Origin of the sequence: Actinacidiphila paucisporea (assembly GCF_900142575.1) — a bacterium.
Classification (GTDB): Bacteria; Actinomycetota; Actinomycetes; order Streptomycetales; family Streptomycetaceae; genus Actinacidiphila; species Actinacidiphila paucisporea.
In genome coordinates, this window is sequence record NZ_FRBI01000019.1 from 1 (window position 1) to 112,106 (window position 112,106).

The 112,106-nt window shown below is 72.1% G+C and carries 103 protein-coding genes, 4 pseudogenes and 1 riboswitch (1 of these 108 running past the window's edge); of the genes and pseudogenes, 38 read left to right on the forward strand and 69 right to left on the reverse strand.

Features of this window, described 5'->3' with window-relative positions; genetic code table 11:
* Positions 1-576: pseudogene (locus BUE44_RS24525) on the reverse strand (discoidin domain-containing protein); the annotation flags it as partial.
* Positions 577-991: 415 nt separating this feature from the next.
* Positions 992-1,879 carry an aldo/keto reductase gene (locus BUE44_RS24530; RefSeq protein WP_073501166.1) on the reverse strand — a complete coding sequence of 296 codons (888 nt, stop codon included), beginning with the start codon at positions 1,877-1,879 and terminating at the stop codon, positions 992-994.
* Between the two features lie 205 nt (positions 1,880-2,084).
* Between BUE44_RS24530 and BUE44_RS24535 the strand changes: the two genes are divergently transcribed.
* Positions 2,085-3,218 carry a PP2C family protein-serine/threonine phosphatase gene (locus BUE44_RS24535; protein WP_235002416.1) on the forward strand — a complete coding sequence of 378 codons (1,134 nt, stop codon included), beginning with the start codon at positions 2,085-2,087 and terminating at the stop codon, positions 3,216-3,218.
* Here the strand turns inward: BUE44_RS24535 and BUE44_RS24540 are convergent.
* Positions 3,197-3,601: a winged helix-turn-helix transcriptional regulator gene (locus BUE44_RS24540; protein ID WP_073501167.1), complete on the reverse strand. Its 405-nt coding sequence runs from the start codon at positions 3,599-3,601 to the stop codon at positions 3,197-3,199. The genes BUE44_RS24535 and BUE44_RS24540 overlap by 22 nt on opposite strands.
* A 143-nt stretch (positions 3,602-3,744) precedes the next feature.
* Between BUE44_RS24540 and BUE44_RS24545 the strand changes: the two genes are divergently transcribed.
* The 3 genes from BUE44_RS24545 (at position 3,745) to BUE44_RS24555 (ending at position 5,816) form a co-directional block, all read left to right on the forward strand.
* The gene (locus tag BUE44_RS24545; protein WP_073501168.1) at positions 3,745-4,095 is read left to right on the forward strand and encodes a DoxX family protein; all 351 of its coding nucleotides are present in this window, start codon (positions 3,745-3,747) and stop codon (positions 4,093-4,095) included.
* 107 nt (positions 4,096-4,202) lie between these two features.
* The gene (locus tag BUE44_RS24550) at positions 4,203-5,036 is read left to right on the forward strand and encodes a slipin family protein (protein ID WP_079190044.1); all 834 of its coding nucleotides are present in this window, start codon (positions 4,203-4,205) and stop codon (positions 5,034-5,036) included.
* 24 nt (positions 5,037-5,060) lie between these two features.
* Positions 5,061-5,816, forward strand: coding sequence for a class I SAM-dependent methyltransferase (locus BUE44_RS24555; protein ID WP_073501169.1), 756 nt, complete (start codon positions 5,061-5,063; stop codon positions 5,814-5,816).
* Between the two features lie 43 nt (positions 5,817-5,859).
* Here the strand turns inward: BUE44_RS24555 and pntB are convergent, their stop codons facing one another.
* Together pntB and BUE44_RS24565 are read right to left on the reverse strand one after the other, a co-directional pair.
* A complete protein-coding gene (gene pntB / locus BUE44_RS24560; RefSeq protein ID WP_073501170.1) occupies positions 5,860-7,266 on the reverse strand; it encodes a Re/Si-specific NAD(P)(+) transhydrogenase subunit beta in 1,407 nt (468 codons plus the stop codon).
* Between the two features lie 5 nt (positions 7,267-7,271).
* Positions 7,272-8,825 carry a Re/Si-specific NAD(P)(+) transhydrogenase subunit alpha gene (locus tag BUE44_RS24565; RefSeq protein WP_407640050.1) on the reverse strand — a complete coding sequence of 518 codons (1,554 nt, stop codon included), beginning with the start codon at positions 8,823-8,825 and terminating at the stop codon, positions 7,272-7,274.
* A gap of 399 nt (positions 8,826-9,224) precedes the next feature.
* On the opposite strand from BUE44_RS24565, the pseudogene BUE44_RS24570 reads away from it, so the two are divergent.
* Positions 9,225-9,530: pseudogene (locus tag BUE44_RS24570) on the forward strand (threonine--tRNA ligase); the annotation flags it as partial.
* A 13-nt stretch (positions 9,531-9,543) separates the two neighbouring features.
* Here BUE44_RS24570 and BUE44_RS24575 read toward each other — a convergent pair.
* Positions 9,544-9,987, reverse strand: a complete 444-nt coding sequence (locus BUE44_RS24575; protein ID WP_073501172.1) for a MarR family winged helix-turn-helix transcriptional regulator — start codon at positions 9,985-9,987, stop codon at positions 9,544-9,546.
* 119 nt (positions 9,988-10,106) lie between these two features.
* Between BUE44_RS24575 and BUE44_RS24580 the strand changes: the two genes are divergently transcribed.
* Entirely contained in the window at positions 10,107-11,069 is a 963-nt protein-coding gene (locus BUE44_RS24580) for an NAD-dependent epimerase/dehydratase family protein (protein WP_073501173.1), read from the forward strand.
* 8 nt (positions 11,070-11,077) lie between these two features.
* On the opposite strand, the gene BUE44_RS24585 is transcribed toward BUE44_RS24580, so the two are convergent.
* The 7 genes from BUE44_RS24585 to BUE44_RS24615 form a co-directional block, all read right to left on the reverse strand.
* Positions 11,078-12,325 (reverse strand): amidohydrolase, encoded by a 1,248-nt coding sequence (locus BUE44_RS24585; protein ID WP_073501174.1) that lies wholly within the window; start codon positions 12,323-12,325, stop codon positions 11,078-11,080.
* A 104-nt stretch (positions 12,326-12,429) separates the two neighbouring features.
* Positions 12,430-12,615, reverse strand: coding sequence for a DUF6126 family protein (locus BUE44_RS24590; RefSeq protein WP_073501175.1), 186 nt, complete (start codon positions 12,613-12,615; stop codon positions 12,430-12,432).
* Positions 12,612-13,283, reverse strand: coding sequence for a helix-turn-helix domain-containing protein (locus BUE44_RS24595; protein WP_073501176.1), 672 nt, complete (start codon positions 13,281-13,283; stop codon positions 12,612-12,614). The genes BUE44_RS24590 and BUE44_RS24595 overlap by 4 nt, the downstream gene beginning before the upstream one ends.
* An 84-nt stretch (positions 13,284-13,367) precedes the next feature.
* Positions 13,368-14,441 (reverse strand): NAD(+)/NADH kinase, encoded by a 1,074-nt coding sequence (locus tag BUE44_RS24600; protein ID WP_073501177.1) that lies wholly within the window; start codon positions 14,439-14,441, stop codon positions 13,368-13,370.
* Between the two features lie 196 nt (positions 14,442-14,637).
* The gene (locus BUE44_RS24605; protein WP_079190045.1) at positions 14,638-15,540 is read right to left on the reverse strand and encodes a SigB/SigF/SigG family RNA polymerase sigma factor; all 903 of its coding nucleotides are present in this window, start codon (positions 15,538-15,540) and stop codon (positions 14,638-14,640) included.
* A gap of 141 nt (positions 15,541-15,681) precedes the next feature.
* Positions 15,682-16,701, reverse strand: coding sequence for an NADPH:quinone oxidoreductase family protein (locus tag BUE44_RS24610; RefSeq protein WP_073501178.1), 1,020 nt, complete (start codon positions 16,699-16,701; stop codon positions 15,682-15,684).
* 46 nt (positions 16,702-16,747) lie between these two features.
* A complete protein-coding gene (locus tag BUE44_RS24615) occupies positions 16,748-17,113 on the reverse strand; it encodes a MerR family transcriptional regulator (protein WP_073501179.1) in 366 nt (121 codons plus the stop codon).
* Positions 17,114-17,333: 220 nt separating this feature from the next.
* On the opposite strand from BUE44_RS24615, the gene BUE44_RS24620 reads away from it, so the two are divergent.
* Both BUE44_RS24620 and BUE44_RS24625 read left to right on the forward strand, forming a co-directional pair.
* Positions 17,334-19,409 carry a SpoIIE family protein phosphatase gene (locus BUE44_RS24620; RefSeq protein ID WP_073501180.1) on the forward strand — a complete coding sequence of 692 codons (2,076 nt, stop codon included), beginning with the start codon at positions 17,334-17,336 and terminating at the stop codon, positions 19,407-19,409.
* A 206-nt stretch (positions 19,410-19,615) separates the two neighbouring features.
* Positions 19,616-20,800, forward strand: a complete 1,185-nt coding sequence (locus BUE44_RS24625) for a hypothetical protein (protein WP_073501181.1) — start codon at positions 19,616-19,618, stop codon at positions 20,798-20,800.
* Between the two features lie 104 nt (positions 20,801-20,904).
* On the opposite strand, the gene BUE44_RS24630 is transcribed toward BUE44_RS24625, so the two are convergent.
* Entirely contained in the window at positions 20,905-21,780 is an 876-nt protein-coding gene (locus BUE44_RS24630; RefSeq protein WP_073501182.1) for a LysR family transcriptional regulator, read from the reverse strand.
* Positions 21,781-21,907: 127 nt separating this feature from the next.
* Here BUE44_RS24630 and BUE44_RS24635 point away from each other — a divergent pair, with 127 nt between their 5' ends.
* The 5 genes from BUE44_RS24635 to BUE44_RS24655 all read left to right on the forward strand — a co-directional run bounded on the left by BUE44_RS24635 (position 21,908) and on the right by BUE44_RS24655 (position 25,409).
* On the forward strand, positions 21,908-22,942 hold the full coding sequence (locus BUE44_RS24635; RefSeq protein ID WP_073501183.1) for an aldo/keto reductase: 1,035 nt from the start codon (positions 21,908-21,910) through the stop codon (positions 22,940-22,942).
* A 151-nt stretch (positions 22,943-23,093) separates the two neighbouring features.
* Positions 23,094-23,822 carry a LamG domain-containing protein gene (locus BUE44_RS24640; protein ID WP_073501184.1) on the forward strand — a complete coding sequence of 243 codons (729 nt, stop codon included), beginning with the start codon at positions 23,094-23,096 and terminating at the stop codon, positions 23,820-23,822.
* Between the two features lie 121 nt (positions 23,823-23,943).
* Positions 23,944-24,810: a VOC family protein gene (locus BUE44_RS24645; RefSeq protein ID WP_079190046.1), complete on the forward strand. Its 867-nt coding sequence runs from the start codon at positions 23,944-23,946 to the stop codon at positions 24,808-24,810.
* A 113-nt stretch (positions 24,811-24,923) separates the two neighbouring features.
* The gene (gene rpmG, locus BUE44_RS24650; RefSeq protein ID WP_033171982.1) at positions 24,924-25,088 is read left to right on the forward strand and encodes a 50S ribosomal protein L33; all 165 of its coding nucleotides are present in this window, start codon (positions 24,924-24,926) and stop codon (positions 25,086-25,088) included.
* 69 nt (positions 25,089-25,157) lie between these two features.
* Positions 25,158-25,409, forward strand: coding sequence for a type B 50S ribosomal protein L31 (locus tag BUE44_RS24655; protein WP_073501185.1), 252 nt, complete (start codon positions 25,158-25,160; stop codon positions 25,407-25,409).
* 615 nt (positions 25,410-26,024) lie between these two features.
* Here the strand turns inward: BUE44_RS24655 and BUE44_RS24660 are convergent.
* From BUE44_RS24660 to BUE44_RS24670, 3 genes are all read right to left on the reverse strand, one after another.
* Positions 26,025-26,657, reverse strand: coding sequence for an AAA family ATPase (locus BUE44_RS24660; protein ID WP_073501186.1), 633 nt, complete (start codon positions 26,655-26,657; stop codon positions 26,025-26,027).
* 9 nt (positions 26,658-26,666) lie between these two features.
* Complete coding sequence (locus tag BUE44_RS24665; RefSeq protein ID WP_073501187.1) at positions 26,667-27,176, reverse strand: GNAT family N-acetyltransferase; 510 nt, start codon at positions 27,174-27,176, stop codon at positions 26,667-26,669.
* 67 nt (positions 27,177-27,243) lie between these two features.
* Entirely contained in the window at positions 27,244-27,732 is a 489-nt protein-coding gene (locus tag BUE44_RS24670) for a GNAT family N-acetyltransferase (protein ID WP_073501188.1), read from the reverse strand.
* A 124-nt stretch (positions 27,733-27,856) separates the two neighbouring features.
* Between BUE44_RS24670 and BUE44_RS24675 the strand changes: the two genes are divergently transcribed.
* Both BUE44_RS24675 and BUE44_RS24680 read left to right on the forward strand, forming a co-directional pair.
* Positions 27,857-28,603 carry an SAM-dependent methyltransferase gene (locus BUE44_RS24675; protein WP_073501189.1) on the forward strand — a complete coding sequence of 249 codons (747 nt, stop codon included), beginning with the start codon at positions 27,857-27,859 and terminating at the stop codon, positions 28,601-28,603.
* 10 nt (positions 28,604-28,613) lie between these two features.
* The gene (locus BUE44_RS24680; RefSeq protein ID WP_073501190.1) at positions 28,614-29,144 is read left to right on the forward strand and encodes a GNAT family N-acetyltransferase; all 531 of its coding nucleotides are present in this window, start codon (positions 28,614-28,616) and stop codon (positions 29,142-29,144) included.
* Positions 29,145-29,165: 21 nt separating this feature from the next.
* Here BUE44_RS24680 and BUE44_RS24685 read toward each other — a convergent pair whose 3' ends face one another.
* The 12 genes from BUE44_RS24685 to BUE44_RS24745 form a co-directional block, all read right to left on the reverse strand.
* Complete coding sequence (locus tag BUE44_RS24685; RefSeq protein WP_073501191.1) at positions 29,166-30,077, reverse strand: NADP-dependent oxidoreductase; 912 nt, start codon at positions 30,075-30,077, stop codon at positions 29,166-29,168.
* Between the two features lie 146 nt (positions 30,078-30,223).
* Positions 30,224-30,757 (reverse strand): DUF4262 domain-containing protein, encoded by a 534-nt coding sequence (locus tag BUE44_RS24690; RefSeq protein ID WP_073501192.1) that lies wholly within the window; start codon positions 30,755-30,757, stop codon positions 30,224-30,226.
* A gap of 269 nt (positions 30,758-31,026) precedes the next feature.
* Positions 31,027-33,165 (reverse strand): protein kinase domain-containing protein, encoded by a 2,139-nt coding sequence (locus BUE44_RS24700; RefSeq protein ID WP_073501193.1) that lies wholly within the window; start codon positions 33,163-33,165, stop codon positions 31,027-31,029.
* Positions 33,166-33,366: 201 nt separating this feature from the next.
* A complete protein-coding gene (gene larE / locus BUE44_RS24705; RefSeq protein ID WP_107415826.1) occupies positions 33,367-34,182 on the reverse strand; it encodes an ATP-dependent sacrificial sulfur transferase LarE in 816 nt (271 codons plus the stop codon).
* Positions 34,179-35,393, reverse strand: a complete 1,215-nt coding sequence (larC, locus tag BUE44_RS24710) for a nickel pincer cofactor biosynthesis protein LarC (protein ID WP_073501194.1) — start codon at positions 35,391-35,393, stop codon at positions 34,179-34,181. Before larC ends, larE begins: the two co-directional genes overlap by 4 nt.
* Positions 35,390-36,244, reverse strand: a complete 855-nt coding sequence (gene larB, locus BUE44_RS24715) for a nickel pincer cofactor biosynthesis protein LarB (protein ID WP_235002420.1) — start codon at positions 36,242-36,244, stop codon at positions 35,390-35,392. Before larB ends, larC begins: the two co-directional genes overlap by 4 nt.
* Positions 36,245-36,252: 8 nt before the next feature.
* Positions 36,253-37,551, reverse strand: a complete 1,299-nt coding sequence (larA, locus tag BUE44_RS24720) for a nickel-dependent lactate racemase (RefSeq protein WP_073501196.1) — start codon at positions 37,549-37,551, stop codon at positions 36,253-36,255.
* Positions 37,548-38,405, reverse strand: coding sequence for an amidohydrolase family protein (locus BUE44_RS24725; protein ID WP_073501197.1), 858 nt, complete (start codon positions 38,403-38,405; stop codon positions 37,548-37,550). The genes larA and BUE44_RS24725 overlap by 4 nt, the downstream gene beginning before the upstream one ends.
* The gene (locus BUE44_RS24730) at positions 38,402-39,385 is read right to left on the reverse strand and encodes an aldo/keto reductase (protein ID WP_079190048.1); all 984 of its coding nucleotides are present in this window, start codon (positions 39,383-39,385) and stop codon (positions 38,402-38,404) included. The genes BUE44_RS24725 and BUE44_RS24730 overlap by 4 nt, the downstream gene beginning before the upstream one ends.
* Positions 39,382-40,230, reverse strand: coding sequence for a fumarylacetoacetate hydrolase family protein (locus tag BUE44_RS24735; protein WP_073501198.1), 849 nt, complete (start codon positions 40,228-40,230; stop codon positions 39,382-39,384). Before BUE44_RS24735 ends, BUE44_RS24730 begins: the two co-directional genes overlap by 4 nt.
* A gap of 365 nt (positions 40,231-40,595) precedes the next feature.
* Positions 40,596-41,354 carry an SDR family NAD(P)-dependent oxidoreductase gene (locus BUE44_RS24740; protein ID WP_073501199.1) on the reverse strand — a complete coding sequence of 253 codons (759 nt, stop codon included), beginning with the start codon at positions 41,352-41,354 and terminating at the stop codon, positions 40,596-40,598.
* The gene (locus BUE44_RS24745) at positions 41,351-42,649 is read right to left on the reverse strand and encodes an enolase C-terminal domain-like protein (RefSeq protein ID WP_073501200.1); all 1,299 of its coding nucleotides are present in this window, start codon (positions 42,647-42,649) and stop codon (positions 41,351-41,353) included. Before BUE44_RS24745 ends, BUE44_RS24740 begins: the two co-directional genes overlap by 4 nt.
* A gap of 461 nt (positions 42,650-43,110) precedes the next feature.
* Between BUE44_RS24745 and BUE44_RS24750 the strand changes: the two genes are divergently transcribed.
* From BUE44_RS24750 to BUE44_RS24765, 4 genes are all read left to right on the forward strand, one after another.
* A complete protein-coding gene (locus BUE44_RS24750; RefSeq protein WP_107415828.1) occupies positions 43,111-44,178 on the forward strand; it encodes a sugar ABC transporter substrate-binding protein in 1,068 nt (355 codons plus the stop codon).
* Positions 44,179-44,198: 20 nt separating this feature from the next.
* The gene (locus BUE44_RS24755; protein ID WP_073501202.1) at positions 44,199-45,707 is read left to right on the forward strand and encodes a sugar ABC transporter ATP-binding protein; all 1,509 of its coding nucleotides are present in this window, start codon (positions 44,199-44,201) and stop codon (positions 45,705-45,707) included.
* Complete coding sequence (locus BUE44_RS24760) at positions 45,700-46,734, forward strand: ABC transporter permease (protein WP_079190049.1); 1,035 nt, start codon at positions 45,700-45,702, stop codon at positions 46,732-46,734. Before BUE44_RS24755 ends, BUE44_RS24760 begins: the two co-directional genes overlap by 8 nt.
* Before the next feature lie 118 nt (positions 46,735-46,852).
* A complete protein-coding gene (locus BUE44_RS24765; protein ID WP_073501204.1) occupies positions 46,853-47,194 on the forward strand; it encodes an L-rhamnose mutarotase in 342 nt (113 codons plus the stop codon).
* Between the two features lie 329 nt (positions 47,195-47,523).
* On the opposite strand, the gene BUE44_RS24770 is transcribed toward BUE44_RS24765, so the two are convergent.
* Both BUE44_RS24770 and BUE44_RS35995 read right to left on the reverse strand, forming a co-directional pair.
* Positions 47,524-49,251, reverse strand: coding sequence for a HoxN/HupN/NixA family nickel/cobalt transporter (locus BUE44_RS24770; RefSeq protein ID WP_200804513.1), 1,728 nt, complete (start codon positions 49,249-49,251; stop codon positions 47,524-47,526).
* Positions 49,252-49,261: 10 nt separating this feature from the next.
* Positions 49,262-49,621 carry a tetratricopeptide repeat protein gene (locus BUE44_RS35995; RefSeq protein ID WP_143172573.1) on the reverse strand — a complete coding sequence of 120 codons (360 nt, stop codon included), beginning with the start codon at positions 49,619-49,621 and terminating at the stop codon, positions 49,262-49,264.
* Positions 49,622-49,889: 268 nt separating this feature from the next.
* Between BUE44_RS35995 and BUE44_RS37155 the strand changes: the two genes are divergently transcribed.
* Entirely contained in the window at positions 49,890-50,639 is a 750-nt protein-coding gene (locus BUE44_RS37155; protein ID WP_143172574.1) for a hypothetical protein, read from the forward strand.
* A 51-nt stretch (positions 50,640-50,690) separates the two neighbouring features.
* Here BUE44_RS37155 and BUE44_RS24780 read toward each other — a convergent pair whose 3' ends face one another.
* Positions 50,691-50,984, reverse strand: a complete 294-nt coding sequence (locus BUE44_RS24780) for a hypothetical protein (protein WP_073501205.1) — start codon at positions 50,982-50,984, stop codon at positions 50,691-50,693.
* 270 nt (positions 50,985-51,254) lie between these two features.
* Between BUE44_RS24780 and BUE44_RS39355 the strand changes: the two genes are divergently transcribed.
* Positions 51,255-51,389, forward strand: a complete 135-nt coding sequence (locus BUE44_RS39355) for a hypothetical protein (protein WP_265737175.1) — start codon at positions 51,255-51,257, stop codon at positions 51,387-51,389.
* A 115-nt stretch (positions 51,390-51,504) separates the two neighbouring features.
* Here the strand turns inward: BUE44_RS39355 and BUE44_RS24785 are convergent, their stop codons facing one another.
* Positions 51,505-52,671 (reverse strand): multicopper oxidase domain-containing protein, encoded by a 1,167-nt coding sequence (locus tag BUE44_RS24785; protein ID WP_073501206.1) that lies wholly within the window; start codon positions 52,669-52,671, stop codon positions 51,505-51,507.
* Between the two features lie 450 nt (positions 52,672-53,121).
* Here BUE44_RS24785 and BUE44_RS24790 point away from each other — a divergent pair, with 450 nt between their 5' ends.
* On the forward strand, positions 53,122-53,841 hold the full coding sequence (locus BUE44_RS24790) for a tetratricopeptide repeat protein (protein ID WP_143172575.1): 720 nt from the start codon (positions 53,122-53,124) through the stop codon (positions 53,839-53,841).
* A 171-nt stretch (positions 53,842-54,012) separates the two neighbouring features.
* Here the strand turns inward: BUE44_RS24790 and BUE44_RS24795 are convergent, their stop codons facing one another.
* From BUE44_RS24795 to BUE44_RS24820, 6 genes are all read right to left on the reverse strand, one after another.
* The gene (locus BUE44_RS24795) at positions 54,013-54,873 is read right to left on the reverse strand and encodes an anti-sigma factor (protein WP_322940621.1); all 861 of its coding nucleotides are present in this window, start codon (positions 54,871-54,873) and stop codon (positions 54,013-54,015) included.
* Positions 54,870-55,457: an ECF RNA polymerase sigma factor SigK gene (gene sigK, locus BUE44_RS24800; RefSeq protein WP_073501208.1), complete on the reverse strand. Its 588-nt coding sequence runs from the start codon at positions 55,455-55,457 to the stop codon at positions 54,870-54,872. The genes BUE44_RS24795 and sigK overlap by 4 nt, the downstream gene beginning before the upstream one ends.
* A gap of 102 nt (positions 55,458-55,559) precedes the next feature.
* Complete coding sequence (locus BUE44_RS24805) at positions 55,560-56,225, reverse strand: fasciclin domain-containing protein (protein ID WP_073501209.1); 666 nt, start codon at positions 56,223-56,225, stop codon at positions 55,560-55,562.
* Positions 56,226-56,300: 75 nt separating this feature from the next.
* Positions 56,301-58,046, reverse strand: coding sequence for a molybdopterin-dependent oxidoreductase (locus BUE44_RS24810; protein WP_079190052.1), 1,746 nt, complete (start codon positions 58,044-58,046; stop codon positions 56,301-56,303).
* Between the two features lie 213 nt (positions 58,047-58,259).
* Positions 58,260-59,006 (reverse strand): aminoglycoside phosphotransferase family protein, encoded by a 747-nt coding sequence (locus tag BUE44_RS24815; RefSeq protein ID WP_073501210.1) that lies wholly within the window; start codon positions 59,004-59,006, stop codon positions 58,260-58,262.
* Between the two features lie 121 nt (positions 59,007-59,127).
* Complete coding sequence (locus BUE44_RS24820) at positions 59,128-59,628, reverse strand: MarR family winged helix-turn-helix transcriptional regulator (protein WP_073501211.1); 501 nt, start codon at positions 59,626-59,628, stop codon at positions 59,128-59,130.
* Between the two features lie 37 nt (positions 59,629-59,665).
* On the opposite strand from BUE44_RS24820, the gene BUE44_RS24825 reads away from it, so the two are divergent.
* Complete coding sequence (locus BUE44_RS24825; protein ID WP_073501212.1) at positions 59,666-61,918, forward strand: MMPL family transporter; 2,253 nt, start codon at positions 59,666-59,668, stop codon at positions 61,916-61,918.
* A gap of 83 nt (positions 61,919-62,001) precedes the next feature.
* Here BUE44_RS24825 and BUE44_RS37600 read toward each other — a convergent pair whose 3' ends face one another.
* The 4 genes from BUE44_RS37600 to BUE44_RS24840 form a co-directional block, all read right to left on the reverse strand.
* Positions 62,002-62,163: a hypothetical protein gene (locus BUE44_RS37600; protein WP_159450294.1), complete on the reverse strand. Its 162-nt coding sequence runs from the start codon at positions 62,161-62,163 to the stop codon at positions 62,002-62,004.
* A complete protein-coding gene (locus tag BUE44_RS24830) occupies positions 62,164-62,736 on the reverse strand; it encodes a DUF3291 domain-containing protein (protein WP_073501213.1) in 573 nt (190 codons plus the stop codon).
* Positions 62,737-63,021: 285 nt separating this feature from the next.
* Positions 63,022-63,489 (reverse strand): VOC family protein, encoded by a 468-nt coding sequence (locus BUE44_RS24835; RefSeq protein WP_159450297.1) that lies wholly within the window; start codon positions 63,487-63,489, stop codon positions 63,022-63,024.
* A gap of 681 nt (positions 63,490-64,170) precedes the next feature.
* On the reverse strand, positions 64,171-66,564 hold the full coding sequence (locus BUE44_RS24840; RefSeq protein WP_073501214.1) for an ATP-binding protein: 2,394 nt from the start codon (positions 66,562-66,564) through the stop codon (positions 64,171-64,173).
* Between the two features lie 200 nt (positions 66,565-66,764).
* Between BUE44_RS24840 and BUE44_RS24845 the strand changes: the two genes are divergently transcribed.
* Together BUE44_RS24845 and BUE44_RS24850 are read left to right on the forward strand one after the other, a co-directional pair.
* Entirely contained in the window at positions 66,765-67,856 is a 1,092-nt protein-coding gene (locus BUE44_RS24845; RefSeq protein ID WP_073501215.1) for a methyltransferase, read from the forward strand.
* A gap of 155 nt (positions 67,857-68,011) precedes the next feature.
* Positions 68,012-71,386, forward strand: a complete 3,375-nt coding sequence (locus BUE44_RS24850; RefSeq protein WP_073501216.1) for a pyruvate carboxylase — start codon at positions 68,012-68,014, stop codon at positions 71,384-71,386.
* A gap of 135 nt (positions 71,387-71,521) precedes the next feature.
* On the opposite strand, the gene BUE44_RS24855 is transcribed toward BUE44_RS24850, so the two are convergent.
* The 7 genes from BUE44_RS24855 to BUE44_RS39360 form a co-directional block, all read right to left on the reverse strand.
* A complete protein-coding gene (locus BUE44_RS24855) occupies positions 71,522-72,370 on the reverse strand; it encodes a DUF1684 domain-containing protein (RefSeq protein WP_073501217.1) in 849 nt (282 codons plus the stop codon).
* Positions 72,367-73,002, reverse strand: a complete 636-nt coding sequence (locus BUE44_RS24860; RefSeq protein ID WP_079190055.1) for a flavin reductase family protein — start codon at positions 73,000-73,002, stop codon at positions 72,367-72,369. Before BUE44_RS24860 ends, BUE44_RS24855 begins: the two co-directional genes overlap by 4 nt.
* Positions 72,999-74,144 carry an LLM class flavin-dependent oxidoreductase gene (locus tag BUE44_RS24865; RefSeq protein ID WP_073501218.1) on the reverse strand — a complete coding sequence of 382 codons (1,146 nt, stop codon included), beginning with the start codon at positions 74,142-74,144 and terminating at the stop codon, positions 72,999-73,001. The genes BUE44_RS24860 and BUE44_RS24865 overlap by 4 nt, the downstream gene beginning before the upstream one ends.
* Before the next feature lie 14 nt (positions 74,145-74,158).
* Positions 74,159-75,256 carry an LLM class flavin-dependent oxidoreductase gene (locus BUE44_RS24870; protein WP_073501219.1) on the reverse strand — a complete coding sequence of 366 codons (1,098 nt, stop codon included), beginning with the start codon at positions 75,254-75,256 and terminating at the stop codon, positions 74,159-74,161.
* A complete protein-coding gene (locus BUE44_RS24875) occupies positions 75,253-76,632 on the reverse strand; it encodes an NtaA/DmoA family FMN-dependent monooxygenase (protein ID WP_073501220.1) in 1,380 nt (459 codons plus the stop codon). Before BUE44_RS24875 ends, BUE44_RS24870 begins: the two co-directional genes overlap by 4 nt.
* A 33-nt stretch (positions 76,633-76,665) precedes the next feature.
* Positions 76,666-77,871, reverse strand: a complete 1,206-nt coding sequence (locus tag BUE44_RS24880; protein WP_073501221.1) for an LLM class flavin-dependent oxidoreductase — start codon at positions 77,869-77,871, stop codon at positions 76,666-76,668.
* Positions 77,872-78,075: 204 nt separating this feature from the next.
* Complete coding sequence (locus BUE44_RS39360; RefSeq protein WP_265737176.1) at positions 78,076-78,198, reverse strand: putative leader peptide; 123 nt, start codon at positions 78,196-78,198, stop codon at positions 78,076-78,078.
* A 40-nt stretch (positions 78,199-78,238) separates the two neighbouring features.
* A riboswitch (SAM riboswitch) is annotated at positions 78,239-78,355 on the reverse strand.
* A 187-nt stretch (positions 78,356-78,542) separates the two neighbouring features.
* On the opposite strand from BUE44_RS39360, the gene BUE44_RS39810 reads away from it, so the two are divergent.
* From BUE44_RS39810 to BUE44_RS24895, 4 genes are all read left to right on the forward strand, one after another.
* Positions 78,543-78,671, forward strand: a complete 129-nt coding sequence (locus BUE44_RS39810) for a putative leader peptide (protein WP_407640051.1) — start codon at positions 78,543-78,545, stop codon at positions 78,669-78,671.
* Between the two features lie 285 nt (positions 78,672-78,956).
* Positions 78,957-80,030 (forward strand): amino acid ABC transporter permease, encoded by a 1,074-nt coding sequence (locus BUE44_RS24885; RefSeq protein WP_079190056.1) that lies wholly within the window; start codon positions 78,957-78,959, stop codon positions 80,028-80,030.
* Positions 80,030-80,803 (forward strand): amino acid ABC transporter ATP-binding protein, encoded by a 774-nt coding sequence (locus tag BUE44_RS24890; RefSeq protein ID WP_073501222.1) that lies wholly within the window; start codon positions 80,030-80,032, stop codon positions 80,801-80,803. Before BUE44_RS24885 ends, BUE44_RS24890 begins: the two co-directional genes overlap by 1 nt.
* Before the next feature lie 92 nt (positions 80,804-80,895).
* Entirely contained in the window at positions 80,896-81,879 is a 984-nt protein-coding gene (locus BUE44_RS24895) for a transporter substrate-binding domain-containing protein (RefSeq protein ID WP_073501223.1), read from the forward strand.
* Positions 81,880-81,949: 70 nt separating this feature from the next.
* On the opposite strand, the gene BUE44_RS24900 is transcribed toward BUE44_RS24895, so the two are convergent.
* From BUE44_RS24900 to BUE44_RS24910, 3 genes are all read right to left on the reverse strand, one after another.
* Positions 81,950-82,909, reverse strand: a complete 960-nt coding sequence (locus BUE44_RS24900) for a formylglycine-generating enzyme family protein (RefSeq protein WP_079190057.1) — start codon at positions 82,907-82,909, stop codon at positions 81,950-81,952.
* Positions 82,910-82,989: 80 nt separating this feature from the next.
* On the reverse strand, positions 82,990-84,390 hold the full coding sequence (locus tag BUE44_RS24905; RefSeq protein WP_073501224.1) for a sulfatase family protein: 1,401 nt from the start codon (positions 84,388-84,390) through the stop codon (positions 82,990-82,992).
* Positions 84,391-84,607: 217 nt separating this feature from the next.
* Entirely contained in the window at positions 84,608-85,204 is a 597-nt protein-coding gene (locus BUE44_RS24910; RefSeq protein WP_073501225.1) for a TetR/AcrR family transcriptional regulator, read from the reverse strand.
* Between the two features lie 80 nt (positions 85,205-85,284).
* On the opposite strand from BUE44_RS24910, the gene BUE44_RS24915 reads away from it, so the two are divergent.
* Positions 85,285-85,587 (forward strand): putative quinol monooxygenase, encoded by a 303-nt coding sequence (locus BUE44_RS24915; RefSeq protein ID WP_073501226.1) that lies wholly within the window; start codon positions 85,285-85,287, stop codon positions 85,585-85,587.
* 103 nt (positions 85,588-85,690) lie between these two features.
* Here BUE44_RS24915 and BUE44_RS24920 read toward each other — a convergent pair whose 3' ends face one another.
* From BUE44_RS24920 to BUE44_RS39820, 3 genes and pseudogenes are all read right to left on the reverse strand, one after another.
* Entirely contained in the window at positions 85,691-87,007 is a 1,317-nt protein-coding gene (locus BUE44_RS24920; RefSeq protein ID WP_073501227.1) for a cation:proton antiporter, read from the reverse strand.
* A gap of 60 nt (positions 87,008-87,067) precedes the next feature.
* Positions 87,068-87,394: a hypothetical protein gene (locus BUE44_RS39815; protein WP_407640052.1), complete on the reverse strand. Its 327-nt coding sequence runs from the start codon at positions 87,392-87,394 to the stop codon at positions 87,068-87,070.
* A 127-nt stretch (positions 87,395-87,521) separates the two neighbouring features.
* A pseudogene (locus BUE44_RS39820) lies at positions 87,522-87,935 on the reverse strand (cytochrome P450); the annotation flags it as partial.
* Between BUE44_RS39820 and BUE44_RS39825 the strand changes: the two are divergent.
* Positions 87,934-88,209, forward strand: a complete 276-nt coding sequence (locus BUE44_RS39825; protein ID WP_407640053.1) for a hypothetical protein — start codon at positions 87,934-87,936, stop codon at positions 88,207-88,209. The pseudogene BUE44_RS39820 and the gene BUE44_RS39825 overlap by 2 nt on opposite strands.
* 271 nt (positions 88,210-88,480) lie before the next feature.
* Here the strand turns inward: BUE44_RS39825 and BUE44_RS24930 are convergent, their stop codons facing one another.
* Both BUE44_RS24930 and BUE44_RS24935 read right to left on the reverse strand, forming a co-directional pair.
* A complete protein-coding gene (locus BUE44_RS24930) occupies positions 88,481-89,590 on the reverse strand; it encodes an alpha-hydroxy acid oxidase (protein ID WP_407640054.1) in 1,110 nt (369 codons plus the stop codon).
* Positions 89,587-91,236 carry an NAD(P)-binding domain-containing protein gene (locus tag BUE44_RS24935; RefSeq protein ID WP_073501228.1) on the reverse strand — a complete coding sequence of 550 codons (1,650 nt, stop codon included), beginning with the start codon at positions 91,234-91,236 and terminating at the stop codon, positions 89,587-89,589. Before BUE44_RS24935 ends, BUE44_RS24930 begins: the two co-directional genes overlap by 4 nt.
* Before the next feature lie 283 nt (positions 91,237-91,519).
* Between BUE44_RS24935 and BUE44_RS24940 the strand changes: the two genes are divergently transcribed.
* Positions 91,520-93,073 (forward strand): class I adenylate-forming enzyme family protein, encoded by a 1,554-nt coding sequence (locus BUE44_RS24940; protein WP_079190058.1) that lies wholly within the window; start codon positions 91,520-91,522, stop codon positions 93,071-93,073.
* Between the two features lie 95 nt (positions 93,074-93,168).
* Here the strand turns inward: BUE44_RS24940 and BUE44_RS24945 are convergent, their stop codons facing one another.
* Positions 93,169-94,713 carry a Na+/H+ antiporter gene (locus BUE44_RS24945; protein WP_073501229.1) on the reverse strand — a complete coding sequence of 515 codons (1,545 nt, stop codon included), beginning with the start codon at positions 94,711-94,713 and terminating at the stop codon, positions 93,169-93,171.
* Positions 94,714-95,077: 364 nt separating this feature from the next.
* Here BUE44_RS24945 and BUE44_RS24950 point away from each other — a divergent pair, with 364 nt between their 5' ends.
* Complete coding sequence (locus BUE44_RS24950; protein WP_235002421.1) at positions 95,078-96,595, forward strand: sialidase family protein; 1,518 nt, start codon at positions 95,078-95,080, stop codon at positions 96,593-96,595.
* Positions 96,596-96,689: 94 nt separating this feature from the next.
* Here BUE44_RS24950 and BUE44_RS24955 read toward each other — a convergent pair whose 3' ends face one another.
* Together BUE44_RS24955 and BUE44_RS24960 are read right to left on the reverse strand one after the other, a co-directional pair.
* Positions 96,690-97,118, reverse strand: a complete 429-nt coding sequence (locus tag BUE44_RS24955; protein WP_235002423.1) for a hypothetical protein — start codon at positions 97,116-97,118, stop codon at positions 96,690-96,692.
* A gap of 222 nt (positions 97,119-97,340) precedes the next feature.
* Positions 97,341-98,738 carry a hypothetical protein gene (locus BUE44_RS24960; RefSeq protein WP_073501231.1) on the reverse strand — a complete coding sequence of 466 codons (1,398 nt, stop codon included), beginning with the start codon at positions 98,736-98,738 and terminating at the stop codon, positions 97,341-97,343.
* Between the two features lie 317 nt (positions 98,739-99,055).
* On the opposite strand from BUE44_RS24960, the pseudogene BUE44_RS24965 reads away from it, so the two are divergent.
* Positions 99,056-99,459 (forward strand): annotated as a pseudogene (locus BUE44_RS24965) (PP2C family protein-serine/threonine phosphatase); the annotation flags it as partial.
* 119 nt (positions 99,460-99,578) lie between these two features.
* Here BUE44_RS24965 and lepB read toward each other — a convergent pair.
* Entirely contained in the window at positions 99,579-100,250 is a 672-nt protein-coding gene (lepB, locus tag BUE44_RS24970) for a signal peptidase I (protein WP_159450296.1), read from the reverse strand.
* A gap of 386 nt (positions 100,251-100,636) precedes the next feature.
* Positions 100,637-101,518, reverse strand: coding sequence for an SDR family oxidoreductase (locus tag BUE44_RS24975; RefSeq protein WP_073501234.1), 882 nt, complete (start codon positions 101,516-101,518; stop codon positions 100,637-100,639).
* An 87-nt stretch (positions 101,519-101,605) separates the two neighbouring features.
* On the opposite strand from BUE44_RS24975, the gene BUE44_RS24980 reads away from it, so the two are divergent.
* A complete protein-coding gene (locus BUE44_RS24980) occupies positions 101,606-102,184 on the forward strand; it encodes a TetR/AcrR family transcriptional regulator (RefSeq protein ID WP_073501235.1) in 579 nt (192 codons plus the stop codon).
* A gap of 104 nt (positions 102,185-102,288) precedes the next feature.
* Here BUE44_RS24980 and meaB read toward each other — a convergent pair whose 3' ends face one another.
* The 4 genes from meaB to eno form a co-directional block, all read right to left on the reverse strand.
* Positions 102,289-103,275: a methylmalonyl Co-A mutase-associated GTPase MeaB gene (meaB, locus tag BUE44_RS24985; protein WP_073501236.1), complete on the reverse strand. Its 987-nt coding sequence runs from the start codon at positions 103,273-103,275 to the stop codon at positions 102,289-102,291.
* A 7-nt stretch (positions 103,276-103,282) separates the two neighbouring features.
* Entirely contained in the window at positions 103,283-105,490 is a 2,208-nt protein-coding gene (scpA, locus tag BUE44_RS24990; protein ID WP_073501237.1) for a methylmalonyl-CoA mutase, read from the reverse strand.
* Positions 105,487-107,328, reverse strand: a complete 1,842-nt coding sequence (locus BUE44_RS24995) for a methylmalonyl-CoA mutase subunit beta (protein WP_073501238.1) — start codon at positions 107,326-107,328, stop codon at positions 105,487-105,489. Before BUE44_RS24995 ends, scpA begins: the two co-directional genes overlap by 4 nt.
* Positions 107,329-107,652: 324 nt before the next feature.
* Positions 107,653-108,936: a phosphopyruvate hydratase gene (gene eno / locus BUE44_RS25000; RefSeq protein WP_073501239.1), complete on the reverse strand. Its 1,284-nt coding sequence runs from the start codon at positions 108,934-108,936 to the stop codon at positions 107,653-107,655.
* A gap of 91 nt (positions 108,937-109,027) precedes the next feature.
* On the opposite strand from eno, the gene BUE44_RS25005 reads away from it, so the two are divergent.
* Complete coding sequence (locus BUE44_RS25005) at positions 109,028-109,885, forward strand: winged helix-turn-helix transcriptional regulator (protein ID WP_073501240.1); 858 nt, start codon at positions 109,028-109,030, stop codon at positions 109,883-109,885.
* Positions 109,886-110,006: 121 nt separating this feature from the next.
* Here the strand turns inward: BUE44_RS25005 and BUE44_RS25010 are convergent, their stop codons facing one another.
* Entirely contained in the window at positions 110,007-110,555 is a 549-nt protein-coding gene (locus tag BUE44_RS25010) for a GNAT family N-acetyltransferase (RefSeq protein ID WP_073501241.1), read from the reverse strand.
* Between the two features lie 208 nt (positions 110,556-110,763).
* Positions 110,764-111,213 (reverse strand): SRPBCC family protein, encoded by a 450-nt coding sequence (locus BUE44_RS25015; RefSeq protein ID WP_073501242.1) that lies wholly within the window; start codon positions 111,211-111,213, stop codon positions 110,764-110,766.
* A gap of 237 nt (positions 111,214-111,450) precedes the next feature.
* Between BUE44_RS25015 and BUE44_RS25020 the strand changes: the two genes are divergently transcribed.
* Positions 111,451-111,876: an SsgA family sporulation/cell division regulator gene (locus BUE44_RS25020; protein WP_073501243.1), complete on the forward strand. Its 426-nt coding sequence runs from the start codon at positions 111,451-111,453 to the stop codon at positions 111,874-111,876.
* A 199-nt stretch (positions 111,877-112,075) separates the two neighbouring features.
* Positions 112,076-112,106: the start of a CHAD domain-containing protein gene (locus tag BUE44_RS25025; protein WP_322940631.1), read on the forward strand. The gene runs 545 nt beyond the window's last position; 31 of the gene's 576 nt are visible here — the first part of the coding sequence; its start codon is at positions 112,076-112,078; the stop codon falls past the right edge of the window.

Sequence of the window (112,106 nt, forward strand, 5' to 3'; positions counted from 1 at the left end):
GGCCTTCATCTTGTTCGTCCAGTCGGTCTTGATGTCCGACTGCATCGTCGTCCAGTCCGAGACGTCGTACATGATGTAGAACTTCCGCCCGTGCGACTCCGCGGCGCTGCGCACCTTGGCCGCCATCGCGTCCCGGGTCGGGCCCTCGCCCCCGGTGGGGTTGAAACGCTGCAGCGCGGCGGTGTCGATGCCGTTCTGCTGCATCCACAGGAAGTGCGTGTCCACCGTCTGCTGGTCGTAGGACGAGAACAGCTTCGCCGGCTGCCCGTTGCCCAGCGCCGCGTACCCCGTCTGATACGTCTTCGCGTAGTCCCGCACATCCGGCCACGCCACGATGGTGGTGTTCGACGGCGACGGCGCCTGCCCGGCGTTCGCACTCCAATGCCACCACGCATTGATGGGCGCACCATCACCAATGCACGCAAACCACCCCTGGTATCCGACGGTGACCTTGCCGACCACGTCACCCGGCCCGCTGGCGGCGGAAGCGGTACGGGCGATGCCCAGTGTGCCCAGGGCCGCGGCGGCGGCCCCGCCCGCTGCGGTGCCGATGAACGTACGACGCGAAACTGACATGGCTGTCTCCGAACGGCGGCGCACGGCGCGGTCGGCCGGGCGCGACGGTGGACTGAGCGCACGGAAGCCTGCTGCTTCAAGCTTCAACTTCAACAGGTGAACTCAGTGCCCCGCGGGCGGCCGTGACGGCACATGGCGCCACGGCCGCGGTGGAGTCCGCTCGATTTCGGGCTGACTTGCGGTGGGGGGAGGTGCGCGCAGTCCCATGACACGCACCACGCTGAGCACTTCCGAAGCGCGGTTTCAGGTACGCAGGGATTCAACTGCTGAAGCAAACATCCCGTCAAGGGTCCAGACCAGATCGTTGAATTGTCCGCAAAGTGCAGCATTCACGGGACATCCAAGGTCATTGCGCAGGGTGCAACAACGGTAAGAGATCGGATGAGTCCATTCACGACTTGTCGGACCGGGCGGGTCAGGCAGCGTTCAACAGAGCCATGTCCTCCTCGGTCAGCCGCAGCGCGCCCGCGGCGATGTTCTCGGCGAGGTGGCCGGGGTCGCCGGTACCCGGAATGGCCAGCACGTGCGGACCCTGCCCGAGCGTCCAGGCCAGCCTGACCTGCGCCTCGGACACCCCGTGCGCGCGGGCGACCGCCGCGATCTGCTCGCTGCTGTCACCGGTCGCGCCGACCTCCCGGCCCTTGCCCGCGATGGAGTAGAACGGCACGAAGGCGATGCCCAGTTCACCGCACTCCCGCAGCAGGTCCGCGCTGCGCTGCCGGTCGTCGAGGCCGAACAGGTTCTGCACGCACACCACCGGCGCCACCGCCCGCGCGTCGGCGAGCTGAGCGCTGGTGACGTTGGAGACGCCCAGATGGCGTATCAGCCCCGCCGCCTGCAGCTCCGCCAGCGCGCCGAAGTGCTCGGCGAGCGCCACCGACGGCAGGACCCGCAGGTTGACCAGGTCCAGATGGTCGCGGCCGAGTTGCCGCAGGTTCTCCTCGACCTGGCCGCGCAACTGGTCGGGCCTGGCCAGCGGCAGCCACTGGCCCGACGGGTCGCGGCCGGGGCCGACCTTGGTGGCGATCACCAGGTCGTCGGGATACGGCGCCAGCGCCCGGCCGATCAGCTCGTTCGCCGAGCGCAGCGAGGAGAAGTAGAAGGCGGCGGTGTCGATGTGGTTGACGCCCAGGTCGACCGCCTGCCGCAGCACCCCGAGCACCCGCTCGCGGTCACTGGGCACGCCGAGGTCGAAGGCGGCGCTTCCTGTCAGGCGCATGGCGCCGAAGCCGATACGGTGCACCGTCAGATCGCCGAGCTGCCAGCTGCCGGCAGCCGCGGCGTTGATGGTCCGTGAGGCCATGGATGATCGGTTCCTCTCGTTGCGGAGACCGGAGTATCGCCCACCGGGCGCCACGCCGGGAATGCCCGACCGGGCGGGCGATTGTCACAGCGCAGGCGGGAACGATCCGCGGGCGCCGGGAGTTGGATCATCACCGGACAGCGCGGCAGCGTCCCGCGTCGGCGGCAGCGCCGAATTTCCGGTTCGCCCCGATACGCTCGGCGATGTGACGACGACCGAGCAGCTCAGGCGCCGCCGCCCGGCCCCCGGCCGGACGGGCCGCGCCGGGGTGGCGCCGATCCTGCTGACGGCGGTGATCGGCGTGGCGGCCATCGCCACGCCCAGGGACGTCGCCATCAGCCGGCTGCTGCCCGCCGCACCCGCGCTCGCCGCGTCGATGTGGTCGGTCGGCGCGACCGTGGGCCTCGGGGTGCTGGCCCTCGTCGTGGTCGTCGCCGTCGAACTCATCTACCACGGGTCGGCCGCCTACTTCACCGGCGCCGCCATCGCCGCCGTCACCGCGGCGGCCGGCTACGCCAGCCACATCCGGCTGCAGCGCGAACGCGCCCTGCTCCAGGTCCGCTCGGTCGCCGACGCCGCCCAGTCGGTGGTCCTGCGACCGGTCCCGCGGCGGATCGGCGGGATGGCCATCGAGACGCTGTACGTGGCCGCCGCCGCCCAGGCCAGGATCGGCGGCGACCTCTACGAGGCGGTCGACACCCCGTACGGCGTCCGGCTGCTGATCGGCGACGTCCGCGGCAAGGGCCTGTCCGCGGTCGGAGTGGCCGGCGCGGTCGTCAACTGCTTCCGCGAGGCCGCCTACGACGAGCCCGACCTCGCCGCGCTCGCCCGCCGGCTGGACACCAGCCTGGTCCGCTACGGCGACTCCTTCCCGACCGAGGAGTCCGCCGAGCGGTTCGCCACCGCCCTGCTCGCCCAGATCCCGCACGGCGGCGGCGAGGCGGGAGTGGTCAACTGCGGCCACCCGGCGCCGATACTGATGCGGGGCGCGCACGTCCGCGCGCTGGAGCCGACCGCGGCCTCGCCGCCGCTGAACATGGCGGGACTGCTCGGCGGCGGCTACACCGTCGACACGGTGCCGCTGGCCCCCGGCGACCAACTGCTGCTCTACACCGACGGTGTCACCGAGACCCGCAACCGCACCGGCGCCTTCTTCCCGCTGCAGACCTGGCTGCGCCGGCAGGAAGCGGTCCCGCCGCGCCGGCTGCTCGACCTGCTGCACGACCAGTTGCTGCGCTACAGCGGCGGCGGCCTCGACGACGACATCGCGGCACTGGTGATCCGGGTGGAGGCCCCCGACGCCGACCCGGACAGGCCCTACGGCTGCTCGGCGTCGTAGCGCGCCCTGGCCGCCGCGATGTAGTCCAGGTGCCCCTCGGCCCACCGCACCAGCGCGCTGACCTCCGACCCCAGGCCGTGCCCCACCTCGGTCAGCTCGTAGTCGACGCGCGGCGGGGTCGTCGGCGTGACCGTGCGGGTGACCAGCCCGTCCCGCACCAGGTTGCGCAGCGTCAGGGTCAGCATCCGCTGCGAGATCCCGTCGATGCCGCGTCGCAGCTCCGAATAGCGCCGCGGCCCCGCGGCCAGCAGTGCCATCACCAGCAGGCTCCACTTGTCCGCGACCCGGTCCAGGACCTCGCGCACCCGGCAGTCCTGGCCGTGCGGATCGTGGTCGCGCACACCGGTGTGCGTTGCGCTGCGAAAAGTGCCGTCTTCTGCCATGGGTGCAGCTTCGCGCAGAATGCGGCTGCGAACAAGAAGTAACCAGCACACAAGGCGTAACCAGCGCGGGAGGCGTAACCCTCCGCGGCGCCCCCTGCCGCCTCCGGCGCCCCCGCCTGTGCTCCCGCACCGCAAGGAGATCCATGTTCATCAGCTATGTCGTCGTCGGCGTCCTGCTCGCAGTGGTCCTGATCGCCTCGGGGCGGGCGAAACTCATCCACGACGAGAAGGTCGTCGGCGGTGTCGTCGGGCTCGGCGTCCCCGAGGCCTGGATACCGCGACTGGCCCTGCTGGAGGTCGCCGCCGGCCTCGGACTCGCCGCGGGTGTCGCCTACCGCCCGCTGGGCGTCGCCGCCGCGGCCGGCGTCGTCGCGTACTTCACCGGCGCCCTGGCCACCCACCTGCGCGCCGGGGACGTCAAGGGCACCCCCGTGCCGGGCGCGCTGCTCGCCGGCGGGGCACTGGCCCTGGTCCTCGCCCTCGCCTCGCTCTGAGACCCGCACCCGAGCGCGCGCACCGGCCGGTGCGGAACCGGCCGTGCGCGCGGTCGGGGCGATCGCGAGGGATGCTGGAAGGAAGCCGATACCGGGAGGCGCAGGCCATGCCGAACATGGGAGTCGCCATAGTGCGGCAGTACGAGCGCGGGGTGGTGTTCCGGCTCGGGCGGCTGCGCGGGATACGCAAGCCGGGCTTCCACTTCATGATCCCGTTCTCCGACCGGATGTGGAAGGTGAGCCTGCGCACGGTCACCATGCCCGTCCCCTCGCAGCAGGTGATCACCCAGGACAACGTGTCGATCGGCGTGGCCGCGGTGGCGTACTTCCGCCGGGTGGACGCGATCAAGGCCATCGTGGAGATCGAGAACGTCGCCCAGGCGGTCGGCCAGATCGCCCAGACCACGGTCCGCAACATCGTCGGCCGCTCGCTGCTCGACCAGGTGCTCACCGACACCCAGACGCTCAATCTCGCGATCCGCGAGATCCTGGACAGCATCACCCAGCAGTGGGGCGTGCAGGTCTTCCTGGTCGAGCTCAAGGACATCGAGCTGCCCACCAGCATGCAGCGGGCGATGGCCCGCCAGGCGGAAGCCGAGCGGGAGAAGCGCGCGAAGATCATCGCGGCGGAGGGCGAGGCCCTGAGCGCCGGGCGCCTCGCCGAGGCCGCCGACGTCATCGCCGACCACCCGATCGCCCTCCAGCTGCGCAATCTGCAGATCCTGGCGGAGATCGCCGCCGAGAAGAACAGCACCATCGTCTTCCCGGCCCAGCTGCTCGAGAGCGCCAGAGCGGTCACCCGATTCGTCGCCGACCAGCAGCACCCCGCGGCCGCCGACCGCGAAACCCCCCTGCCGCCGCTCGAACCGCCGACCGGCCCCCGCGCGGTCGACAGCGCCCCCGAGCCGGACTCCCCACCGGAAATCGATACGGGGGAGTGACGGGCCCGCGGTAGGTTCGCGGCCATGACGGACGAGCTGTTCGGTGACCCGCGACTGGCCGCGATCTACGACGCACTCGACGCCGACCGCGGCGACCTGGACCTCTACCTGGCCCTGGCGGCGGAAGTCGGCGCCGAGCAGGTGCTGGACATCGGCTGCGGCACCGGCGTCCTTGCCCTGCTGCTCGCCGACCGCGGGATCGACGTCGTCGGCGTGGACCCCGCCCGCGCGTCGATCGACGTGGCCCGGGCCAAGCCGGGCGCCGACCGCGTGCGCTGGATCCACGGCGACGCCGGCGCGCTGCCGCCGCTGCGGGCCGACCTGGCCACCATGACCGGCAACGCCGCGCAAGCCGTCGTCGCCCCCGACGCCTGGCAGCGGACCCTCGGCGGCGCCCACCGGGCGCTGCGACCCGGCGGCCACCTGGTGTTCGAGACCCGTGATCCGGCAAGGGGGGCCTGGGAGACCTGGAACCGCGCCGCCTCCTACCGGACCACGCGCATCCCCGGCGCCGGCGAGGTCCGCATCTGGCACGACCTGATCGAGGTCGACCTGCCCCTGGTGACCTTCCGCACGACGTACGTCTTCGGCGACGGGCAGACGCTGACCTCCGAGTCGACCCTGCGCTTCCGCGAACGGGCGGAGGTCGAGGCGGACCTCGCGGCGCAGGGCTTCGCCGTACGGGACGTGCGCGACGCGCCGGACCGGCCGGGGAAGGAGTTCGTCTTCGTGGCACAGCGTCAGGAGACGCCCGGCGCCGCCCGGGACAGCCTGCGGTGACGACGGGGCGGCGGCGGAGGCCGCCGCCCCGCCGTGCACCGGCTCACAGGGCCCGCAGGATGTCCTCCACCCGGTCCTTGGCGTCACCGAACAGCATCTGGCTGTTCTCCCGGAAGAACAGCGGGTTCTGCACCCCGGCGTAACCGGGGTTCATCGACCGCTTGAAGACGATGACGCTCTCGGCCTCCCACACCCGCAGCACCGGCATGCCCGCGATCGGGCTGCCGGGGTCGTCGATCGCGGCCGGGTTGACCGTGTCGTTCGCCCCGATGACCAGCACCACCGTGGTCGCGGCGAGGTCGTCGTTGATCTCGTCCATCTCCAGGACGATGTCGTACGGCACCTTCGCCTCGGCCAGCAGCACGTTCATGTGGCCGGGCAGCCGTCCCGCGACCGGGTGGATGCCGAACCGCACCTCCACCCCGCGCTCGCGCAGCTTGCGGGTCAGGTCCGCCACCGGATACTGCGCCTGCGCCACCGCCATGCCGTAGCCGGGGGTGATGACGACCGAGGTGGCGTCCCGCAGCAGCTTCGCGGTGTCCTCGGCGTTGATCTCCCGGTGGTCGCCGTACTCCGTCGTGTCGGCCGGGCCGGTCTCGACGCCGAAGCCGCCGGCGATCACCGAGAGGAACGACCGGTTCATCGCGGTGCACATGATGTACGACAGGTACGCACCCGAGGAGCCGACCAGCGCGCCGGTCACGATCAGCAGGTTGTTGTCGAGCAGGAAGCCCGACGCGGCCGCCGCCCATCCCGAGTAGCTGTTCAGCATCGAGACGACCACTGGCATGTCGCCGCCGCCGATCGACGCCACCAGATGCAGGCCGAGCGCGAGCGCCACCGCGGTCACCGCGATCAGCAGCCACAGGTGCGGCGACACGACGAAGGCCACGGTCAGCCCCACGAAGGCGGCCAGACCGCCGAGGTTGATGGCGTTGCGGGCCGGGAGCATCAGCGGGCTCGACTTGATCCGCGCCGACAGTTTGAGGAAGGCGATGATCGAACCGGTGAAGGTCACCGCTCCGATGAAGACACCGATGAAGACCTCGGCATGGTGGATGCGCAGCAGGTCGGAGGCGATCTCGTGCTGCGCGGCGCCCTTGGCCTCGACGTCGAGGTAGCCGTCCCAGCCGACCAGGACCGCGGCCAGGCCGACGAAGCTGTGGAGTATCGCGATGAGTTCCGGCATGCCGGTCATCTCCACCCGGCGGGCCCGCCACAGCCCGATGCCGGCGCCGAGCACCATGGCCAGCGCCAGCAGCCCGATGCCGGTCGCCGCGATGCTGCGGGAGGCCAGGCCGACGGTCGCGACCAGCGCGATGGCCATACCGCCGATGCCGTACGCCACCCCGGAGCGTGACGTCTCGTGCCGGGACAGCCCGGCGAGGCTGAGGATGAACAGCAGGGCGGCGACAACGTAGGCCGCCTGTGCGGCAGTCGATGCAGTCATGGCCGTCAGTCCTTCGCGAACATGCTGAGCATGCGCCGGGTCACGGCGAAGCCGCCGAAGATGTTGATGGACGCCAGCAGCACCGCCACGAAGGACAGCACCGTCACGGTGGTGTGCGCGTGCCCGATCTGCAGCAGCGCGCCGACCACGATGATCCCGGAGATCGCGTTGGTCACCGACATCAGCGGGGTGTGCAGGGCGTGGTGAACATGGCCGATGACGTAGTAGCCGATGACGATCGCCAGGACGAAGACCGTCAGGTTGCCGATCAACTGCTCGGGCGCGAAGGCCGTCACCAGGAACAGCACCGCCGCGCCCAGCCCCACCAGCGCGTACGTACGGCCCGGCGACGCCGCCTTGCGCGGCGCCGCGGCGGGCGCGGCGGGGACGGCCGCCCGGGCCGCCGGCGCCGCGGACACCTGGACAGGCGGAGGCGGCCAGGTTATCGCGCCGTCCCGCACCACCGTCACCGAGCGCTGCACCACGTCGTCGAAGTCCAGCACCAACTGCCCGTCCTTGCCCGGGGTCAGCAGCTTCAGCAGATTGACCAGGTTGGTGCCGTACAGCTGGGAGGCCTGCGCGGGCAGCCGGGACGCCAGGTCGGTGTAGCCGATGATCGTCACCTGGTTGGCGGTGACCACGACCTCGCCGGCGACCGTGCCGGCCACGTTGCCCCCCTGCGCCGCGGCCATGTCCACGATCACGCTGCCCGGCCGCATGCTTGCCACCATCTCCTCGGTGATCAGCAGCGGGGCGGGCCTGCCGGGGATCAGGGCGGTGGTGATGACGATGTCCACCTCGGGGGCCTGCCGCGCGTACAGCGCCGCCGCGAGGGTGTTGTAGTCGTCCGACATCTCCTTGGCGTAGCCGGTCGCGCTCACCTCCGCCTCGGCCGATTCCACCGACAGGAACTCCCCGCCCAGCGACCGGACCTGGTCGGCCACCTCCGGGCGCGGGTCCGTCGCCCGCACGATCGCCCCGAGGCTGCCGGCCGCGCCGATCGCCGCGAGGCCGGCCACCCCGGCGCCCGCGACCAGCACTTTCGCCGGCGGCACCTTGCCCGCCGCGGTGACCTGGCCGGTGAAGAACCGCCCGAAGGCGTGCGCGGCCTCCACCACCGCCCGGTAGCCGGCGATGTTGGCCATCGAGCTGAGCACGTCGAGCGACTGGGCGCGGGAGATCCGCGGCACCGCGTCCATCGCCAGCGCGGTGACCGGCCGCCGCGCGAGCGCGTCGAGCAGGTCGGGATTCTGCGCGGGGCCCAGCAGCGAGATCAGCGTCGAGCCGTCCGCCAGCAGCGCGATCTCCTCCGCGGAGGGCGCGTCGACCGCGAGGACGACGTCGGCGCCCCACACTTCCGTACGGCTCCCGATGTCCGCGCCCGCTGCACGGTAGGCCTCGTCGTCCAGGCTTGCCCCGAGCCCCGCACCGGACTCGACCACCACCTGATAGCCCAGGTCACGCAGTTGGGCCACCGTGAGCGCGGTGGCCGCCACCCGTGTCTCCCCGGCCCGTGACTCGGCCACGACGCCCACTCGTTGCCCTGCCTGACTCATCATGGGTCCTCTCTGGTCGGCGAACCACCTCGAATGAGGCAATGACTACCGGGAAGGTAGCCGCAGTTCGCAAAGGCGTGCGCCTCCCGAAGCGGCCCGGTCCGCGCTCCGCCCCGGCCGGTTGCCCGAAAACCACCCGCGCGTCCCGCTGTGCACCGCTGACGGGGCGTCCGGGTGGTGCCTGGCGGGGACGTGGGCTTCGTCATAGTGGCGGGGCGTCGAATCGCGGGGCCCCGAACCGCGGGCCCTGCTAACCTCGGCGGCATGAAGCGCTACGGACGGACGACGACGCCGGAGTACGTCGCGGCGCGCTGACCGATGTCCGTGAGCGAAGCCCCGGGGCGAGTGCCCCGGGGCTTCGCCGTGTGGTCACCCGCCCCGCCCGTCCGCGAGGAGACCACCGTGTACGACCACCGCAAGCTCGGCCGCGAACTCTCGCTGTTCGACACCGACCCGCTGATCGGCGCCGGGCTGCCGTACTGGCTGCCCGACGGCGCGGCCGTCCGGCACACCCTGGAGGAGTACATCCGGGAAGAGGAGCGCAGAGCCGGCTACCGGCACGTGTACTCGCCCGTGCTGGGCAAGCGGGAGCTGTACGAGGTGTCGGGACACTGGTCGCACTACAGCGACGACATGTTCCCGCCGATGGACGTCAGCGGCGAGCAGCTCGTGCTGCGGCCCAGCCTGTGTCCGCACCACGCCCTGATGCGTCACGCGCCCGTCAGGCGGAGGCGTCGTCGTGCAGGGCCACGGCCTGGAGGGTGGCGCGGAACCGTTCCGCGTCGGCCGCGCTGAGCGGGGCCAGGAAGCGTCGCTCCGCCGCGTCGCTCGCCTCGGTCGCCCGCCGGAGGGTGTCGGCGCCCTTCGCCGTCAGCACCACGACATTGCGGCGGCGGTCGCCCGGGTCCGGGCGGCGGGCCACCAGATCCCTGCCCTCCAGGGCGTCGAGGAAGGCGACCATCGTCGTCCGGTCCACGCCGAGCCGGCCGGCCACCTGTTGCTGCGAGGCCGCCTCCTGCCCGGCGAGCACGAGCAGCACCGCCAGTTCGCGCCCGCTGACGCCGAACGGCGCGAGCGCCTCGGCGCTCAGCTCGGCGAGCCGCAGCTGCGCGTGCTTCAGGAGGTGGCCGAGCCGGCCGTTCAGCTCGGGTGCGGTGTTGGACATCGGGGAATTCTACCGTTAGCGTGAACGTCAGTAGCACTGACGTTCTTCTCGACTGACGATCAGGTCCAACGACGCACTTGGTGCGTCGACGGCCGACATCCCGCAACGGAGCACCTCGCATGATCCTCATCACCGGCGGCCTGGGCTTCATCGGGACGCACACCGCACGCGCGCTGCTCGACCTCGGCGAGTCCTGCGTGCTCGTCCAGCGGCGTCAGGCCGGCGCCCTGCCCGCGGCCCTCGCCGCCGAGCACGGCAGCCGGCTCTTCGTCGAGCAGGCCGACCTCGCCGACCGCGACCGGCTCCGCGCGATCGGCGACCGGCACCAGGTCACCGGTATCGTCCACCTCGCCGGATCCGTGCCCTGGCCGCCCGGCCCCGGAGACCCGGTGGAGGCCGCCCGGGCGGCACTCGACAGCCTGCTCAACGTCGTGCGGGCGGCGGCGGACCTGAAGGTCGCGCGGGTCGTCACCGCCAGCACCATCGGGGTCTACGCGGGAGCGGAAACCGGCGCCGGCCCGCTGAAGGAGGACCTGCCGCTGCCGATGACGACCGGCCACGTCATCCCGGCGTTCAAGAAGATCGGTGAGCTGCTCACCGACCACCTCGCCGCCGCCACCGGCGTCGACCTGGTCAACGCCCGCATATCCGCCGTCTGGGGCCCGCTCGGCCGCCCGGCGTCGGTCTTTTTCGCCGCCCCCCAGCTCGTCCACGCCGCCGCCCGCCGCGCCGCCCCCGACCTGTCGGCGCTGTACGTCCCCGCGCACGCCGACCACGGCACCGACCTGATCTACGCCAAGGACTGCGGCCGGGCCCTGGCCCTGCTCCATCAGGCGCCGCGGCTGAACCACCGCACGTACAACGTCGCCTCCGGCCGTCTCACCACCAACGCCGACATCACCGCGGCCCTCGCGCCCGCGATGAGGATCGACCTCCCCCCGGGCCGCGCCTCGCAGGCCCCCGCCGACGTCTGGCTGGACATCACCCGCCTGCGCCAGGACACCGGTTACGCCCCCGCGTACGACACCGCCCGCGCCGTCGCCGACTACCTCGCCTGGCTCGGCGCGGGCAACGCCCGCTGAGAGGGCCGTCAGCCGCCGAGCCTGCCGAGGGCCGCGACGGTGAGGGCCTCCACACCGGTGGTCAGGGTGGGCTGGACGACCGGGGCGAACTCGGGGGAGTGGTTGCTCGGCAGTTGGTCGTGGCGGCCCTCCAGGAAGGCGGTCGTCACCACCTCGGCGTCCGGCCCGCCCCAGAACCAGAAGACCGTCGGGACGCCGGCCGCCTCCCCGAACACGCCGACGTCCTCGCTCGCCGCGATCGGCGGCAGCGGCATCAGCCGTTCCTGCCCGAAGTGCGCGGTCAGATCGGCCAGTACCGCCCGGGTCGCGGCCACGTCGTTGACCAGGACCGGCGCCGCGGCCTGCCACGCGATCACCGGCGGCCTGGGCGAACCGCTCACCACCGCCTCGCCGTTGATGATCCGCTCGACCGCGTCGACGACCAGCCGGCGCACCTGCGGGGTGTACGAGCGCACGCTGATGCCCAGCCGCGCGGTGTCCGGGATGATGTTCTCCTTCGTCCCGGCCTGCAGGCGGCCCACCGTCACCACCGCGGTCTCCGCCGCCGGCACCTCGCGCGCCACGACGCCCTGCAGGCGCACCACGACCGACGCGGCGAGCAGCACCGGGTCGACCGTCGCCTCGGGGCGCGAACCGTGGCCGCCGCGCCCGAACAGCTCGACGTCGGCCATGTCGGCGGCGGCCATCACCGGACCCTCGCGGTGCCCGATCATGCCGGCCGGCAGCGGGCCGACGTGCTGGCCGAGCACGATGTCCGGCCGCGGGAAGCGCTCGAAGAGCCCGTCCTCGACCATCCCGCGCGCGCCGGCGACCAGCTCCTCGGCCGGCTGGAAGACCGCGAGCACGGTGCCCGACCAGTGCGCCCGCAGCCGCGCGAGCAGCGCCGCCGCCCCCGCAAGCGCCGCCACGTGCATGTCGTGCCCGCAGGCGTGCGCGACCGGCACGCTCTCCCCGTCGGGACCGGTCGCGTAGACCTCGGACGCGTACGGCAGCCCGGTCGCCTCGCGGACCGGCAGCGCGTCCATGTCGGCGCGCAGCATCACCACCGGACCACCGCCGTTGCGCAGCACCCCGACCACGCCGGTGCCGCCGACGCCCTCGGTCACCTCGTACCCGGCGTCGGCCAGCGCCCGCGCGGCCTTCGCTGCGGTGCGGTGCTCGTGGCCGGACAGCTCGGGATGCCGGTGCAGATCCTTGTACAGCGATTCGAGCCCCGGCAGGAGTTCAGTCTGCCACGCGTCGTCGGGGAGCGCCATCGGGTCACCTTCCACTGAGCCGTGCGAGCGGTGCGGTCCGGCCGGGGCCGCGCGATGCGGCCCATTCGATCACGCCGGCGGCGCGGGCCGACCCGGCGGGACGGTCAGTGTTTGGCGGCGATGTCGAAGAGGAAGTAGAGGTAGGCGGCGAGCAGGTGGGCGACCACCACGTAGACCAGCACCCGGATGACCACCCCGCGCTGCTTGCGCTTCTCGCTGCCGTTGGTGGTGGGGACGACGACCCGGACGGGCTTGGGGGCGGCCTCGTGCGGGGTGGCTTGCGTGGTCATGACCGGTCTCCTCCTGCGGTGGCGGTGCGGTGCGCCGCGGGGAGCGCGGCGGTGGTGCGGGCGGACGGTGCGCCGACGCACAGCGCGGACGTCTCGCTCTGCATGAGCGTGTGCACGAACAGCACGTCGGCCCCGGCGCCGCCGGCGGCGGCCAGCCGGTGCGGGACCAGCGAGTCGAAGTGGGCGGAGTCGCCGGGGGCGAGGGTGTGGGTGCGTTCGCCGAGCGTCAGGTCGAGCGTGCCGCCGGTGACGTACAGCCACTCCTCGCCCGGGTGCACCCGCACCAGCGCGCGCTGCGCCCCGGCCGGGATGTGCAGCCGGAGCGCCTGCATGGCCCGACCGTTGCCACCGGCCCGCCAGTACGTCCAGCCGCCGGCCGGCACCGGGGCCGCGTCGGCGCCGCGTACGATGGGATCGGGTTCGCCCGCGGTCTCACCGAGCAGGTCGGAGACCGTGGTCCCGTACATCCGGGCGAGCCCGAGCAGCACCGGGAGCGAGGGCTGGCGCAGCCCGGACTCCAGCCGCGACAGATGCGCCGCGGACAGTCCGGCCCGGCTCGCCGCGCTCTCCAGCGTCAGCCCGGCGGCCTGCCGCAGGTCCCGCAGCCGCGGGGCCAGGACGAGGTCGTCGTCGGGGGCCGCGGGCGGCTGGTGATCGATGGCTGCCATGACTCCATGGAACAGCAGGGCATGCCTCAGAGGCAAAGATTTTGCCTCTGAGGCAAAAGTGCGCTTCCCGCGATCCGCGCCCGGCTACATCAGCGGGGACTGGGCGTCCGGCGCCGCGAGCATGGCCAGGTGGGCGAGGTCGTCGGGCGCCGGTGTCGTCAGCGACCACAGGGGCGCCGGGGTGCCGTCGGCGACCGCGGCGGGCGCGTCGGTCAGGTTCATCCGCTCCCGCAGGCGGCCGTAGAAGTCCATAGGTCCCAGCCGTACGGCGCGCAGCCGGCGCGGGGCCCGGTAGACACCGATCCAGTCCCCGGGCTCCAGGACACCCCGGACCTGGCCGTCGATGCTGACCGCGGCCGGCCCCGAACGCTCCAGGATGCGCATGCCGACCGGTTCGTCGGGGGCCGCGACCACCGACCGGTCGAACGCCATGTGCGGGGCCACGGGGGTGAAGACGAGAACCTCGGCGCGCGGCGAGACCACCGGCCCGCCGGCGGCGAAGCTGTACGCGGTCGAACCGGTCGGTGTCGCCACCAGCAGCGCGTCGGCCGAGTAGGAGGCCAGGAGCCTGCCGCTGACGTAGACGCCGACGGACACCTGGCGGTCCCGGGTTAGCTTCTCCAGGACGACGTCGTTGAGCGCGGTGACGTCGAGCGGGATGCCCCACTCCTCGTCGACCCGGCAGTCGGGGCGCACCCGCGGCGGCGGCGGCAGCGGCCCCCGGCCGCGGCCCACCCATGCCTCCAGCTCCGCGGGCACTTCGAGACGTCGGGAGGCGCGCAGGGCGAGCAGCATGCGGGTGTCGATCCTGAGCCGGTCCTCGCGCACCGAGTCCAGCGCGGCCCGCACGTCGCAGACCGGCACCTCGGTGAGGAACCCCACCCGCCCCAGATCGACGCCCAGGACGGGGACATCGCCCTCCACGGCCAGCCGGGCGCCCCGCAGGAAGGTCCCGTCGCCGCCCAGGGTGACTATGAGGTCGGGATTCCCCGCCGCCGCGACCTCCTCCTCCGGGCTGCGCCGGTCGCCGTCCTGCCACACGTCGATGTCCGTGCACCGCACCGCGTGCTCCGCGCACCACGCCCGCACCGCACCCGCCGCGTCCGCGGCCTCCGGGCGCCCGCCGTGCACGACCAGGCCGAGCCGGCTCATCTCCATCGCCGCCTCCAGGACAGCTCGGTCACGGATCGTTCCGGGGAAGCCGCCGAACGGATCCGGCGGCAGCTTCGTCCCCGCCGTCCCAGGATGGCCGCATCGACGCGGCTCCGCATTCCCCGACCACCTCACCCGGGCGCCTCCCCGATGCCGATCGGCCCGGGCGGCGGCCCCCCGCGCCCGCCCGGCGGTCCGGGAATCAGCGGTCCGTGAGCAGTCCGGCGCGGAGCTTGGTGAGGGTGCGGGTGAGGAGACGGGAGACGTGCATCTGGGAGTAGCCGAGCTGCTCGCCGATCTCGGCCTGGGTCATCTCCTGGCCGAAGCGGAGCCGGAGAAGGGTGCGTTCGCGTTCGTCGAGCTTGCCGAGCAGGGGGGCGAGGGACTGGAAGTCCTCGATGAGCTCCATGGCGGGGTCGCACGCGCCGAGGGTCTCGGCGTAGGAGCGGCCGGTGTCGGAGCCGGCGTCCTCGGAGTCGGTGGTGGGCAGGTCGATGCTGCCGGCCGTGTAGCCGTTGGAGGCGACCAGGCCCTCGATGACCTCCTCCTGGCTGAGTTCGAGATAGGCGGCCAGCTCCGCGACGCTGGGCGGGGAGTCCAGGACGGCGGTGAGGTGGTCGCGGGCCTTCGCCAGCTCCACCCGCAGCTCCTGGAGCCTGCGGGGGACGTGGACGGCCCAGGTGGTGTCGCGGAAGAAGCGCTTCATCTCGCCGACGATGTACGGCACGGCGAAGGTGGTGAACTCCACCTCGCGCGACAGCTCGAACCGGTCGATGGCCTTGATCAGCCCGATCGTGCCGACCTGGAGGATGTCGTCCCACTCCTCGGGGCCACGGCCCCGGAAGCGCCGGGCGCTGAAATGGACCAGCGACATGTTCATCTCGATCAGGGTGTTCCGCGCGTACGCGTACTCGGCGGTGCCCTCTTCCAGGTCCTGCAGGCGGTCGAAGAACACCTTCGACAGCGACCGCGCGTCCCGCGGAGCGACCTTGCCGGCATCCTCGATCCACGGCAGCTCGCCGACGTGTGCGGCACCGGGAGCGGTCGGCGAGGGGGACGGGGCCGGTGCGGTGGAGATTCCTGCGGGCTGAGCGGATACGGTCACGTCATCACCCTTCGAGTGTCGGCTGCTCGCCGCGCGTCTACCCCCGGTCGCTCGCGTCACACCCCCTCTTTGGCAACCGCCGACACCCGGCCGGTCGCGGCGCAGGACAGCGGAGCAGTACGCCGGGTGACACAGGCGCCCCTACCGCCAGGGATCGAGAGCGTGCTTGCCCCGGCTCCGGCCGGCTTCGAGCTCCCGCAGCACTGCCGGCCCCTGGGCCAGCGGGTGCACGTGGGGGGTGCCGGGCGGGTACACGCCCCGGGCGACGAGGGCGCCGATCTCGGCGATCAGCGGCAGGTAGAGCGACGGGGCCTCGGCCGCCAGCGCACCGATGTGCAGGCCCTTGATCTGGGCCCGATGGGTGAAGACCAGGTCGTGCGTGGTCACGGCGGCGTCGCCGGAAGCGGCGCCGAAGACGACCACCCGTCCGGTGAAGGGTCGGGTGACAGCCAGGCTGACCTCGAACGTGGCCTGTCCCACCGATTCCAGGACCAGGTCGACCCCGCCGGTCAGGCGGGTGATCTCCGCGGCCAGATCGGGGCGCCGGCTGTCCAGGACCTCTACGGGGCCGAGCGCCCTGACGGTGTCGTGCTTGGCCGGCGAGGCCGTCGCGATCACCCGCGCACCGTAGTGGCGGGCGAGGCGGACCGCGGCCTGCCCCACGCCGCCGGCCGCGGCATGGACCAGCACCGTCTCACCGGCCCTGACCTGGCCCAGCGGTTTCAGCGCCGCCAAGGCGGTGGCCCAGTTCAGCACCATGCCGAGAGCCTCGGCGTCGCTCCAGCCGGCAGGGACGGGGAGGGCACCCGTGGCCGGCATCGTCATGTACTGCGCGAAGGCGCCCGGCCCGGTGCCGACGACATGGGTGCCGGGTGGGAGCGGGCTCGCGACGCCCGGGCCGACTCCCACGATCTCGCCGGCTGCTTCGAAGCCCGCCACGTAAGGCGCCCGCGGACCGCCTCCGTAAGTCCCCCGCGCCTGCATGGCGTCGGCGAAGTTGACCCCCGCGGCGCCCACGCGGATCAGGTAGTCGCCGGGCCCCGCGGCGGGGCGGGGCTGATCGGCCGTGAGGGCCAGGTCACCCGGCCCGCGGTGTGACCGCTGCACCAGTGCCAGTACCGTCTGCGTCTGCTCAGCGGATTGCCGCTCGTCGATCTCCATGGGGGGAACGTAGGAGCCTCCCACTTGTGTCAAGGTCAAGCGGCGGTCATCGGCCCGTGCGGCGGGCCTCGCGCAGGTAGGCGTCGAGCGCGGCCCGCTGACCGCTGAGAACAGCGATCCGAGCGTCGAGCCGGTCACGGTGGCTCTGCACCTCGTGCAGGAAATCCGCGCACACCGCGTCCCCGCCGGCACCGGCCCCGTCACCGCCGCGCGGCAGCACTTGCCTGATCAGCCGTACGGGCAGCCCGGACTCCAGCAGCGAGCGGATGACGAGCACCCGGTCGAGGGTGGACGGGCAGTAGTCGCGGAAGCCGTTGCCGCACCGGCCGGGGACGATCAGGCCCTCGTCCTCGTAGTGCCGCAACGATCTCGCACTCACTGCGCTGGCTCTGGCGGCCTCACCGATCCTCACACCACGACGCAACGTCCCGGCGCAGCGCGATCTTCCGCCCCCGACCGGCGACCCGGCGGTACGGCCGGGCACCGGCAAGGGCGGGGGCGCGCAGCCGTGCCGCGGCGGCCCGGCGGCGCGCGCCATCACCCGGTCGTACCACTGCGGTGGCCGCAAGCCGCGGACGGGGCTTGGATGGTGGTGTCCGCCGCAGTGTCCTTCTGGCGAGAGGTCTGCTGCCGTGCCCAACAGGCCTTCGAAGCCGGCGTCAGGCCGGGAGAGCCTGAACGACGCGGTCATCGACGCCGTCTTCTCCCAGTCCCCTGCGGGGCTCCAGCTCTTCGACCCCGAACTCCGGCTGGTGCGCGTCAACACCGCGGCACGGCGGATCCGGGACTTCCCCGTCGACCAGTATCTCGGCTGCGGCCTGGGCGAGGTGCTGCGGTCGTTCGACGTCAGGGACTCAGCAGCCGTCGAGCGGGCCGTGGCGGGCGTGCTGGAGAGCGGACGGCCGGTCCTGGACCTGCGGATCCGGGCGCGGACCCGGTCGGACTCCCCGATCGAGGCGGTCGGGTCGCTGGCCGTCTTCCGCCTCCGCGACGACGCTTCCGGCTCGGTGCTCGGAGTCGCGATCTCCGTGACGGACATCACCCGGCGGGTCCGCGCCGAAGAAGGGCTGCGGCTGCTGAACGAGGCCGCCGTGCGCGTGGGAACGACCCTCGACATGTTCCGCACCGCGGCCGAATTCTGCGACCTGGCGGGGGAGAGGCTCGCCGACACCGTGGCCGTCGACATCTTCGACTCCGTCATCCGGGGGCAGGCTCCCACGCCGGCGGCAATGGACGGGACCGCCGAACTGCGCAGGGCCGGCTTCCGGTCCGCCCACAGCGACCAAGGAGTGCCGGCGGTCGGCGAGATCACCCTCTACCGCTCCGACACGCCCCACCGTGACGTGCTGGCCACCCTCGCGCCCCGTCTTTTCCGCGAGGTCCGGCCGGATGCGCCGTGGCTCGCGTCGCCCAGCGACCGCAGGTACGCCCGCATTCGCGAGGCGGGCGTCCACTCCATGATCATCGCACCGCTCCGGGCGCGTGGCGTCGTCCTCGGACTCGCGTCGTTCTACCGGTGGCGCGACCCGAGGGCCTTCGACCGCGAGGACCTGGCGCTCGTCGAGCAGCTGACCGGATGCGCTGCCCTGTGCCTGGACAACGCCCGGCTCTACGGACGTGAGCGCTCGGTCGCGAGGATCGTGCAGCGTGACCTGCGCGAACCGAAGACGGCCGAGGTGGCCGCGCTGGACCTGGCCCACAGCTATCTGCCGGCCGGCGCGGGCGGCGGCTGGTTCGACGTCATCCCGCTGGCGGGTGCCCGCGTCGCACTGGTGGCGGGTGACGCCGTCCTTCCCGCCGACGACGCCCTGGCCTTCACCAGCGAGCTCCGTGCCGCGAGCGAAGCCCTCTCCGATCTCGGCCTCACCCCTGACGAGATCCTCGAACGGCTGCACGGCCTGTCCAGCCGCCCGCGCCCCGCCATGTCGAAGGAGCTCGGCGGCGCCTCGGACACCTGGGCTGCGGCGACCTGCCTGTACATCGTCTACGACCCGGTGACGCGGCTTTGCGCGGCAGCCAGCGCCGGGCACCCGGCCCCCGCCCTCCTGCACGCCGACGGCGGCCACGAGACGCTCCACGTCCCGGTGGGGCCGCCCTTGGGGCACGGCATGGCGCACTACGAGGTCACCGAGCAGGAACTGCCCGAGGGCAGCGTCCTGGTGCTGCACAACGCGGCACTGCCGCTGGACGCGGACCGGACCGGGCGCCTGCAGCGGATGCTGACCAGCCCGCACACGACCTTCCAGAGCGCCTGCGACGCCGCCGTCGAGCAGATGGCCCCCGAGCAGCCGGACCGCGACGTCTACCTGCTGGCGGCCCGTACGCGCGCGCTCAGTGCCGAGCAGACGAACGCGTGGACCCTTCCCCACACCCCCGAGGCGGTCTCCCGCGCCCGCGAGCTGGCCTCTCGCCAACTCGCCGACTGGGGCATCGGGGAACTGGCCGACAGCGCCGTCCTCGTCGTCAGCGAGCTGGTGACCAACGCCGTACGCTACGCCACCGGTCCGATCCACCTCAGACTCCTCCGCGACGGCACGCTCACCTGCGAGGTGACCGACGACAGCAGTACCGCCCCGCAGCTCCGCCGCGCGCTGGAAACCGACGAGAACGGCCGGGGCCTGTTCATCACCGCGCGGCTCACCCAGCGCTGGGGAGTCCGGCGAGCGGGCCGGGGCAAGACCATCTGGGCCGAGATGGCCGACACCTGACGGACGGTCCGGCCGCGCCGACGGGGCGGAGCCGCTCTTCCCGCCCGTCGACGAGGGGCGCTGACGTGGCGCTTATCCGCTGTATATCCGGACGTATCACGATGGTGGCCGAGGCAGCCGCCGCAGCATCGCGGGGGCGGGGGACCGGCGGCGAGGCCCGGTGCCCGGCGGTGGCGGCCCGGACGGCGCAGGCGAAGGAGCCATGCATGATCGGGTACGAGATCGAGATCAGCCTTCCCGTCACCGACGCGGCGGGGAAGAAGATCAGCGGGGACACCAAACTGGCGGAGACCACCGCCCGGCACCCGGACGGCCCCACGGGGAAGCCCTTCTTCCGGGTGGTCTCGGACACCCGGAGCCTGCCGAACCGGACGAAGTACTCCAACCTGGAGTTCGTCACCAAGCCCTGGTCCGTCGTCGGCGACGGTCACACGAGCGGTCCCGCGGCGCTTCTGGACACCCTCCAGCGGATCCGGACGGTCCGGGACGCCTTCTACCACGCCAAGGAGGGAACGCTGAGCGGCTCGGCCGGCGGGCTCCTCCAGACGCTGCCCGCAGGCAAGGGCGCCCGGTTCGCACCGAACAACGGGTACAGGGAAGTGGCAGGGACCGCCGGCAACGGCGACGGTCTCTTCGTCCACTACTCGGTGGGCGTGCCGCTCGCCGGCATGGCGACCTTCTTCGACCGGTTGCGCCCGGCCGTCCCGTCGCGCGAGGGCGCCTACCTGCCCGACGCCCGGCACCGGCTGCACCAGGCGCACAGCTTCGCCGAGAACGCCGCCGACGCGTTCGTGCCCCGGGGCCCCGCGGCACCGGCGAAGGGGGCGGACGGTTTCCTCAGCGCGAAGGCCAGGCACCGCCGAGAGGTGCTCGGCTATCTCCAGCTGCTGTACATGCAGGTGACCGCGTTCGCCGACCACGCCGACGAGCTCGAGAGCGGCGGTGCCGACGCGGGCATCAAGAACAGGACCGTGGTGCTCAGCCGCGCGCCGCTCGCCGAGGTCCACGCCCGCCTGGACCCCGTGGTGCAGACCGCCCTGCGCAACAACCACGACGCGCTCACCACCATGCTCGCCGACGAGTACCACGAGAAGGGCCGGGGCCAGCGGCAGCGGACGTTCTACGACACCGCCTTCCGCAAAATCGACGGCGATCCCGTCGTCCTGCTCGACTACACCAAGGCGGCATTCACCGGTGAGGTGTCCATCCCGCAGCAGAGCGTCTTCGGCGGCATGCGCCAGATATCCCCCCATGTGGAGGAGGAGGCGGTGATGGTGCCCTTCGAGATCCGGACCTTCGGTGCGGTGATGAAGTCCTGGGACGAGGTGACGGCCGACCTCAAGGACCTCTGCGAGTGGGTCCAGAGCTCGTACGAACTCGGCATGGCCTGAGCCGGCCGGCGCCGTCGCGCCTCCCCGGCGACGAGGCGGCCGGATCTCCCCGGTGACGGGAGCGGTCCGGGAGCGGGCGGACCTCCGCCGCGGCCGGGCGCGGCTCAGAGTTCGAGGTAGGACAGCAGCTCGCGGGCGGCCGGGCTGTGCCGGCCGTCGGAGGGGAGAGCGACCGAGACCTCCCAGGCCTGGTCCTCCTGGCCCTTCAGGGGGACCACCGCGAGCGGCGCCGCCTGCTCCTTGCGGGAGATCGGCTGCGGTACCACCGCGATGCCGAGCCCGTGCCGCACCATGTCGATCAGCGTGTGCACGTCGTAGACCTCGACGCCGACCCGGCGGGGCGTGCCGCTCGCCGCGAAGGCGCGGTCGGTCAGCCGCCTGGCACCCCAGTCCTGGTGCCAGTCCACGAACGTCTCGTCCGCCAACTGCCTCCACTCCACGAACGGCGCGCCCGCCAGCCGGTGCTCGGGGCCGCACAGCAGCACCATCGGCTCGCTGGTCAGCGGCAGCAGCCGTACCCCGTCCGGCGGCGGCCCCGGCAGCGTGATGAAGGCGAGGTCGAGCCGCCCGTCGGCGACGTCCTGCGCCATCACCGCGGACCCGGCCTGCCGCAGCCTGATCTCCACGTTGCCGTGCTCGGCACGGAAGCGGGCCAGCAGCGCGCCCACGTCGACGTTGACGCACTGCTCGGTGCCCACCGCCAGGCTGCCGCGCAGCAGCCCCTGCACCGCGGCGACCGCGTCGCCCGCCGCCCGGGCCGCGGCCAGCGTGCGGGTCGCCTCGGCCAGCAGCGCCCGCCCGGCGCCGGTCAGTTCGACGCTGCGAGTGGTCCGGGTGAACAGCGCGGCGCCCAACTCGCGCTCCAGGGCGCGTACCGACGCCGACAGCCCCGACTGGGACACCACCATCCGCTGGGCCGCCCGCGTGAAGTGCCGCTCCTCGGCGACGGCGACGAAGTACTCGAGTTGCCGCAGTTCCATGATTGAGAAATCTAGTCGATGAATCCATCCGCTTTCTTCTATTGGACGGTTCACCGCGATCCGGGCCAGCATGGTCCGGTGGTGGCCGTACGGCCACCGGACGGGCCGCCTCAGAAGGAGCATCACCGTGGAGTACCGCAACCTCGGCCGCAGCGGATGCGCTGTCTCCGCCCTGTGCCTCGGCACCATGACCTTCGGTGCCGAGTCGGACGAGAAGACCGCCTTCGCCCAGCTCGACCGCTTCGTGGAGGCCGGCGGCACCTTCATCGACACCGCCGACGTCTACAGCGCGGGCCGCTCGGAGGAGATCGTCGGCCGCTGGCTCGCCGACCGCCCGGCCGACATCACCGACCAGGTGGTGATCGCCACCAAAGGCCGCTTCCCGATGGGCCCCGGCCCCAACGACGCCGGCCTGTCCCGGCGGCACCTCGACCGCGCCCTGACCGCCTCGCTGCGCCGGCTCGGCGTGGACTCGGTCGACCTCTACCAGGTGCACTCCTGGGACCCGCTGACCCCGGTCGAGGAGACGCTGCGCTTCCTGGACGACGCGGTCCGCCAGGGCCGTATCCACTACGTGGGCCTGTCGAACTACACCGGCTGGCAGCTCCAGAAGGCCGTCGACACCGCCGACTTCCGCGGCCTGGCCCGCCCGGTCACCCTGCAGCCGCAGTACAGCCTGCTCAGCCGGGAGATCGAGTGGGAGATCACCCCGGCGTGCGAGTCCGAGGGCCTGGGCCTGCTGCCCTGGAGCCCCCTCGGCGGCGGCTGGCTCACCGGCAAGTACCGCCGCGACGCGCGGCCCACCGGCGCCACCCGCCTCGGCGAGAACCCCGACCGCGGCGTGGAGGCGTACGACCGGCGGGCCGCCGTGGCGCGCACCTGGGCCGTGGTGGACGAGGTCCAGGCGGTCGCGGAGGAGACCGGCGCCACGATGGCGCAGGTCGCGCTGGCCTGGCTGCTCGACCGCCCGGCGGTCACCTCCGTCATCCTCGGCGCCCGCACCGTCGAGCAGCTCGACGACAATCTCGGCTCCGCCGGCCTGCGGCTGACCGCCGAGCAGACCGCCCGGCTGGACCGGGCCAGCGACCCGGGTGCCGCGGACTACCCGTACGGAGTCCCCGGGGTGGACCAGCGCTCCCGGCGCATCGAGGGCGGCCGCTGACCCGCGCCCCGCCCGGCCGGCCCGGCGGCGTCCCGCGAAGGGGGCGTGCGCCGGGCTGTGCGCGCCGGCACCGCGCTTCCGCACGCCGCTTACGGCAGGACGGTCGAACCGGATTGAATGGGGTCATTCCGGCCGTCAGCAGGGAGCCCGTATGCCTGACCGCCCCACCGCCGCTGTGGTCTTCGACGCCCCCTTCACCGACCGCACCGCCTGGGCGGTCGGCCGCACCTCCGCCTATCCCGAGGACGGGCGGAATCCCGACGACAACAAGCTCGACGTGATCGGCCCGGCCTACGGGCCCACCGCCGACGGCGTCTTCACCGCCCGCCGCGCCCGCGGCGGTGACTGGCACACCGCGCTGGTCTCCACCGAGTACGCCCCCGGCGGCTTCGAGCTGCTGCCGGACGACGAGCTGACCGCGACCTGCGTCGTCCACGACGTCCAGGGCGCGTGGCCCGCGCTGTGGACATGGGGCCGCGACAGGGGCGGCGGGCGCCCGCAGCCCGGCCACGGCGAGGTCGACGCCTTCGAATACCACCCGACCCACCCCGGTCTGCTCGAACTGACCAACCACGTCCGCCCGGCTGCCCACTATGCCGAGGGCGCGGTCACCGCGGGCCGCCCGTTCGCGCTGCGGGTGGTCTTCGGCACCAGGAGCGTCGAGTGGTACGCCGACGGCCGGCTGCTCTACGCCGACCACCGGGGCGTCGGCGCGCACTGGCGTGCCTGGCCGATCGTCTGCATCAGCGTCGCCGCCGGGGGCTACGGCCATCTGCCGCCCGGCCCCGGCACCGACGAGCTGCACTGGCAGTGCACCTCCCTGACCGTGCGCCGCGTCCCCGCCGCCCGCCACGCAGCAGATGCGGATCACCCGGCATGATCACGCGCGGACCGGGCAGGTGCAATGAGGACACCTCTGCGCAGGACATCCCTGCACGCCAGGGGTCCTCCCCCCACGAGCTCTCCCACGAGCATGAGCCACACGAATCGGAGTCGGTGCGATGACCGGGCGGCAGCCGGCGCATGACGACCAGCGCGCGACATGCGCGGCCGACGGGACGAAGACGTCCAGCGCGTCCAGCGGCGGTCAGGGCGCGAGCAGCGCCGACGACGTGGCGCGCGGCGCCCCCTGCTGGGTGAGCCTGACGACACGGGACCTGGCCGCCGCGGAGAAGTTCTACGGCAGCGTCCTGGGCTGGGAATTCCGCTCCACGACCCTCGGTGAGCGCTTCGCCGTCGCGGTGACCGACGGCCGCCCGCTCGCCACCATCGGCGCGGTCGCCGGCGACATGCAGGTCGCGGTCGGCTGGACACCCTTCTTCGCGGTCGCCCAGGCCGACGAGGCGACCGCCAGGATCCGCGAGCGCAGCGCCACCGTGGCGCTCGGCCCGGTGTCCTTCGCGTCGGGCCGCGCGGTGCTCGCCGCCGACCGGGACGGCGCGGTCTTCGGCGTCTGGGACGGCCGGCTGCCCGGCGGCTGGCAGTCCTGGCACGACCGCGGCCCGGTCGTCGTCCGCCTGCGCACCAGGGACGCCTTCGAGGCGGCGATCTTCTACGGCGGCGTCCTGGAGTGGGCCGACGAGGACGACGCGTGCAGCGTCGCCTACGACTACGAGCATGCCGAGGTCGTCGTCCGCAACCGCGGCGAGGTGGTGGCCAGGATCTCCTCGGGCGCGATCGGGGCGGCACCCGACCCGACGATCCGCCCGCACTGGGCCGTCCATTTCGCGGTCGACGACGTGGCGGCGCGTGCGGAGGCCGCCCGAGCGCTCGGCGGCACGGTGGTCGGCACCGGCACGGGCCCGATCGGCCCCTGGGCCGACCTGCGGGACCCGGACGGCGGCCTTTTCACGGTGTTCTCCCGGTAGCCGCGTCCGGCGCGGCATCCGGGCCCCGATGGTGGAATGCGGACCGGCCTCGTGGCGTTGACGTCTCCGACAGCGAGATGAAAACGATAACGATGACGGAATGAGGTGGCCCCATGGCCCGCAGTGAACTGCGCCCCGTCGTGAAGCTCCGCTCCACCGCCGGCACCGGTCACACCTACGTGACCCGCAAGAACCGGCGCAACGACCCGGACCGGCTGACGCTGCTCAAGTACGACCCCGTCGCCCGCCGGCACGTGCTCTTCCGCGAGGAGCGCTGACCCGCGAGCCGTACGGCTCGGCTGCCTGAGCCCGGCCGGCCCCGCACCCACCACCACGAAAGGACCTCCATGAAGCACGGCATCCACCCCACGTCCCGCCCGGTGGTCTTCCGCGACAAGGCCGGCGACCTCGCCTTCCTGACCCGCTCCACCGCGACGACCGACCGCAGCGTGGTCTGGTCGGACGGCAACACCTACCCCGTCATCGACGTCGAGGTCTCCTCCGCCAGCCACCCCTTCTACACCGGCAGGGCCCGCGAGCTGGACACCGCCGGCCGCGTCGAGCGCTTCCGCCGCCGCTACGGCCGCAGCGCCGGCTGAACCCTCGCGCGTCCTCCGGGCCGCGCCCCCGCGCCAGGGGGCGCGGCCCGTCACGTTTTCCGCCGCCTACCTCAGTGGGAGGCCGATCGGCGGCAGCGCCCCCGTTGAACGCGCAGGTGTCACCCGGCATGCCCCTCCCTCCATGCCGTGGCCCCTGGAGAGCCCGAGCGCCTCGGACGTCGAGGGCGACGCTGCTCCCGCTGCCCGCCGAGATGCCCGCCCCCTTCCACGACGAGTGGCTGTCGGCCTCCGCCGGTCCGGACCGCTGGGGGAGCGCGGCGCCCTGACGCGCCCGGCCTCCGGGCCGTCCCGCAGCGCGGCCCCCTGTCGCTTGATCGGGTGGTCATCGGCGGTGCGGCGGCGCTTTCGGCGCTGCCGCACCGGCGGGCGCGGGTAAGGTCGGCGGCCTGGAGAGTGTTTCCCGCAGCTGCGGTGGACAGTGCCTTCGACAAGCCCCATCCACCCACGCCGGGGGGCACTCTCCTGCTCCTTTCCCGAGGCGCGCTCCGCGCCGGATCAGCGCGGCGGCGGGGGGTGTGCGGACGACCCTCGCCCGCCGCAGCAAGGCGCCCGCAGCCGTCGCCGTACGCCCGTGGGGCGATTGCGGCGCGGCCCTCAGCGCAGCCGGATGTGCCTCGCGCTCGTCCACGCCCGGCGCAGCCGGCCCCGCAGAGCGCTTTCGGCGTTCGGCGTCAGGCGCAGGCCCGCCGCGGCCGCGATACGGTCGGCGACCTCCGGGACCCCGAGCCGGTCGGTCCACACGTGCTCGGCGAACTCCGGTCGGGTCAGCCGCTCCAGGCACAGGTCGAGCTTGCGCATCGCGAAGCTCTCCCGCCGCAGTGGCGCGTCCTTTCCCGCCGCGAGCTGCACCAGATGGCCCAGGCCGCGCACGCGCAGCCGCCTGATGACGGTCTGCCGCTCGGCGAGCAGCGCGAAGTGCCGTACGTCGTGCCCTCGGTCGCGCAGCCGCCCCACCGTCTCGCGGAAGTAGACCGGCTCGACCACGGTCATCGGCACGATCACCGTGCCCGCGTAGCGGCTCGCGGCGAGGTCGAGCACCTCGTAGACGCCCTCCCGCCAGGCCCGGAGGTCCTGGAAGTCGCTGCGCAGGTCAGGCGGCAGCATACGGTGCAGGCCGAAGCCGACATGCTCCGGATCGCACACCACGCTCCCGGCCAGCCGCCGGGACATCTCGTACGCGGTCGCCGTCTTGCCGCCCCCGAACGGCCCGTTGATCCACACCAGCATGCGCCGACCCTACGCGCCCGCCGGCGCCCTCCCCGCGGTGCCGTCCCAGGCGATCAGGTAGAAAGCCAGTTGCTCGGTCGTCGCGACCAGCCGCATCCCGGCCGCCGCCATCACCCGCTGGGAGGCGGTGTTGCCGATGTCGGTGTCGCCCGCGACGCTGCTGACGCCCTGTGCGCGGGCGACGTCCAGCAGCCCGCGCAGCGCCTCGGAGGCGTAGCCGCTGCCCCGCGCCGACGGCACGAGGCCGTAGCCGACGGTGACCCCGCCGTCCTCGTCCGGCGGCCCGTGGAAGTCCACCCCGCCGACGGTGGTCCCGTCCGCGCGCAGCCGTATCCCGTACGTACCGAACGGCCGCGGATCACCGCCGCGCGCGCAGGTGCGCAGAAACCGCGTCACCGCCGACACGTCGCCTTCCGTGGGATAGCCGTCCGCCCAGCGCACCCCGTCACCCCGCCTGCCGTCCCGCACCCGCTCGGCCTCGGCGGCGCTCAGCGGGTGCAGCACCAGACGGGCCGTCACAAGATCGTCCGTCTCCCCGGCTTATCACGCCCGCGACCACCGTGTGAGGCCTCGCCCCCTGACGGGCTCAGAGCGCGAGGTGCATGATGTGCAGCCCGACGTAGCCCAGCCGCGGGTGCCGGAAGCCCTCCGGCAGCGTGCCGATGACCTCGAAGCCGAGCGAGCGGTACAGCTTCACCGCGTGCGCGTTCGTCTCCACGACCGCGTTGAACTGCATCGCCCGGTAGCCCGCCGCCCGCGCCCAGTCCACCGAATAGGCGCACAGCGCGCGCCCCACGCCCTGCCCGGAGTGCGCCGGGTCGACCATGTAGCTGGCGCTCGCGATGTGCGAGCCGTTGCCCATGTGGTTGCGGTTCATCTTCGCCGTCCCCAGGACCGTCCCACCCTCGTCCACGGCGACGACCGTGCGGAAGGGCGCGGGCAGCAGCCACCATTCCCTGCCCTGGTCCTCGGTCAGGTCCAGGGGATAGGTGAAGGTCTCGCCCTCGGCGACGATGCGGTGGAAGAACGGCCAGACGGCGGGCCAGTCCTCCGCGGTGGCTTCCCTGATCAACATGCGCCCAGCATGTCCCGACCCCCGTGCGGGATTCCACCGCGTTTCGCGCGGTGCGGACCGTCCGCCGTCGAGGCGCGGCGAAAAGCGGATGCGCGGCGGGACGCTTCCTTGGCAGGCTGCGCCGGTGAACCGTGAACAGCTTTCCGCGATCGCCCACGCCCACCACCCGATCAAAGCGCCGCTCGACGACGAGTCGGTGCGCCTCCTGCTCGACAAGAGCCTCCCACGCGGCGACGAGCGGATGCTCGATCTCGGCTGCGGGACGGGTGAATGGCTGCTGCGCGCGCTGGCCACGAGGCCCGGGGTGCACGCCGAGGGGGTGGACGTCTCCGCGGAGGCGCTGGCGCAGGCCGGCGAGGCGGCGAGCAGCCGCGGTCTTCGGGAGCGGCTGGTGCTGCACGACCAGGACGCGGCGGAATTCGCGTCACCTGAGCCCTTCGACCTGGTGCTCAGCGTCGGGGCCGCACACGCCTTCGGCGGTCTGCTGCCCACCCTCGCGGCGGCCCGCAAGCACCTCGCCCCCGGCGGCCGCGTCCTGGTCGGCGACGGGTTCTGGGAGTGTACGCCGACGCCCGAGGCGATCGAGATACTCGGCGACTTCGACGATCTGGCCACCACGGTGGACCGCGTCGCCGCCGAGGGATGGACGCCGGTCCACGGGCACGTCAGCACCCGCCAGGAGCTGGACGCCTACGAATGGGCCTGCTGGGGCGACCTGGCCGGCTGGGCGCTCGACCACCCCGACGACCCGGACGCGGCCGAGGCACTGGCAACCGCCGACACCCGCCGCGCCGAGTGGCTGCACGGCTACCGCGACACCTTCGGCTTCGTCACCCTGGTGCTGCGCCGGAGTGCCCATGACCGGACCTAGGCTCTCGGGGGTGAACGACACGGCACACGGCATACGGATCAGGCCCGGCGGCCCTGCCGACGTCACGGCCACCCTGGACATGCTCGACGGCGCGATCGTCTGGATGAACGCGCGCGGCAATACCGAGCAGTGGGGTACGACACCGTATTCGCGCAAGCCGGGCGGGGTCGAGCGGGTCGAGCGGTACCTGACCGAGAACGCCCCCTTCGTCGCGGAGTTGGACGGCGCCCCGGCCGGCACCCTGGTGCTGGACTCCGAGCCCAGCCCGCAGATGCCCATCGCGCCCGCCGCCGAACCGGAGCTGTACGTACGGCTGCTGGTGACCGACCGGCGGCACGCCGGGCGGGGCGTCGGGGCGGCGCTGCTCGCCCACGCGGTCGAGGAGACCCGGCGGGCGGGCGTGGAGCTGCTGCGGGTGGACTGCTGGGCCGGCGGCGGGGGAGAACTCGTCGCCTTCTACGAGCGCAACGGCTTCACCCCCACCGACCGCTTCCTGTCCGGCACCTGGCCGGGACAGGTGCTCGCCCGGCGGGTCGGCTGACCGCCCGGGGCGGGCCGCCGCTCATCCGACCCGCAGCACGACCTTGCCGCGGGTGTGGCCCGTCCCGACGTGGCGGTGGGCGGCGGCGACCTGGTCGAGCGGGTAGCCGGTGACACTGGGCAGGACGACGGCGCCGGTGCCGCACCACTCGGCCAGTTGACGCAGCCCCGGTGTCGTACGCCCGCCGACGCGCAGGAACCCGTGCGTCTCGGCGGCCGCGGCGTCGATGGTCGTGCCGATACGGTGCCGGTCGGCGACCAGCGCCAGCGACACCGCCGTGGCGTCGCCGCCGACCGCGTCGAGGGCCGCGTCGACGCCGCCGGGCGCGAGCGCGCGCACCCGGTCGACCAGGCCGGGGCCGTACGCCACCGGGACGGCGCCCAGCGAGCGCAGGTAGTCGTGGTTGCCCTCGCTCGCCGTGCCGATGACCGTGGCGCCCCGCAGCCGGGCGATCTGCACCGCGACCGTTCCGACCCCGCCCGCGGCGGCGTGCACGAGCAGCGTCTCGCCGTCCCCGACACCGCCGATCTGCTCCAGCGCGGTGTACGCGGTCTGCCCGACGGCCGGCAGCCCGCCGGCGGCGTCCCAGCTCAACGACGCGGGTTTGGCGACGACGTCCGCGGCCTCGATGACCACCAGATCGGCGTAACACTGCCCGGTGGCGGAGCCGAGGACGTCGTCGCCGACCGCGAAGTCCCGCACCCCGTCGCCGACCTGGTCGACGGTGCCCGCGTACTCGTTGCCCAGGCGCAGCGGGAACCGTGCCCGCGCGACGGCGGCGAAGAACCCCTCCCGCTGCTTGACGTCGACCGGATTGACGCCGGCGCTGCGCACCCGCACCCGCACCTGCCCGGCCCCCGCGACGGGCTCGGCCACCTCAACGACCCGAAGCACCTCGGGGCCGCCGTACTCGTCGATCACCACAGCACGCATACGCGGAGATTCCTCACGTCCGAAAGCAATACACCGCCGTCGGCGGCATGATCGCCTAATGCGCCGCCCGCAGCGGGTATTCCCGACCGGCGGCGTTGGAGGGCGTCAGCTTCCCATTCGTCCGAAACGGCGTGGCGCTCTCCGGTTCACAGATCCTGTGTCCAGACTCCGACGGGGTGGTCGTCGGGCCGCAGGTCCAGTCGGGGTTGGCGGTCAAGAAGGTCTTCCCCACCGGGCTGCCATGGGTAGGCTCCGGCGCGGTTGGGCCAGACGACCTGCAGGAAGGGGAAGGGTGGCTTGCGGTAATAGCCGACCGCGGTGCCGAAGAACGCTTCGTACCAGCGGTAGTCGACGGGTTTGAGGACGACGGGGACGCTTGCGACGTCGTGCCGTTCCCGATCGGCGTCCAGGGATTGCCCTTCGACGGCTCGCTGACTCAGGTCGTTGAGGATCGTCTGCATCGAGCGGACGTCCAAGCCGAACATCGCGACTTCGGGCATCCTGTGCTGGTGCCACAAGCCGATGGTGTAGGCCCAGCCGGGTCCCTTGCCGTCTGCGGGGATGCCGGTGACCTGCCAGCCGTGCTGACCGATGATGTCGACGGTCGACTGAGTGCGAGGATCCAGCGCGTCTATGTCCTGGCAGACGACGCAGTGGCAGGAATCGTGACCAGTGGGCATGGCCGCGAGGTTACGGGAACGGTTGGGCCGCAGGCTCGGCGGCTTGCGATGTGACCGACACCGATGTCCGGCAGTTTCCGACTGCTCTCGCCGCCGCTCTTGCGGAGCCCCTTGACTACAACGACGGCGCGGGAGTCGACTTCGAGCCCTTTCCGGCTTCCTTGGCCGCCCAGGACACCACCGACTGGCTGCGAGCCTGGACCGGCAACCGGCCGATGGCTTCGGCCCCAGGGAAGCTGCCGCGACACGATCATGCAGCCTCGGCTCATCTACCCTTTCTGCGTGGACCTATCCGGAGCGGCCGGGACGTCGGGTGGTTCGATGGCGAACACGGAGTTGCGGGCCGACAGGGCGTACACAACCCCCTTGGTGACCACCGGACGAAAATGCGGAAGTGACTCGGTCAGTGACATGTTGGGATCACGGCGAGGCGCACTGCGCCACAATTCGTGTCCGGTGTCAGCGTCCCTGCAATCGATCTCGGAAGTGAGAGTCTGGGCATAAACACGCTGATCGGACACCAATAGAATGCCGTCCGACTCGGCGCCCATATCGACTGTCCAGCGAACGGATCCAGTTGTGAGGTTGTACGCACGAATTAGTCCGTCCGAGCGAACGGAGTAGAGCGATGTGCCATCCAGCGTCATGCTTTCGGTGGCCGGTTCTCCAAGGGTGATGCGCTTCGCCTGGCCGGTCGCCGGATCGACCAAGTCGACTGCGACGACGATCGCTGAATCGGGACGATAGATTGGGAATACCGCGAGATTCGGTGTGGCGCCGATGTAACTGGGGTTCTCTTTTCCCCGCGAGTGCACCCACCGCTGCCTACCCGTGCTCAAGTCCAGGCCGGCCATATCGAAGGGGCTGTCTGCGCCATGGTCGCCACTGGCTATGATTCTGTCACCGGCGGGTTTGAGGGCGTTAACGCTAAGGTTGCCGAAGGAATGTGTCCACCGCTGAGCGCCGGTTTTGGTGTCCCAGGCAACGACCTTGCTGAGCTCACTGGATCCGAGTTTTCCGATTGCGGCCACGATGAGGCCATGGTTCATGAATGTATCCACGACGAAAGAAACTGACGTGTGCCACCGTGCTCTGCCGGTTACTGAGTCACGGACCGTAAGGACCGACTCATCGGGGGCGGAACGAGATCCGTCCTGTACGGTGAAGAAGGAATCGCCCTCCGGAGCCTCCTCGAAATCCAGGCTTTCGAATTTCCCTACGGCGGCCGTCCACGCGACTTTTCCGGAGCGGCTGTCATAGGCCACGACGGAGCCGGATATGAGGTCGCAGATGATATAGGGCCGCACCCAAGCGCATTCATTGGCTTGGTTGTCGCCCCCCAGGGAGTCGTAGGTTTCCCACAGGGCCCAACCTTTCGGGCGGAGCGCGGCTTCCCCTTCGTGCAGCGGGCCGGCGATCGCCGGCCGGGTTGCCCTCGGGGTCGTGGTTTGTGGCTTGACCGAAGCGCCGGTGTGTCCGTTGCCTTTGTGGCCCAGGAACCAGACACCGGTGGCTGCCAAGAGCACGACGACAGTGACCGTGGCAATGAGCGATAATGCGCCCAAACGCCGCCTCCACGCACCCCTGACGCCGCGGGTGACGGAGAGCGGTGACCGGTCGGACAGATGGGCGAGCAGGTCTTCCGGATTCGGCCGCTGGGCAGAGTCCTTTGCGAGACATGATTCGACGATGTCGATCAGAACGGAAGGTACACCGTCGAGGGTCGGCGGTTCGTGCACTACGTTCCAGGCGACGGCGTAACTGTTCTCACCGTCGAAGGGGCCGCGCCCGGTGGATGCGAAGGTGAGGACCGCACCGAGAGCGAAGATGTCGGCAGCCTGGTCGACCCCCTTCGGGGTGCGGAACTGCTCGGGGGCCATGTAGAGCGGCGTGCCGATGACGTCGCCCGTCTTTGTGAGGGTGTCCGCATCGATGGCCCGTGTGATACCGAAATCGATGACGCGGGGTCCATCGTCCGTCATGAGGACGTTGCTCGGCTTGAGGTCCCGATGGATCAAGCCGACACGGTGGATATCTCGCAGGGCTTCGATGAGGCCGGCGGCCAGGCGTAGCAGGGCGTCGAGGTCGAGTGGCCCGCGTGCGGCGACGTGATCGGCAAGCGTGGGACCAGGAATGAAGAGCGTGGCCATCCACGGCGTCGGCCCGGTGGTGTCCGCGTCCACGACGGGTGCAGTGAAAGCGCCGCTGACCGTGCGTGCGGCCGCGACCTCACGCGCGAAGCGTAATCGGAATACCGGATCCGCCGCGTACCGCTCACGGACTACCTTGACCGCAACACGTCGACCTGTAGGGGAAGTAGCAAGGTAGACCACGCCCATCCCGCCTGATCCCAGCTTGCGTTCGACTTTGTACGGTCCGATTGCGAGCACGTTGTCGTCACGATCCATTCGGCCCGCTCCTCCACGACGTCCAACGGAATCTGCCCCTTGCCGGGCCAAGACTCTACAGGGGCTGCGTCGTCCGAAAATATGAACGACGCCGATCGCCCTCGGTCCTCACGCTGTTTCTGGACAGTCGGCTTTTGTGGGTGACTGTGCGTCATAGGTGCGGGAGGCTGGTCGCCGGACCGGCCACGCTCGGCGGTGGGTTCAGTCGGTGTTGAGGCGGCCCGAGCTGAACGCGTCGACCGTGATCTGCTGGGTGGTGAAACCCGCGGAGCGCACGGCGGCGTCGACTCCCGGCAGGTCGCGCAGGGCGTCGACCGCCGCTCCGTCCACCTCCACCCGTGTCGCCTCGCCGAGATCGCGCACGCGGACATGCCGGGAGCTGATTCCGCCGCGGTCGAGCAGCGCACGTACGGCGGTCTCCGCGCGGTCGACGCGCGCCAGCCGGTGGCCGGTGACCTCGATGCCGTACTGGATGCGGCTGGCCAGGCAGGGGTGGGCGGGTTTGTCCCAGGTCGGCAGGCGCCATTCCCGGCTCAGCTCGCGCACGTCGGCCTTGGTCAGTCCGGCGTCACGGAGCGGGGCGTGCACCGCCCGCTCGTCCGCGGCGCGGATTCCCGGCCGGAACGGATCGACGGCGTCGTCCGCGTTGGTGCCGGTGGCGCACTGGGTGTGGCCGTGCTGCCGGGCGATTCGCACGACGGCGTCCAGGACGTGGGACTTGCAGAAGTAGCAGCGGTCCCGTCCGTTGGCCCGGTAGCCGGCGCTGTCGAGTTCCCGGGTGCGCGGCGTCAGGTGCAGGACGCCGAGCGACCGGGCGAACCTCTCCGCCGCCGGGAGTTCGGCGGCGGCCAGGCTCTCCGAGACGGCGGTGACGGCGATGACGTCGGCCGGCCCCAGGGTGCGTACGGCCGCCGCCAGCACGAGTGCGGAGTCCGCGCCGCCGGAGAACGCCACGGCCAGCGGGCCGATCGCGGTGAGGCGGCGGGTCAGCCGGTCGGCGATCGGATGGGTCGTCATACCGTCTCCTCCGGGAGGCCGCGTACCGCGGCATCGGGCTCCGCCGGGGTGGCGAGGCGAAGGGCGCGCGCGGCGACCGTGCGCAGCGGCAGCCCCAGTACGGCGGCGGCCGCGGCGACGTCGTCGTGCTCCGGCTTGCTGCCGTAGGGACCGTGCTTGACTCCGATCCGGCAGCCGTCCACCAGCACGCTGCCGAAGCTGCGCTCCAGGACGCGGCGCCGGCTGCCCGTGACGCGCAGCCCCAGGCTGCCGGTCTCGGCGGCGAGCAGGGTGCCCAGCTCCGCCACCTGCGCGGGGCGGGCCAGGACGCTGAGAACGTGGCCGGGGCGGCCTTTCTTCATCAGCGCGGGCGTGATCCAGGCGTCCAGCGCGCCGGCGTCCAGCGCGCGGGCCACCACGTGGGCCAGTGTCTCGGCGGTGACGTCGTCCAGGTTGGTCGCCAGGGTCACCACGTCCTCGTCACCGCCCGGCTCCGCAGGCCCGGTTCCCGTACCGAGCGCCGCGGTTCGGCCCAGAGCGACGACCGTGACGTTGGCGCGGTCCCCGAGCCGCCGGCTGCCCAGGCCGTAACCGGTGGTGGCCAGCGTCATGGCGGGCATGCCGCCGTAGCGTGCGCCGGCCGCGTGCAGCAGTGCGGCACCCGTGGGGGTTACCGTCTCCCCGGGCAGGTCGCTCCCCGTGACCTCGGCGCCCCGCAGCAGTTCCAGGGTCGCCGGGGCCGGTCCTGGCAGGATGCCGTGCGCCGAGCGGATGTTGCCTGTGGCCAGCGGCAACGGCGCGCAAACGGTGTCGGTGACGCCGAGCGCGTGCAGTGCGGCGGCGACTCCGACGATGTCGACGACGGTGTCGTGGCCGCCGATCTCGTGCAGGTGCACCAGGTCCGGTTCGGTGCCGTGCAGGTGTGCTTCTGCCACCGCCAGCGCGCGCAGCGCGGCGACCGCCATGTCCGCCACGGGCTGGGGAGTAGCGCGCGACGCCATCTCGATCAGTTCGGCGGCGCGCCGCTCGGTGGCCTCGTCGGTGACCTCGACGTGCGCGCGCACTCCGCGCAGCCCGTGGTCGGTCGCATGCTCGGCCGTCAGCGCCCATCCGTTCAGCCCGGTGTCGCCGATGGCCTGCCGAACGGCCTCGATCGGCGCGCCCGCGTCGAGCAGCGCGGCCAGCAGCATGTCACCGGCCAGGCCGGTGAACGGGTTGATCCAGCAGATCATGAGGAGCCGTGCGCGGGTCGAGCAGGCGCGGCAAGCGAGCCGGGAGCCGCGGCGGGACCGTACGACGCCGGCGAAGCGGCAGGAGCGTACGGCGCCGGCGGACCGGACGCGGGTGACGAACCGGCGGAACTGTACGGCGCCGGCGAATCGGACGCGGACGACGCCGCCTTAGAAGGGCCGGCGCCCGTCGCCTCGGAGCGCGCGGCGATCTGCGTGATCCGGTGGACGGCCATGGCGGCGCCGAACCCCGAGTCGATGTTGACGACGGTGACCCCCGCCGCGCAGGACGCGTGCATCGCGAGCAGGGCTGTGACGCCCTCCAGCGAGGCACCGTATCCGGTGGAGGTCGGCACGGCGACGACGGGGCAGCGCACCAGCCCGCCGACGACGCTGGCCAGCGCCCCCTCCATACCGGCGACGACGATCACGGCGTCGCTGGTCTGCAGGCGCGGCGCAGCCCTGATGACCCGGTCGAGGCCGGCGACCCCGGCGTCGTGGATCTCCTCGACCGTCAGGCCCAGTGCGGTGCAGACGGCCGCGGCCTCGGCCGTCACCGGGCCGTCCGAGGTGCCGGCCGAGATCACCGTCACCCGGAAGGGCCGGCGCGGCGCCGGCCGGTAGACCAGCAACCCGGCTCGCTCGTGGTAAGTGCCGCCCTCGACGTCCTCCAGCACCGTCGCCGCGGTGCCGGGATCGACGCGGGTCGCGAGCACGGGGCCGGTGTTGTGCCGCAGCAGGTTGGCCATGATGGCGGCGATCTGCCGGGGCGTCTTGCCCGGACCGTAGACGACTTCCGGCATCCCCTGCCGCTGCTCGCGCGCGACGTCCAGCTGCGCGAACCCGAGATCCACCAGGCCGGTCATCGCGCGCCGCCGGCCCGGGCGGGGACGGACAGATACGGGATGGTCTGCGGTCCTTCCGGCAGGACGCAGGCGCGGGCACCGGGGCCCGCCTCGGCGAGGGCCCGCGCGAGGGCCGCCGACACGTCGTCGGTCTGCCGCAGGTGGGCGGTGGCCAGGTCGGCGTCGCGGAGGTGGGAGGTGTGCATGATGACGCGGCTGGTGGACTGGATACGCGCCTGGATCTGGACCTGCCACTGGTCGGGAACGGTCTGCTTCCGCCGGCTGATCCGGTCGAGAAGGGCTTGCGGGGAAGGCGCTGAGGCGAGCACCTCGCGGTAGGAGCCGTGGTCGGGGAAGCCGTCCCGGCACTCGGCGGCGCAGATGATGACGCCGCCGGGTTTCACCACCTGGTGGGCGGCCGACATGCCCTTCACCGCCTGGTAGAGGTTCTGGTCCAGCGGGAAGCCGGAGTTGGTGGTGACCACCACGTCGAACGGAGCCTCCACCGGGCGCATGGCCAGTTCGCGGGCCGCGGCGGTGGCCGCTTCGTGCATGGCCAGGAGGTCGCCGCCGAAGGCGGACACCACGTCCTTGTCGCGGTTGAGGACGACGTCGAGCGCGAAGGTCACGCCGGTCGCCTCGGCGATGGCGCGGACGTCGTCGTGGACGGGGTTGCCGTGGATGACGCCCCATGTCGCGTTCCGGTGGCTGATCCGGCGGGCGTCGTGGAGGACCAGCACGGTCTCCAGGCCCGCGAGGCCCGGCGCCACGAGTTTCGGGCCGCCGGAGAACCCGGCGAAGAAGTGCGGTTCCACGAAGCCTGTAGTGATCCGGACGTCCGCGTCGGCCCAGGTCCGGTTGAGCCAGACCGGTACGCCGTCGCCGTGGTGGCCCATCCAGGCCAGCTGGTCGGCGTCGCGTGCGTCGTGGTTGACGATCCTCACCCGCCCGACGACGCCGGGGCCGAACATCGCCTCCAGTTCCGGCCCGCTGTTGCCGCGGTGCGTGCCGGTCGCCACCAGGACCGTGATGTCGTCGGGCCGCACGATGCCGTCGAGTTCGTCGAGCACGGCGGGGATCATCAGGTGCCGCGGCTGCGGCCGGGTGCCGTCGCAGGCGGAGATGGCGACGGTCTGCCCCGGGCGCACCCGCGCGCGCAGCGGCGGGCCCGCCACCGGATGGCGCAGCGCGGCCCGGATCGCGGCGAGCTGGTCGCTGGCGGCGCGGTGGTGGACGGGCTCGACCACGGTGGTCAGGGCTGGATCGACGTCGATGTCCAGTCCCGTCTCGCCGTAGGCCAGGCGGACGCGCTTCATGAGGGGTCCTTCAGCTGGTAGACGTGCTTGGCGGTTCCGGCGAAGACGCGGGCGCGCTCCTCCGCCGTGAGTCCGCCGGTGAGCTGTTCGGCCGCGTCCAGTACGTCGCCGTAGCCGGCCGCCAGCAGGCTCACCGGCCAGTCGGAGCCGAACATCAGCCGCCCGGGACCGAAGGCGTCGATTGCCGTGTCGGCGTACGGTCGCAGGTCGTCGACCGTCCACGCCGCGTGGTCGGCTTCGGTGACCAGCCCCGACAGCTTGCCGTACACGTTGGGCTCGGCGGCCAGGTCCCGCAGCAGGCCGCGCCACGGCTCCAGCGCGCCGGACGCCACGGGCGGCTTGGCCAGGTGGTCGAGGACGAAGGTGAGGTGCGGCAGTGCCCGTACGCTGCTGAGCGCGGCCGGCAGTTGGTGCGGCAGGACCAGCAGGTCGTACGCCAGGCCCGCGTCCGCGACGGCGGCCAGCCCCCGGCGCACGTCGGGCCGGCCCAGCCACTGCGGATCGGACTCGGCCTGCACCAGGTGCCGGACGGCCGCCAGGTGGGCGCCTCCCGGCCCGGCCTTGAGCCCGGCCAGGGTGTCCGCGATGCCGGGAGCGGTCAGGTCGGCCCAGCCGACCACGGCGGCCACTTCGGGCACCCGGGCGGCGACGGCGAGGAATTCCACCGTCTCGTCGTGGTCCGGAAGGACCTGCACCAGGACGGTCCGTGAGACGCCGGCCGCGGTCGTCTCGGCCAGCAGGTCCCGCGGCGTGAAGGGGCGGTGCAGCGCCTCCAGGCCGGGCTCGGTGAGCCAGGGCTGCGGGCGGTGTGCCGGGTCCCACAGGTGGTGATGGGCATCGATGATCTCGGTCACCGCGCAGACCTTTCGGCGTCGAGGGCGGCCCACACCGCATCGGGGATGTCGAGGGCCGCGTGGGAGATGTTGGCGGCGACCTCGTCGGAGCTGCGCGCTCCGACGACGACACCGGTGACGGCCGGGTGCCGTGCCGGGAACTGCAGGGCCGCAGCGGCCAGCGGCACCCCGTGGGCGGCGCACAGCTCTTCCAGCCGCCCCGCCCTGCGGAGCGTCGCCGCGTCGGCCGGTTCGTAGTCGAAGTGCGCGCCCGGCCGGGGGTCGGCCAGCACGCCGCTGTTGAAGACGCCCGCGGCCAGGACCGCGACGCCCTGCTCCGCGCAGCGCGGCAGCAGTTCGTCGGCGGCCGAGGTGTCGAGCAGGGTGTGGCGACCGGCCACCATGACGAGGTCGACGTCGGTCTCGGCGACGAACCGGCACAGCATGGCGGTCTGGTTCATCCCGATGCCCACCGCCTTGACCACCTCTTCGTCGCGCAGCCGGGCCAGCACGGGGAAGGCCTCGCCCGCGGCCTGCGCCCAGTGGTCGTCGGGGTCGTGGATCAGCACCAGGTCGACGCGGTCCAGGCCGGTGCGCGCCAGGCTCGCTTCGAGGGACCGCAGCACGCCGTCGGCGCTGTAGTCGGGTACCCGCGCCAGGGCCGGGGCCCCGTGGAATCCCGCGGTGTCCGGGTCGGCGGCGGGTGTCAGCAGCCGGCCGACCTTGGTCGAGACGGCGAACTCCGACCGTGGCCGGCCGGCGAGGAAGCGGCCCAGCCGCTGTTCTGCCAGGCCGGCTCCGTAGTGCGGGGCGGTGTCGAAGTAGCGGATGCCGTGCTGCCAGGCGGATTCCAACGTACCGGCCGCCTCAGCGTCGGTGACCGGGGCGAAGAGGCCTCCCAGCGGACCGGTTCCCAGGCCGAGGCGCAGTCCGCCGCCGCAGGCCGGCCGGGAGCCGAACAGCTCGGCGCCGACGTCCACGTGCCGCACGTCCCCGCTCATGCCTGTCCGAAGGCGTGGCGCTGGCGGCCGAGCCGGGGGCTCTCGATGGTGACGACGTCCCCCTTGACCAGATAGGGGAAGTCGTTGGCGCCGAACGCGACACCCGCGGGGGTGCCGGTGTTGATGACGTCACCGGGTTCGAGCACCATGAACTGGCTCAGGTACCAGACGACATGGTGCGCGCCGAAGACCATGTTCTTGGTGTGCCCGTCCTGGCGCAGCTCCCCGTTGACCCACAGCCGCAGTTCCAGGTCGCCGGGGTCGCCGACCTCGTCGGGAGTGACGAGGTAGGGGCCGAGCGGGTTGAAGGTCTCGCAGGATTTGCCCTTGTCCCACTGGCCGCCGCGCTCGTGCTGGTAGGCGCGTTCCGTCACGTCGTCGGCGAGCGTGTAGCCGGCGATGTGGGCGGCGCTGTCGGCCGGGCTGTCCAGGTAGCGGGCGGTACGGCCGATGACGACGGCCAGTTCGACCTCGTAGTCGGTCTTCGCGCTGCCGCGCGGGATGAGGACGGTGTCGTCGGGTCCGACCACGGTGTTGGACGCCTTCATGAAGACCACCGGTTCGGCCGGCACCGCGGTCGCGGTCTCCGCCGCGTGGTCCCGGTAGTTCAGGCCGATGCACACCACCTTGCCCGGACGGGCCACCGGTGCTCCGATACGCAGTCCGGCGACCGCGATGGGCCGCAGCCGGCCCTCGTCGAGCTGCTCGCGGGTGCGCTCCACCCCGCGGTCGGCGAGGAAGGCCCCGTCGATGTCGCGGGTCACGCCGGACAGGTCGAAGGCCGTGTCACCGTCCATGACGGCGGGGCGCTCGGCGCCCGCGGTCCCGATGCGCAGGAACTTCATAGGGCGTCGTGCTCCTCACGGGGCCCTGGAGCCCGGGGTCATCGCGTCGATTCCCTCGGGCCGGACGACGCGTCCGGCCCGAGGATGCCTCTTCCTTCACTGACTGTCAGCGACCGGCACCCGGGTCGGCCACAGCGGGAAGTTAACACTGAAGTCCCATGTCTGAGAAGACAGGTCGGCGAGATCGCCGGGGAGTGATCTCGACGTCGAGGGTCTTACGTCCCGAAGTTACCTCTCCTATCTGCGCCTTCACCAAAGCGTCAGCAATGTGCCCGGGTTGACAGGGGAAGGCGCCAACCCCGATCCATCCTACGTATGTTGCCCTGGCCCTGCCGGACAGCTGCCCGGCAGGGCGGTTCGCCGGCTCAGGTCCTGGGCCGCAGCCGCAGCCCGCTCATCCCGCCGTCGACGGCCAGGTCGGTACCCGTCGTGGCCCCGGCCAGCGGACTGGCGAAGTAGGCGATGGCCGCGGCGACCTCCTCCGCGCTGACCAGTCGGCCCATGGGCTGGCGGGCGCTGAGCGCCGCCCGTTCGGCCTCCGGGTCGTCGGCGGCGTCCAGCAGGCGGCCCACCCACGGGGTGTCAGCGGTACCGGGGTTGACGCAGTTCACCCGGATCCCGTCGGCGACCAGATCCGCTGCGGTGGCGCGGGTGAGCGCCAGCACGGCGCCTTTCGTCGCGGAGTACAGCGCCCGCTGCGGCAGGCCCGCGGTGGCGGCGATCGAGCAGGTGTTGACGATCGCGGCGTGCCGGGATGCCCGCAGGTGGGGCAGCGCCGCTCTGGTGACCCGGACCAGGCCGAACACGTTGACGTCGAAGACGTCGTGCCACTGGCTGTCGTCGTTGTCCTCCACGGTGCCCTGGGCCCCGATCCCGGCGTTGTTCACCAGGATGTCGATCCCTCCCAGCACCCGTGCCGCCTCGGCCACCGCATGGCGTACGCCCGCGTCGTCGCGTACGTCGGCCTGGACGCCGGCCAGCGGCGCGGGCACTTCGGCGGGCTTGAGGTCGAGGCAGGCGACCCGGGCGCCGCGGCCGGCCAGCAGCCGGGCGGTCGCCAGGCCTATCCCTGAGGCCCCTCCGGTGACGACGGCGCACAGACCGTCGAACTCCTTGTCGCTCATGCGTTCCTCCACACCGGTCCGTCGGGAAAGCGATGGTCGGCCGCCGACTGCGGCAGCAGCCGGGCGCCCAGTCCCGGGGACAGGGGCGCGGCGTAGCGGCCGTTCCTGACGACGACGGGGTCCTCGAAGTGCTCGTGCAGGTGGTCGACGTACTCGATGGTCCGGTCCTCGGTGCTGCCGCTGACGGCGACGTAGTCGAACATCGACAGGTGCTGCACCATCTCGCACAGCCCCACGCCTCCGGCGTGCGGGCAGACCGGCACGCCGAACTTGGCCGCCAGCAGGAGGATGGCGACGTTCTCCGTCACGCCCGCCACCCGGCTGGCGTCCATCTGGAGGACGTCGATCGCGTCTGCCTGCAGCAGCTGCTTGAACATCACCTGGTTGTGGCAGTGTTCACCGGTCGCCACCTTGATCGGTGCCACCGCCCTGCGGACGGCGGCGTGGCCGAGGATGTCGTCGGGCGAGGTCGGCTCCTCGATCCAGTACGGGTTGTGCGGAGCCAGCAGGCGCATCCACTCGATGGCCTCCTGCACCCCCCAGGCCTGGTTGGAGTCCACGGCGATACGGATGTCGGCGCCCACCGCCTCCCGGGCGAGTGCCATACGGCGTACGTCGTCCTCGCGGTTGGCGCCGACCTTCAGCTTGATCTGGGTGAAGCCGTCGGCGACCGCCTCCTTGGACAGCCGCAGGAGCTTGTCGTCGCTGTAGCCGAGCCACCCCGGCGTCGTGGTGTAGGCGGGGTAGCCCGTTCGCAGCAGCTGCTCTTCCCGCTCCTGGCGCCCCGGTGCGGCCCGGCGGAGGATGGCCAGCGCCTCCTCGGGGGTGAGGGCGTCCCGCAGGTAGCGGAAGTCGACCAGATCCACCAGTTGCTCCGGCGACATCCGGGAGAGCAGCCGCCACACCGGCAGCCCTTCGCGCCGGCCGAAGAGGTCCCAAGCCGCGTTGACCACGGCGGCGGCGGCCATGTGGACGACACCCTTGTGCGGGCCGAGCCAGCGCAGCTGGCTGTCGCCGGTCAGGAGCCGCGAGAACGCCCCCAGGTTGCCCAGGACCTCCTGCACGTCCAGGCCCACGACCAGGGGCTCCAGCGCCCGGATCGCCGCCACCTGGACCTCGTTGCCGCGCCCGACGGTGAAGGCCAGGCCGTAGCCCTCCTCGTCACCGGAGGTGCGCAGCACGGCGTAGGCCGCCGAGTAGTCGGGCTCCGGGTTCAGGGCGTCGGACCCGTCGAGGTGCTGCGAGGTCGGGAAGCGGATGTCGTGGGCCTCCAGGGCCGTTATCAGGTCAGCCATGCCGTGCCCCGCCCCGCTCGCCGCCGACGTGGCCTGTGCGAGCCGTCAAAAGCGCCATGTGGTCCCATCCCTTCTCGATCCCCGCCTGCGTGATGCGATACACCATGAGACATGGGATGGATTAAGGCTGACGAGGCGGGGTTCTGTCCAGGGCATGGAGCATGCTTCCTCATGAGGCCGCTGCGTGTTCCGGTAGTTGTCCCTCCAGGTGGACAGTGCTGCCGGACGAGTCCTGCGAGGGTTCGGTGACCTGCCTACCTCGCGTTTCAGCCCTCGCAGTGTCCGCTCTCTGGACAAGGGCCTCTACGGGGGCCTATAAATCCATCCCATGTCAGGGAGTCTCGGGATCATTCCTCGGGCACCCCCGTCACGACGAGGAGGGGCGCCCGCAGAAGGGACCGCGCTCCGCCCGGTGTCCGACCCCGCCCGCACGACGACTCCAGGAAGAAGCGATGAAGTCCTTGCTCACCAGAACGGCCGTCACCGCGACGGTCGGTGCCGTGCTCGCCGTCTCCGCGCTCGCTGCCTGCAACAACAGCTCGTCCTCCGGCGCGGGGGGCTCGGACGTCGTCGGTGTCGACTACCCCCGCTCGGACACCGACTTCTGGAACTCCTACATCAAGTACACACCGCAGTACGCCAAGCAGTTCGGGCTGGCGCTGAAGACCACCAACTCCCAGAACGACGTCGCCAAGCTGACGTCCAACGTGCAGACCTTCATCAGCCAGAACGTCAAGGGCGTGGCCATGGCCCCCCAGGACACCGCAGCCATAGCGCCCACCCTCGATCAGCTCGCGGCGAAGAACATCCCGGTGGTCACCGTCGACACGCGCCCCGACACCGGCAAGGTGTACATGGTCGTCCGCGCCGACAACCGCGCCTACGGCGAGAAGGCCTGCCAGTTCCTCGGCACGAAGCTGAGCGGCAAGGGCGCGGTGGTCATGCTGGAGGGCGACCTGTCGTCCATCAACGGCCGCGACCGCACCGAGGCGTTCAACTCCTGCATGCAGAAGAACTTCCCCGGGATCAAGGTCTACGGAGAGGCCACCAACTGGGACGGTGCCACCGCCGCACAGAAGCTGCAGACCGACCTGACCGCCCACCACGACATCAAGGGCGTCTACATGGAGTCCAGTTTCGCGCTGTCAGGGACGCTGCAGCTGCTCAAGCAGCGCGGACTGCTCGTCGACCCGAAGGACCCCAAGCACATCGTCGTCGTCTCCAACGACGGCATCCCCGAGGAACTCGCCGATATCGCCGCGGGCAAGATCGACGCCACCGTGTCCCAACCGGCCGACCAGTACGCCCAGTACGCCCAGTACGCCCTGTACTACCTCAAGGCCGCTCTGGCCAAGAAGACCTTCAAGCCGGGCCCGACCGACCACAACAGCACCATCGTCCAGGTCAGGCCCGGCGTGCTGGAGGACCAGCTGGCCGCGCCGCTGGTCACCGCCGACGGCTCGACCTACGGCGGGGTGGCCAGTGTGAAGAGCGCCGACACCTCCCTGTGGGGCAACAACCTCAAGTGAGGGGGAAGGTGGAGACACCCATGGCCACGTCGCCACCCGTCGCCGAAGCGACGGACATCGTCAAGCGGTTCGACTCCACCGTGGCGCTCGACCGGGCCCGGATCACCGTCCACCGGGGCCAGACACACGCCCTGGTGGGCCGCAACGGTGCCGGGAAGTCCACGCTGGTGTCCGTCATGACCGGGCTGCAGGCGCCCGACCAGGGCCAGATCCGCTTCGACGGCGAGCCGGCCCCCCGGCTCGCCGACCGGGACGCCTGGCGGCGGAAGGTCGCCTGCGTCTACCAGAAGTCGACCGTCATCCCGGAACTGACCGTGGCCGAGAACCTCTTCCTCAACCGCCTGGAGCGCGGTCCGCTGCGGCTGGTCGACTGGGCAGCGGTGCGGCGCAGGGCACGGGACCTGCTGGAGCAGTGGTCGGTGCAGGTCGACGTTCGGCTGCCGGCGGGAGCGCTGAGCATCGAGCAACGGCAGTTCCTGGAGATCGCCCGGGCACTGTCCTTCGGGGCCCGCTTCATCATCCTCGACGAACCCACCGCCCAGCTGGACGCCGCGGCCATCAGCAGGCTCTTCGGCCGGATCCAGGACCTCCAGGAGCAGGGCGTCACCTTCCTGTTCATCAGTCACCACCTCCAGGAGGTCTACGACATCTGCGACACGGTGACCGTCTTCCGTGACGCCCGGCACGTCGTCACCGCACCGGTGGCCGATCTGGCGCGCGCGGACCTGGTCGCCGCCATGACCGGGGACGCCGCACCGTCCGCGCGGACGGCTGCCCCCCGCCCGACCGGACACCGGTCGGACGAGGCCCTGCGGGTGGACGCGCTCACCCTGGCCGGCCAGTACGAGGACGTCACCTTCACCGTCCGGGCCGGCGAGATCGTCGGGCTGGCCGGAGCGGCCAACAGCGGCCGTACCGAACTCGCCGAGACCGTCGTGGGCCTGCGGACAGCCGACACCGGCACCGTGGTGATCGACGGCGCCCGGCCCCGGCCGGGCAGCATCCCCGCCGCGCTGAGAGCCGGGACCGGCTTCGTCCCGCAGGACCGCCACCATCAGGGGTACGTGCCCCAGATGTCCGTCGCCGACAACAGCACCCTCAGCGTGCCCCGGCGCCTGGGCAGCCACGGCTTCATCAAGGGACGTACCAGGGACGCCATCGCGGGCGCCATGATCGAGCATCTGGCGATCAAGACGAGCGGCCCCGACCTGCCGGTGGCGGGCCTGTCCGGAGGCAACCAGCAGAAGGTCGTCATGGCCCGGGCGCTGGCCGACAACCCGAAACTGCTGGTGCTGATCACCCCGACGGCCGGAGTGGACGTGCGGTCCAAGGACTTCCTGCTGCGCAAGGTCGAGGAGACGGCGCAGGACGGCACGGCCGTCCTGCTCGCCTCCGACGAACTCGACGACCTGCGCGTCTGCGACCGCGTCCTGGCGATGGTCCAGGGCCGGATCGTCACCGAGACGGCCCGTGGCTGGAACGACCACGAACTCGTGGCCGCGATGGAAGGAGTGGACCTCGATGCCTGAGAGTGTGGCCACCGGCCGGACGACCGACACCGGGACGCCGGCCCCGGCCGTGACGGCCGAGCGGAGGATCGCCTTCGCGCGGCTGCGCGACCTCGCCCTGATCCCGGCGATCATCGCGATCGCCATCGTGGGACAGCTGGTCAACCCGGTCTTCCTGCAGACCGACAACATCATCAACGTCCTGCAGACCATGTCGGAGATCGCCGTCCTGGTCCTGGCCGAGACCATGGTCCTCATCGTCAAGAAGATGGACCTGTCGCTGGAGTCCACCGCCGGCCTCGCCCCCGGCGTCGCGGCCTGGCTTACGGTGCCCTCGGGCGCGGGGCACGGCCTCGGCCTCCTGCCCGGAGGCTGGGCGGTGCCTGTCACGATCGCCGTCGGCCTCGCCATCGGAGCGGTCAACGCGCTGTTCGTCATCAACTTCGGACTGAACGGGTTCATCGTCACGCTCGGCATGCTGATCGTCCTGCGCGGCATCCTCACCGGGATCTCCGGCGGCCAGACCTTCTTCCACCTCCCCGGCTCCATGCTCTACGTCGGCACCACGCAGTGGCTCGGCATGCCGGCGTCCGTCTGGCTGTGCCTGCTGCTGTTCGCCATCGGCATCGTCGTCCTCGGCTTCACCAGCTTCGGGCGCTCCCTGTACGCCATCGGCGGCAACGTCGACGCGGCCAAGGCGGCGGGCATCCGCACCGACCGGGTGCTGTGGATCGTGATGGTCACCGCCAGCGGCCTCGCCGCCCTCGGCGGGCTCATGCTCTCCGGCAGGCTCGCCTCGGTGGCGTCGGCTCAGGGCAACGGCTACATCTTCACCGTCTTCGCCGCCGCCGTAATCGGCGGAATCAGCCTGAACGGCGGCCGGGGAAGCGTCTTCGGCGCGTTCACCGGCATCCTCCTGCTGTACCTGATCCAGAACGTGCTGACCCTCGGCGGCGTCCCCGCCCAGTGGATCGGTGCCCTCAACGGGTCGATCATCCTCATCGCCCTGGCCCTCTCCCGCATCACCGGGGGCAAGGTCCAGGAGTGACGCCGGCCGGGACGCGCGCACCTACCGCGCGCGTCCCGGCAGACCCATGCCATCCGCACCCGCCACGCCGGAACCGTACGACCTTCTCCGGCAGGCGCCGGCCCTGAGAGGTATCCGCATGAAGCGCATCGCCCAGACCATCCGGCTGCGGCCGGAGCGCCGCGAGGAGTACCTGGCACTGCACCGCGAGGTCTGGCCCGGCGTCGAGGCGGCGCTGCGCGCCGCGAACGTACGCAATTACAGCATCTTCCTTCGCGGTGACACCCTTTTCGGGTACTTCGAATACCACGGGGAGGACTTCGCCGCCGACATGGCCGCCATCGCCGGTGACCCGGAAACCCGCCGCTGGTGGCAGCTGACGGATCCGTGTCAGGACCCGTGGGACGACGCCGGCGTCGGCGGCAACTGGTCCGACCTGGAGGAGATCTGGCACCTGGCGGAGGCCCCGCCCGCGACCTGACCGGCAAGGGCCAGAAGTGAGCTCGCTGGGCCTTGGATCGTCGTACCAGGCGTCGGTGGCGGTGGCGTGCAACCGCAGGGCAGGGGCATCGGTGCTGTCGCGCAGGTCGGCCACGCCGGTCCTGGATCAGGGCCGTGTGAGCCGGGCGTAGAGGGCGTTCCAGGCGGTGTCCTGGGCGGTGGGCGGCTTGTGGTCGCAGAAGGGCAGTGCGCGCTGGGAGGTGCAGTAGCGGAGCATGTCGAGCACGGCCAGAGGGGCGGGACGGCGTTGGCATGGTTGCCCTCCTCGGGGCTGGTCGGGTGCGGGGGAGCGCTGGGAGATGGTCGATGTCACACGGGTACGGCTCGCAGGGCGGTCCCGATTCCGACGGCCAGAATGAGGGTGGCCGTGCCCAGCGGGATGAGGCGTGTGCCCCAGCCGGCCAGTGCGTGCCAGCGGCTTCCTTCGAATGTGGGGACCTTGTCGCGGAGTCTGAGCAGGAGGAGCCCGGCGGCGGCGAGTGTGGCGGCCATGCCGAGGCCGTAGCAGATGACGAGCAGGACGCCGAAAGCGGTGCGTCCCAGTGCGATGGACCCGAGCAGCACCACGAGGGCGGAGGGGCTGGGGACCAGGCCGCCGGCGATGCCGATGCCGACCAGGCCGCCTCCGCCGCGATGTGGGCGGGGGGCGTGACCGTTACGATGCCGGCCGAGCCAGTCGTGGGTATGGGGGCGGTTCCCGTGCTCGTGCCCATGGTGGTGGTCGTCGTGGCCGCCGTGAGTGTGGCCGTGGTCGTGCTCCAGATCGGGGTCGGGGTCGTGGTCCGCGGTCGGTGGGTGGTCGAGGACTGCGGTCGCTGAGCTCTGCGCCGCGGCGTCCGGCCCTGCAGAGGCCGTAGCCGCACCCTTGTCCATCTGCGCGTGGTCGTGGGTGTGCGGTGCCGGGCTGTGGTGGTGGTCGTGACCGCGGTGCCGCGGCGTCGCTGGTTTCGGGTCCCGCAGGGTGGTCAGCGCCGCGGGCAGCAGCCACAACCCTGCAGCGGTGATGACCAGTCCGCTCGCCGTGCCCAGCCAGGCAAGGACGTCCTCGCCGACCAGCGCGGAGGAGACGCTCAGAGCCACCCCGAGGGCGAGTACCGAGGCGGTGTGGGTGAGCGTGACCGTTCCGGCGACGGTGACTGCGTCGCGCGGGCGGCCCTGACGGCCGGCCAGATAGGCGGCCATGATGGTCTTTCCGTGCCCGGGAAGCGCGGCGTGACCGGCTCCCAGGACCAGGGACATGAGGATCGCGAGCATGCCGACGGGCAGGGTGAGCGTGCCCCGGTCGGTCAGCGCGCCGAGGTGACGGTCGAGCTCGGTGTACCAGTCCGCCGCCCAGCCGGCTCCCGGCGTGCTCGCGGCGGCGGCGGCTCCGGAGCCGGCACCGAGCACCACTGCCGCGTGGCGCGTGTCGAGTGGGCTGGTCAACAGGTCCGCGGGATATGCGTGCAGTTCCCGCGAGACCGATCGTGTGGGAACGTCCGAAGTGCCGATGGGGATGCCATCACCCCGTGCGGTGATCTCGTGCCAGCCGATACGGGAGTCGTCGACGCCGGAGGCGAACTGCACCCGGGTGCCGCGCCCCAGGGCGGCTTCGGCTGTCAGCCGGCACTCCAGGCGTCCGGTGTCCAGGCCGGCCTGGCCGTGCACGAGGTGGTAGCTGCTGGTCTGCAGACGGAAGGTGAGCACTTCCGGCCTTGCGGAGTCCGCTGGCGCCGGCGATGTGGCGGCATGGATGCCGGCGGTCAGGGCTGAGCACGCCTTTCGGGCCTCGCCGGCTGCTTCGGCAGTGCTGAGAACACCGTCGTGGTCGGTGTCCATCGCCGGCTTGGCCTGGAGGGTGGGGATCTCCGCGGTGTCCACCACCGCGAGGTCCTCGACACGGTCGGGGCGCAGCGTGAGGCCGTCGTAGCGGTTGACGGTGAAGTTGCCGAGGGGGTGGGCGGCGGCGGGGCCGGCTGCCGCCCACATCAGGGCGGGGACGGGGGGACGGCGGCCAGCAGCAGGGCTGCGCGGCGGATGCGGCGGGTGCGGGCGCACGCGGGGAGACTCATCGCTGTCCTTGGAGACGGGCCAGACGCGTCCGCGCGTCGGGCGCGAGAAGCGGGGAGAAGCGGGGGTTGTCGGTGAGCGCTCGGGTGAGGTCGGCAAGCGCCGAGCGGTCGTCGCCGAGGGACTGTTCGATGACGGCGCGGTGGTAATGCTGCAGGGCGTCGCGCCAGCCGAGCCGGTCGGCCTGCCGGGCCATCGGCAGTGCCTCGGGGTCGCGCCCGGCGCGGTGCAGTGCCCAGCCGAGTGCGTCGGCGACCAGGATGCTGTGCCGCCGCGTCCATTCGGCGGTCAGCACAGTGACGGCGCGGTTCGGGTCGCCGTGGTCGGCCTGGTACTGGCCGAGGTTGAGGTCGTCCACCACGCCGTTGGCGGCGAAGAGCCTCTGCTCGGCTTGGAGGACGCCGTACTCGGTTCGGGCCTCGCCGTCCCGGCCGAGGGTCTGCAGCAGTTCCCCGAATTCCAGGACGTACTGGGGCCGGGGAACGCGTGCGACGGCGGTTCGGTAGTCGGTGACGGCACGGTCGGTCTGCCCGAGGGCCGCCTCCGCGCGCGGAACCGGCCAGCGCGGCAGTGTACGTGGGGTCGGCCGTCAGGGCCTGCCGGTAGTGGCTCAGAGCATCCTGCGCGTGGCCGGTGTTGAAGGCGAGTTCGCCCAGGTAGTGCTGGCAGAAGGCCACGTCGGCCGGCGACGAGGCGTCCTGGAGGGCGCGTTGCAGGGCTTGGCCGGCCTCGCGGGTGCGGCCGTGCAGCTCAAGGGTGTAGGAGGCGCGGGTGAAGGAATCGGTGGAGGGGTGCAGGTCCAGCATGTGCTGGATGGCGTCCTGCGCTGCCTGGTCGTCGCCGAGCTGGGTCAGCGCGTCGTTGAGGGCGCCGTAGGGCGCCCAGGCGTACGGGTCGTCGGTGATGGCCCGGTCCGCCCAGGTGCGGGCCTGGGCGAACTGGTGCCGGGCGTTGGCAAGTCCGGCCATGCCGGTGAGGGCCGCGGTGTTGTGCTGCGGCTGGAGGGTGAGCGAGCGTCGCAGCGCGGACTCGGGCTTGGGGTACAGCGTGGGATCGCCCGTCAGCCGGGCCTGCTCGACGTAGGCGGAGCCGAGTTGGGCCCAGCCCGAGGCGTCGGTGGGCTGATGCCGCAGCCGTGCCTGGAGCGTGGTGATGGCGGCGCTGATGGTCCGCGGTCCGCCTCGGCCGATGTCGCCGCTCCCGGGGGCGGACAGGGGAGCCGGCGGGCCGGACGGGCCGGCGGAGTCCTCCAGGGCCGCGAAGCCTGCGAGGCCGGCACACAGTGCGGCGGCGGTGGCGATCAGTGCAAGGCGGCGCATGGGGTCGTGTCCTCGGCTTCGGCGGCGGTTCGGCGGCGGCTGGTGCAGGTCGGGTGAGCCGGTACCCGGTGCGGGCCGGTGGGGCCGTGTCCGCACCGGGACCCTGGGTCATCCGGCCTGGTTCACCGCGTTGGTGAAGGGCAGGGCGATGTAGGGGAAGCTGCCCGTGTACAGGCGCCCGGGTCCGTTGACGCGGTCACCGGCGGCCAGGGCCTGGACGAGGTGGCCGGGAGTGGCGCCTTCGAGCGAGGCGGTCAGCGGCGCCTCCCGGTGGCTGGACGCCTGGCCGACGCCGGCGCCCGGACCGGCGAGTGCCGCACCCGCAACGGCGGTGCCCAGTGCGAGCAGCAGGGCGGCCGACTTCCGCCGGCCGACGTCGGGCGGTTTTCTGCGAAAGGTCATGAAGCGGCTTTCTCTGGGGCGGAGGACGCGGCCCAGTGGGCCACGTCACACGCTCCTGCCCTGTTCGTCCCCGAGACGCCGCCGGGTGGGCCGGGGCGGCCGACTCCACCCGGGTGGCCGATAAAGCTTTCGCCCAGTGGTGGAAGCGGGGGCGCGGGCAAGGCCGGCCGTCCTGCGAGGGCTTCCGCACGCCCCGCCGTACGCCCCGGGCATTCCTGCGGTTTCCGACGTGCGGCGGCTGTGGAGGGTACGGAGAGAAGACGAGGGCGTATGACCACGACCGGACCCTCTGCCGCTGAGTCCATCCACGCCCGAGGGGTGTGGAAGTTCGGCCGCATCGAGGAGCGCTGGACCCCGCCCCAGGTCCCGCGGCCGGAAGTGCGTACCGCCGAGGAGCGAGCCTGAGGGATCCTTCGGCTCTCGGAGAGGCACGGATCTTGCGTCGTTCCTTCTGCATGCCGCGCCGAAAGGCCCCGCTCCGCTGCGCCGGCGGGCGCCACGGTCGGAGCCCCTCGGACGGTCATGTGGTGACGCGGTAACGGCCGACCATGCCGCCCATCATGTGGTCGGTGACATGGCAGTGGTAGATCCAGTCGCCCGGGTTGTCCTCGGTGTACTCCACGGTCAGTGTGGTGGACGGGCCGAGGATCTGGGAGTCGACCCATCCTTGGTAGCCCTGGGCGCTTTCCCAGCGGTGGCCGTGGATGTGGAAGACGTGGAATTCCTTGCCCAGCGCGGCGATACGCCAGCGAACACGTTCGCCGACCTTCGCGGTGAAGGTCGGTGTGTTGTCGACGAACGCGCCGCCGTTGAACATGTCGAGGTCCTGTGCCAGGGACGGGACGTCATCGGTGTAGGCGTCGTGCAGGACGAGGGTGAATTCGCGGTCCACCGCGGGGGTGTTCGCGTCGGTGACCACGAGCATGCCGAGCAGGCCGAGTTCGGCACCGATCTCCATCGTCGCACCGCTGCCCATGTCCTCGGCAGGGCTGGGCTGGGCCGGGGCGCCGGCAGGTGCGGGGATGGACTGCGGAACGGAGTGGTCGTGATAGAACCACGTGCCGACCGAACTGGGCTTGCAGTGCCACGAGTACGTGTGGGTTCCCCCATAGGGGATCGCGGTGCCCGGGATGTCCGGCTCGCCGGCGAGCCATCCGCCGTCGTTGTCCCGGTCGTACTGGACGCCGTGCGGGTGGATGCTGTGCGGCCACTTGTAGTGCACGTCGTTGTTACGGAAGTGCACCTTGACGGCATCCCCGACCTCGGCGCGCAAGACCGGGCCGGGAATACCGGTGTTCGCGCCGATGCCATCGGCGCCCTGATCGGCGGCCAGCGGGCGACCCCAGCCCGGAGTGTAGGCGCGGAAGCCGATCGCCTGGAACGTGGTCTCGCCCGGGGTGAACTTCCGGCCCATCATGCCGTCGTACCCGTTGGGCACCGGATTGTGCTCGAAGGAGTCAGCCTGGAGCCAGTACTCCCGCACGCGGCCAGTGGCCCCTGCCACCGCGGCGGCTTCCGAATCCGGGTCCGCGGCCGTGCCCGGTCCGCCGGCCCAGGCGGGCTGCGCGCGGCCGGCCAGTGCCGCGGCGGCGCTGCCCCCGAGCAGCGCCCGCAGCGCCGACCTGCGCCCGGTGCCCCGCCGTCGGCTGGTGACCTCGTCGGATTCTCGTTCCCCGTCACCGGGCATGGCGGCCCTCTTCGGTGCACGTGGAGGGCGGTGCCGCAGTGGGCATCAGCGGGCGGGATATCAAGGCATTCCTCCGGGAGTGACGTGGGCGGTGGAGCCTGCGGTGGGCAATTCCGAGTGGACGCCCCAGCGTCGGCGAAGCGTCCTTCAACAGGCGGTCGGCGCCGGTGCAGGTCAGGACCGCCCCGAGGTGGGGCAATCCACATCCCTACCCGGCCGCCCCGCGGGTCGCCGCCCGTCACCGGGCCTGTCACCCGCCCGGGCTACCGTGACCACCGGAGCGACGTACAGGTCTCGCCGATCGCTCCTGGCGGTGATAAGCCGGTCGTTTCGTTCATCCGGAGGCTTCCAGAAGGGTGACAGGGCGGCCCCCTTCGGCTCTGCGGCGTTGCGGCCCTCCGCCCCAGGTGATCACTTGTGTACAGCTTGAGCCGCATAACGGGCAGCTTGATGAACAGTCGCCGCCTTCGACTGGCACGCGCCGGCCAGCGCGTCGCCCCGACCTGTACCGCCCTGCTGCAGGCCAAAGCCCACGCAGAAGCAGCACTCGGGGAGACCGGCACCGCGATCACGGACCTCACTCGAGCCGTGCAGCGCGTCCCCCAACCCGAATACGTCCTGCAGCTCGGTGAGCTCTACCAGTCGCTGGGACGCACGAAGGAAGCCGACCAGCAATATCAGGTCTTCCGTGCCGAACAGCAGCTCTTCACCGCCAACGGCGTCGCCCTGGACTCGGATGCCGCCCTCTTCGAGGTCGACCACGGCGACCCGGTTCGCGCCCTGACCATCGCCCGGCAGGGCTTGAGGACCCGGCCCTTCATGGACACCCACGACGCCCTGGCCTGGGCGCTGCACGCAAATGGCCAGGACCGGCAGGCCCTGGCCGAATCGGACCTGGCTCTCGCCCAGGGCACCCGCAGCGCCCTGTTCCACTACCACCGGGCGTTGATCGAACGAGCCCTCGGCGAGACCGCCGCAGCCCGCACGGACCTGAGCCAGGCCCTCGCGATCAACCCCCACTTCAATCCGCTGCAGTCCCGGCGGCTCGCGCCGCGCTGGCAGCCATGCAATAAGCGCCCAGCGGAAGGGGCAGGCAGTGGAAGCCGCCTCGGCCGGGCTTGCTCCGGTCCCGCCAGCCGCCCCGGCACTGAACGCGAGACGGCAAGGTGATCAAAGCCGGAGACCGATCAACGGGTCGCGGACCCGGGCGGTGGCCGAGGCCCTGATGGCGCGCGGTACGCCGGTGCCCCCCTCCCCGCCCTCCCGGCGCTCGCGAGGTTCGCAGCGCGGCCGGTCCGAGTGGTTTCCGTGCCGACGGGCCGGCAAGGTCCCGGCGGCGGGTCACAGGGGGAGAAGAGCCAGGGGCGAGCCGGTCGGCGCCCGGGAGCCGCCGTGGGGCTCGGCGGTCACTCCGACCGCGTCGGCGCCGGTGGTGCTGCCCTCCAGCAGCAGCGAGCCGCCGGTGGGCCCGGAGGCGAGCAGGCCGGCGGATACCATGGTGCCGCCCCGGCTGAACCACAGTTGATAGACGCGGTCGTTCGGCAGCCGCGGCAGGTCGTGGTAAAGGACGGCCGCCTTCCCCAGCTGGGCGGACGCCACCACGGTCGCGGTGCCGCCGCCGACCAGCGGGCGGGTGTGGAAAGTGGCGTCGGGCGCGGACGCGACGGCGGTGACTGCCGTCGCCTGCTGCTCGGCCCGCGCGGCGTGGTCGCGCGCCACGTCCGCCTGGTGCCGGGCGTCGACCGCGACGCCGGAGGCGACGGCCGCCGCGAGGCAGGCGGCAGCGACCAGGGCGGGCAGCTGGTACCGGCGGCGGGGGGCCACAAGTACAGGGCGGGCGGGCGGAGGGCCGGCCCGGCCGGAGGGCCGGAAGGGGTCCGGGCCGCCCTGCGCCGGCCCGGGAGCGTCGAAGGGATCAGGGTACCCGTAACACTGCGGATCCCCGGAAGTCAGGGGCGGCAACTGCCGCACCTCGGGCAGCGCCGCCATGACCCGTACCCGCATCCGCGCCGGCGGTGCCTCGGCCACGGCCAGCGCCAGCCGGGCTGCGGTCTCGCGCAGCTCCTGTACCTCCTGGGCGCAGGCCCGGCACCGCGCCATGTGCCGGGCGAACGCGCCGGACTCCGTGTCCGAGAGCGCGCCCAGAGCGTAGGCCCCGGTCAGCGTGTGCAGGTCGTCGGTGTGCAGGTCATCGGTGTTCACGCGGTCACCCCCAGGCAGTCGCGGAGCCGGATCAGGCCGTCCCTCAGTCGGGTCTTGACGGTGCCCAGGGCCACGTCGAGCAGGTCGGCGGTCTCCCGGTAGGTGTAGCCCCGGTAGTAGGCCAGGGTCACCGACTCGTGCTGGAGTTCCGTGAGCTGCTGCAGGCAGCGCCGTACCTGTTCCCGTTCGAGCCGCCGCTCCACCTGCTCGGCGACCTCGTCGAACGGCGTGCCGTGGTCCCGCGATGCGGCTTTCTGGTCGCGGTTGGCGGACGCCTGCGCAGAGCGGACCCGGTCGACCGCACGGCGGTGGGCGAGCGTCATGATCCAGGCCATGGCGGTGCCCTGCCGCGGGTCGAAACGCGCGGAGCACCGCCAGACCTCGATGAGCACCTCCTGGGCGACCTCCTCGGACTGCGCCGGGTCGCGGACGACCCGGTGCACCAGTCCGAGGACGGCGCCGGCGACGGCGGTGTAGAGCGTTTCGAACGCCTGCTGGTCGCCACGGGAGACGCGGTCGAGCAGCGTCTCCAGGGCTCCGGAACGGGGCTCCGGGTCCTGGTCGTCGCGTGCCGCCACGCGCATAGGCACCTCCGTGGGTAGAACGGTCAGCAGGTATTCGCAGCCGTCACCGGCCCGGATTGGTCGCCTCGGCTCCTTTCTCCGCTCTTTCCTCGGCTCAGCTGCTCAGCTGCTCGGCGGCATCAGGACGGTGTCGATGATCTGGACGGTCGCGTTCGCCGTCGTCACATTGCCGCACACCACGTTGGCGCTGCCGTTGACCTTGTACGACTCTCCGGAGCCCGACGTGGTCAGCGTGCCCTTCTCCAGGGTGGTGTACGTGCCGTGGGCCAGGCCCTCGGGTGCCTTCACCGGTTGGGCGACCACGTGGTACGTAAGGATCTTGGTCAGCATCGCCTTGTCGGCCAGGACCTTGTCCAGGGTGGCTTTCGGCAGCTTGGCGAAGGCGTCGTTGGTGGGCGCGAAGACGGTGATGTTCTGCGCGCTGTTCAGGGTGTCGACGAGGCCGGCTTTCTGCACCGCCGAGACCAGCGTGGACAGCGCCGGGTTGTTGGAGGCCGCGGTGGCCACCGGCGCGGTGGACATCCCGTCGAAGCTGCCGGCGCCGGACTTCGGTACGGCCGCACAACCGGGCCCGAAGGGCTGGTTCATTGCGGCGGCGGCTGAGGTGGCGGGCGAGGACGGCATCGACGTGGTGGCCGATGCGGAGGCGCCGCCGCCGGCGTTTGACGAGGAGTCCTTGTCGCTGCTCGAACAGGCGGTGACGGCGAGCGGCAGCACGGATGCCGCGGTCGCGGCGACGAGGAGACGGCGAGTGGAGAAAGCGCGCATGGTGCACTCCGTAAGGGGGTGAAGGGGTGAGAGGTGGAAGAGGCGATGGGCCGGGTCAGGTCAGGCGGGGTGAGGTCAGGTCACGGTGACCACCACCGAGTGCCAGCCGGTCGCGCCGTCGGGGAGGGTGCCGACCCGGTACTCCGGCTGCGTCCGGCCCTCGCGGTCGGTCGCGCGGACCTCCAGCGTGTGTTCGCCTGGTGTGGCCTGCCACGGCCACACCCACTGCCGCCAGGTGTCGGCGGAGTCCTGCGCTCCCAGCCGCGCGGTGTGCCAGGCGCCGCCGTCGACCCGCACCTCGACCCGGTCGACACCGTGGTGCTGCGCCCAGGCGACGCCGGCCACCGGTACGGAGCCGGCCTTCGGGGTGGCGAACGGCTTGGGGGTGTCAATGCGCGACTCGGTCTTGATCGGCGCCCGGCGCGACCAGCGCCTTCGCACCCAGTACGCGTCGTATGCGTCGAACGTGGTCAGTTCGAGCTCCTGGAGCCACTTGCACGCCGACACGTATCCGTACAGGCCGGGGACGAGGACGCGGACCGGGAAGCCGTGGGCAAAGGGCAGCGGCTCGCCGTTCATGCCCACGGCGAGCATCGCGTCGCGGCCGTCCATGACGGTCTCCACCGGAGAGCCGATGGTCATGCCGTCCACCGATCGGGCGACGAGCTGGTCGCTCGGGCCGCCCCGCGACGGCGGCTGCACCCCGGCCTCGCGGAGCAGGTCGGCCAACCGCACGCCGATCCAGCGGGCGTTGCCGACGTACGGGCCACCCACCTCGTTCGACACGCAGGTCAGCGTGATGTCCCGTTCGATCAGGTCACGGCGCAGCAGGTCGGCGTAGCTCAGGCTCAACTCCTGCCGCACCCCGAGGCCGTGCAGGCGCAACCGCCACGTGGTGGCGTCCACCTTCGGCACGACCAGGGCGGTGTCGACCCGGTAGAAGGCCGGGTTGGGCGTGAGGAAGGGGCTCAGGCCCGGCACCCGCAGGTCGGCGCCGGCCGGCACCGCCCGTGCGGGCGAGGCGGGCCGGGGCAGGACGACCGCCGCACGGGAGGCGGCGGCGGCCGCGCCGTGCCGGCTGTTGAGTGTCCGACCGAGCAGTCCCGCCCCGGCCGAGGCGGTCGCGGTGGCGGTCGCCGCGAGGACGAAGCGACGGCGGTCGAAGGAGCGGGGCTCGGGGAGAGGAGGACTGGGGGGACCGGCGTCGGCAGCCGGGTCGGCCGCGGGTGCGGGACCGGGATTGGGATCGGGAGGGGACGCCGGCGGGGCGCCTCGCAGCGCCAGGATGCCGACCAGCATCCAGAGCACCGCCGTGCCCACCGCTGCGCCCACCACCGGGGGCAAGACGTCCAGGCCGTGCCGGTCCGGCCGGCTCCGGGCAGCGAGCACGCCGACCACCCCGAACACCAGCACTGCTGCTGAGGCAGAGCGGCGGAACCGCAGCGCGGCCACGCCCAGGGTCAAGGCGAACAGCGCGAGCATTACGACGATGCCCGACTCCAGCACCGGCTTGTCGTTGGTGCCGAAGTGCCTTACCGCGAAGTCTTTCAGGGCCGGCGGGGTACGGTCGATCACCGCGCCTCCGACCGTCACCACCGGGCTGGCCTGGGGCCGCACCGCGGACGCCGCCAGCTCGGCGACACCGAGCGCCGCGGCCCCGGCCGACAGACCGCACACCGCGCCCAGGACAAGGCGCCCCGAACGACGTCCCGCACCCGCACCGGTGCGCGACCGCGACGGCAGGAGCCGTGGCAGCGGCTCCCGCACATCACTCGTGGTGCCCGCGGGACGGGCGGGCTCCCTGCGTCGGTTGTCGGTCATGCAAGCTCTTCGTCGCCGAGCCCATGGCGGATTGCTCACTACTTCCACGCGTGACGTTCCGCCCGGTGGGAACCCCGAAGTTTCCATCTCTTGCAACACGCTGCGCCGGCAGATCGGTCCGGAGGCTGACCAATTATGAGAAGCCGCAGCTGCAGCAGCGGCAATGGCATCCGGAGGAGGATGACACCGGCAGATCCCAGGGCCCGCGCAGCCTCACATCCGGGATCTCAGCACGTCGACCTCGCAGCCCGGAGCGAACGGGTCGAAGCCGTGCTCGGTCAGCCAGCGAACGACCAGCAGGCTCCGCAGCGACCACCACGCGCGGATCACGTCGAGGTCGACGCCGGTGCCGTAGCCGGCTACGACGTCGCCGAGGCGTTCCTCGTGTCCGAGCGTCAAGATGGCGAGGTCGAACAGGGCGTCGCCCCGGCCCGCCTCGGACCAGTCGATGATGCCCGTGACCTCGTCACCGTCGACGAAGACATGAGTGATCTGCAGGTCGCCGTGCGTGAACACCGGAGTCCACGGCCGGAACGCGGCCTCGGCGACCTGGCGGTTGCGGGTGACCAGGTCGGCGGGCAGGACGCCGTTCGTCACCAGCCACTCGCACTCGGCGTCGAGCTCCGCCGCCAATTCCTCGCGATTCCGGCCGGCTTGGCCCTGCCGGGCCGGCAACGGCGCGTCGTGCAACGTCCGGACGGCGGCACCCGCCGCGCCCCACGCCGCCGTGGACGCGGTCGACGGTTCGCCGAGACGGCCGAGCGCCGTCCCCTGGACCGCGGCGAGCGCGAGCACGGGCGGCCTGCGCCACAGGACCTCCGGGGTCGGGACCGGTGCCAGGACCATCGCCTCGACCTCGACGTCGATGCGCGCCTGATCGGCGTCCACCTTCAAGAACACATCGCCCACGCGCAGGGTCGCGCGCTCGGAATGGGCGACGACGACTTCGACCTCATCCATGGGCGGTCAGTATCCCGGCGATGACCGTCCACGTCGCCGGGTTTACGGCGTGCGACGGTGCGCTGGTCGCGTCCCGGGGTTCTCGTGCACGATCGGCGCTCGGCTCCGCTACGTCGGGCGGCTACGTCGGGCGGTTGTCGCCGGCGTCGGGCAGGTACGCCTCCAGGGTGTCGCAAACCGTCGTCAGAAACCGTTCCAGAGCGTCGAGGTCGCCGGGGGTGAGGGATTCCAGCGCCTGGCTCGTGGCGTGGCCGAGCGGTCCGAAGAAGGCTCTCGCGGTCGCCCGCCCCTGGTCGGTCTGGTAGAGGTGGACCGTCCGCTGATCGGCGGGGTTGTCGCGACTGCGCCGCACGTGTCCTGACGCCTCCAGCCGGTCGATGACGTAGCTCGTGCCGCCGGCTGACAGGCCCAGGTGCTCCCGGAGCGTGCGGGGCGTCAACGCGGTCCCCGCGTTCTGCGCCTGGATCACCGACAGCAGGGCCTGCAGGTCGCTGGCCTGGAGGCCCTGGGCAGAGGCGAAGCTGTGGGCGAGCTGGGTGGAGGCGACCGCGTACCGGCGCAGCCCGTGCAGGATGCTGTCGGCGTCGCCGCCGGTACGCCCGGTCGGGTGGTGGTGAGTCATGCCGGATACCTCATGGGCGGCAGGGTAGCCTGCCGGCATGGACCATTCAGTCAGTGAATCAGTCCGGTTGTCGGGGACCGCCCGCCTGGCGCAGTGGTCCGTTCGTCACCGCTGGCTCGTCATCGCCTTGTGGGTCGTCCTGGCCTTGGCCGGCGCCGTCGCCGCGAGCCAGTCCAGCAGTCGGCTGTCGTTCACCTTCGACCTGCCGGGCCAGCCCGCTTTCGAGACGAACTCCGCGATCGTGAGCCGGTTCGGCTCCGGCGGGGACAACCCGCCGCTGGTGGCCGTCGTCCACTTGCCCGCCGGAGCGAACGTCGACTCTCCCGGCGTCGAACGGCGGTTGGCCGCGGCCTTCGACTCCGCGGCCAAGGCCCTGCCCGGCGCGCGCACCGCCTCGTATCCGGCCACACACGACCGGGCCTTCGTCTCGGCCGACGGCCGCACCACCTTCGCCCTGCTCTACCCGGTACCTGACTTCACCAGTTCCGACCCGTACAGCAAGGCTCTGCCCGCGTTGACCCGCTCGCTCGCCGACGTGCGGGTGGCAGGTGCGCCGGTGCATGTCACGGGCGCGTCGGTGCTCGCCTCAGGCGGCTCCAGCAGTGGCAACAGCGTGCTGGCGGAGACGTTGTTCGCCGGTGTCGCCGCCCTGGTGGTGCTGGCCGTGGTGTTCGGGTCGCTCCTGGCCCTGCTGCCGCTGCTGATCGCGGCGGTGGCCATTCCCAGCGCATTCGTCGTGATCTACGCCCTCACCTATGCCACCACCATGTCGACGCTGGTACAGAACATCGTCGCGCTGGTCGGCCTCGGGGTGGCCATCGACTACGCCTTGCTCGTGGTCACCCGATGGCGCGAAGAGCTCGCGAGGAACACGAGCGGCGGCACACCGGGCGGCGCACAGACGCCGCTTCGCCGTGCGGCGCCCGAGGCGAACCGGGGGGCGGTGATCGCCTCGGCGGGGACCGCGGGCAGTTCGGTGGTCTTCTCCGGTGTCACCGTCGCGGTCAGCCTGGCCGCCCTGGCGCTGACCCCTGTGCCGTTCCTGCGCAGCATCGGACTCGCCGGGATGCTCATCCCGCTGTTCAGCATCGGCGTCTCCACCACGCTGCTACCGGTCGTCCTGGACGCCATCGGGCCGCGTATGGAATGGCCGCGCAAGAAGCCGGCCTCCACGACGAGCCGGATGTGGACCGCCATCGCCACCTGGGTGGTCGCCCACCGCGTCATCGCCGCCGCCGGCTCGCTGGCCGTACTCGGACTGCTCATCGCACCCTTGGCAGGCCTGAACCTGGGCGAGCCCCAGGCCAAGGCCACCGCCTCGACGGCATCCGCCGACGCCAAGGCCGGATTCCGGCTGCTGGACACCTCAGGGATCGGCGCCGGCGTGCTACGCCCCACAGAAGTCCTCACGCCCGCCGCCGCGACGTACCCCGCACCACGCGGGATCACCGTGGCCGCGCCGCCCGCCTGGCAGCGCGGGAGCCTGCGAGTCGTGGACGCCTGGTCACCCGCCGACCCGTCCAGCGCCGCCGGCAAGGACACGCTCAGCGCCGTCCGCAGCGCGGCGGCGAAAGTGCCCGGCGCGCGTATCGGTGGTTCTCCCGCCCAGGACGCGGACTTCATCGACGCGCTGTACGGCCCCAACGTGGTCTTCATCATCGCCGCCATCGTGATCCTGACCGTGCTGCTGCTCACCCGGGCGCTGCGCTCGGTGTGGCTGCCGGTCAAAGCCCTGCTCCTCAACGCCATGTCCCTGGCCGCGGCGTTCGGCGTCCTCACCTTCGTCTGGCAGCAGGGCCACGCCACGCAGACCCTGTTCAACGCCCCGGCCACCGGCGCGGTCACCTTGTGGGTTCCGCTGGCCGTCTTCGCCCTGCTGTTCGGCCTGTCGATGGACTACGAGGTGTTCATCCTGACGCGCATCAACGAGGAGTACGCCACGAGCGGTTCGACGGACAAGGCGGTCATCGCCGGCATCGGACACACCGGCCGGCTGGTCACCTCCGGCGCGCTCATCCTCTTCCTCGCCTTCGTCGCCCTCGGCGGCGTCCCGCAGACCGACGTCAAGATCCTCTCCACCGGCCTGGCCGCTGGGATCATCCTGGACGCCACGATCATCCGCGGCATCCTGGCACCCGCACTGGTCGCTCTCCTCGGCCGCTTCAACTGGTGGATGCCCACCTGGGTCGCACGGGCGCTGCGCATCCGACCGCTGGTCGCTCCCGATCCCGGACATGACGCCGCGACAGCATCGTCGACCGGCTCCCGTCCGACGCCAGGGCCGCAGTGACCCCCTGACCGGGCCCGGCCGGCGGCAGCGGCAACCCACGGAGGCGCAGAGGTGGGCAATGCGGCCTGCACAATGTGGGCGGCTCACTGTTTGTCGCCCTGGGCGGCACCGTTTCCGCCGAGTGCGGCGACCAAGGTGGCGGCCGCGCTCGCCTGCGTGGTGGTGAGGAACGAGTCGTACTGGCTCGTCGCCGCGGCGGTGGCCAGCGCACGCAGGAAAGCCAGGCCGTCGCTGTTCGCCGTCATTCAATCGGGCGTCGAACAGCGAACCCGGTCGCTCTTCGGCCCGATGCCTTGGCTCCTCGTGGGAGTTCCATCCGGGGCGAACGCGTGGTGGAAGGTGAAGGCGTGCGGCGTGGAGCCGTGGTCGTGGAGGTGCTCCAGTCGGGAAACTCCGACCCGCCAGGTGGGTATCGCGTCGTCGGAGACCCACCAGAACACGTAATTCGGGTTTCCTGTCCTCTCGAACCAGTCGTAGCGCCTGTTCAGCGCCTCACGGTGCTGACCGGTGTAGATGGCGTCGAAGGCGGGGCGCAGGTCGGTCCAGAGCGAGAGGGTCGCGGCCAGGGCGGTGGTTTCCGCCCTACGGCCCTTGCCGTACCAGGTCGGTACGGCGAACTCCCCCCATGCGCCCCAGTCCGCCTCGAAGAGTGCGCCCCGGTCACCGTCCGCCGCTTCGGCATGCGCGAGGTATCCGGGGTGCTGACTGATCTTCCGGTAGACGGCCCCACCGATGTCGTAGAACTCGCGCGTGAGAGGTGCGGGATCGGCGAGAGGTGTCTTCAGGACGCCGAATGTGTACAGAGCAAGATGGGACATGTGTCGCTCCCTGGCTGGGGGTTCCTGATTGTTGGCCCTGGTTCGGTGGCTTACGCGCAGGGGCGAGGGTTCGTGGGGCGTGGCCGACTCACCGCGTCGCGGCTGGTTCAGCCTGGAGGAACACCTGCGGGACTGTGGGGGACCACCGAGGACCAGGTGAAGGTAGCCGTCTCCGCGAGCGATGTCGAAGTTGCAAATTCGCTGCCCACATGGCCTGTTGCACAGGTCCTTGGGGGAACTGAGGCGGTGGCTCCGGCTGCCTCCGTGGAAGTCCGCATCGGCCCGTCAGATGCCGGACGTACCGTGTCCGCGACCCACAGCGTCCGTCGACGCTCCTTCCTCGGTCTGCTCCAGCGGTGAGGTAGGCGCCAGGGTGCGCAGGACATCGAACTCGTTGCCCTCGGGGTCGGCCATGACCACCCAGCTTCGGGCGCGCCCCTCCTGACCGAGGTCCACCCTGGTGGCGCCGAGACCGAGCAACCTGGCGACCTCGTCGTCGGTGCCGGCGTCGATCGGGCTCACGTCGAGGTGGAGCCGGTTCTTCACGGTCTTGCCCTCGGGCACCCGGATGAACAGCAGCGTCGGTGGCATCTGGCCACCCCGCACGGCCTCGACGGTCGGCTCCCAGGAGCCGATCTCGACTTTGCCCTCGCTGCTGTCGAGCACGGTGAAGTCCAGGACTTCGCACCAGAAAGCTGCCAGCCGTTGCGGATCGTGGCAGTCGATGACCAATTCCGTGAACCTGCTGGTCATGGCTTCTCCAGGTATCAGTGATGCCGAGCTGGGCCGGCGCATCCATGTCGCCGTCGCGGCCAGTGTGGTCGGCGACGACTCGCCGGTCCAGCTTCGTGAGCCCAGCGCGGCGTCGAGCTGGTGCAGGCGGCTGCGGATGTCACCGTCGAAGGCCACGTAGGCGACCGTGGTGCGAACACAGCTGACCGGCGCCCAGATCCGCCGACCGATGTCAGGGTTCTCCTGCTGCGTGGCGCACGAGTCCGCCACCGAGGTGCCGAGCGGCACCGCCCAGGGCAGGGCGGACTTCAGCGCCGCCAAAGCGGCCGAGTCGGCTCGCGCGGCATCCTTGTCCGCAGCTCTCGTGTCCGCCCTGGCGGCGAACGCCGCGACATCCGGTGGCTTGCGGTTCCATGCGTGTTGGACCTGCCACATCACGGAGAACCACACCGCGAACACCAGCCCGCACACCAACAGCACGACGAGCGCGCAACCTCGCCCCGTCCGGCCCGCCGCGCTGCCGTTCCCCGCCGCATCGCCCATTCCTCCATGGTCGAAAGCAGCACTGACGACGCGGCAACGGCGAGGTCTCCGTACCGTCTCGCTATCCGGAACGCACGTCTCCCGATCGCCGGAACGGCAAGGTCGGCGAGGTCACGCCGCGTCGAGGCAGGCGCCAGGCCCCGTCGTGACCTCACCTCCTCAGGTCGGCACGACCGAAAAGCAGAGGATCCCCGACAGCGTCGGGCTCGCCGGAAGGGCGCCGGACCGCCATCGGCCTTCGTCGGACAGCAGGTGGTCGACCCGCTCGGCCTCGGCCAGGCGCCACTGGCCCCGGTAGGACTCGGCCGCCAGTTGCCAGGCCTGCCGGGCCGCCGTCGTCTGTCCGAGGTGGACGTGGGCGTAGCCCAGCTGTTCGAGGACGTCGGCTTCGAAGTAGACGTTGCGGCGCTTGCGGTGGATCCGCACCGCGTGTTCGAAGTGTTCCAGGGCTGACGCCGGGTCTCCGGTCTGCTGGGCGATGTAGCCGAGGTTGACCGAGGACTCGGCTTCGGCGTCGGTCTGGCCGTGGGTACGCGCCAGGACGTAGGCGGCCTGTGCGTGAGCGCGGGCTTCCTCCAGGGCGCCCAGGCCGATGGCGGAGCGTGCCGCGGCGTTGAGTGACAGGCCGATCCAGACCGGGTCGCCGATCGTCCGGAACAGGGCCAGGGCCTGGAGGGCGTGGGCCATGGACCGGCAGCCGTCGTCGGCGTAGTGCCAGGCGACGGCGAGGTGGAAGTGCGCTTCGGCCAGGCTGAAGACGTCGCCGGCTGCCTCGGCCAGCACCTTGGCCCGTACGAGGTGGTCGAGTCCCTCGGCGTGCCGGCCCACGCGGACGCAGGCGCCGCCGTAACCGCAGTGCACCATGTACACGGCTTCGGGCTGGCCGGTCAGATGGGGCGCGGCGGCCAGCGCGTCGCGCCAGGAGGCCAGGTCGTCGCGCATCCGGCCGCGGCGTATCCGGTACGTCATCAGGGCCCAGGCCATCTTCCAGACCACTTCGTGGCAGCCTCGCGCGACGGCTTCCTGGCGCAACGTCAGGAGATTCGCGTACTCGGTGTCGAGCCAGGACAGCGCCTCGGGCGTGCCGGCGAAGCTGAGCGGATCGACGTCGGCGGCGGGATCGGGTACCGCGATGGCGGCGCGCTGCGGGTAGAGCTGCCGCTCGGCCCGGAAGAGGGACTGCAGGTAGAACTCGGCGAGACGCGCGCGAGCGGCCTCGGCGGACGGCCCCTGCGGGACCTGGCCCCGCTCGGCGGCGTACAACCGCACCAGGTCGTGCATGCGATAGCGTCCGGGGGCCGGCTGGGTCACCAGATGCGCGTCGTCGAGCTCCCGGAGCAGCGCTCCGGCCGTCTGGGGCGGCTGCCCGGCCAGAGCGGCTGCCGCCTCCGCGCTGATCTCCGGATACGGCACCGACCCCAGCAGGGCGAACAGCGCCGCTGTCGGCTCGGAGAGCGCCCGGTAGGAGCACTCCAGCGCCGCCCGCAGGCCCACCATCGACCCCTCGACCTCCAACGCGTCCAGCCGCGCGCTCTCGTCCCGCAGTTCGGCGGCCAGATCCGCCAGCGGGAAACCGTCACGAGCGCTCCACCGGGCCGCCGCGATCGTCAGTGCCAGCGGCAGTCCTCCGCAGCGGTCGAGGATCTCCTCGGCGGCCGCGGGCTCGGCGGCCACCCGCTGAGGTCCGATGCGATGGCTGAGCAGCGTCCGCGCATCCGCGGAGGGCAGCGCGTCGAGCCGGATACGGCGCGCGCCGTGCGTCGTGGCCAGCCCGTCGAGGCGCCGCCTGCTCGTGACCAGGACGGGGATCAGGCCGCTGCCGGGGAGCAGCGGCAGAACCTGCCGGGTGTCGGCCGCGTCGTCCAGGACCACCAGCATCCGGCGGCCGGCCACCAGGCTGCGGTACAGAGCCGCCTGGGCGTCGGGATCGGGCGGGATCGCCTCCTGCGACATCCCCAGGGCCTGCAGGAACCCTTGCAGCGCGGTGGCCGGGTCCAAAGGAGGTCCGCCGGGATCGAATCCCCGGAGGTTGACGTAGAGCTGGCCGTCGGGGAAGGAGGCGGTGTGGCGCCGTGCCCACTCCAGGACCAGGCTGGTCTTGCCCATCCCGCCGCCGCCGCACACGGTGGTGACCGCGGCGGAGTCCTCGTCGCGGTGTGTCGACAGCTGGGACGAGATCCGCTCCAGCTCCTCCTCGCGGCCGGAGAAGTGCTGCGTGCCGGCGGGGAGCTGACGGGGCGTCGGAAGGCCGACCGGACCCTTGAGCCTCGGTGTCACCATCGGACTCGTCACCCGCCCGGCCGCCCCGCGGCGTGCGGTGGACACGTGGCGCCACTGCTCGCGCCAGGCCGCGGAGTCCCCGCCGCAGGCTTCCACGTAGGCCAGGGCGACATCCAGAGTCGGCAGGGCGCTGCCGTCCGCGGCGCGGGCCAGGGTGGCAGCGGAGTAGTGTGCCGCACGCGCCATCGTCCGGTAGGACGGTCCGCCGGCCGACTGCCGCAGGTCACGTAACCGCGCCGCGAACTCGGCCACCGGCCCGGCGGCAGGGTCCACAGCTCGTTCGGGGCGTCCCACTGGCCTCCCCCAGACCACTAGTCCGTCTTTGTCTCGTCTCCCGCGACAATTCTGCCTGACAAATCGGTGCCCGGACATGCTGAGACGGGATCCCGCCACATGAGGTGTCGCGGACACCGCCGGGCCGCGTCGCGTGGAGCCGGGGGAAGCCGGCGGGCTACGTAACAGGGGGAGTTGCGATGTCGAACAGCCAGAAAATGCCGCCGCCCCGGCTGGTGCGGATCGTCGAACGGCTGCGGGAGCGCGTCTACCGGCTGCACCAGCGGATGATGCCCGCGTCGGTGACCATGCTGGAGATGATCACGGCCGGCATGGTCAGCCAGGCGATCCAAGTCGCCGCCACATTGGGCATCGCCGACGTGCTGGCCGGCGGGCCCCGTACTGCGGAGGAGATCGCCCAGCAGGTCGGCGCGGACCCGGACGGGGTCAATCGGCTGCTGAGAGCCCTTGCCGGCTACGGCGTCTTCCGCGCCGACCCGTCCGGGCGCTACGCGTTGACCCCGCTCGCCGGCACGCTGCGCTCGGACGCCGAGATGCCCATGCGGTCCATCGCGATGTTCACCAACGCGCCGGAACAGCGCGAGCACTGGTCCTATCTGCTCGACTCCGTGCGCACCGGCGAGCCGGTCATGGAGAAGGTCCGCGGCGTCGACGTGTGGACGTACTTCGAGAACAACGAGGAGCTGGTCGGGGTCTTCAACGACGCGATGACCGACTTCTCGAACCTCACCCTGGCGCCGGTCACGGCCGCCTACGATTTCCGTCGCTTCGGCACCATTGTCGATGTCGGCGGTGGTCAGGGGGCCATGCTCGCCGCGATCCTGGCCCGGACTCCGCGCGCCAGAGGCGTCGTGTTCGACCTGTCGACGGCCGCAGCGGGCGCCGAGGACCTGCTGCGGGGCGCCGGCCTCGCGGGCCGCTGCACCGTCGAGTCCGGGTCCTTCCTGGAGACGGTGCCCAGCGGCGGCGACTGCTATCTGCTGAAGAACGTCATCCACAACTGGCCGGACGACGAGGTGGTCGTGATCCTGCGCAACGTGCGCCGGGCGATCGCCCCCGCGGGCCGCCTGCTGGTCATCGAACTCATCATCCCGGAGGGCAACGGCACCCACCCCGGCAAGCTCTCGGACCTCGACATGATGCTGCTCGTCGGCGGCCGGGAACGCACCGAGGCGGATACCCGGGCCCTGCTCGCGAAGGCCGGCTTCCGCCTGGACCGCGTGATCCAGACGGCGTCACCGCTGTCCATCCTCGAGGCGTCACCGGTCTAGTGCCGGTCTGGTGCCGGCCTGGCACCGGTCGAGTCACCCGTATGGGGGCACGCCGTGCCCTATCGCTTGGCACGCGGTGCCACTAGTGTTTCGTGTGGCCGCCAGGTGCCGCGACAGGCCCGCCGACGGCCCGACCGAAGAAGCGGGGGACAGTGATGCTCCGGAAGATCCTCGTTGCCAACCGCGGTGAGATCGCGATTCGGGCGTTCCGCGCCGGCTATGAGCTGGGCGCGAAGACCGTCGCGGTCTTCCCGCACGAGGACCGCAATTCGCTGCACCGGCTGAAGGCGGACGAGGCGTACGAGATCGGCGAACCGGGTCACCCGGTGCGGGCCTACCTCTCCGTGGAGGAGATCGTCCGCGCGGCGCGGCGGGCGGGTGCGGACGCGGTCTACCCCGGGTACGGCTTCCTGTCCGAGAATCCCGAACTCGCGCGTGCGTGCGAGGAGGCCGGCATCACCTTCGTCGGCCCGAACGCGGAGATCCTGGAGCTGACGGGGAACAAGGCGCGCGCGGTGGCAGCGGCCCGAGCGGCCGGCGTTCCCGTGCTCGCCTCCTCGGAGCCCTCGACCGACGTGGACGCGTTGGTGCGGGCAGCGGCGGATCTCGGCTTCCCGGTGTTCGTCAAGGCCGTGGCCGGCGGTGGAGGGCGCGGCATGCGGCGGGTCGAGGATCCCGCGGCGCTGCGGGAGTCCGTCGAGGCGGCATCCCGCGAGGCCGCCTCCGCGTTCGGCGACCCGACCGTCTTCCTGGAGAAGGCCGTGGTCGACCCGCGGCATATCGAGGTGCAGATCCTCGCGGACGGCGAGGGCAACGTCATCCACCTGTTCGAGCGCGACTGCTCGGTGCAGCGCCGGCACCAGAAGGTGATCGAGCTGGCACCCGCGCCCAACCTGGACCCGGAGCTGCGCGAGCGGATCTGCGACGACGCGGTGAAGTTCGCCCGGGAGATCGGATACCGCAACGCGGGCACGGTGGAGTTCCTGCTCGATCCGGCCGGGAAGCACGTGTTCATCGAGATGAACCCGCGTATCCAGGTCGAGCACACGGTGACCGAGGAGGTCACCGACGTCGACCTCGTCCAGGCCCAGCTCAGGATCGCCGCCGGTCAGACACTGGCCGAACTCGGGCTGTCCCAGGAGACCGTGTACGTACGCGGTGCCGCCCTTCAGTGCCGGATCACCACCGAGGACCCGGCCAACGGCTTCCGGCCGGACACCGGCCGTATCAGCGCCTACCGCTCGCCGGGGGGCTCGGGCATCCGCCTCGACGGCGGTACGACCCACGCCGGTACGGAGATCAGCGCGCACTTCGACTCCATGCTGGTCAAGCTGACCTGCCGGGGACGCGACTTCCCCACGGCGATCGGCCGCGCCCGGCGGGCGGTGGCGGAGTTCCGCATCCGCGGCGTGGCAACGAACATCCCGTTCCTGCAGGCCGTGCTCGACGATCCCGACTTCCGCGCAGGCCGGGTCACCACCTCCTTCATCGAGGAGCGGCCGCACCTGCTGACGGCGCGGCACTCCGCCGACCGCGGCACGAAGCTGCTCACCTACCTCGCCGACGTCACGGTGAACAAGCCCCACGGCGAACGCCCCCGGCTGATCGACCCCATGACGAAGCTGCCGGCGCTCCCCCTTTCCGAGCCGCCCCCCGGCTCCCGGCAGAAGCTCGCCGATCTCGGCCCGGAGGGGTTCGCGCGGTGGCTGCGCGCCTCGCCGACGATCGGGGTGACCGACACCACCTTCCGCGACGCGCACCAGTCGCTGCTGGCCACCCGCGTGCGGACGAAGGACCTGCTGGCGGTGGCCCCGGCGGTGGCGCGGACGCTGCCGGAACTGCTGTCCCTGGAGTGCTGGGGCGGCGCCACCTACGACGTCGCGCTGCGGTTCCTGGCCGAGGACCCCTGGGAGCGGCTGGCCCGACTGCGGGAGGCCGTACCCAACATCTGCCTGCAGATGCTGCTGCGCGGCCGCAACACCGTGGGCTACACCCCGTACCCGACCGAGGTGACCGACGCCTTCGTCCAGGAGGCCACCGACACCGGCATCGACATCTTCCGGATCTTCGACGCCCTCAACGACGTCGGCCAGATGCGGCCCGCCATCGACGCCGTACGCGGGACCGGCACCGCGATCGCGGAGGTCGCCCTGTGCTACACCTCCGACCTGTCCGACCCGTCGGAGAAGCTGTACACCCTCGACTACTACCTGAAGCTCGCCGAGCGGATCGTGGCTGCGGGCGCCCACATCCTGGCGGTCAAGGACATGGCGGGACTTCTGCGCGCCCCGGCGGCGGCGAAGCTCGTGGCGGCGCTGCGCAAGGAGTTCGACCTTCCCGTGCACATCCACACCCACGACACGGCGGGCGGCCAACTCGCCACCTACCTGGCGGCGATCGGCGCGGGCGCGGACGCGGTGGACGGGGCCGTGGCCTCCATGGCGGGCACCACCAGCCAGCCGTCGCTGTCGGCGATCGTGGCCGCCACCGACCACTCCGACCGGCCCACCGGCCTCGACCTGAAGGCCGTCGGCGACCTGGAGCCCTACTGGGAGTCGGTGCGCAAGGTCTACGCACCGTTCGAGGCGGGACTGGCCTCGCCCACCGGGCGCGTCTACCACCACGAGATCCCCGGCGGGCAGCTGTCCAACCTCCGCACCCAGGCCGTCGCCCTCGGCCTCGGCGACCGCTTCGAGGAGATCGAAGCGATGTACGCCGCCGCCGACCGCATCCTCGGCCACCTGGTGAAGGTCACCCCTTCCTCGAAGGTGGTCGGCGACCTCGCACTCCACCTGGTCGGCGCCGGCGTGTCACCGGCCGACTTCGAAGCCGAGCCGCAGCGCTTCGACATCCCGGACTCGGTCATCGGCTTCCTGCGCGGCGAGTTGGGCACCCCGCCCGGCGGCTGGCCGGAGCCCTTCCGCAGCAAGGCTCTCCAGGCCCGCCCCGCCGCCGACCCGCCCGCAGGACTGTCCGACCAGGATCGCGAAGAGCTGGACAAGGACCGCCGGGCGACGCTGAACCGGCTGCTGTTCCCCGGGCCGGCGAAGGACTTCGCCACCCACCGCCACACCTTCGGCGACACCAGCGTGCTGGACAGCAGGGACTTCTTCTACGGGCTGCGTCCGGGCACCGAATACGCCGTCGACCTCGAACCCGGTGTCCGGCTCCTCATCGAACTCGAAGCCATCGGCGAGGCCGACGAGCGCGGCATGCGCATGGTCATGTCCACCCTGAACGGCCAGCTCCGTCCGATCCAGGTACGCGACACCACGGTGGCCACCGACATCCCCGCGACCGAGAAGGCCGAGAAGGCCAACCCCGCCCATGTGGCGGCGCCCTTCGCGGGCGTCGTCACGCTGGCCGTCCACGAGGGCGACACGGTCGCGGCCGGCACCACCATCGCCACGATCGAGGCGATGAAGATGGAGGCGACCATCACCTCCCCGAAGGCGGGAACGGTCGCCCGCCTCGCCATCAGCCGGATCCAGCAGGTGGAAGGCGGCGACCTTCTCGTCGAGCTGAGGTAGGGCGCCCGGTCCGCGGGCCAGGACGTCTTCGGCAGCCGCGAACGCGTACGTACGACGACCGCGACGCCCCGGCCACGCCGACCTGTGACGGCGTGCCGGGGCGCGGGCGTGGAGACCGACCGGGCTCGGTGAGCGCTACGCGGCAGGCACCGATCGGGGCGCCGCGCCCGCGGGTGCGGTCGGCGTCCGCTCGCCCGCCTCGATCGCCAACGGCAGCCGGTTCTCGGCCGGCGGCAGCGGGCAGGTGGCCAGGTCGGTGTACGCGCACGGCAGGTTCGTGGCCCGGTTGAAGTCGACCAGGACGGTGCCGTCGGCGTCGGGCGCTGCGATGGACAGCGAGCGGTTTGCGGCGTAGGTGGTCACCCCGGAGGTGGCGTCGGTGAACAGCACCAGCAGCCCGCCCGGGGTGTGGCCGTCGAAGGCGGTCAGCCGGTACGGTGCGCCGCCCGCTTCGAACTCGACGGTCCCGACGGCGTCGTAGACGTGCTCGAGCCCCTCGACCACTGCGCCCACCGTCGTCGGCCGGGGCGTGTCGAACGGCACGTAGCGGCCGGTGAGCGCCCAGGCCGGGTCGGGGGCGTAGGCGGGTGTGCCGGAGAAGGCCAGCCGCAGCGTGTTCTCCGGGTGCCGGGGACGCACGATGTCGTGTCCGCCGCGCTTGGCGACCTCGATCACCGCGTCACCCGCGACCGGGAGCAGGCTCACGCGCTCCGCGAGCACCCCGAAATTGTGCCGGCCGTGCAGCACGCGGCCTTCGTAGGCCAACTCCTCGTCCTCGGACAGCTCCACCAGCACGCCGTCCGGGGTGCTCGACCAGGCGCCGGGCGCGTCGGGGAAACGGGTGGGGGTGGCGTCCAGCCAGTTCAGGCTGGTGATGGCGAGGAAGCCGTGCGGTCCTGCCAGCGCCTCGTCCTTCTGGGCGTGCCACTGCTCCCATTCCGCGGCGAAGGCGACGCGGTCGGTGGGCTCGGTCTCGACGGTCATGAGGACTCCTCGGTTCCTGCGATGGGCGGTGCGGTCGGTGCTGTCGGAGCTGCCGGTGCCGGACGCTCCGCGGTGTCGGAGCGGGCTCCGGCCAGCCGCCGGAAGCGGCTGCCGTGGAAGACCAGCGGGGCGACGTCGTGGTCGGCGTCCATGGCGCGGATGCGCAGCAGGACGATGTCGTGGTCGCCGGCCCTGATCAGCCGCTCGACGCTGGTGTCGAACCAGGCTGTGGCGCCGTCGAGCAGCACCGCGCCGCCGTCGGTGGCGTGCCAGTCCAGGTCCGCGAACCGGTCGGCGCTGCGGGAGGCGAGCTGCGCGCAGGCGTGTTCCTGGTCGGCTCCCAGCACGCTGACACCGAGCCTGGGGAGGTCGGCGAGCAGCGGCCAGGTGGTCGAGGTGTGGGCCATGCAGACCGTCAGCAGCGGCGGGTCGAGCGAGACCGCGGTGAACGAGTTGGCGGCCAGGCCCACCGGGACGCCGTCCACCAGGGCGGCGATCGCGGTCACCCCGGTGGGGAAGGCGCTGAACACCTGCCGCAGCCGGGCCGGGGACAGCGCCTGTTCGGCACGCCCGGCCTCCGCGGCGTCCCGCTGGTCCTGCGCGAGGTCCTTCGCCGGCACGGTCGTCGTCATCGGCGCTTCCACTCCTCGGCCAGCAGCTCGTAGGAGCGCACCCGGTCGGCGTGGTCGTGCGTGATGGTGGTGACCACCAGCTCGTCGGCGCCGGTGGCGTCGCGCAGCGTCTCCAGCTGGTCGGCGACCTGCCGCGGCGAGCCGACGAACTGCGTCTCGACGCGGTCGGCGACCAGCTCGCGCTCCTCCGGGCTCCACGCGTGGGCGCGGGCCTCGTCGGGGGTGGGGAAGGGGATGGCTCCCGCCGCGCTGCGGATGCTGTGCACCCACAGGCCGTACCCGGTGGCCAGTTCCCGTGCGGTCGCCTCGTCCTCGGCCACGACGACGTCCGCGGAGACGCTGACGTAGGGCTGCGCCAGTTCCGCCGACGGTTCGAACGCGGCCCGGTAGCCCTCGGCCGCCTCCAGGACGGTGGCCGGGCTGACGTGGTAGTTCGCCGCGAACCGCAGGCCGCGCGCGCCCGCGGTCTGGGCGCTGATTCCCGCACTGCTGCCCAGGACCCACACCTGGAGGTCGGCTCCCTCGCCGGGTATGACGTGTGCCTCGACCCCGTCCGCAGTGGCGTACGTCCCGGCGAGCAGCGCCAGGATGTCGTCGACCTGCTCGTCGTAGGGCTGCGACTCGGCGCCGGGCAGGGTGAGCAGCTTCTTCTGCAGCGCGAAGCGCGGCGAGGCGAGCACCTTCTCGAAGGAGAACCGGGCGGGAATCCGCAGGCCGTTCGGGGTGCGGCCGTCCACGACCGGTGTGGTCGCGTGCGGCGCCCCCGCTCCGACCGGCACCGGCACCGCCGACGTGGGCGCGGGCCTGCCGGAGCGCCCGAGGCCCAGGTCGAAACGGCCCGGGTGCAGGGCGTCCAGCAGCCCGAACTCCTCGACGGTGGACAGCGCGGTGCGGTGCCCGAGCTGGACGGCGCCGGCCCCGAGCCGGATGGTGCTGGTGGCGGCGGCGGTCAGGGCGAGGACGACCGCGGGGGAGGTGCCGGCCACACCGGGGTTGAGGTGGTGCTCGGCGAACCAGTAGCGGGAGTAGCCGAGCCGTTCCGCGTGCCGGGCGAGGTCGACGCTGTTGAGCAGCGCCTGGGTGGCGGTGGAGCCGGAGGAGATCGGGACGAGGTCGAGGACGGCTAGCGGGGTTGGTGGCACGGCGGCGCTCCTTGTCAGGCGGTGACTGCGGCGGCTGCGGCGCCCGCGTCGGTTGCGGTGCCCGCAGGACCCCAGGCCCAGGGCGGGTCGGGGATGTCCTTGCGCAGCACGGGTGCGATGTCGGACTGGAAGAGTTCGAGGGCGCCGCGGTGCTGGGCCTCGGTCAGACCGTCGGCGTCGGCGTGCAGATGCAGCACGCTGTGGCCGAACTGCTCGTGGTAGCGGTGCACCTTCTCGATGACCTGCTGCGGACTGCCGATCAGGGCGGAACTGCGCTCGACGAAGTCCTCCAGGGTGGGGAAGACCGGTTCGAGACCGAGGCTTTTCTGGAAGGCCAGCCTTCCCTCGAAGACCGGCCGGTAGTCGGCCAGGGCCTGCTGCGAGGTGCGGGCCGCGTAGTAGCCGGCCGTTCCGGCGCCGACCGTGGCGAGCGCCGGGTCGTGGCCGTAGTGGGCCCAGCGCTCGCGGTAGTAGCGGATGAGTTCGGCGTACGGCTCGATGGGGTTGGTGACGTTGGCGGAGAAGAGTGGGTCGCCGTAGCGTGCCGCCAGGTCGACCGACTCCTTGCTGGTGGCGCTGCCGTGCCACACCCGCACCGGCTGCTGGAAAGGACGCGGCCACACCTCGGCGTCCTTCAGCGCCGGCCGGAACCGCGGCTCGGCGGTGACCTTCTGCTGTCGCCAGATCTGCCGGAAGAGCTCGTAGCTCTCCGCGTTGCGCTCCCACTGGTCGTCGGTGGTCACGTTGAACAGGTCGCGCTGGGCGGAGCCGTTGCCCTTGCCGACGATCAGCTCCAGGCGGCCGCCGGAGAGGTGGTCGAGCGTGGCGTAGTCCTCGTAGGCGCGCACCGGGTCGAGCAGGCTGAGGGTGGTGACGGCGGTGAACAGGCGGATGGTGGAGGTGAGGGCGGCGATGTGGCTGAGCACCACGGGCGGCGAGGAGGAGATGAAGGGGCGCTCGTGGCGTTCCCCGACGCCGAAGCCGTCGAAGCCCAACTCCTCGGCGAGCAGCGCGCCGTCGATCACCTCGCGGAAGCGCTCCTGGGTGGACGGGAGCGCTCCGGTGACCGGGTGCGGTGCGTGCACGATCAGGGTGATGGTCAGGAATTTCACGAGGCCGCCCCCGACAGGTCGGCGCGGTCCTGCACGGGGAGCGGTGCCAGCCCGAGGTGGTCGCGCAGGGTCGTGCCCTCGTACTCGGTGCGGAAGACGCCGCGCTCCTGGAGCAGGGGTACGACGGTGTCGGCGAACTCGTCCAGGCCCCCCGGGGTCAGGTGCGGGGCGAGGATGAAGCCGTCGCTCGCGTCGGCCTGGACGAACTCGTCCAGCGCCTGGGCGACGTGCTGCGGGGTGCCGACGAAGGACTGCCGCCCGGTCTCGGCGATGACCAGCTCGCGGATCGAGAGCTTGTCCTGCTCGGCGACCGCCCGCCAGCGCGCGACCGTCTCCAACTGGTCCTGCCCCCTGGAGTCGGCCCGGCCGCGGACGATCGGGTCCGCGTCGAAGAGCGGCTCCACGTCGGGCAGCGGCCCTTCGGGGTCGTAGGCGCTCAGGTCGCGGTTCCACACCCGTTCCAGGAAGGCGATCGCGGTCGGCCCGCTGACCTGCTGGCGCCGTACCAGGCGGGCCTTCTCCTCGGCGTCGGACGGGGTGTCGCCGAGGACGAAGGTGACGCCGGGCAGGATCAGCAGCTCCTGCGGCGACCTGCCGTACCGGGCCAGCCGGCCCTTGACGTCGGCGTAGAAGGCCTTGCCCGCCTCCAGGGTGCCGTGCCGGGTGAAGATGGCGTCGGCGGCGGAGGCGGCGAACTCCCTGCCCTGCTCGGAGTCGCCCGCCTGGAAGATCACCGGTCGGCCCTGCGGGCTGCGCGGCACGTTGAAGTGCCCGCTGATGTCGAACTGGGCGACGCGGTGGGCGAACTGCCCGGCGTCGGCGTCGCGCAGGAAGGTGCCCGACTCCTGGTCCGCGACGATCTCGTCGCCGCGCCACGAGTCGAGCAGCACCGTGACCGCGGTCAGGAACTGCGCGGCCCGCTCGTAGCGGTCCTCGCGGGCCAGGTAGCCGCCGCGGCGGAAGTTCTCGCCGGTGAACTCGTCCCAGGAGGTCACGACGTTCCAGGCGGCGCGGCCTGCCGACAGGTGGTCGAGCGAGGCGAACTGCCGGGCCACCTCGTACGGTTCGTTGAAGGTGGAGTTGATGGTGCCGGCCAGCCCGAGGCGGTCGGTGACCGCGGCCAGCGCCGCGAGCACGGTGAAGGTGTCGGGGCGGCCGACCACGTCCAGGTCGTGGATCCTGCCGCCCTGCTCGCGCAGCCGCAGGCCCTCGGCGAGGAAGAGGAAGTCGAACTTCGCGCGCTCGGCGGTACGCGCGAGGTGGACGAAGGAGCTGAAGCCGATCTGGCTGCCGGCCGCCGGGTCGCTCCAGACGGTGGTGTTGTTGACGCCGGGGAAGTGCGCGGCGAGATGGATCTGCTTGCGTGGCTTGCTCATCAGGGGATGCCTTCCTGGAGGTTCGCGGGTCGCTCAGGCGGCGGCGTAGCGGTTGGCGGGACGCGGCAGTCCGAGCAGGCCGCGCAGGGTGCCCGCCTCGTACGCGGTCCTGAAGGCGGCGCGGCGCTGGAGTTCGGGGACCAGGCCGTCGGTGATCCGGGCCAGGTCGTGGGGGAGGGTGGCGGGGCGCAGCCGGAAGCCGGTCAGCCCGCTGTGCGCGAAGTCCTCCAGCACGTCGGCGAGTTCGGCGGGAGTCCCGGCGAAGATCGCGGCGTCGCTGGTGTACGGGGCGTCGAGCGCCGCGTCCAGCCGTGCCCGGCGCTCGGCGGCCCGGCCGGCTTCCTCGTCGAGGAAGACCACCAGGTCGGCGAAGAGGTGTACGGTCTCGCCGCCGCGGCCCGCCTGCTCCTGCTGGTCGCGGATCTCGGCGACGATCTCCGCGGCCTGGGCTGTGTCGTGCGGGGTGACGAAGCCGACGTCGGCGGACGTGGCGACCAGCCGGAAAGGAACCGGGGCGTGGGCGAGCGCGGCGACGACCGGCTGGCCCTGCGGCGGCCTGGGAGTGATGGAGGGGCCCTTGACGCTGAAGTGCCGCCCGGTGAAGTCGATGTAGTGCAGCTTGTCGCGGTCGATGAAGCGGCCGGTGGCCACGTCGCGGATCTCCGCGTCGTCCTCCCAGCTGTCCCAGAGCCGCCGCAACACCTCCACGTAGTCGGCGGCCTCCCCGAACAGTTCGAGCAGCAGCTCCTGACCTGCGGGCGAGTCCAGCTCCGCGAGCGACACCTGAGGCAGCCGGCGGCGCCCGAAGTGGGCGGCCTCCTCCTGCCGGCCCGACACCCTGACCTGCATGCCCGCCCTCCCGCCGCTGACGTGGTCGAGAGTGGCGACGGCCTTGGAGAGGTGGAAGGGCTCGGTGTGGGTGACCACGGCACTGGGGATCAGGCCCAGATTCTTGGTGAGCGGGGCGATCCGGGCGGCCGTCAGCACCGCGTCGAGCCGGCCGCGCACCTGGTCGGTACGGCCGTCGGGCCCGGTGGGAAGGGAGGACTGCAGGCCGAGGGAGTCCTCGATGGTGGCGAAGTCCAGCAGGCCGCGTTCGGCTTCCGCGGCCAGCGCGGCCCAGTAGGGGGCGCCGAGGAGGTCCGCGGGCCGGACACCGGGTTCCCGCCAGGCGGCCGGGTGCCAGCCGGCGCCGTCCAGGGCGACGGCGAGGTGGAGGGGGGCGGCGGATCGGGACATGGGCGTACCGCTTCCTGCTCGGAGGGGGTCACAAGCGAAGGGCCCTGGCCTGCGGCAGGCCGAACGAGCGTCCACACGGTGGTCGTTCGGCGGCGGGAGCCGGCAGGCTGGGCGGGGGAGCCGGCTGCTGGGAGCCGGGTCGGGGTGGAGCCGGTGACCTGTGCGGCGCCGGCGAGCGACGTGCGGCAGCGCGGAGGTCCGGGGTCAGGCCCTGGAACGGACCGTCGACGTGCCCGGACACAGGGCTGCGGCGACGCGCTGGAGGTCGATGTGCCGCCGGGAGAACGTGGACAGGACGGGCAGCGGCCGCCTGACGGTCTGCCGCATGAGCCACCTCCCGTTCTCGCACTGGCTTGCGCCTGGCCGAGTTTCGCACTTGCCGGACCGATTCCCGGTCCGGCCGGGTCGTCACCTGGAGCACCCCGCCGCGACGGAGGGTTGCCGGTCAGCCGGCCAGGGCCTTGGATGGCTGACGCTCATGACCTGCTCAAACGGTAACTCCGCCGCGCCGCCGAACACAATCCCCTCCGGCCGGGAGTGACACGCGTCGCTTCCAAGCCCGCACGGACCGAGGGGGATTGCCTGACCGCTGCCCTGCGGTTAACGTGCTGTAGGCATAGGCCCCCAAGGGGCGACACCGACTGCGAAGCGAAGAGAGCGAGGGGACGGACATGGACGCCGCGCGACGCGACCTGGGCCTGTGTCCCCGTGGCTCGTTCCAGACCAGGGTGATCCGGCGGCACGTCGACCTCCTCCGGGTCAGCAGCGCACTGTGTCCGCAGGAGCCTGCGGTCCACTGACCGCGCCCTGAAAGCGCCTGCCCCGGCTCTCCTGCCGGGTGCCTTCTCCTGGCCCTGCCAGGTCCGCCGGCGGCCGTCCTGGCCGGTCCGGAAAAGTCCCGCCCCCGCTCCGGCCGTCGACGTGCGCCCCGCAACCGGCACCCACGGCCGGGCCGCACGCGGCACCGCTCTGCTCCCGCCCCCTTCCCGGCAGCCCCGGCAACCGGGCCGCGCACCGCCCCCGGGTCGTCGCGCCCGCAGTCCCGCCGCCCCGCCGCGATCCCGACGAAGACGGGACACACCTCGATGACCCAGTACGACACGCCCGGGCGCTCCGTCACCGCGCCCGGCACCGCACCGCCCGAATCCGGACCCGAACCGCCCGACCCCGGACCCGAACAGGCGGCCGCCGACCAGGCACCGCCGCTCGGCCTGCACACCGAGCCCTCCGACAAGGATCTGCTGGCCGCCCGGCTGGTCCCGGCGCGCCACCCCGGGCAGTGGCTGTCCGCCGGGGTCGTGCTGGTCCTTTTCGCCATGCTCGTCCACACCGTGGTGGCCAACCACCGCTTCCAATGGCCCGTCGTGGGCGACTACTTCCTGCGCGGCTCGATCATGCACGGCCTGGAACTCACCTTGTGGCTCACCGCCGCCGTGATGGCCACCGGGTATCTGCTGGGCATCGGGATCGCCGCGATGCGGCTGTCCGGCAACCCGGTGCTGCGCGGCCTGAGTTTCGGCTACGTCTGGCTGATCCGCTCGGTGCCACCTCTGGTCCAACTGCTCTTCTGGTACGAACTGGCCTCGCTCTACCCGCGGTTGTCGGTGGGGATACCCTTCGGGCCGGAATTCGCCGACTTCAGGACCGCTCACCTTTTCAGCGGCATCCTGGCCGCCTACGTCGGACTCAGCCTGGACGTCGCGGCCTTCGCCGGCGAGATCGTGCGCGGCGGCATCCTGGCCGTCGACCCCGGCCAGCGCGAGGCGGCCAGGGCGCTCGGCCTCGGCGAGGGCCGGATCTTCCGCCGGATCGTGCTGCCGCAGGCGATGCCGGCGATCGTCCCCGCCTCGGGCAACCTGCTGATCGGCATGCTCAAGGCGACCTCGATCGTGAGCGTGATCGCCGTCCAGGACCTGCTGTACTCCACCCAGTTGATCTACAACCAGAACTTCCTGATCATGCCGCTGCTCATGGTCGCCACCCTCTGGTACATCGTGCTGACCACCCTGCTGTCGATCGGGCAGTTCTACGTCGAGCGCTACTACGCGCGCGGCAGGGACCGGCAGGGCCGGCCGCCCGCCCGCGGGCTGTGGCAGGTGGCGCGCGCCAACATCCCGCTCTTCGGCCGGGTCGCCGGACCCGGCCCGGTGGGTCTGTGATGGCCGGCGGCGAGCGCCCCCTGGTCCGCGTCCGGGGCCTGCGCAAGAGCTTCGGCGGCAACGTCGTCCTGGACGGTGTCGACCTGGACGTGCGCGAGGGCGAGGTCACCGTCCTGCTCGGACCCTCCGGCTCCGGCAAGTCCACGCTGCTGCGCTGCGTGAACCATCTGGAGACCCCGGACGCCGGCTTCGTGGAGATCGGCGGCGACATCGTCGGCTACCACCAGAACGGCGCCCGGCTGCACGCACTGCGCTCCCGTGCCGTCACCCGGCAACGGGCCCAGGTCGGCATGGTCTTCCAGCAGTTCAACCTCTTCCCGCACATGACGCTGCTGGAGAACATCACCGAGGCGCCCGTCGCGGTACGCCGCCTGCCGCGCAAGCAGGCCGCCGCCCGGGCCCGCGAACTGCTGGAGCGGGTGGGCCTCGGCAGCAGGGAGGACTCCTACCCCCGCCAGCTGTCGGGTGGCCAGCAGCAGCGGGTCGCCATCGCCCGCGCGCTGGCTATGGAACCACGGCTGCTGCTGTTCGACGAGCCCACCAGCGCGCTGGACCCGGAACTCGTCGGCGAGGTCCTCGCCGTGATCCAGGACCTGGCACTCGGCGGCATGACCATGATCGTCGTGACGCACGAGATCGGCTTCGCCCGGAAGGTCGCCGACACCGTCGTCTTCCTCGACGGCGGCCGGATCATCGAGTCCGGCCCGCCCGCGGACGTCCTGACCGACCCCCGGCACGAGCGGGCCCGATCCTTCCTCGCCGCCGTGCTGTGACGTCCCTCCCCGTCCCCGCCTCCCTTCCCCGCGGAGCCGTCCGCGGCCCGCACCCCTCCGCCCCAGGCACCCCTCGCGTGAAAGGCACGCCCATGAGCACCAGACGCCGCCTCACCCGCCGCACCCCGTACGCCCTTTCCGCCGCGACCGCGGCGCTGCTCCTGCTCGCGGCCTGCGGTAGCTCCTCCGACGACTCCGGCTCGGGCGGCGGCAACGGGTCCGCCGCGACCGGTGCGAAGCCGGCGGACGCCACCGCGATCCCGGCGCAGGACGTCGTCTCCGGGATCGCCACCGACCCGGCGGTCGCGGCGGAACTGCCCGCCAAGGTGCGGGCCGCGGGCAAGCTGACGCTGGGCACCACCCGCGCCCCCGGCGTCTCGGGCCTGCCCCACGGCGGTGAGCAGAACGGCACCGCCGTCGGCCTGGACGTCGACCTGCGCAATGCCGTCGCCAAGGTCCTCGGCGTCACGTGGGACGTCCAGTACGGCACCTTCCCCACCGTGATCCCCGGCGTGCAGAACGGCCGCTACGACGTCGGCCAGGACAACTTCGGCGTCACCAAGGCCCGCGAGCAGGTCGTCGACTTCGCGACCTACCTCAACGACGGGCAGGCGTTCCTCGGCGCGAAGGACGTGCCGGTCAAGACTGTCACGCGGCTCACCGACCTGTGCGGTCTGAGCATCGCCACCGCGCCGGGCTCCACCTTCCAGCAGCTGCTCACCGACGGCGCCGGCGGATGCGCGGCCGCCGGGAAGAAGCCGTACAAGGTGCAGTACTTCGCCGACAGCGGCACGATCCTCCTCGGCCTCCAGAACGGCAAGATCGACGTCTCCTTCGGCCCGACACTCGGCGTGAAGTACCAGGCGGCCCATGTCCCGAACACCCGGTTCCTCGGCCAGATCAGCACCACCCCGGTCGGATTCGTCACCGCCAAGAACTCACCCCTGGCGAAGGCCCTGAGCGACGCGGTGAACAAGCTCATCGCCGACGGGGACTACGCGCGGATCTTCGCGAAGTGGTCCCTGCCCGGCAGCGGCGTGGCCCACTCGGAGCTGAACCCCGCCGCCACCTTCTGACCTGACCAGTCACCGCGGGCACCTGCCCGCTGACCTGCCCGCCACTGGCACCGGCCGGCCGGCGGGCAGGTCAGCGGGCGACGCGGAAGCCGGTGTTCCCCGTCGAGCTGTCAGGCGTGTTGGACGTGCGCGCGGAGACGCGGTAGCGGTTGCAGTACGAGGTGTGGCACAGGTGCGAACCGCCGCGCATGACGCGGGTGGTCCCGGTGGGCGGCCCGGCGGGGGAGCGGCGGGGGCCGGTGCGGTGGTGGGTGGCGCTGAACCAGTCGGCGCACCACTCCCAGACGTTGCCGACGGTGTTGTACAGCCCGTACCCGTTGGGGCGGTGGGCGCGGACCGGCACGGTGCCCTGGCTGCTGCCGGGCTCCGGGTGGGGGAAGTCGCCCTGCCAGATGGCGAGCATCCTGCGTCCGCCGGGGGACAGGTCGTCGCCCCACGGGTAGCGCTTGCCGGCCAGACCGCCCCGGGCCGCGTACTCCCATTCGGCCTCGGTGGGCAGCCGGGTGCCCGACCAGGCGCAGTACGCGGTGGCGTCGTTCCAGGTGACGTGGACGACGGGGTGGTCCTGGCGGCTCCGGGTGTCGGAGCCCGGGCCCTGGGGCGCCCGCCAGGAGGCGCCCCGCACGGCGTGCCACCAGGACGCGCCCCCGACGGTGGGGGAGGCGGCCCGCAGCGCCGGCGGCAGGAAGGCGTGGAAGACGTAGGAGAAGCCGAAGTGCTCGGCCTCGGTGACATGGCCGGTCGCCTTCACGAAGGAGGCGAAGGCGGCGTTCGTGACGGTGGTCGCGGACATCGCGAAGGGGCCGACCTCCACCTCGCGTACGGGCCCTTCACCGTCGGCCCGTACGGTCTCCGGGCCCTCGGAGCCCATCTGGAAGGTACCGCCGGGCAGCGCGACCAGGTCGCGCGCCGCGCGTTCGGCCGCGCTGCGCCGCGGGGCCGGCGCGGCGGGCGGGGCCTTGCCCGTGCGGGCGGCGTCGGCCGCCTGGTGTGCGGGGGCGCAGCAGGAAAGGGGCGGGGTGGTGGGCATCGGCGCCGGTGCCTCCTGGAAACGGGAAGAGGCGGGCGCCGGCAGGGGAGGACTCCCGCACCGGCACCCGCACGCAGGGGTCAGGCCGCCCGGTCGGCTGCCAGTCGCGCGGCCAGTGCCGGGATGCCGAGGGCGGCCTCCTGCGCCGGCGTGGCCTGGTAGAGCAGGTTGGTCAGCTGGTACGGGTCGTTGACGAGGTCGTAGTACTCGCGGAAGACGAGCTCCCCGGTGCCGGCCTGCTGGCCGGCGGTGTCGGTGTACAGCTTGTAGTACTCGGTGTACTGCCCGGTCGCGCTGACGGTCGAGGCCCAGGTGTGCGGGTTGCCGCCCTCGCCGCGGTGCCACCATTCGGTCAGCAGGTGGTCGCGCCGGTAGGAGCCGAGGAGCGAGTGGCCGTTCTGCGGGGTGTCCGGGGTGATGCCCGCCGCGTCGAGGAGGGTGGGCGCGATGTCGATGTTGGCGACGATCCGGTCGTCGACGGTGCCGCCGGCAAGTCCGCCCGCGGGCCAGGACACGTAGAACGGCACTTCGATGGACGGCCGGTAGGGCACGGACTTGGCGGTCCAGCCGTGGTCGCCCCAGCAGTAGCCGTTGTCGCCGAGGTAGATGACCAGGGTGTTGCGCAACTGGCCGAGCGCCGCCAGCTTGTCGTGGATCTCCTGGACCGCGTCGTCCACGGACAGCAGGGTCCGCAGCTGGTTGCGGCGGACGGTGCGGCCGTCGGCCAGGGTGTGGGTGGCGTTCTTGATGTAGTCGGGTTTGTCGCTGCGGTCGGCTTCCGGCACCGAGGGGCGGCCGTTCCACTCGGGTACCGCGGTGTCGGCGTACTTGGGCTCGGGGGTGTTGGGCGCGTGCGGTGCCTTGGGCGCGACGAAGGCGAACCACGGCCGCTGGTCGGTCCTCGACCCGTCGAGGAAGTCCAGGACGCGGTCCTTGACGACGGTGGTGCTGTAGCCGGCGATGGTCCGCACGGTGCCGTTGTCGTTGTAAGTGGCGTCGTTGTAGGCGACCGGGTCCAGCAGCAGCCACTCGTCGAAGTGCGGCGGGTTGTCGGTGTTGTGCCAGGCGTTGAGGTACTTGCCGAACAGTCCGGTCCGGTAGCCGCCGTCGTGCAGGTAGCGCTGCACGGTCGTGTGCTGGTCCAGGTTGTAGGGGCTGCTGTTGTCGCGCACACCGTGGTCGTGCGCGTAACGGCCGCTGAAGATGGACGATCGGGACGGCGCGCACAGCGGGGTGGTCACATGGCCGCGGTTGAACTTCACCCCGTTGTCGACCAGCCAGGCCACCGTCTTGGGGGTGGCCCACTCGGTGGCGTTGGGTTGGTCGTCGGTGAGGACGACCAGGATGTTGGGGCGGCCGGCGGCCGCGGCCTGCGCGGGGACGGCCCCGGCGGCGGTGCCTGCGATCGCGGCCGAGGCCACGGCTGCTGCGCCGGCGAGGAAACCTCGCCGGCCGAGGTCCTGCGGGTCTTGACGGCTCACGGTGGTACGCCTCCTGACAAGGGGGCGCGCGGGCCCGGGGCCCGTGCGCTCGGCGGAGTCGCAGGTGCGTCGGTGACGCTACGGTCGGCCGGGAGAGCGCGGCTACAGCGGAGCCGTTCTTGACACGTTCATTTCATATGGCCGTCGTGCTGCCACATTCCCGCAACACCGCGTTGGCACACGGACTACGGACGAGGGCCCTCGTGGGGCGATACGGCTAGGCGGTCGCGGGCCAGGCCAGCAGGGCGGCGTCGGCGATGTGGCGCAGGTCGGCGCGGGCGGCCCCGTCACGGGCCTGGGCCGACATGCCCTGCAGTACGGCGGCGTAGAAGGCCGCCAGCGCCCGGGAGTCGGTGCCGGCCGGGACGGAGCTGGCCCGTACGGCGCCGGCGATCTTCTGCTGGAGTGCGGTCCTTGCCTGGACGCGGATCTCCCGCAGCCGGGCGGCGACGTCCGCGGACTGGGGCGAGCAGTTGGTGGCCGCGGTGATGAGCAGGCAGCCGGGCGGCCGGTCGGGGCGGGTGTAGGCCACCGACGCGTCGTGCAGCAGCCGTTCGACGGCCGCGCGGGCGTCGGGCTCCTCGGCGAGGGCGCGGACGGTGAAGGAGCCGTAGGTGCGGTTGTAGCGGTCCAGGGCCTCGAAGAAGAGCTTCTTCTTGTCGCCGAAGGCCGCGTAGAGGCTGGGCGCGCCGATGCCGAGGGCGCCGGTCAGCAGCGAGACGGACGTGGCGTCGTAGCCGTGCTGCCAGAAGACGGTGACGGCCCGCTCCAGTGCCTCGTCGCGGTCGAAGGACCGGGGCCTGCCTGTTCTCATGACCACGATTCTATATCGATCGCTAGAGATATGTGCTAGCGTACTTTCAGAACGATCACTACATAAGTAAGGGGCACCCCATGGTCACCCTCGGCATACTGATCCGCTTCGAGGCCAAGCCGGACAAGGTCGCGGAGGTCGAGAGCATGCTCCGGCGCGCCCTCCAGCAGGTCAGGGGGGACGCCTCGACCGTCGCCTGGCACGCCCTGCGGATCGGACCCTCGTCGTTCGCGGTCTTCGACGCCTTCGAGGACGAGGCCGGCCGCCAGGCGCACTGGGACACCTACAGCAAGCCGCTGGAAGCCGCGGCCCCCGACCTGTTCGCCGCGCCGCCCACCGTCGACTTCGTGGACATCCTCGGCGCGAAGCTCCCCGGCGCGTGACGCCCGTGCGGGCCGCTCGCGTTGACGACATCGACCTCGCGGGCCCCGCACCCGCGGACGGTGCGCCACCACCGGCGCGGCACGACCGGCAGCGGCGGCTTGCCTACGCGCCCGCGCCGGACGGGGATCCGCCCGGGGCCGCGACCGCGGGCGGGTCCTCCTCCCGGGTGCGGGTCGCAGTGTCGTGGGCGGTGGGGACGCCGCCGTCCCACCGGTCCCACAGGGCGAGCAGCGGAGTCGCCATCACGGTGGTGACCACCGCCACCACGACCAGCACCGTGAACATCGGGGGCGACACGATGCCGTCGGCCAGGCCGACGTTGATGGCGATGAGCTGCATCAGCCCGCGGGCGTTCATCAGGGTGCCGATCCGCAGCGCCACTCCTTGCGGCTGCCCGGCCAGCCGCGCGCCCAGCCAGCACGCCCCGAGCTTGCCGGCGACGGCCACCAGCGTGCAGCCCGCGGCGAACAGCAGCAGCGAGGGATCGGTCAGCAGGCCGGTGTCGGTGTTCAGCCCGGAGTAGGTGAAGAACAGCGGCAGCAGCATCATCCCGCTCAGCGGGGCCGTGGTCCCGATCGTGCGGTCGATACGGGGGGAGCGCGGATAGGCGGCGCCCAGGCTGAAGGCGCCGAAGACCGCGTAGAGGCCGATCCGGTCGGTGTACCAGGCGGCCAGGCACACGGCGAGCAGGGTCACCAGGAGGAGTTGCTCCGCGGTGAGCCGCTCGGTGACGCGCAGCAGCGGACCGCGGTACCTGACCAGGAAGTACAGCGTCACCACCAGGCCGGCGGCGCCCGACGCGGCCAGCACCAGCGTCCCGGCGGTGCCGCGCGCCAGGCTCACCACGCCGGCCAGCAGGATCCACGCCGCCACGTCGTCCAGCGCGCCGGCCGCCAGCGCGATGGTGCCGAAGACCGTGCCGCCCAGCCGGCGTTCGAGGATGATCCTGGCCAGCATCGGGAAGGCGGTGATCGCCAGCGTGACCCCGACGAACAGCACCGTCACGTGCAGCGGGACGCCGGGAGGCGAGGTGTCCACGGAGTCCCGCACGGCCCAGGTGAGCGCGGCGCCGAGCAGCAGCGGCGCCCCGATGCCCGCTAGGGAGACCATCGCCGCGGGTCCCGCCACCGACTTCAGCCGGTCCAGCCGGAATTCGTACCCCGACTGGAACATGAACAGCACCAGCCCGAGCTGCCCGGCGACGTAGAGCACCGGCCGCAGCTGGTCGGGGAAGAGGTGGTGCTCGACCGAGGGAAGAAGCAGGCCGAGCACCGAGGGGCCGAGCAGCACCCCCGCGATCATCTCGGCGACCACCGGCGGCTGCCCGACCGGGCGCAGCAGCAGTGTGACGCCCCGGCAGACGGCCAGGATGACGACGACGGCCAGGAGGAAGGTGGTGCCCAGTTTGGTCGCGGACATGAGAGGAAGTCCTTCGGCATGAAGCGGTGGGGGGAGCGGGCGTGTGCCGGGGGCGCCGGGTCAGCCGCGGTGGTGGGGACAGCCCGGCGGCGGTACGGCGTCGGCTGCGTCGGCCCCGAGGAGGCGGCCCTGTGCGTCGTGCCCGGCGAACCACGTCGCCGCCATCCGCAGGCGCCGCGCGTCCGCCACCATCCAGCTGCCGAAGACGAGTTGCACCAGGCTGCGGCCCACGTCCTCCCACCGGTCCCGCAGCCGCAGGAAGGCCAGTGCGGCGGCCATCCGATGCCGCGGCAGCGTGCGCCCGCTCACCACCAGCAGGCACGGCGCCCGATGCGGAATGGAGCGGGTGTGGGAGACGGAGGAGTGCAGCGTGAAGCGGGCCAGCACCTCCCGGGTGGACCGCCCTCATGACCAGCGGGGACAGCCGCCACGCCGGGCAGGGCCGGTTCGCGGCCACCCCGAAGGGGATGTGGTGGGCGTCCTTGGGCGAGATCCGGTCCCATCTGCCTGGGTCGAAGACCTCCGGGCGGGTGTGGCCGGTGGCGTGGTAAGCGGGGTAGTCGAAGCACAGCACGGTGCCTGCCGGGTAGCCCACCCCGTCGCCGAGGTCGATGTCGGCGCTGGTGATCCGGTGCGCGATGCCGAACAGCGGGAACAGGCGCAGCGTCTCGTTCATGACGTTGCCCAGGTCGTGGTCGTCGCCCGGGTGCGCGGCCAGCCGCCGCTGGACGTCCTGGTGTTCGGCCAGCACGAGCAGCAGGTGCGCCATCGCCTCCGACATCTGCACGACCGCGGTGTTGAAGAAGGTGCCCTGCAGGTAGTGCGCGCGCTCCAGCGGCGTCGCGAGTTCGGCGGGCAGCGTGTGCGGCACCTCGTCCGCGGCGAGCCGCCGCAGCAGGTAGCGGGTGAGGCGGTCACGGCGGCGCATGTGCCGCAGCCTGGTGTTCTTCAGGGAGTTGACCACGTCCTCGGCATTGTCGACGATCAGTCGCCGGACGCTCGGCGGGCAGGGCTCGCGGAAGACCAGGCCGTGGAAGAACTCCGCCCACACCGGCATCATCAGGTCCCGCAGCCGGACCAGCGAGACCTCGCCGGGTACGGACTCGTCGAGGACGCCGGCCGCGCACCGGGCGGCGGCGGCCGACAGGTCCGCGCTGGTCCCCGCCAGGATCGCGGCAGTGGTGCGGGCGACCGCGTCGTAGCGGGGCCCCGGCTCCAGGTGCTCCTGGTGGACCTCGGGACCGGGGGAGAGCCAGTACCAGAACAGGTCCGACAGCCCCGCACCCCGGCTGCGGCCGTTCGCGGCGGGGTGCGCGTACAGCTCGGCGAAGCGCTCGGGGCCGACCTCGGCGTTGGGCACCACGACGCCTTCGGGGCCGTTGACCCGGGCGAACACCCGTGTGCGCAGCGAGATCAGGGTCCTCGGCAGCCAGTAGGGGGTGGACAGCGCGAGTGCCGCAACGGCGGCCTTCTTCAGCATCCGGTCACCGCCCGCGGCCCGCGGGCCACCACCTGGTCCCTGGTCGGGCCCGAGCAGTCCCGGGCACCGCACAGCGTCAGCACATGGGCGGTGTCGTCCCGCAGCTCCGCCAGCACGCGCGCCACGCCGTCCTCCCCTTCGGCGGCGAGCCCCCACAGGACGGGCCGGCCGACCCCGACCGCGGTGGCACCGAGCGCCAGCGCGGTCACCACGTCGGAGCCGGTGCGCACCCCGCCGTCGAGCAGTACGGGGATCCGGCCCGCCACCGCGTCGGCCACCCGCGGCAGTGCCTCCACGGCGGCGGGCGCGGCGTCGAGTTGCCGCCCCCCGTGGTTGGACACGATCACGCCCCGCATCCCCTCCGCGACGGCCAGCCGCGCGTCGTCCGGGTGCAGCACCCCCTTGAGGAGGATGGGCAGGTCGTGGCCGTCGCGAAGCCGGCGCAGGTCGTCCCAGGACAGCGCGGGCGACATGGCGATGTCCAGGGTGCCGCCGGGGGGCGCCCCGGGCAGGCCGCGCATGTTCTCCGTCGCGTGGCCCGGCGGAAGGTCGTGGAAGCCGTTGCGGTCGTCGCGCCTGCGGCGTCCGAAGACGGGGGAGTCCACCGTGACCACCAGGGCCGTGCAGCCGGCCTGTGCGGCCCGCCGGGCAAGGGCGTCCGTCACCCCGGACTCCGGCTGGAGGTAGAGCTGGAACCACACGGCGGCGTCCTCGCGTACGGATCGGGCCGACGCCGTCACGTCGGCGACCGCCGTGGTCGAGGCCATCGAGGTGATCAGCACAGCGCCCGCCGCGGCGGCCGCCCGTGCGGTGGCGCGCTCGCCGTCCGGGTGGGCCAGGCCGTGGAAGGCGGTGGGGGCCACCACGACGGGCGTTCGCGCACGGGCGCCGGGCAGATCGACGGAGGTGTCGGCCTGCCCCGCCCCGCGCAGCACCCGCGGAAGCAGGGCCAGCCGCCGGAAGGCCAGGACGTTCTCGGCCGCCGCGGTCTCCTCGCCGGCGCCGCCCTCGTAGAAGTCCCAGTGCACCGGATCGAGCCGGGCCGCGGCCTTCTCCCGCAGCTCCGCGAGCACGCCGGGTACGGGGGGCCCGCCGCCGGTCACGACGGGTCCGCGGCTGCGTCTTCCGGCAGGTCCGGGTGCGGCGGTGCGGGTTGCCCGGGGGCGAGGTGTGCGGCCAGGAAGCGGACCAGCGGGGCGCGGTGGACGTCCGCACTGTCCCACTCGTTCTCCAGGTTCTCCGTGAGGTGGTGCTCGGCGACCGGCTTGCCGTCCTGGAAGAGCCGGACCACCGGGTGCAGATAGCGCCCGTCGAGCCCGGTGGCCGTCTGCTGGGAGAGCCGGCTCACCGAGACGTCGAACGGATTGGCCTTGTCGTGGTCCTCGCCGTATTCGAGGGTGACCGTGAGATAGCGGTCGGCGGCGCCGAACGTGCCCTCCGCGACCACCCGGTGGAGGTGGTCGACCGGCACCTCCTCGTAGTAGCCGACCGCGCCGGTGCCGCTCACCACCAAGGCGTCGCAGAGGAACCCGAACATCTGCCACAGCGCGGAGGTGCGGTTGATGCGCTGCAGCACGGCGTCGGCGACGGCCTGCGGGGTGGCGGCCGGCTCGCTGCGCGGCCAGGGCGTGTCGTGGTAGCGCTGCCCCAGGATGCGGTGGAGCGCGCGTACCCCGTAGCGGAAGCCGTGGATGAATCCGCTGGTCGACTTCTTGAAGTCGCGTACCTGGGTGATGGTGCCGGCGAAGTAGAGATCGGGGACGTTGACGGACTCCCAGGCGTCGGTCTGCGCGGGGAACCGGTCGTTGATCGTCAGCTCGGGGCGGCACTCCTCCGCGAATACGGAAGCGTCGAAGCGGAATCCGGTGGCAAGGATGACCCGGTCGTAGGATATCTCCTTCACCACTTCGTCAACCCGCAGGAACTTGACGGCGACACGGAAGCGGCCGTCGTCCCCCTCTCTCCTGATACGGACGATCTCCCCGTCGAGGAGTGCGTTCTGGGATTTGAGCTGGTAGGTGTCGAGGAAGTTGTTGTTCACCGCTCTGAGATGGCCAACGAAGTGGGTCTGCCAGGCCAGTTTCAGCGATCCGGGACCGGCCACATGAATCACCGCGGCGGTTTCGATGAGGTTGTCCGCGGTTTCGAACGCGGAATTTCCCCGGCCGATGATCAGCACCCGCTGCCCGGTGAAGTCGGCCGGGTCGACGGACACCTCGTCGTACCGCTCGGCCAGCTCCGCGCCGTCGATGGGTGGGACGTACGGCCGGGAGACGCCGGTTGCCACGATCAGTCGCCCGGCGCGCAGTACGGCGCCGTCCCCGGTCGTCACCTCGAAGTCGCCGCGGGCCGAACCGTCCGCCGCGGGCAGCCGGGAGATGCGGGTGACACGCGTGTTGCCACGGATGCGCAGTCCGTGGACCCTGGCGAAGTCGCCGAGGTAGCCGACCATGTCGTCGGCCGAGGGGAAGTAGCGGGGTGTGACGGCGGTGAAGAGGGGGTGGTTCTCCTCGGAGAGCAGCGAATTCCAGTCCGTACGCAGCTTCAGCTCGGGGTCGTCCCAGCCGGTGTGCACCTTGTTGATGGAAATCAACGTCCGGTGCCTGGGGAACCTGGTGAAGAAGGTGCCGACCTCGCCCGCCTCTAACAGCAGATAGTCCCGGCCGGCCCGTTCCAGGAAATATGCCGCCTGAATTCCGGCCGGCCCTCCGCCTACTACCAGGTAGTCGACCCGCTCTTCTCCGGACACATGCCCTCCCGGGATCTGATGAGGATGCGGTCACCCTAGTTGAGGGTTAAAGGAAGTTTCCAGAGGGGCAAAATGTGATCCATGTCACATCGCATTGCGAGGTTGGGTATCGGGGTGAATGGATAAATTCCGGAACGGGCTGGGCGGCCCATGGGCGGCGGCGCGGCAATACGGGGAGCGCGCCGGCCGCGTGCTGTGCAAAAACTGTGCGTATGCGGCGCCCGGGTTTGCCAATGGCCTGAATTCGACCCTGGCGACCGTATGTCCGGATCGGGAGGAAAACATGGACGGACCTGCCGACCCGGTGTTTCCGCAGCCGCTGGTGGAAGCCTTCCTGCGGGATCCCGAGACCCCCGCCTTCGAATTTCGGTCACAACCCGTCACCCGCGCCGAGGTGCTCGGCCTGATACGGAGCTGCGTCGCGGGCCTGCGGGCCGCAGGTCTCGGCGCGGGGCGCGGGGTCGCCGTCACCACGGCGGTGACCCCGGCGGGCTTCGCCGCGCAGATCGCCGCCCACCTGCTCGGTTGTCGGGTCACCGGCCTGCGCCCCGGCCTGACGCCTCCCCAACTGCGGCACGTGCTCGCGCAGGACGTGGAGGCGGTGGTCGCCGACGGCACGACCGCGACCGCGGACCTCGCCGCGGCCGCCGAGGCGGCCGCGGTACCGGTGGTCGACCTCGATCTCGTCCTCCTGGCAGCCGGCGGGCACGCGGAGCGCGAGGCCGGCCACGACGGTGACGACGGCCTGGTCGCACGCGGCCGTCCCGACGACATCGCCCTGGTCTGCCTGACCAGCGGCAGCACCGGCAATCCCAAGGGCTCCGCCCAGACCTACCGCGCCCTGAGCCGCCACTGGTCCTGGCAGCCCGCCGGCTGGAGCGACCGGGCACGCCGACTCGCCGGGGGCTACGGCCGGTTCCTGGTCTTCGGGACGCTGACCAGCGCGGTGATGCTGGAACACCTAGCACTGTGCCTGCTCAGCGGCGGCACCGCGGTGATCCCCGACGAGCCGGTGTCCTTCCCCTCCTCCTGGGAGCGCCACCGCGTCACCGCCTGCCTGTGCACGGTGGCGAGGCTCTACCAGGTACTCGACACCCTGCGCACCGAGCAGGCCGACACCTCCAGCCTGCGGGCGCTGCTCGTCGCGGGCTCGCCGTTGCCGCCGCACCGCCTGGCCGAGGCCGTCGAACGGCTCGGCCCGGTGGTCTACCAGGGCTACGGCCAGACCGAGACCGGCATGCTGTCCCTGCTCGGCCCCGAGGACCTCGCCGAACACGGCGACCAGGTGCTGGACACCGTCGGTCGCCCGATGCCCGGCGTCGCGATCAGTGCGCGCGACCCGCACGGACAGCCCGTCCCGGCGGGCACGACCGGCGAGATATGGGTGCGCGCGGCCGGCGCGATGTCCGGCTACTGGCACGACGAGGACGAGACCCGGGAGGTGGTCAGGGAGGGCTGGATCAGGACCCGGGACCTCGGCACCCTGGGTGCGGACGGCTACCTGCGGCTGCTCGGACGTGCCCGTGACGTGATCTTCGTCAACGCGATCCTGCACTACGCCGGCGCGATCGAGGCGGCGCTCGCGGCCCACCCGGACGTCGACCAGGCCTACGTGGTGGGCGCGCCCGACGAGCACACCGGCGAGGCCGCGCACGCCTTCGTCGTCCCGACGGCGGGCCGCACGCCCGCGCCCGACGACCTGCGGGCCGCCGTGCGCGCCGTGCTGGGCGAAGGCGCCGAGCCCGCCACGGTCACCCTGCTCGACTCGGTGCCGGTCGCCCCCAGCGGCAAGCCGGACAAGAAGGCGCTGCTGGCCCGGGTCCCGGCCGGCGGGTAGCGCGCGCCCGGCGGCCTCCGCGGTGTGGCGGAGGGCGGACTCGCGGACGGCGCCGGCACGGGTCGGTGCCGACGTGCCGCACCGCACGCAGGCGGTCACCGTTCGCCGAGGCCGGACTCCTCGCGGTCGAGATCGGTCTGCAGGCGGCGGCGGGTGGTGTCGCTGATGCGGTGCTCGTCGTAGAGGCGGCGCAACTCGGTGTTCTGGAGGCCGATGACCTCGCGGCGCAGATCGCGGTAGGTGGCGTCGGCCGAGGGGTTGCCCGGGTCGTCGGTGTCGTGGTCGAGACGCGCGGCGAGGTTGTGGCGCATGCGGTGCAGGGCGGTTTCCGGCACGGTCTCCAGGGCGGCCAGGTCGTCGAGGTGGGCCAGGGCGGCACGGGTGAGCGCGTCGCGCGCCACCGTCTCCTCCTGGGCGGTGTGTTCAGGTTCCAGCGCGATCCCGGAGCGGTTCACCAGCGGGGCGAGCGTCAGCCCCTGGACGATCAGGGTGAGCACCACCACGGCGGTGGTGAGGACCAGGACCAGTTCCCGGCCCGGCAGCGACCGGTCGCCGGCGGCGGTCAGCGGAATCGACAGCGCGGCGGCCAGCGGCATCACGCCCCGGGTGCCGGCCCAGGTCACCACCGTCGCGATCCGCCAGGAGGGCCGGCTGCTCGTGGGCCGGACGACCGCGGACAGCGGAAGCATCCACAGGACGCGTACGCCGATCAGCACGAGCGCGATCGCGAGGGCCTGCAGGGGCCACCAGCGGCTGCCGTCGGGCAGGTCGGCGACGAGGGCCGGCAGTTCCAGCCCGATGATGCTGAAGACGACACTCTCCAGCAGGAAGACCACCACCGCGTAGACCGCCTGCACCTGGAGCCGGATGCGCGCGTCGCTGAGCAGGTGCCCGGAGCGGCCGAGCAGCACGCCCGCGACCACCACGGCGGTGACCCCCGAGGTGTGGGCCGACTCGGCGAGCACGTAAGCGGCGTACGGCGTGACCAGGGCGATCACGGTGTCGAGTACGGGGTCGGTGGTCCGCCGCCTGATCCGCGCGACCAGCCAGGCCGCGAGGCCACCGGTCACCGTGCCGCCCCCGGCCAGCAGCCCGAACTCGCCCGCGGCCACGGGCCAGTGCACCGTCGTGGAGGCGACCGCGACACCGACGGCCACCTTGAACAGCACCAGCGAGGTCGCGTCGTTGAACAGGCTCTCGGCCTGCACCAGCACCTGGACCCGGCCGGGCAGCGACAGCCGCCGTCCCAGCGCGGTGACGGCCACCGGATCGGTGCTCGCCAGAACCGCGCCGAGCACGAAGGCCATCGACGGCGGAAGCGGGGTGAGAACCACCGCGAGGGCACCGACGGCCGCGGCCGAGGCCAGCACGAGCCCGAAAGCCAGCACCGTCACCGGCCGCCACACCAACCGCAGGTCCCGCAGCGACATTTCCTCGGCCGACGCGTAGAGCAGGGGCGGCAGGACGACCAGGGCGATGGTGTTCGGCGGGATGTGCAGAGCGGGTGTGCCCGGTATCAGGGCCACCACCAGGCCCGCGATGACCAGCAGCGACGGTGCCGGGATCCGCCAGCGGCGGGCGAAGGTGGAGACCGCGGTGGCCAGTACGACCAGAAAGACGATCGACCCCACCGCGCGCATGAACCGTCTCCCCGATCGCCACAGACGGGGCCGCTGTCACCTCTTGTGACAGCCGACTCCCTGTGCCGACCAGACTTCCCGGCTCACCACGGTCAGCTTATCCGGTCACCGGGACGGCGAGGTCGGCGCCCCGCGCACGGAGGCGGCCGGTGGCGGTGGGCGCCACGCGCGCCAATCTCATGATTGACGTGAGCATGTAGACGGTAGGAGGGTAGGGGCGTCCTTGCGCACGTCCTGCACCTGGTTCGGTTCGGCGGGAACGGCCCTGCCCCACGGCGGGACGTGTACAAGCACCTCCCAGGCGTCTCCCGGCGGCGTACCGATGCCCGACGTGCCCCGTCCCCCTCGGCAGAGGAAGGGAAGCATGTCCCTACGCTCCTTACTGCGGCGCACGGTCAGCCCCGGACTGGTCACGGTGGCTGTTGCCGCCGTCGCGCTGGTCGTGTCCACCGGTATCGCCGACGCCGCGCCCGCACTGACCCGGATCAGCACCGATCCGTACACCAACTCCGGCAGCCAGCACGCCACCGAGGTCGAGCCCGACACCTTCGCCTACGGCTCCACCATCGTCTCCGCCTTCCAGGTCGGCCGGTTCAACGACGGCGGCGGCTCCAACATCGGCTTCGCCACGTCCAGCGACGGCGGCGCCACCTGGACCCATGGCTTCCTGCCCGGGATCACCACGGCCGCCGGCGGCACCTATGCCCGGGTCAGCGACGCGGCGGTGGGGTACGACGCGAAGCACAACGTCTGGCTGATCTCCAGCATCCCGATCACCTCGTCCGTCACGGTGCCGGTCGTCTACACCAGCCGCTCCACCGACGGCGGGCTGACGTGGAGCAACCCGGTGACCACCGCGACCGGTTCCAGCCTCGACAAGAACTGGATCGTCTGCGACAACACCTCGACCAGCGCGTACTACGGCAACTGTTACACCGAGTACGACAACAACGGTGACGGCGACCGCCTGAAGATGACCACCTCGTCCGACGGCGGAGCCACCTGGGGCGCGTCGAAGAACACCGGCAACAGCGCCACCGGTATCGGCGGCCAGCCCCTGGTGCAGCCCAACGGCACGGTGATCGTGCCCGCTGCCAGCGCCTCGGAGACGTCGATCCTCGCCTTCCGGTCCACCAACGGCGGCGCCAGCTGGACTTCGACCACGACCGTCGCCACCGTCAGCACCTACACCGTCCGCGGGTCCCTGCGCAGCGGACCGCTGCCGTCGGCGGAGATCGACGCGTCGGGCACCGTCTACGTGGTCTGGCAGGACTGCCGTTTCCGCAGTTCCGGGGGCTCGTGCACCTCCAACGACATCGTGATGTCGACCACCACCAACGGGACCACCTGGTCCTCGGTGGTCCGTATCCCGATCGACGCGACGACCACCACGGTCGATCACTTCATCCCCGGCCTCGCGGTCGACCGGGCGACGTCCGGCAGCACCGCGCACCTCGGGCTGGCCTACTACTACCACCCGGTCGCCAACTGCACGGCCTCCAACTGCCAGCTGGACGTCGGATACCTCTCCTCCACGAACGGCGGAGCCACCTGGAGTGCCCCGACGCAGTTGGCGGGACCGATGACCCACTCGTGGCTGGCCGGCACCACGCAGGGGACCATGGTCGGCGACTACATCTCGACGTCCTTCGCCGGCGGCACGGCCCACCCTGTCTTCGCCGTCGCCTCGGCTCCCTCCGGCGGTGTGTTCAACGAGGCCATGTACACGCCGTCCGCCGGTCTGGCCGCGGCCGCCGGCACCGCGGTCGCCCCGCCTGCCACCGCGCGCCAGAACGCCTTCTCGGCCGTACAAGCCGTGATCGCCTACGGACAGTGGCTGGCGAACGGCGGCGCCGAGGGCGGAGGTGAGGACAGCCCCTGATCCCGCCCGGAGCGCCCGGGGCCCGGGCGGCGCTTGTGCGCCGGCCGGGCCCCGGTCCGCTCAACTCCGTGGTGAACGGCTCACGAGCAGGCAGTCAGTGCTCGCCGGTGACGATCTCCTTCACCTCGCGGACTGCGTAGTACACGAGCACGTATCCGGCGGCGGGGGGTCCGCCCACCACGATCCCGCCGAAGCGTTGAGGACCAGACCGAGCAGCACCGCGGCAGCAAGCAGACCGTCGATCCGGGTGACCCGGCCTTCCGCCCTCAGTACCGGGTTGTCCAGGGCGGCACCGGTGCGGGCCTTGCCGAAGCCAGCGCCGGACAACTCCCAGACCACCCCCGTCGAGGCGCCGATCGATCAGGGAGTCCAGGCCGAACCCGGCCAGTGCCACCGACCTCGCCGCCACCGCGGCGGCGGCCAGCACCACGATGCCGGCCACGTTCCAGCCCAGCGTCACGTACTCCAGCACGAAGCCCCGGCGCAGCAGGACCTGCCGGGGGACCTCCTTCACTTCGCTCACCCGGCGAGTCTCCCAGTTGGCTCACCCGCCCAGGCACCGTTTCCGTCGCGGTGATCAGGGACCCGACGACTCCTGGCCACCCGGAGGCCGTGCCCACTTCCGTTCCGGCCCGATCCGGGGACGTCACAGTCAGCCGACGGCCGGGGCTGTTGACAGGCGATCAGGTCCGGTCCAGCTCGCGCGGCACCTGATCCGGCGCTCGAACCGGAGTGCCGGGCGGTCTCAGCCGGCGGAGGGTGGATCAACGTCCCGTTGAAGGGGAGGGAGCGGCGGGGCGACAGGGGGCCCCGCCGGATCGGTGTCGAACTTGCGGTAGGAGCCATGGACGTTCTTCAGTACGGCTCCTCCCTGTTTGTCGATCATGCGGGTCAGGCCCTCCTGACCGATACCGAAGGCGACCGCCCAGGCCACGATCTGGGCGCTGTTGTCGAGGGCGGACAGTCCGGGGAGGAATCCGCCGCGGATCAGGATCAGGCCGAGGATTGCGGACAGGGCGCCGATCGGGAGGCGCAGCATCAGCAGGCACACCGGCACCATGTACGGCATCGCCGTGCCCTGGATGTGCCGGATGGAGGCCGCCCCTGCCAGGGTCGCCCCTGTCACCCCGCACAGGGCCACCAGCAGGACCGCGGAGCCCGAGGCCGTGCTGCCGATGGGGCAGACCATCGCGACCACGCCAGTGGTCTGGCTGGGAGGGTCGAAGCACAGCTTCGGGGGGAGCCCTGCCGGCATGAGGTAGCCCGACAGGATGAACAGCACGGTGATGGCGGTAGTGACGAGAAACGTCGCCAGCAGGATGTTCCGGAAGCTGCGGACCCGCGCCACCTCCGTCTCCTCGACGTAGTTGGCGGCGCTCATGACCGCGACGGCCAGGCCCTTGAACTCCGGGGACAGGACATTCGCGTTCTGCTGCAGATGCGTTTCCAGGGAGGTGAGCCTGGGGTCCTGGGGGCCGAGGTGATGGCGCCCCCGGGTGATGACCTCGGCGCCGTACCACCGGAGCTCGTCATTAGGGACCAGTCGCAGCAGGAGGAGTTCGGCCTCATGGATGTTGGCCTCCACCCTGGCCACGTCCGAGCCCGTCCACCAGGCCCAGAACGAGTGCCTTTCGACGGCATCCCGAGCGGCTTCCAGGCACACCCGTGCCTTGTGGGCCAGTTCCAGGTCGGCGGGGTCAAGCCGGTGCCGCGCCTCGATGCGGTTGAGGTCGGCCTGGAGCACGGCGATGTGCGCGCTCTTGCGATGGCACCAGGCGCCCGGCCTCTTCCGGGCGGCGACGTCGTGATCTTCGTCCGGATGACTCACCCGGTCCAGATGGGAGAGCCGTGATTCGGCGTCACGGATGCGCGCGTCCGCCGCATCCCGGGCAAAGGCACGCCTTCGCCACGGCCTGATCGACCGGGCGTCGGTCGCGTCTTGCGCCGAACGAAGCAGCCGCTGCACTTCACCCATCGCGCGGTGGTCGGCCTGCCGGGTGCTCCGGATCCGGTCGAGTTCCTCCTCGAGCTTGCGGATGTGGGAGTCCGACTGACGGCGCGTGCGCGCCGGCCGCCACCGTGAGCCGGCGTCCGGGGCTCCTGCCCGGGTGCTCCCAGTGGGTCCCTTGCCGGTTGCCGCCATCGCGCTCTCTCCTGCGTGCCTGAACCCGCGTGCCTGACGGCCGACCGCGCCGGGCCACCGGCGGGAACAGCTCGGGGCCGTCACTCCACAGCATGGGGCGCGCCGCACGGGTTCGCGCGCTCGTACGCCCATGTGGCCGCTCCACGTGGGCCTCGAACGGCCCCCCGAGGCTGGCGCGCGGGTGGGAAGGGGCGGTGGTTGACTGATGCGGCCGGTCCGCGGCGGTTCGCCTGCCCCGAGGAGGTCGCACGGCCATGGAGCACCCACGGGAGCCGGAGCCGGCCGACGGTGTCAGCGAGCGCCTCGTCCAGGCCAGTCGGTGGTGCAACTGCGGTCACCCGCCGCCGCTGCTCATCAGGGACCAGCGGGTGCTGCCGGGGGCGCTGGAACGCGAGGCCCAGACCCCCATGGGACCGCCCTCCCACCTCGCACCCGGCCCGCGCACCGTGCACGAGGAGAGACTGCGGCCCGGCGACCGGGTGCTGCTGCACACCGACGGAGTGTCCGAGGCGCGGATGCGCGACGGAACGCTGTTCGGCATGGGCCGCTTCACCGACGCGATCATCCGCGCCACGGGCTGGCGTCGGAGGTCCTGCGCCGGCTGATCCACCAGATCCTCGACGAGCAGGGCAGCCAGCTGCGCGAGGACGCCACCATCCTCCTCCTGGAGTGGAAGCCGCCCCTGTCCGACCAGGAGACGGGCGGCGCCGGGGAAAGCTGACGAGCGCTTGGGCGCTCGCACCGACCCGCCTGCCGCGTCCGGTCCGGCGCGGACGGGGGCAGTGTTTCGCCAGGTCGCCCGGCCGGTCGCGAGCGCGGGACCTGGCGAAGCGACGGCTCTCAGTCCTCGTCGGGCGGAGGCAGGACTCCCGCGGCGGTGAGGCGGGCGGCGCGGAGCTTGGCACGGCTGGCGTTGATCGCGCCCCCCGCCCCGCCGGCTATGACCAGCCAGAAGCCCGTCATCACCCACCCGGGGTGCCGTACGGGAGCGCTCGCCGGGTCGACGGCGACGCCCTCGACGGTCGAGCGGGCGATCGTGCCGTCGCTGTCGCCGTTCTGGGTGCGGTAGCGGGAGTCGTTGGAGTTGTTGCGGTTGTCACCCATCACGAACAGCCGTCCCTCAGGGACGGTGATGTCGATCGGGGCGCCGGGGGCGAGCGGCCCGGGTCGCAGGTAGGGCTCGTGCAGCGGGCTGCCGTTGAGCTCCACCGTGCCGTCCGAGTGGATGACGAGGTGGTCGCCGCCCTGGGCGATGACCCGCTTGAGGTAGGTCCCGCCGATGCCCGGCGCACCCCAGTCCCGGACGGAGAAGAGGATCACCTGGCCGTCCCGTACCGCCGAGCCGCCGACCTGTCTGATCGTGACCTCGGCGCCGGGCCAGTAGGTCGGCGACATCGACGCGCTGCTCTGGTCGATCGTCCGGTAGTCGGACCTGTAGCGGATGATCGACCCGACGCCGAGGGCCGCTGTCACCGCGCCGGCGGCCAGCAGCCCCAGCCAGACCGCGATCATCAGCCGACTGGCACCGGTTCGCGGGATCCGGCGCGGATACGGCTGCCAGCCGTGCTGCCACGGGAAAGGCTCCGCCGCCTTCCGCTTCCCGGCCCGTGCGCCGGCAGCCTGCGCGGGCACCGTCAAGCCATCCTGCTGATGCGCCGCCCCCGGCAACCGCGTTCCCCGCCCGTTCATGCCCCGCCCTCTCGTCATCCGCTCGCAGCGGAAGGGCGACATCATGGCAGGTCCGCGGCATGCACGACCAGCCCGGACGTACGCGCGCGCCGCCGGGGTGAGAGCGCCGGTTCGGGCGGGGGCCCGCGCCCCTTACGGGACCTGACGGCGTCACGGACGACGGGGTCCGGCGGCCGGTGCTGCCCAGGCCGGTGTTCCGACAATGTCCTTCAAGGGCGGATGTTCTCCAGGTCGTCGAGGAGGCCGGCGTGCGTCGGCTGCCACCCGAGGGCATTGCGGGTGTGGGCGCTGGACGCAGGCTGGTCCATGGCGAAGATCGGGCCGAACGGGCCGAAGCTCTCCTCCGGGACCTCCCGGACCGGCAGGCCCAGCCGTCGGCCGACGACCGTAGCGATGTCCCGCACCGCGTCGCCCTCGTCGGCCACGGCGTGCCAGGCTGTCCCGGCCGGTGCCGATTCGAGGGCCAGACGGAACAGGACCGCCGCGTCGAGCGCGTGCACGGCCGGCCAGCGCTGGGTGCCGTCGCCCGGGTAGCCGGCCACTCCGGTGCGGCGCGCCGCGTCGACCAGCATGCCGGCGAATCCACCCCGGCCGTCGTTGTGGACCGTGCGCGGCATGCGGACAGCCGTGCTGCGCACACCACTTGAGGCCAGATCCAGCAGCGTATTGACCGCGCGGCCCCGACCGCCCACCGGTCCGTCGGTCGGCAGCGGGTCGGTCTCGGTGGAGGCGCGACCCGGCACCGCGGGCGTACCCGAGACCGCGACGATCGGCCGGCCGGTCCCGATGAGTTCCTGCCCCAGCGCGGCGACAGCGGCGCTCTCCTGGGCGATGGACCGCGCGACCGCGCCCGGGCTGCTGTAGTCGCGCCCGAACGCCAGACTGATCACGCCGTCGCACTGTGCGGCGCCGGACCGCAGGACGTCGAGGTCCGCGAGGTCGCCGCGCAGCGCCTTGGCGCCCGCGCTCTCCAGGATCCGCGCGGAACCGTCCGAGCGGGCCAGCGCGAGAACGGTGTGGCCGTTGTCGAGCAGTTCGCTGACGACGGCGGAGCCGATGGTGCCGGTACCGCCGGTGATGAAGACGTGCATGTGCTCTCCCGTAAGTGATGGGACCCTTGTCCCATCACTCACCTTACACAGTGATGGGACAAGAGTCCCATCATCTATTCTGTTCGCATGGCTAGATGGCAACCGGGAGCGGCACAGCGACTCGTCGTCGCGGCGGTCGACCTGTTCACCGAGCAGGGGTACGACGCCACCACGGTGGCGCAGATCGCCGAGCGCGCCGGCGTCACCAAGAGCACCTTCTTCCGGCACTTCCCCGACAAGCGCGAACTGCTGGTCGCCGGCCAGGAGACGCTCAGCAGGCTGCTCGCCGACGGCATCGCCGAGGCGCCCGAGAGCGCCAGCCCGCTCCAGGCGGTGGCAGCCGGTCTCCAGCGCGCATCGAGCGCCATGGGACCGACCAACCGCGAACTCGGCCCCCGCCTCGAAGCAGCCGTGGCCGCCAGCACCGAACTGCAGGAGCGCGACGCCCTCAAGAGCGTCGGCCTCGCGGCTGCCATGACCGCCGCGCTCGTCGCCCGCGGTATCCCCGACCCGACCGCGCACCTCGCGGGCGAGCTGGGAGTCCTGGCGTTCAAGCGGGGCTACGCCCAGTGGTCGGAAAGCGATCGCGACGACGGGGAAGGGCTCGCGCCGCACGCACTGGCAGCCCTGGAGGACCTGCGCGCGGCGACCGCGACGCTGGGCTGATCGGCTGCCGCCCGGCGCGAGCCCCGGGCGTGGACCGGCGCGCTCGGCCCGCCGCCGTCTCGGGGCCGTCGAGGCCGGTCACCCGCAGGTGCGGACCGGCGCGCTCAGCCCGCCGTGGTGTCGAACGCACCGAGGAGGTGCTGCGCGGCCAGCGCCGCGGTCATCTTCCCGTCCCTGACCTGCTGTTCCAGCTCCGGGGCCAGGGCGCGTACGGCCGGATGGCCCTGGAGGCGGCCGAGGAGTTCCTCGCGCGCCATCGTCCAGGCCCAGTCGACCTGCTGGTCGCGGCGCTTGGCGGCCAGCCTGCCGCCGGAGTCCAGAAGCGCGCGGTGCTGCTCCAGCCGCTCCCACACGGTGTCCATGCCGGTGGACTCCAGGGCGCTGCAGTGGAGGACCGGCGGGGTCCATTGCGCGTCGGCCGGCTGCATCAGGCGCAGCGCGCCGGACAGCTCCCGGGCGGCGGAGCGTGCGTCCTGCTCGTGGCGGCCGTCCGCCTTGTTGACGGCGATCACGTCGGCCAGCTCCAGTACGCCCTTCTTGATGCCCTGCAGTTGGTCGCCGGTGCGGGCGAGGGTGAGCAGCAGGAAGGAGTCGACCATCCGCGAGACGGCGGTCTCGGACTGGCCGACTCCCACGGTCTCCACCAGCACCACGTCGTAGCCCGCGGCCTCCATGACGACCATGGACTCCCGGGTCGCCCTCGCCACCCCGCCCAGGGTGCCCGCGGAGGGGGAGGGGCGGACGAACGCCGACGGGTCCACGGCGAGGCGTTCCATGCGCGTCTTGTCGCCGAGGATGGAACCGCCGGTGAGGCTGGAGGACGGGTCGACCGCGAGGACGGCGACCCGGTGCCCGCGGGAGGTGAGCATCGTGCCGAAGGCGTCGATGAAGGTCGACTTGCCCACCCCCGGGACACCGCTGATCCCGATCCGCCGGGCGCCGCCGCTGTGCGGAAGCAACTCCGTCAGCAGCCGCTGGGCCGGTTCCCGGTGGTCCGGGCGGCGGGATTCGACGAGGGTGATCGTCCGCGCGATGAGCGCACGTCTGCCGTCGAGCACGCCCTGGACGTAGTCGTCGACGTCGATGTCCATACGGGCGTCACAGCCCGTCGTGGCCCAGCGCGGCGCCGAGCCGGCCGATCAGGTCGTACGCGGCGTCCGGGATCACCGTGCCGGGCGGGAAGACCGCGGCGGCTCCCGCCTCGTGCAGCGCCGGGACGTCCTGCGGGGGGATGACCCCGCCCACCACGATCATGATGTCCGCCCTGCCCTCGGCGGCCAGCTCCGCGCGCAGCGCGGGCACCAGGGTCAGGTGCCCCGCGGCCAGCGACGACACGCCGACCACGTGCACGTCGGACTCGACCGCCTGCCTGGCCACCTCCGCCGGCGTCTGGAACAGCGGGCCGACGTCCACGTCGAAGCCCAGGTCCGCGAAGGCGGTCGCGATCACCTTCTGGCCCCGGTCGTGCCCGTCCTGACCCATCTTCGCGACGAGGATGCGCGGCCGGCGGCCCTCCGCTTCGGCGAAGCGCTCGACGAGCGCCCGGGTGCCGTCCACGGCGGGGGAGTGGCCTGCCTCGTTGCGGTACACACCGGAGATCGTACGGATCCGGCCGGCGTGGCGGCCGTAGACCTTCTCCAGCGCGTCGGACATCTCACCGACCGTCGCCATGGCACGGGCCGCGGAGACGGCGAGCGCGAGCAGGTTGCCCTCCAGGTCCGGCCCCGGGTCCCGTCCCGCCGCCTCGGTCAGCGCCCGCAGGGCGGCCTGGCAGGCGCCCTCGTCCCGCTGGTCGCGCAGCCGCCGAAGTTTCGCCAGCTGCCGGGTCCGTACGGAGGAGTTGTCGACCTTGAGCACGTCGATGTCCTCGTCGGAGCCGACCCGGTAGGTGTTGACCCCGATGACGGGCTGCCTGCCCGAGTCGATCCTGGCCTGGGTGCGCGCCGCCGCCTCCTCGATCCGGAGTTTGGGGATGCCGGCCTCGATGGCCTGCGCCATGCCTCCGGCGGCCTCGACCTCCTGGATGTGCTGCCACGCACGCCGGGCCAGGTCGTCGGTCAGACGTTCGACGTACGCGCTGCCGCCCCACGGGTCGACCACCCGGCAGGTCCCCGACTCCTGCTGGATCAGCAGCTGCGTGTTGCGGGCGATCCGCGCGGAGAAGTCGGTCGGCAGCGCCAGCGCCTCGTCGAGCGCGTTGGTGTGCAGCGACTGGGTGTGGCCCTGCGTCGCGGCCATCGCCTCCACGCAGGTGCGGGTCACGTTGTTGAAGACGTCCTGCGCGGTGAGCGACCAGCCGGAGGTCTGCGAATGCGTGCGCAGGGAGAGCGACTTGGGGTTCTTCGGGTCGAACTGCTTGACGAGCCTGGCCCACAGCAGGCGGGCCGCGCGCAGCTTCGCGATCTCCATGAAGAAGTTCATGCCGATCGCCCAGAAGAACGACAGCCGCGGCGCGAACGCGTCGACGTCCAGCCCGGCGGCCAGGCCGGCCCGCAGGTACTCCACCCCGTCGGCGAGGGTGTAGGCCAGCTCCAGATCGGCCGTGGCTCCGGCTTCCTGGATGTGGTAGCCGGAGATGGAGATCGAGTTGTACCGCGGCATCTTCTGCGAGGTGTAGGCGAAGATGTCGGAGATGATCCGCATGGAGGGCAGCGGAGGGTAGATGTAGGTGTTGCGGACCATGAACTCCTTGAGGATGTCGTTCTGGATGGTCCCGGCGAGTTTCTCCGGCGGCACTCCCTGCTCCTCCGCGGCCACGATGTAGAGCGCGAGAACGGGCAGCACCGCGCCGTTCATCGTCATCGAGACCGTCATCCGGTCCAGCGGGATGCCGTCGAAGAGCTGCCGCATGTCGTAGATCGAGTCGATCGCCACGCCCGCCATGCCGACGTCCCCGGTCACCCGCGGATGGTCGCTGTCGTAGCCGCGGTGCGTCGGCAGGTCGAACGCCACCGACAGGCCCTTCTGCCCCGCGGCGAGGTTGCGGCGGTAGAAGGCGTTGGACTCCTCGGCGGTGGAGAAACCCGCGTACTGGCGGATCGTCCAGGGCTGGTTGACGTACATCGTCGGATACGGCCCGCGCAGGTAGGGCGGCACACCCGGGTACGTGCCGAGGAAGTCCAGCCCTTCCAGGTCGCGGCCGGTGTAGAGCGGCTTGACCGCGATCCCCTCCGGCGTCTCCCAGACGAGGTCGGCCGCGCTGCTGCCGGTGGCCTGCTTGACCGCCTGGCGCCACTGCTCCAGCGTGGCCTCGGGCGGGGTGCCCGGGCCGAGCGGGATCTGCGAGAAGTCCGGGATCCGCGTCATGCCGTCACTCCCACGCCGTCGAGTACCGAGGTCAGGACGGCGACCGCGTCGCAGCCCAGGAAGAGGTGGCCGTCGACGTCCGGTCCCCTGCCGGGACGGCCCGCGAGCAGGATCCGTTCCGCCCCGGCCGCCCTGAGCGCGTCCGCGACGGCCGCGGCCTGTTCGTCGTAGAGCGCGTCGCTGGAGCACAGGCAGGCGATACGGGCGCCGCTGGCCGCGAACGCCTCGGCGGCCGAGTCCGCGTCCACCGTGATCGGGTCGTGGACCGGCTGCACCCCGCCAGCCTGGAAGAGGTTCGAGGCGAAGGAGACCCGCGCCGCATGGGCCGACTCGGGGCCGAGCGCCGCGAGGAAGACCGCGGGCCGGCTCCCGGTGGAGGCCAGATGGGCGTCCGAGCGCGCCCGCAGCGCTTCGTAGGCCTCGTCCCGGCGCACCCGCGGCAGGCCGCCGCCGGGACGGGCGGGCGGTTCGGCGCGCTCGACGGGCCGCTCCGCGAGGTGCGGGAATTCGCTGACCCCGGTGATCGGCTCGCGCCGGGTGGCGAGCGCGCGGCTGCGCGCGGCCCACACCTCGGCGATGCGTTCGCCGACCCAGCCCGAGCGGAGCGCCGCCTCCTGGCCGCCCGCCCCTTCCAGCTGCTGGAAGAACTCCCAGGCGGCATGGGCGAGTTCGTCGGTGAGCCGCTCGACGTACCAGGAACCGCCGGCCGGATCGGCGACCCGCCCGAGGTGCGACTCCTCCAGCAGGATCGAGGAGGTGTTGCGGGCGATCCTGCGGGCGAAGTCGTCTGGGAGTCCCAGCGAGTGGTCGAAGGGCAGCACCGTCACCGAGTCGGCGCCGCCGACACCGGCGCCCAGGGCGGCCAGCGTGGTGCGCAGCATGTTCACGTAAGGGTCCCGACGGGTCATCATCACCGCCGAGGTCACCGCGTGCTGGAGCTGCGGAGCCGGCTCCCGCGCCCCGCACACCTCGGCGACCCGGGTCCACAGGCGGCGGGCGGCCCGTAGCTTGGCGATGGTCAGGAACTGGTCCGCGGTCGCCGCGTAGCGGAATTCCAGCTGGCCGCAGGCGTCGTCGAGGCTCAGACCCGCCTCGGTCAGCAGACGCAGGTACGCGACCCCGGTTGCGAGCGAGCAGCCCAGCTCCTGGCCGGCGGACGCACCCGCCTCGTGGTACGGCAGGGCGTCCACGGTCAGCGCCCGCAGCCCCGGGTACGCCCGGTGGATCCGCAGGGCCAGGGCGACGGCGTCGCCGGAGTCCACGGCCTGCCCTGTACGGGCGCCGTGCCCCAGCGGATCGGCGCCGAGATTGCCGCGCGCCGCCTGCGGTGCCACCCCCTGCCGGTCGTACAGCCGCAGCAACTCGGCGGCCGCGGCCCGCGCGTGCGGGCCCGCGTCGAGCACCACGGGCGCGAGATCGAGGTGGACGCCCTCCAGGGCGCGCTCCAGGTCCGCCGGGGGCAGGCCCTCGGCGCCCAGCGACAGCCACACGGACGTGGCCCCGCCCTCCAGGTCGGCCAGTACGGCCTCGTTGGCGCGCTCGGCGGTGGGTGACCGGTGCCACGGGCGCACGTCCCAGCCGCCGACCGGCCGGCCCCCGCGGACGTAGGGCGGGAAGCCGGGCAGGCCCGGGTCTGGAGCGGTGGTGCCGGCATCGTAGAGGGGGCGTACGAGCAGGCCGTCGTCCAGCGCGGTGGACAGCGCCCGCTCCGCCTCCGGCCCGGACAGGTCCTTGCCGGACTTGCGCAGGACACCGGCCACGAGCTGCTGCCACTGCTCGTGGGTACCGCCCGGGAATTGCGCACCCAGCGGGATCGCGTCGTCAGGCAGAACCGTCATGCGCCCGATGCTAGGGCCTGCCCCCTTGATGCTTTCTAAAGACAACCTGGAGCCGGGGTGGACACCACCGTCCGATACGAGCGACGGCCCCCTGTCCGGCACGCGGGTGGCCCGCGCTCCCACCCGACTGCGCTAGGGCCTGTCCGGCGGATCTTGGCGGGCCTGCGACGCCCGGCACCGCACCCCTCCCCCTGCCTTCGGCGGGAGGTGCCCCCAGTGTTGTCGAATCATCCTTGTACGACCCGGTACGAGGACGATTCTCCGCCTTGCGATGTACGGCACCGGACGCCGCAGGCTGATCCGCCAAGATCCGCCGGACAGGCCCTAGCGGCGCAGGCCGAGGGCGTCGCGGCCGGCGTAGCGCGCCTGGGTGCCCAGCTCCTCCTCGATGCGGATGAGCTGGTTGTACTTGGCGGTGCGGTCCGAGCGGGAGAGCGAGCCGGTCTTGATCTGGCCGCACCCCGTGGCCACCGCGAGGTCGGCGATGGTGGTGTCCTCGGTCTCGCCGGAGCGGTGGGACATGACGACGGTGTAGCCGGCGCGGTGGGCGGTGCCCACGGTGGCCAGCGTCTCGGTGAGGGTGCCGATCTGGTTGACCTTCACCAGGATCGAGTTGGCGACGCCGTCACGGATCCCCTCGCGGAGCAGCGTCTCGTTGGTGCAGAAGACGTCGTCGCCGGTGAGCTGGCAGTGCTCGCCGAGCCGCGTCATCAGCGACCGCCATCCGTCGCGGTCGTCCTCGGCCATCGGGTCCTCGATGGAGGCGACGGGGTAGTCCGCGACCAGCTTCGCGAGGTAGTCGACGTGCTCGGCGACGCTGCGGCGCACGCCCTCGCCGACGTAGTCGTAGACGCCGTCGCGGAAGAACTCCGAGGTGGCGGGGTCCATGACGACGGTGATGTCAGCCCCGGGCTTGTAGCCGGTCCGCTCGATGGCGCGGACGACGAAGTCCAGTGCCTCCTCGGCGCTGCGCAGATCGGGGGCGAAACCGCCCTCGTCGCCGACGCCGGTGCTGTGGCCGGCGGACAGCAGGTCGCGGCGCAGGGTGTGGAAGACCTCGGAGCCCATCCGCACCGCCTCGGCGAAGGTGGCCGCACCGATCGGGGCGATCATGAACTCCTGGAAGTCCAGGCGGTTGTCGGCGTGGGCGCCGCCGTTGACGATGTTCATCATCGGCACCGGCAGCAGCCGCGCGTCCACTCCGCCGACGTAGCGGTAGAGCGGTAGCCGGTGGGCGAGCGCGGCGGCCTTGGCGGTGGCCAGCGAGACGCCGAGGATCGCGTTCGCGCCGAGTCTGGCCTTGTCCGGGGTGCCGTCCAGCTCGATCAGCGCCGCGTCCACTGCGGCCTGGTCCTCGGCCGCCAGGCCCACCACGGCGTCCGCGATGGAGTCGTTGACGGCGTCGACGGCGCGCCGGACGCCCTTTCCGTGGAAGCGTGCCGGGTCCTCGTCGCGGAGTTCCACGGCCTCCCTGGCGCCCGTGGAGGCCCCGGAGGGCACGGCCGCGCGCCCGGTCGAGCCGTCGGCCAGTTCGACGTCGACCTCGACGGTCGGGTTGCCCCGGCTGTCGATGATCTCGCGCGCGACGATCCGGGTGATGGCGGTCATGGCAGTTACTCCCGACGGTCGGTCCGCACGGCGGGATATTAGTTCCCCCCGAGAACAAAGTGAGTTCCGAAAAGGAATGTACTCTGCGGTGATGAAGATGCACAACGCCGACGAGAACTGCGGCATCGCCCAGGCCGCCGTCGTCCTGGCCGACTGGTGGAACGTGCTCGTGCTGCGCGAGGTCGCCCGCGGCCACGTGCGCTTCGACGCCCTCGCCGCCGAACTCGGCCTGTCCCGCAAGGTGCTGACCGAACGGCTCGGCAAGCTCGTCGCCCGCGGCGTCCTGCGCCGCAGCCTCTACCAGCGCCGTCCCGTCCGGTACGAATACCTGCTCACCGACTCGGGCCTGGCCCTGCTGCCGCTGCTGGTGGCCATGCAGGACTGGGGTGACCGCTGGGTACTGGGCGACGGGACCGCCACCGCGACGGCCGCGCCGTCAGGCGCAGAACACTCCCGCGTCCACGCCCTGTCCGGTACGCGGCTGCCGGTCGACCTCCTGCTGCCCGCCGCCGACGGCGCCGACCGTCCCCCGGCCGACCCGGACGCCGCCGCCACCGTGCTGTTCACCTACCCCGGCACCGGAGTCGACTGGAGCAGCGACCCGATCCCCGGCGCCCCCGGATGCACCCTGGAGAACCTGCTCTTCCGCGACGCGTGGCCCGACTTCCGGCGGGCGGGCGTGGCCGTCCACGGCGTCAGCACCCAACTCCCGCACGAGCAGGCCGCCTTCGCCCGCGCCCAGTCCGTGCCGTACCCCCTGCTCTCCGACGCCCGGCACCACCTGTCCGCCGCCCTGCGCCTGCCCACCTTCCGCGGCGCCGGCCGGCTCCGGCTCAAACGGCTCATCCTCGTCGTCGGCCCGGAAGGGGCCGTACGCCACGTGCACTTCCCCGTCGACGACATCGCCCAGGCGGTCGAGCAGACCCTGCGCCTCGCCGCCGCGCACTGAACTCCTCCTGTGCCGCGGAGCACGACCGGCCGCCTACCTCGCAGCACGGACGCGTCCTGCCGCCCGGCCGGGCCCACCGGGTTGCGACGCGCCCGTTCCCCGGTTGCCACCGGGGGCGAACTCAGCCCGACGGCGTGACCGGGGGCCGCACGCCGAACCACTGCTCGGCACCGTACTCCTCGAACCGCTCCACCTCGGTGAAGCCCAGCTTCGCCGCGAGGCGCAGCGAGCGGTCGTTGGCGGCCTGGGCGCAGAGCACCACCGGCTCGCCGGGCAGCGCGCCGGCGAACCAGCCGAGCGCGGCCGCGCACGCCTCGGCGGCGTAGCCCCGGCCCCACGCCTGCGGCAGGAACATGTAGCCGAGTTCGGCCTCCCCGGCGTCCGGGCCGAGGTGGCCCGGGCGCTCCGCGTCACGCCGGTCGAGCGTGACGATGCCGATCATCGCCCCGTCGAGAGCGGCCGTGAAGAGGCCGGGGCGCCGCCTGGGCTCGGCGGGCAACGCACGCTCGAACTCCTCGCGCTGCCTCGGGCCACCGATGTAGGTGCCCACCTCCGGTGAGGTGAACAGCTCGATGAGCGCCGCACGGTCCCGCGCCTCGGGCTCACGGAGCACCAGCCGCTCGGTTCTGATCGGGGCAGGCGGCCAGGCGACCGCTCCGAGCTCAGCCATGACGAGCAACTTACCGCTACCGCACGCCGGCCGCCGGGAAAGCCGGTGAGGCGGGGCCCACGGGAGAGCCGGGGGACGACGGATGCCCCGTCGCGGTCCGGCACGCGGACGAACGAGAGCGCCCTGCAAGCGGAAGAGGCCGCGTGCCCCCGGTGTTCGGGGGCACGCGGCCTCGTGGAGCGCCGCGACGACCGCGGGCCCGGCGGGCTCAGACCTGGCCGCGCCAGGCACCCGTCTCCGTGCCACGGGACTCGATGAACGACTTGAACCTCTTCAGGTCGCCCTTGGTCTGGCGGCGGACGAAGCCCAGCTTGTCGCCGACGGTGTCGGCGATGCCCTGCGGGTCGTGCTCCATCTGGAGCATCACCTTGGTGTGCTCGGCGTCGAGCCGGTGGAAGGTCACCACCCCGGCCTGCCTGGCCTCGCCGTCGACCGTGGTCCAGGCGACCCGCTCGTCGGGGATCTGCTCGGTGATCTCGGCGTCGAACTCGCGGTGGACACCGTCCACGCTGGTGACCCAGTGCGTGAGGGTGGGGGTGCGCTGCTCGATGCGCTGGACACCCTCCATGAACTTCGGGAAGTCCTCGAACTGGGTCCACTGGTTGTAGGCGGTGCCGACGGGAACCGCGACCTCCACCGACTCCTCGATGGTCGACATGTACCGACTCCTTCCTGTGGGATGTTCCGTTGCGTCCCCGCGTGCCCGCATCTCCCGTACCAACACATCCTGATCGTGGCGCGCTGCACGGAACCGGAGAATCGCCCCGGCGGGTTCCCCCGGACGGTTTGACGGTCCGTCGAGCGGACAGCCGGTCGATGGACCGCCGTCGGGCGGGACCGTTCCGGGGCGACGTCGCGGGCCGTCGACGCGTCAGTGAGCCAGGGAGGATGCGGCATGGGCCGTGGGGACCAAGCGACCGTTCGGGTGGACACGGTGGCGGCGCTGGACGTATCGGACGCATGGGTGGCCCTGGTGGCCGTCGATCTCGTCTACCGCTCACGGGACCCGCTCGCGGTGGAGATGGTCCTGCGCGCTCCCGGCGAGGAGGGGATCAGCTGGACCTTCGCCTGGGAAGTGCTCGCCCAAGGCCAGGTGGAACCCACCGGCGAGGGCGACGTCCGGGTGCGGCCGTCCTGGGGCTCGACCGGGATCCGCTGCGTGGAAGTGGCCCTCGGGCCGTTCCCCACCGTGTGCGTACGCCTGCCGGAGCAGGACGTCGTCTCGTTCGTGAACGCCCTGCGGGCCCGGGTGCACGGCGACCTCCGCCAGGTGGCCGAGGCCCTGGACTGCGAACTCGCGGTCATCATGGCCGACGCCTGAGGGGTCGAAGGACGGCTACCACCGCCACGGGCCGTCAACTGCCGCCATCAGACGCCCAGGACCGGGATTCCCGGCTGCCGGCGCGGGCAGCCGAACGTCATGACCACAGCCCATTCCGAGCGAGAGACCACTTTCGAGGGAACGGGACTCTTCGACCCGCAAGGCCTCCGGCGGCTGCCGGCCGTCGACGAGCAAGGGGTTGGCAGGCCGGGTGCGCGAACAGGAACAGG

Coding starts and splice junctions, on each gene's coding strand:
- BUE44_RS24530 (WP_073501166.1), bottom strand. CDS start 1,879: ATGGCCTCACGGACCATCAACGCCGCGGCTGCCGGCAGCTGGCAGCTC.
- BUE44_RS24540 (WP_073501167.1), bottom strand. CDS start 3,601: ATGGCAGAAGACGGCACTTTTCGCAGCGCAACGCACACCGGTGTGCGC.
- BUE44_RS24545 (WP_073501168.1), top strand. CDS start 3,745: ATGTTCATCAGCTATGTCGTCGTCGGCGTCCTGCTCGCAGTGGTCCTG.
- BUE44_RS24550 (WP_079190044.1), top strand. CDS start 4,203: ATGCCGAACATGGGAGTCGCCATAGTGCGGCAGTACGAGCGCGGGGTG.
- BUE44_RS24555 (WP_073501169.1), top strand. CDS start 5,061: ATGACGGACGAGCTGTTCGGTGACCCGCGACTGGCCGCGATCTACGAC.
- pntB (WP_073501170.1), bottom strand. CDS start 7,266: ATGACTGCATCGACTGCCGCACAGGCGGCCTACGTTGTCGCCGCCCTG.
- BUE44_RS24565 (WP_407640050.1), bottom strand. CDS start 8,825: ATGATGAGTCAGGCAGGGCAACGAGTGGGCGTCGTGGCCGAGTCACGG.
- BUE44_RS24575 (WP_073501172.1), bottom strand. CDS start 9,987: ATGTCCAACACCGCACCCGAGCTGAACGGCCGGCTCGGCCACCTCCTG.
- BUE44_RS24580 (WP_073501173.1), top strand. CDS start 10,107: ATGATCCTCATCACCGGCGGCCTGGGCTTCATCGGGACGCACACCGCA.
- BUE44_RS24585 (WP_073501174.1), bottom strand. CDS start 12,325: ATGGCGCTCCCCGACGACGCGTGGCAGACTGAACTCCTGCCGGGGCTC.
- BUE44_RS24590 (WP_073501175.1), bottom strand. CDS start 12,615: ATGACCACGCAAGCCACCCCGCACGAGGCCGCCCCCAAGCCCGTCCGG.
- BUE44_RS24595 (WP_073501176.1), bottom strand. CDS start 13,283: ATGGCAGCCATCGATCACCAGCCGCCCGCGGCCCCCGACGACGACCTC.
- BUE44_RS24600 (WP_073501177.1), bottom strand. CDS start 14,441: ATGGAGATGAGCCGGCTCGGCCTGGTCGTGCACGGCGGGCGCCCGGAG.
- BUE44_RS24610 (WP_073501178.1), bottom strand. CDS start 16,701: ATGGAGATCGACGAGCGGCAATCCGCTGAGCAGACGCAGACGGTACTG.
- BUE44_RS24625 (WP_073501181.1), top strand. CDS start 19,616: ATGATCGGGTACGAGATCGAGATCAGCCTTCCCGTCACCGACGCGGCG.
- BUE44_RS24630 (WP_073501182.1), bottom strand. CDS start 21,780: ATGGAACTGCGGCAACTCGAGTACTTCGTCGCCGTCGCCGAGGAGCGG.
- BUE44_RS24640 (WP_073501184.1), top strand. CDS start 23,094: ATGCCTGACCGCCCCACCGCCGCTGTGGTCTTCGACGCCCCCTTCACC.
- BUE44_RS24645 (WP_079190046.1), top strand. CDS start 23,944: ATGACCGGGCGGCAGCCGGCGCATGACGACCAGCGCGCGACATGCGCG.
- rpmG (WP_033171982.1), top strand. CDS start 24,924: ATGGCCCGCAGTGAACTGCGCCCCGTCGTGAAGCTCCGCTCCACCGCC.
- BUE44_RS24655 (WP_073501185.1), top strand. CDS start 25,158: ATGAAGCACGGCATCCACCCCACGTCCCGCCCGGTGGTCTTCCGCGAC.
- BUE44_RS24660 (WP_073501186.1), bottom strand. CDS start 26,657: ATGCTGGTGTGGATCAACGGGCCGTTCGGGGGCGGCAAGACGGCGACC.
- BUE44_RS24670 (WP_073501188.1), bottom strand. CDS start 27,732: ATGTTGATCAGGGAAGCCACCGCGGAGGACTGGCCCGCCGTCTGGCCG.
- BUE44_RS24685 (WP_073501191.1), bottom strand. CDS start 30,077: ATGCGTGCTGTGGTGATCGACGAGTACGGCGGCCCCGAGGTGCTTCGG.
- BUE44_RS24690 (WP_073501192.1), bottom strand. CDS start 30,757: ATGCCCACTGGTCACGATTCCTGCCACTGCGTCGTCTGCCAGGACATA.
- BUE44_RS24700 (WP_073501193.1), bottom strand. CDS start 33,165: ATGGATCGTGACGACAACGTGCTCGCAATCGGACCGTACAAAGTCGAA.
- larE (WP_107415826.1), bottom strand. CDS start 34,182: ATGACGACCCATCCGATCGCCGACCGGCTGACCCGCCGCCTCACCGCG.
- larC (WP_073501194.1), bottom strand. CDS start 35,393: ATGATCTGCTGGATCAACCCGTTCACCGGCCTGGCCGGTGACATGCTG.
- larA (WP_073501196.1), bottom strand. CDS start 37,551: ATGAAGCGCGTCCGCCTGGCCTACGGCGAGACGGGACTGGACATCGAC.
- BUE44_RS24730 (WP_079190048.1), bottom strand. CDS start 39,385: ATGAGCGGGGACGTGCGGCACGTGGACGTCGGCGCCGAGCTGTTCGGC.
- BUE44_RS24735 (WP_073501198.1), bottom strand. CDS start 40,230: ATGAAGTTCCTGCGCATCGGGACCGCGGGCGCCGAGCGCCCCGCCGTC.
- BUE44_RS24740 (WP_073501199.1), bottom strand. CDS start 41,354: ATGAGCGACAAGGAGTTCGACGGTCTGTGCGCCGTCGTCACCGGAGGG.
- BUE44_RS24745 (WP_073501200.1), bottom strand. CDS start 42,649: ATGGCTGACCTGATAACGGCCCTGGAGGCCCACGACATCCGCTTCCCG.
- BUE44_RS24755 (WP_073501202.1), top strand. CDS start 44,199: ATGGCCACGTCGCCACCCGTCGCCGAAGCGACGGACATCGTCAAGCGG.
- BUE44_RS24760 (WP_079190049.1), top strand. CDS start 45,700: ATGCCTGAGAGTGTGGCCACCGGCCGGACGACCGACACCGGGACGCCG.
- BUE44_RS24765 (WP_073501204.1), top strand. CDS start 46,853: ATGAAGCGCATCGCCCAGACCATCCGGCTGCGGCCGGAGCGCCGCGAG.
- BUE44_RS24780 (WP_073501205.1), bottom strand. CDS start 50,984: ATGACCTTTCGCAGAAAACCGCCCGACGTCGGCCGGCGGAAGTCGGCC.
- BUE44_RS39355 (WP_265737175.1), top strand. CDS start 51,255: ATGACCACGACCGGACCCTCTGCCGCTGAGTCCATCCACGCCCGAGGG.
- BUE44_RS24785 (WP_073501206.1), bottom strand. CDS start 52,671: ATGCCCGGTGACGGGGAACGAGAATCCGACGAGGTCACCAGCCGACGG.
- BUE44_RS24790 (WP_143172575.1), top strand. CDS start 53,122: ATGAACAGTCGCCGCCTTCGACTGGCACGCGCCGGCCAGCGCGTCGCC.
- sigK (WP_073501208.1), bottom strand. CDS start 55,457: ATGCGCGTGGCGGCACGCGACGACCAGGACCCGGAGCCCCGTTCCGGA.
- BUE44_RS24805 (WP_073501209.1), bottom strand. CDS start 56,225: ATGCGCGCTTTCTCCACTCGCCGTCTCCTCGTCGCCGCGACCGCGGCA.
- BUE44_RS24810 (WP_079190052.1), bottom strand. CDS start 58,046: ATGACCGACAACCGACGCAGGGAGCCCGCCCGTCCCGCGGGCACCACG.
- BUE44_RS24815 (WP_073501210.1), bottom strand. CDS start 59,006: ATGGATGAGGTCGAAGTCGTCGTCGCCCATTCCGAGCGCGCGACCCTG.
- BUE44_RS24820 (WP_073501211.1), bottom strand. CDS start 59,628: ATGACTCACCACCACCCGACCGGGCGTACCGGCGGCGACGCCGACAGC.
- BUE44_RS24825 (WP_073501212.1), top strand. CDS start 59,666: ATGGACCATTCAGTCAGTGAATCAGTCCGGTTGTCGGGGACCGCCCGC.
- BUE44_RS37600 (WP_159450294.1), bottom strand. CDS start 62,163: ATGACGGCGAACAGCGACGGCCTGGCTTTCCTGCGTGCGCTGGCCACC.
- BUE44_RS24830 (WP_073501213.1), bottom strand. CDS start 62,736: ATGTCCCATCTTGCTCTGTACACATTCGGCGTCCTGAAGACACCTCTC.
- BUE44_RS24835 (WP_159450297.1), bottom strand. CDS start 63,489: ATGACCAGCAGGTTCACGGAATTGGTCATCGACTGCCACGATCCGCAA.
- BUE44_RS24845 (WP_073501215.1), top strand. CDS start 66,765: ATGTCGAACAGCCAGAAAATGCCGCCGCCCCGGCTGGTGCGGATCGTC.
- BUE44_RS24850 (WP_073501216.1), top strand. CDS start 68,012: ATGCTCCGGAAGATCCTCGTTGCCAACCGCGGTGAGATCGCGATTCGG.
- BUE44_RS24855 (WP_073501217.1), bottom strand. CDS start 72,370: ATGACCGTCGAGACCGAGCCCACCGACCGCGTCGCCTTCGCCGCGGAA.
- BUE44_RS24860 (WP_079190055.1), bottom strand. CDS start 73,002: ATGACGACGACCGTGCCGGCGAAGGACCTCGCGCAGGACCAGCGGGAC.
- BUE44_RS24875 (WP_073501220.1), bottom strand. CDS start 76,632: ATGAGCAAGCCACGCAAGCAGATCCATCTCGCCGCGCACTTCCCCGGC.
- BUE44_RS24880 (WP_073501221.1), bottom strand. CDS start 77,871: ATGTCCCGATCCGCCGCCCCCCTCCACCTCGCCGTCGCCCTGGACGGC.
- BUE44_RS39360 (WP_265737176.1), bottom strand. CDS start 78,198: ATGCGGCAGACCGTCAGGCGGCCGCTGCCCGTCCTGTCCACGTTCTCC.
- BUE44_RS39810 (WP_407640051.1), top strand. CDS start 78,543: ATGGACGCCGCGCGACGCGACCTGGGCCTGTGTCCCCGTGGCTCGTTC.
- BUE44_RS24885 (WP_079190056.1), top strand. CDS start 78,957: ATGACCCAGTACGACACGCCCGGGCGCTCCGTCACCGCGCCCGGCACC.
- BUE44_RS24890 (WP_073501222.1), top strand. CDS start 80,030: ATGGCCGGCGGCGAGCGCCCCCTGGTCCGCGTCCGGGGCCTGCGCAAG.
- BUE44_RS24895 (WP_073501223.1), top strand. CDS start 80,896: ATGAGCACCAGACGCCGCCTCACCCGCCGCACCCCGTACGCCCTTTCC.
- BUE44_RS24900 (WP_079190057.1), bottom strand. CDS start 82,909: ATGCCCACCACCCCGCCCCTTTCCTGCTGCGCCCCCGCACACCAGGCG.
- BUE44_RS24910 (WP_073501225.1), bottom strand. CDS start 85,204: ATGAGAACAGGCAGGCCCCGGTCCTTCGACCGCGACGAGGCACTGGAG.
- BUE44_RS24915 (WP_073501226.1), top strand. CDS start 85,285: ATGGTCACCCTCGGCATACTGATCCGCTTCGAGGCCAAGCCGGACAAG.
- BUE44_RS24920 (WP_073501227.1), bottom strand. CDS start 87,007: ATGTCCGCGACCAAACTGGGCACCACCTTCCTCCTGGCCGTCGTCGTC.
- BUE44_RS39825 (WP_407640053.1), top strand. CDS start 87,934: ATGTGCCGCAGCCTGGTGTTCTTCAGGGAGTTGACCACGTCCTCGGCA.
- BUE44_RS24940 (WP_079190058.1), top strand. CDS start 91,520: ATGGACGGACCTGCCGACCCGGTGTTTCCGCAGCCGCTGGTGGAAGCC.
- BUE44_RS24945 (WP_073501229.1), bottom strand. CDS start 94,713: ATGCGCGCGGTGGGGTCGATCGTCTTTCTGGTCGTACTGGCCACCGCG.
- BUE44_RS24950 (WP_235002421.1), top strand. CDS start 95,078: ATGTCCCTACGCTCCTTACTGCGGCGCACGGTCAGCCCCGGACTGGTC.
- BUE44_RS24960 (WP_073501231.1), bottom strand. CDS start 98,738: ATGGCGGCAACCGGCAAGGGACCCACTGGGAGCACCCGGGCAGGAGCC.
- lepB (WP_159450296.1), bottom strand. CDS start 100,250: ATGATCGCGGTCTGGCTGGGGCTGCTGGCCGCCGGCGCGGTGACAGCG.
- BUE44_RS24975 (WP_073501234.1), bottom strand. CDS start 101,518: ATGCACGTCTTCATCACCGGCGGTACCGGCACCATCGGCTCCGCCGTC.
- BUE44_RS24980 (WP_073501235.1), top strand. CDS start 101,606: ATGGCTAGATGGCAACCGGGAGCGGCACAGCGACTCGTCGTCGCGGCG.
- meaB (WP_073501236.1), bottom strand. CDS start 103,275: ATGGACATCGACGTCGACGACTACGTCCAGGGCGTGCTCGACGGCAGA.
- scpA (WP_073501237.1), bottom strand. CDS start 105,490: ATGACGCGGATCCCGGACTTCTCGCAGATCCCGCTCGGCCCGGGCACC.
- BUE44_RS24995 (WP_073501238.1), bottom strand. CDS start 107,328: ATGACGGTTCTGCCTGACGACGCGATCCCGCTGGGTGCGCAATTCCCG.
- eno (WP_073501239.1), bottom strand. CDS start 108,936: ATGACCGCCATCACCCGGATCGTCGCGCGCGAGATCATCGACAGCCGG.
- BUE44_RS25005 (WP_073501240.1), top strand. CDS start 109,028: ATGAAGATGCACAACGCCGACGAGAACTGCGGCATCGCCCAGGCCGCC.
- BUE44_RS25010 (WP_073501241.1), bottom strand. CDS start 110,555: ATGGCTGAGCTCGGAGCGGTCGCCTGGCCGCCTGCCCCGATCAGAACC.
- BUE44_RS25015 (WP_073501242.1), bottom strand. CDS start 111,213: ATGTCGACCATCGAGGAGTCGGTGGAGGTCGCGGTTCCCGTCGGCACC.
- BUE44_RS25020 (WP_073501243.1), top strand. CDS start 111,451: ATGGGCCGTGGGGACCAAGCGACCGTTCGGGTGGACACGGTGGCGGCG.